Genomic DNA, 115,343 nt, shown 5'->3' with positions numbered 1-115,343 from the left:
GACGAGGTGCATCATGTGGTGCATGTGGACGGCATCCACCTGCACCGCGACGCGGTGGTCCTGATCGCGGTGGCCGGCGGGCACGTGATCGGCTGGCACGTCGCCAAAAGCGAGAAAGCGGCGGCATGGCAGTGCCTGATGGCGCGCATCGCGCCGCCCGACGTGCTCGTGTGCGACGGCGGGGGCGGCGTCCTCAAGGCCGCGAAGGCCATGTGGCCGGATACGAGGATCCAGCGGTGCCTGTTCCACGTGCAGGCCAACATCCTCGAGCTGACCGGCAGGCGGCCCAGACTCGAGGCGGGCGGACGGCTGCGCCGGGTGGCCCTGTCCCTGCCCCGCGTCGGGGACGCGGGCGGCGCGGCCGAATGGCTGGTCTCCTACAACCAGTGGGAGCAGGACTTCGCCTCGTTCCTCGACGAGAAGAGCGAATACGCCGACGGCGGCGTGAACGACATGCACCAAAGGCTCGTCAAGGCACGGCGCAGAGGGTGTCTAATTGTTTGTGTATGGGATCATCTGATTGAAAGGAAACGATCATGGTGACCGAGGCAGTGAAGCCTATGGCCGGCGATGTGGCCGGGAACGACAATGGTGCCGTGACGGATTCGCGGTCCCTGGTGGACTCGCTGGTCGCGTCGGGAGCGCTGGACCCCCTGTTCGAACGGATAGACGGCGGGCAGATCGAGCTCACCGGCGACGGCGGCCTGCTGGGCGAGCTCACGAGGGTCGCCCTGGAACGCGGCCTGCAGGCCGAGATGACGTCGCACCTGGGCTACGCGCCCGGCGACAGGGAGTCGAAGGCGGGCGGCGGGCATGCGAACTCGCGCAACGGCTCGTATCCCAAGACGCTGTCCACGCCGGTGGGAGAGGTGACCGTGCTGGTTCCCCGCGACAGGGACGGCTCGTTCACCCCGAGGTTGGTGCCCAAGCATTCCAGGAGGCTGGGCGGACTGGACGAGATGATCATATCCCTGTACGCGGGCGGCATGACGGTGCGCGACATCCAGCACCACCTTGAGAAGACGATCGGCACGGACCTGAGCCCCGAGACGATATCCAACATCACCGACGCGGTGAGCGACGCCGTGCTCGAATGGCAGGAGCGGCCGCTGGACGAGTTCTATCCGGTCGTGTACCTGGACGCCGTCAGGGTCAAGGTGCGCGACAACGGCAGGGTGATGCCCAAGGCGGCGCACATCGCCATCGGCGTCGACATGGACGGGTTCAAGCATGTGCCTGGCATATGGGTCCAGGACAACGAGGGCGCCTCCTTCTGGGCGCACGTGTGCGCCGAGATGGCCAACCGGGGCATGGCCGACGCGCTGATCGTGTGCTGCGACGGGCTCAAGGGCCTGCCCGAGGCCGTGGAGGCCACGTGGCCCAAGGCGATCGCGCGGACCTGCGTGGTGCACCTGATACGCGCGGCCAACAGGTTCGTCGCCGACCACGACAGGAAGAGGGTGTGCGCGGCGCTCAGGAGCGTGTACTGCGCGCCCAACGGGCAGGCCGCGCAAAAGGCGCTCGGCGAGTTCGCGGAAAGCGAGCTCGGCCGGAGATACCCGTCGGTGGCCGCCACGTGGAAACGCTCGTGGGACCGGTTCGTCCCGTTCCTGCAGTTCCCGCCCATGCTCCGCCGGGTGGTGCACGCCACCAACAGCATCGAATCGCCCGACTACCAGCTGCGCAAGGTCAGCCGCAACCGCAGCCAGTTCCCCAACGACCAGGCCGTGGTCAAGCTGTTCTGGCTGGCAATCTGCGACATCGAGGACAAACGCAGCCTCAAACGCGCCAAAGACGGCAACAAAACCAGGCGCAAAAGCGAGGGAAGGCTCATCGAGGGGCGCATGACGACCAACTGGAAACAGGCCCTCGCCCAACTCGCGGCCGCATACCCCGAACGAATGGAACCTTATTTATAAAACACACCCCAAACACAAACAACTTGACAAGCTCACGGCGCATGATCCGCAGACGCATCCGCGAGGGCCACCTGTTCACGTTCCTCGACGAGGGGCTCGCGTCCGTCGGCCCGGTGCCGTCCACCAACAACCTCGTCGAATCATGGAACGCGCGCCTGCGCGACATGCTGCGCCGCCACCGCGGACTGCGGCTGGTCAGACGGCTGAAGGCGATCTGCTGGTGGTGCCACCAGCACACGGCGCATCCCGAGACCGACGCGTGGCTCGCGGCCAACGCGATGACCGACGAACGACTCGAGCGCCTCTACCGGCAGGCATGGGAAAGGAGCCCGCAAGGCCAGTACGAGACGTTCGGCATCCCCGCAAGATACGGCACCGGCATCGACTGGAACGAGTTCCACACACGGGTCGAATGGCAGTCGAACGACTAGACCACCGGACACACATTTTGGCCTATAACCCGTGGTCCCGGCAGGAGCGGGGAATTCAGGGAAAAACAAAACCCTTCCGCGAACGGAAGGGTTTTACTGGGGTGGCCAACGCGGCTCGAACGCGCGACCTTCTGAACCACAATCAGATGCTCTACCAACTGAGCTATGGCCACCATAGCGTCGTATTCAGCAAGCTGAATTCGCACAACAGGTGAATACTATACACAACTTTTCGGATGTGTGCTCATCGGTGTGTCGCGATGGAATCAAGTGGTTGGTTTCATTCTTGGGGCCAGGCTGCGGGCTGTCTCAGATGGCGGGATGTGGATGAGTGGGTCTTGTGCGGCGATTGATGAAAAGTCAAGGCACACGACGGTGTGATGGTACGACCGGGGATTGTAGAGATGATTACGTGAGTGTTCGCAATGTGAGCATTATGTTTCATATCAACCGCGACCCGCCTAGTTTCATGCGATGTTACCTACACCAAACAAGGGAAGAGAAACACCATGGAAAAGGTTAAAGCCTTTGCAGATTGGCTGACCAAGTGGTTTACGGTCATCGTCATCGTCTGGGCCGTCTTCAACTACTTCGTGCCGGCCGCCAGCTTGTGGGGCAAGGCGTACACCGGCTACATGCTGGGCATCGTGCTGTTCGGCATGGGCCTGACCCTGACGCTGGACGACTTCAAGCGCATCCTGACCCAGCCGCTGATGGTCATCGTCGGCACCGTAGCTCACTTCATCATCATGCCGCTCATCGCCGTGGCCCTGTGCGCGATCTTCCACCTGTCCGGCCCGCTGGCCGTGGGCGTGATTCTCGTCGGCTGCTGCCCGTCTGGCACCTCCTCCAACGTGATGAGCTACCTGTCCCGTGGTGACGTGGCCCTCGATGTCTCCATCGGCATCCTCTCCACCCTGTGCGCCCCGTTCATGATTCCGCTGCTGATGCAGCTGCTCGCTTCTCAGTACGTGTCCGTGCCGACTCAGTCCCTGTTCCTCAACGCCGTCAAGGTGGTGCTCTTCCCGATCGCCCTCGGTGTGATCTGCCACATGATCTTCGGCAAGAAGATCGAGAAGGTTACGGTCGCCCTGCCTATCGTTTCTCAGGTGGCTATTCTGCTTATCATCGGCGTGGTCGTTGCCGCCAACGGTCCGAAGCTGTTCGTGGCCAGCTCCCTGGTGGCCATCCCGGTGGTCATCCTGCACAACCTGTGCGGCTACTCGCTGGGCTTCGGCTTCTCCAAGCTGATGTACAAGATCTACCCGAAGGGCTTCCGCTACGCACAGCAGAAGGCCATCACCTTCGAAGTCGGCATGCAGGACTCCGCTCTGGGCGCAACCCTGGCCCTGACCTCCTTCGCAACCAACCCACTCGCTGCCGTGCCGTCCACCTTCTTCTCCGTGTGGCACAACATCTCCGGCTCTATCCTGTCCAGCTGGTGGCGCAACCACGATGACAAGCACGAGATCCACTGGGATTCCGACAATGGCGAGAAGGGCTCTGCCAAGAGCACCGTTTCAGCGGCCCACCCGTTCGACGCCGATAAGGCCGCCAAGGTCGCTGCCTGAAATCCTGAAATGGTGAGAAAGGTCGGGTAAGGCACGACTCCAGTCAGTCGGTCATCCACCTTTCCTACCTCGCATAACATAGCCGCTCCCGCTTACTCCCGATTGAGGTATCGGGCGTTTCGCGAGGGCGGTTTTGCTATAATTGGTAATGCAGAAAGCGGCAAGGTAATACGGCAAAGAGGCCGGGTCGCTAGAGGTTCCCATCGGATATGGAAGAGCACGAGGATGTGCTGGAAACAGATAACACAGAAGCGGATGTGGTGAAAAGAAACATAATGTAACCTCCTTGGCGGTGCCCCCGTGTGACATAGTCTCCGCGGGGGCACCTGCTGTGTGGCGTTCCCTTTTTGCGACGCATTCCCGGGAATATTGCGTTGGGAGAATAGTTGGGTGTGTGTTTTGCGACGCATTGGAATATTGCGTTGGGAGGAGAGGAAAAGTACGGGGGCGCAGGAGGTCCCCAAACCAGTGAGTTGTGGCTCGGCGCGTCGTTGTCCGGAGGAATCGTAATATAGATATTCGTGTGTGCCAACAGCACGCCTTATGTAACAGGCGAGCATGCTGGGATATCCTTCAAACCGCTGATCGCACGCAGTAATGCGCCGACGGGAGGGGCGAAGGCCATCGGGCCGGTGGACTGGGCTATCTTTTCCGATTCGTCGGGTGCCGTCAACAGGCGGATACCAAGCGAGTGTGCTGAAAAGTGTGGGTGCAGTGCGGCGGTCACACAAAAGCAAGAGAAACCACTGAATCGGAGAATTCAAGTTGCCTACTATTGAACAGCTCGTCCGTAAGGGACGTCAGGCAAAGCCGAAGAAGTCCAAGACTTTGGCCCTGAAGGGCAGCCCGCTGCGTCGCGGCGTGTGCACCCGTGTTTACACCACCACCCCGAAGAAGCCGAACTCGGCTCTGCGTAAGGTTGCTCGTGTGCGCCTGTCCTCGGGCATCGAAGTCACCGCCTACATTCCGGGCGAAGGCCACAATCTGCAGGAGCACTCCATCGTGCTCGTGCGCGGCGGCCGTGTGAAGGATCTCCCGGGTGTGCGTTACCACATCGTGCGTGGCGCGCTCGATACCCAGGGTGTCAAGGACCGTAAGCAGGGTCGTTCCCTGTATGGAGCAAAGAAGGCGAAGTAAGAGATATGTCACGTAAGGGACCTTCCAAGAAGCACGTCGTGCTGCCCGATCCGATCTACGGTTCCACCGTGGTGGCGCAGCTCATCAACAAGATTCTGCTTGACGGCAAGAAGTCGATCGCCGAGGACATCGTCTACTCCGCGCTCGACATGGTCAAGGAGAAGACCGAACAGGAGCCGGTGGCCGTGCTCAAGCGCGCCCTGGACAACATCCGCCCGTCCCTCGAGGTCCGCTCCCGCCGCGTCGGCGGCGCCACCTACCAGGTGCCGGTCGAGGTCAAGCCGAACCGCGCCAACACCCTGTCGCTGCGCTGGCTGACCGACTTCTCCCGCGCCCGTCGTGAGAAGACCATGGCCGAGCGTCTCGCCAACGAGATCCTGGACGCCTCCAACGGCCTCGGCGCTTCTGTCAAGCGCCGCGAGGATACTCATAAGATGGCAGAGGCCAACAAGGCCTTCGCTCATTACCGTTGGTAATCACTCGCCCTGAGCACAAACTAAGGAAAAAGATGGCTGAAGAGATTTCGGACCTCCACGACGTCCGCAATATCGGCATCATGGCTCACATCGATGCCGGCAAGACCACCACTACCGAGCGTATTCTGTTCTACACCGGTAAGAACTACAAGATCGGCGAGACCCACGATGGCGCCTCCACCATGGACTTCATGGCGCAGGAGCAGGAACGTGGTATCACCATCCAGTCCGCCGCCACCACCTGCTTCTGGAGCCGTCAGTCCCACGACACCAAGGACAAGTTCCAGATCAACATCATCGATACCCCTGGCCACGTGGACTTCACGGCCGAGGTGGAGCGCTCCCTGCGTGTGCTCGATGGTGCCGTTGCCGTGTTCGACGGCAAGGAGGGCGTGGAGCCGCAGTCCGAGACCGTGTGGCGTCAGGCCGATAAGTACGGCGTTCCGCGTATCTGCTTCATCAACAAGATGGACAAGCTGGGCGCGAACTTCTACTACTCCGTCGACACCATCAAGGAGAAGCTGGGCGCCGCTCCGATCGTGATGCAGCTGCCGATCGGTTCCGAGAACGACTTCACCGGCGTCGTCGACCTGGTCGAGATGCAGGCCTACGTGTGGAACGGCACCGAGGAGCTCGGCGCCAAGTACGACACCACCGAGATCCCGGACGATCTCAAGGACAAGGCCCAGGAGTACCACGAGAAGCTCGTGGAAGCCGCCGCCGAAGCCGACGACGAACTCATGAACAAGTTCTTCGAGGACGGCGACCTGTCCAAGGAAGACATCCGCGCCGGCGTGCGCAAGCTCACCATCGCCAAGGAAGCCTTCCCGGTCTTCTGCGGCTCCGCCTTCAAGGACAAGGGCGTTCAGCCGATGCTGGACGGTGTCGTCGACTACCTGCCGTCCCCCGAGGACGTGCCGGCCATCAAGGGCTACAAGCCCGGCGACGAGTCCGTCGAGATCGACCGTCACCCGGTCAAGACCGATCCGTTCTCGGCCCTCGTCTTCAAGATCTCCACCCACCCGTTCTACGGCAAGCTCGTGTTCGTGCGCGTCTACTCCGGCTCCGTCGTGCCGGGCGACTCCGTGCTCGACTCCACCCGCGAGAAGAAGGAACGCATCGGCAAGATCTTCCAGATGCACGCCGATAAGGAAAACCCGATGGACCGCGCCGACGCCGGTAACATCTACACCTTCGTGGGCCTGAAGAACGTCACCACCGGCGACACCCTGTGCTCCATCAACGACCCGATCACCCTCGACTCCATGACCTTCCCGGATCCGGTGATCCAGGTGGCCGTCGAGCCGAAGACCAAGGCCGATCAGGAGAAGATGGGCATCGCCCTGTCCAAGCTGGCCGAAGAGGATCCGACCTTCCAGGTCACGACCGACGAAGAGTCCGGCCAGACCCTGATCGCCGGCATGGGCGAGCTCCAGCTCGACATCATCGTCGACCGTATGCGCCGCGAGTTCAAGGTCGAGTGCAACCAGGGCAAGCCGCAGGTCGCCTACCGCGAGACCATCCGCAAGGCCGTCATGGACCAGGGCTACACCCACAAGAAGCAGACCGGTGGTTCCGGCCAGTTCGCAAAGGTCCTGATGAACTTCGAGCCGCTCGACACCACCGAGGGCAAGACCTTCGAGTTCGAGAACCAGGTCACCGGCGGCCACATCTCCGCCGAATTCATCGGCCCCATCGAGGCCGGTGTCAAGGAGGCCATGGAATCCGGTATCCTCGCCGGCTTCCCGGTCGTGGGCGTCAAGGCCACCGTCACCGACGGCCAGATGCACCCGGTCGATTCCTCCGAAATGGCCTTCAAGCTCGCGGGCTCCATGTGCTTCAAGGAAGCCGCCCCGAAGGCCAAGCCGGTCATCCTCGAGCCGATCATGAAGGTCGAGGTCCGCACGCCGGAAGAGTACATGGGCGAAGTCATCGGCGATCTGAACCAGCGCCGCGGCAACATCCAGTCCATGACCGACGGCGTCGGCGTCAAGGTCATCGACGCCAAGGTCCCGCTGTCCGAGATGTTCGGCTACATCGGCGACCTGCGTTCCAAGACCCAGGGCCGCGCCATGTTCACCATGGAGATGGACTCCTACGACGAGGTGCCGAAGAGCGTCTCCGAGGAGATCATCAAGGCCCAGCGCGGCGAGTGACACGCACCACTGCATGAAGTGGCCAGTGTCTCCAGTCAGCGGTAGTATCGTATACCGCTGACTGGGTTCTGGCTCTTCAAAGTGGCACATAACCCAGAAACCCAGTAGAATAAGCGAGTCCCTGTGCGAAAGGGCGCAGGAAACTCACGAGACGTCCAGGAGGACAAAAGTAATGGCAAAGGAAAAGTACGAGCGTACTAAGCCGCACGTTAACATCGGTACCATCGGCCACGTCGACCACGGTAAGACTACCCTGACTGCCGCCATCTCCAAGGTGCTGCACGAGGAGTTCCCGGATGTCAACCCGGAGTACGACTTCAACCAGATCGATTCCGCTCCGGAAGAGGCCGCCCGCGGTATCACCATCAACATCGCCCACATCGAGTACCAGACCGAGAAGCGTCACTACGCTCACGTCGACTGCCCGGGCCACGCCGACTTCGTGAAGAACATGATCACCGGTGCCGCCCAGATGGATGGCGCCATCCTCGTTGTGGCCGCCACCGACGGCCCGATGGCCCAGACCCGCGAGCACGTGCTGCTCGCCCGTCAGGTCGGCGTCCCGAAGATCCTCGTCGCCCTCAACAAGTGCGACATGGTCGACGATGAAGAGCTCATCGAGCTCGTCGAAGAAGAGGTCCGTGACCTCCTCGACGAGAACGGCTTCGATCGCGACTGCCCGGTCATCCACACCTCCGCCTACGGTGCCCTGCACGACGACGCTCCGGACCACGAGAAGTGGGTCCAGTCCGTCAAGGACCTCATGGCCGCCGTCGATGACTACATCCCGACCCCGGTTCACGACCTGGACAAGCCGTTCCTGATGCCGATCGAGGACGTCTTCACCATCTCCGGCCGTGGTACCGTCGTCACCGGTCGTGTCGAGCGTGGCCAGCTGGCCGTCAACACCCCGGTCGAGATCGTCGGCATCCGTCCGACCCAGACCACCACCGTCACCTCCATCGAGACCTTCCACAAGACCATGGACGCCTGCGAGGCTGGCGACAACACCGGTCTGCTGCTGCGTGGCCTCGGCCGTGAGGATGTCGAGCGCGGTCAGGTCGTGGCCAAGCCGGGCTCCGTCACCCCGCACACCAAGTTCGAGGGCGAAGTCTACGTGCTGACCAAGGACGAAGGCGGCCGTCACTCGCCGTTCTTCTCCAACTACCGTCCGCAGTTCTACTTCCGCACCACCGACGTCACCGGCGTCATCGAGCTGCCGGAAGGCGTCGAGATGGTTCAGCCCGGCGACCACGCCACCTTCACCGTTGAGCTGATTCAGCCCATCGCCATGGAGGAAGGCCTGACCTTCGCTGTGCGTGAAGGTGGCCACACCGTCGGCTCCGGTCGTGTGACCAAGATCCTCGCCTGATTTTCATCAGACAAGAATCTTCGCTTGAACTAGCGTTATAGGAAATCCCCTTCGAGGAAACTCGGAGGGGATTTCCTATAACCGCAGCAGGTATGGATATGTACCACGACTTCCGGCCTGGATGCGCTAGTATTGCTTTCCAATAGATAAACGGACTGCTGCACTGCGAGGTATGACACTGATGGCAGGCCGGGCGGATGCTGTATCAGACCGCCATTGGTATTGATGGATTATGGCGTGATACGCGCGAGCAGATTGCCCGCGTGCAGGAGGATCGCGAGCCATTGGCGGTCTCGTTCTCGCATACGACCGCCGCAATATTGCTTCCCAAGTCATTGCCGGTCATGGCCCGGAACATGGATGGGTTCGATTTTGCCGTGCAGGTGATGAACTCGGACGCCATTCTTGGCCAGGCAAGCATGAAAGCCGTGCATTTGGGCGTGGTGGAAAAGCCGATCGTCAATGATTCGGTGGATCGTGTCACCCTGTGCGAGGACCGGCTGGTCTTGGCGGGAGAACCAGACGGCGTATGGATGGTGCGCGAGCACGGTTCCGGTGTGCGGTATTACACGGATTTGTATTTCAAGACCATGCAGGGTTTGCCGCCTCGCACCATGGAGGTGTCCAGCAATGCCGCGATTGCGGCGGCGTTGTCTTCCGGCTTTGGGCAGTCGCTGATTTCGGAAGCCGCAGTGCCTTCTGGAGTGCCGGTGCGAAAGCTCGGAGACGAATTCGTGCGCCGTTTCTATGCCTTGGTGCCGAGATCCGGCCTGACGCACGATCAGCGAGAGCTGGTGGAAGCGATTATCGCTGTGTTGCGCGGATAGTCAGTGCCTTGTCTCCCGTCAGAGGGGAGCCAGAATGTGGTATCGGCAAAATCGATGATATGTATTGGTAGCAATGATTTGACCGATGTAAACGCTTGAGATTCAATAGACACCATGAGAGAGTTCTGTACAAAATGGTGGAAGCGCATTGCCGCCGTTGACATGTTGTTCATTGGCGTTCTGACTCTGCTGGCTTCGCTGTTCGCCTCCTGGCTCAAGCAGTTCCCTGGATTCAGCCTGTTCGGCGCGCTTATCATCGCGCTGATCATCGGTATGATCATCCAGTTCCCGATCCGCAGTGCCTATGTCGGTTCCAATGATGGCCGCAAGGCAGGCGTCAAGGACGCCGCTGGCCTGATTTCCAACAAGTTGCTGCGCCTCGGCATCATCCTGCTCGGTTTCAAGCTCAACCTCGCCGTGCTGTTCACGCAGGGCATCAAGTGTCTGCCGATCGCCGCTGTGGTCGTCACGCTGACCATCATCGTGTGCTATGCCATCGCCCGCAAGCTCGGTGTCGACCCGATGCTCGCCATCCTGACCGCCGGTGGCACCGGCATCTGTGGTGCGGCCGCCGTCATGGGTCTGGCCGGTTCCATCAAGGTGTCTGAGGACAAGCAGGACGAGAAGGACAATGACGTGACCATGGCCGTGGCCATCGTAGCCATTATGGGTACTGTGTTCGCGTTGCTGGAGATCGCGCTCGGCCCGCTGACCGGCATGACCAAGGACCAGCTGGGCATCACCGCCGGTGCCTCCCTGCACGAAATCGCCCATGCGGTCGCCGCCGGCGACGCTTTCGGCGCGGTGGACATCGCCACCATCATGAAGCTCTCCCGCGTGCTCATGCTCGTGTTCGCCGCCATCATTATCGCTATCTGGTGGGAGAAGAAGCACTCTGAGGTGAAGAACACCGGCAAGAAGACCGTGGCCTTCCCGTGGTTCATGCTCGGCTTTATCGGCGCTTCGATCATCGGCACTTTCGTGCCGTTCATCGCCTTCATCACCCCGCAGCTCGTGGACTTCGCGTACATAGTACTCGGTATGGCCATGGCCGCGCTCGGCATCAACGTGAACTTCAAGGCCATCGCTTCCAAGGGCAAGAAGCCCATGCTCGCCAGCTTCCTGACCTCGATTCTGCTCATGTGCTTCGCGGCAGGCGTCGCGGTGCTGTTCTTCTGATCTGATAAGTGCTCTGAAATACGAATAAGCGGCATATGAATGAGTCATATGCCTCCTATTCGTTGTCGTGATATATCGGTGCAATCAGTCGGCGCGATGGTATCCGCGTTGACTGAGGATGTTGTCGTGATGATTGCCATGAGTGTTCTGCCTAGTCGTTGAGGACATCGCACGTTGCATGCCGATGATGGCGAAGGCGATTACCACCATGATTACGAACGCCACAGCGAACCAGCCCCATAGCAGCACGAACAGCGCCACGGAACGGGTGAAGTTGCTGGACGATTTGAATGTCACGTTGCGGTTCATCACGAAGTTGTAGGTCGCCGAGCACACCACGGCGATGCCGTTGGCGATCTGTGAGGGTACGCCGATCAAGTGCAGAATGGCGAACGTCGCATACTCCACAATGGTCTGCGTGGCGGAAACACCCGCATGCTTGCCCAACACGGCGAGTCCATTTTGCTTCGGGGTTGCCGTGCCCCCGGTATTTTCCGCAGTATTCGTTGTGGTCGATGTGGCGCCCACACCTTGATTCGGCTTCACATCCGCTCCATTGTTCGCCATGCCCATATACCTCCCGGATGTACCTGTGACGTTCGACCTCGCAATGATGCCGCTGACCGCGTCGGGAATCGGCGTGGCGGTCAGACGAGAAAACCGCAGGCCGCAGCAACGACCGGCACACTCAGCGACAGCACCAGATAGGCCGCTGCGGTGGGGTAGCGGTGTTTGCGGAAGAGCGTCACCATTTCGTTGATCGCGGTTGAGAACGTGGAGAAGCCGCCGAGGAAACCGGTGGCCAGCACTAGCCGCCATGGTTCATCAAGTGTCCCGCCGAGGGCCAGCGCCGCGACCAAACCGGCCAGGAATCCGGCGATGAGATTGATGGTGAACGTGGAAAGTGGGAATGCGCGCCGCCAGTACGTTTTGATGGTCACGTCAAGCAGATAGCGGCAGGAGGCGCCTACGCCGCCGCACAGGCAGACCAAGATTGGTAGGAATACGGTCATCACGCCTTACCTCCCTTGCTGGTCGTAGCGGCATTCGTATCAGCGGACGCTTCGGCGGATACGTTCGAGGAGCCGGCCAGATGCGTTCCCGCCCACACGCCGGCAGACGCACAAACCAGACCCAGCGCGAACGTCACCAGTAGATAGGCAATGCCAGCTGCCACCTGACCGTCGCGGATTGCGGTAGAACCTTCCAGCGCGAGTGTCGACATCGTAGACAAACCACCGCATACGCCCATGCCGAGTCCGCGACTGGCAAGTTCTTTGGAACGTGCACCGAACCGGGAAGCGCCGGCCAAGTAAGCGGTCAGCCCTGCATAGCAGAAGCAAGCCAGCATGTTGGCCACAAACGTGCCGGTGTGGAAGCTGCCAGCCGCGGGAATCTGCGCGAACGCATAGCGAATCGCGGTGCCGATAGTGCCGCCGCAGAAGACGACCAACACAATATCAAGATGAATATCGGGGAGCTTGCGCGCCGGGGGAGTGGTCGTGTGCGTAATCGACCGGGCACCTGCGGATGGGGATTGCGAACCCATAGTAGCCTTTCCTGAAACCGCTGAATCCTGCTGAAGACACAACGATTTCATGCAATGTCAAATCGTGTGTAGGAACTATCAGCAGTGTGCGGTTCGAAACAAGTTCAGGCGGGTCCCATCGCCGAATCCCAGCCTACTCGTGCAGAAGACATCCATGGGCGTGTCGCTGTTTTACTTCAAGTACTTGAGGTTTTTAGAGTTGTCGATATGAGCACAACGACCGCATGGCATACGATTCGCGAGGCGTCGATGATTTCCGGGCTTCCGGAGTCCACGCTGCGCTACTACGAGCAGATCGGCATTATCGCCCCCATCACTCGCGACCCGAGTTCGGGGCATCGCGCCTAGGCCCTGCGTCTCGCTGCCAAAGCCGAATCCATTCGAATGCAGCAGGCGTACGTATCGTTCAAGACACTGTACTGGCGGGCTAAGGCTGAGGGGCGCGACGAGGAGGCGCAGCAGCTCATCGAAGAAAACCGGAACATCATCGAACAGGTGAAGCGCCTGCAAACCGACGTCAAACAATAAACGACAATAGACAGATATCCCCAACAAAGGAGTGATTGACATGACCGAAATGATGAAAGCCGCGATTTTCGTGGAGCCTGGCAAGATGGCCGTGGAAGAAGTGCCGAAGGCGACGCTTGAACAGGATGATGACATCGTGATCCGTGTGGTGCGCACGTGCGTGTGTGGCTCTGATTTGTGGTTCTTCCGTGGGCTGAGCGGACAGGCCGCGCACAGCCAGGTGGGTCACGAGTCCATCGGTGTGGTCGAAGAGGTTGGCGCGGCGGTCGCATCCGTTAAGCCAGGTGATTTCGTGGTCGTGCCATTCCCGTACAGCTGCGGCAAGTGCCCGGTATGCAAGGCCGGCTTCGAATCCGTGTGCCCGCATGGCGGCTACTTCTCCGCTTGTCAGGCCGAATACCTGCGTGTGCCCGAGGCGGACGGCACCGTGGTCAAGGTGCCCGGTTCACCGGAAGATTATTCCGATGAGCAGCTCGCATCGCTGCTGACCATTTCCGATGTGATGTCCACCGGTTATCACGCGGCGGCTTCTGCCGAGGTCAAGCCCGGTGACACCGCCGTGGTCATGGGCGATGGTGCAGTCGGCCTGTGCGGTGTGATTGCCGCTAAGATGCTCGGTGCGAAACGCATCATCGCCATGAGCCGCCACGAAGACCGAGCGGAGCTTGCCCGCGAATTTGGCGCGACCGACATCGTGCCGGAGCGTGACCAGGCCGCCATCGACAAGGTGCTGGAGATGACCGGCGGTTACGGTGCCGACGCAGTTCTCGAATGCGTGGGCTCCAAGCAGTCCTTCGACACGGCGATTGGCCTGATTCGCCGCGGTGGCGTGATTGGTCGTGTGGGCCTGCCGCATGACGTGGAGATCAGCGCCGAAGGCACGTTCTACGGCAACATCGGCATCAAGGGCGGCCCGGCCCCCGTGCGCCACTACGACCTTGACTGCGGACTGCTCGACGCGGTGCTCAAGGGCGAAATCAACCCCGGCCGCGTGTTCACCGACGAATACGACCTCGACCATATCCAAGACGCCTACGAGGCGATGGACCAGCGCAAGGTCATCAAGGCGCTGATCCGGTTCTAGGGTTAGGTACGCAGCGAACGGTTCTCACCAAGAACCGTGTGAGCCATTCGCACAAAATCGCACAATCAAACAGGGCGCCGGTGTGATGGGGGGGGGTTGGGGGGTGAGCCGGTTCGGCTTGCGTCCTTATACCGTTGTTTTCGTGTAGAATCGGCTACCTCTATACTTCTGTTTTCGTGTAAAATAGCATATATCCATACTGTTGTTTTCGTGTAATGAGGTGATTGCTCATGTTGAAGCGCAAGATGCTGGATAAGCTGATCGCATGGAAACAAAAAGCGGGTGGGCGTGAGTCGCTTCTCATCGAAGGCGCTCGCCGCGTGGGCAAAAGTACCATTGTCGAGGAATTCGGCCGCACTCAGTACAAGTCATATATTCTCATCGATTTCGCGCGTTTGCCGCGTGACGTTCGCGACATCTTCGAAAACCAGCGTGATGACTTTGACACATTTTTCATGCTGTTGTCTGCGTATTACCGCACAAGACTGTATGAGCGTGAATCGTTGATTATTTTCGACGAGGTGCAGCGGTATCCGGCGGCGAGGGAGCTCGTCAAATATCTGGTTGCGGATGGCCGATATGACTATGTGGAAACTGGTTCGCTGATCTCCATCAAGAGGAATGTGGCGAATATCGTCATTCCCTCCGAGGAACGGAAAATGGATATGGGGCCGCTCGATTTTGAGGAGTTCTGCTGGGCTATGGGGGAGGAGCTGCTTGCTGAAACGATTCGCAAATCGTTCGAGCGTCTGGTCCCGTTGCCTGATGCTCTGCATAAACGGGGGATGAGGCTGTGGCGCGAATATCTGCTAGTGGGCGGTATGCCGCAGGCGGTTGCCGATTATGTCGAGCATCGCGATTTTGGCGAGGTGGATTCGATCAAGCGTGGCATCCTGCAGCTGTACAGTGATGATATCGGCAAGTTCGCCAATGGCGATGCCGGCCGTGTGCGGGGCATTTTCGCTCAGATTCCAGGGCAGCTGTCCAAGCATGAGAAACGATTCACTCTGGCATCGGTCGATAAGGGGGCTCGATCTCGTGAATACGATTCGGCGTTCTTCTGGTTGGAAGACGCCCGCTTGGTGAACCTGTGCCGTAATTCGACTGACCCTTTGGTGGGGCTGGGATTGTACGAAGATAACGATTCGTTCAAATGCTATATGGCGGATACCGGTTTGCTGGTGTCTCAGGCGTTTGCCGATCGAGAGACAACGCCGGATGATGTGTACCGGGATATTCTGTTCGATAAACTCTCGCTCAACGAAGGAATGCTGGTGGAGAATGCGGTCGCTCAGCAATTCCGGGCGAATGGACGCAAGCTGTATTTCTTCTCGCGCTCGGATAGGGCGGATGCCTCGAAAACCATGGAGATAGACTTCCTCATCGTTCGGGAATACGATAATGCCGCGATGAAGCCTCGCATCAGCCCTATCGAAGTGAAATCCACGAAACGATACGGTGTGTCTTCGCTCGAAAAATTTCGTAAAACATATGCCCAACGATTGGGCAAGGAATACGTTCTGCATCCCCGCCAGCTTGAAGTGGATGGAGAACGCATCAAGCTGCCGTTGTATATGGCCCACTGTCTGTGATTTGTGCTGATTGATGCATGTTTGGGCTGCAAGGTTCAGGCAGTCGAAGAGTGTCCGTTCTGCATAGGACATCCGTGAATATGGCTGGACTCACACTGGCTCGACTGCAGGGAAAGGAGTTGGCATGGGATATTCCATCGGTCAGGTGTTGCGAAAGACTGGGCTGTCCGAACATACGTTGCGCTACTATGACGGCCAAGGTCTTTTGCCCGGTATCGCTTGAACTGGTTCCGGACGGAGATGCTTCGATGACGGCGATCTTGAATTGCTTGATCTCATTGAATGTCTGAAATCCACGGGCATGAGTCTCGCAGAGATCAAGGATTTTGTTGATATGACTAAGCAAGGTGATGCCACGCTCGAATCACGACTTGCTGTTTTTCGCAATCAGCGAGATGTGGTGAAACGTCAAATCGCCGAATTGCGACGCCGGTACATCAAACTTGACGTGGCCATTACATCCGGTGCCTCTTGCACCTCGTCGATGAAAATCAATATCCCTTATGGGAGTAGCATTTTCTGCCTTGTATGTGCAGAATGCCGCATTTCAAAATGGGGTTTTGGCGCAAAATACCGCATTTCAAAGTAGGGTTTGGTGCAAGATGTCGTGCAAATGGTGAATCGGGCGTGTTTGTAGGGGCGGCTGGATGACTGTGCGGCTGGACTGTTGTGCGGCCGCATAAGCATGCGGGCTGTTCGCAAACTATGCGCGGTCGGCCGGCATTCGCCTGCGCTTGAGGTGTTCGATAAGCAGCTCACACTTTTTGACATCCTCGGCGGTCGAGGCCGGTAGGTCGTCGGAGGAGGTGTCGATGATGCGCTGCAGGTAGCCGTGTAGGGTTTGTATCTCGGTTTCATTGAGGCAGTCCAGCATGGAGGAGGTCTGGTCGGGCGCTTTGCCCAGCAGATCGGCGGCCTTGCGGCCCTGGTTGGTGAGGCTGACCATCATGACGCGGCTGTCCCGCCTGGATGGACGGCGGCTGATGTGACCGCTGGCCTCCAGTTTCTTCAACAGTTCGGCCATGGCTTGGCGGCTCATGCCGAACATCGCGGCCAGGTCCTTCTGGCTGGTCTGGTCGGATTCCCTGAGCGTGGACAAGACGCGGCCTTGGCCACGGCGTGGGTCGAAAGCATGTTCGCCGCGCGGCGATTTGGCGCCGGGGGAGACGAGCCGTCTGTGTATCGCGCGATACGCCATGATGCGGCCAATGCTGATGAAACTGCTGAGAACATCGTTCTTGATATCGCCGTCGGCGGTGTTGTGGCTTGTGCCGTTCTCCGCCGATTGACTCGTGGCCATTACGTCGTCGACCGCGTCGTTTCCGGTTACGGCGGCGTTGTTGCTGGTGCTGCTCATGTTCGGAATCCTTACGTCAGTGCTGCATGTTGTCGCCGGTGGATTCGCCGCGATAGCGCATCATCATCGAGCGCTGCATCTCCTGCGCGTTCGGCGGGGTCCAGGTCAGCGCGTTCGCGCCGGCCACGATGGTTTCGGCCATGGACTCGTCGGTCGAACCGCCGCTGGCGAGCAGCGGGATGGAGGGGTGACGCTGCCTGATCTGCTGGACCACGTCAGGCGTCCTGCGGCCGGCCGCCACGTTGATGATGGAGGCGCCGGCCTCGATTTTCTCGTCCAATTCGTCATCGCAGGTCAGAACCGTGGCGATGACCGGGGTGTTCGTGATGCGCGCCACGTCGTACACCGTGGAGGGCGGCGCCGGCGCGTTGAGCACCACGCCCGCCGCACCCTGCATCTCGGCCATCATGGCGAGTTGGATGACGCGCGGGCCGGTGGTGGTGCCACCGCCCACGCCGACGAACAGCGGGGCCTGGGCCACGGTGAGTAGGGCCTGGGTGATGACTGGTTCGCCGGTGAACGGATATACGGCGAGAATGGCGTCGGCATTGGTGTTGCGGATGATGGCCGCGTCCGTGGTGAACGCGAACGAGTGGAGTTGGCGGCCCTGGACGGTGATGCCGGAAGTGCAGCTGATGATGTCGGGAACACGGGCCGCGGAGGAGCTGATGCGGTTTTCGATGGGGTTCGGTCCGTCTACTTGACGGGATTCCGGGTCGTATTCGGTGAGGTCGTTGCTCATGTCATGTGTGATGTTCATGCCGGTCTCCTTTAATAAGGAAGCGAGCGAAGCGTCGCTGGTCGTGTGTCTTTTTCATCCTCTTCAGTAATTATGTCAAGTACCTGACAGATATGAGTATACGACTCCATCAAAGATTGTCAAGTACCTTACGTATTGCTGTTGTGTCGCATTTTTCGACAATGCCAACATGCGTATGTTGTTTGATGCGGATCTGAGTGTGGAACGGCTGATTCCCGCACTGTCGATCGAGTCCGGAACTAGGATCACTCCTGAGGATACGCTCGTCATCTTCGATGAGGTACAGGAGGTGCCGAGGGCGATGACTTCGCTGAAGATGTTCAATGAAGCTGCCCCGGAGTATGACGTCTTGGCCACTGGATCGGCGCTTGGCATCGCCATGTATCTTGGGTTTTCATTCCCGGTTGGCAAGGTCAGTAGACTCAAGCTGTATCCTATGTCTTTTGTTGAATTCCTGTATGCGTGCAAAAAGTATGCCTTGGCCGAAATGCTTGAGTCCAAGGATTTTCCGCTAATTAACGTAATGCATGACAGGGGCATGACTTGGCTGCGGTATTTCATGTATACAGGAGGCATGCCGGAGATCGTTGAAGCGTTCGCCAGTACTCTGCCGAATCCTGACTTCACGTCGGTTCGTAAATTGCAGAATAGTCTGGTCTCCGATTATCGTGACGATTTCTCCAAACATGTTGATATGCGTGATAGTCCCGCCGTCACCACGCTTCGTCTCAATCAGGTATGGGATTCAATTCCTTCCCAGTTGGCGAAAGAGAACAAGAAGTTCGTATACGGCGTGGTGCGAGCTGGTGGACGTGGCAAGGATTTTGAGAGTGCCATACAGTGGCTTGTCGATGCGTCGTTGGCGTTGCGCGCATCCGCCATCGCGCAAGCGGGAACGATCGCATTCCCGGTCACGAGGATTCCACTGGTTCCGCCTCCGGGGATCGGCCGGCTGGATGAGGTCGAGCCGTCGAACGATCAGGGCCAAAGGTAAAGAAATTCGGTATTCTTGCAAGGCTTTTTGGGTTATCCCGCGGGCATGGGTAGACTGGCATGCGGTAGGAGAGATACTCGCTGAAAGGTGCATGCCAGCTCATGGGAACGGGTGACCAGCCGGAAAAGACCAACAACTAAACCAGCGATTGCTGTCGGCTGGCCGGTAATAGCCGTAACTGCAGCGGACGTTCCCCGCTGCAGGTGACACGCATCGCCGGAGGGCAGCTGCAAGTCCAGGTACCGGTCCGTGGCCACCCCAGTCAGCCGCGCTGACAACCCCCGGCATCATACGCGATGTGCACGTCGTGCACTGCTACGTGCCGTCCGCCGGGCTACCCGTCCAGCGAAAGCGTAACCGGGCAGCCAGCCAGTATCGATACATGTCATAACGTAAGGAAGTAGCCCATGCCATCACACGCACGCACGGTCACCAGGAAAACCCATCGCGTTCGCAACGCGCTGCTCGTCGTGCTGCTGTTGCTGGTCGTGTGCGCCGCGGCGGCCGGCTTCAGCGGATTCAAACTGTACAAGTCGGCGATGAGCGCCAAAGCGCACCTCAACAATGTCGTCAACGCGGCCAAGGTCATCAAGGACGGTTCCACCGACGACATGGTCAAGGCGCTGTCCGACGTGAGCTACATCCAGAAGGAGGCGGCCGCCGCCAAGCAGGATGTCAGCGGCGGTCTGTGGACGCTGGCGGAGAAGATGCCCGTGGTCGGCGGTGACGTGAAGACGGCGCGCACCGCCATCGGTACCATCGATGACTTCGCGCAGACCACGCTGCCCCAGCTGGGCAAGGTCGTCACCACACTGACCGGTGCCAGCCTCTCCAGTGGCGATGGGCAGCTCAACATGGAGCCGATCATCGCCGCGGCGCAGCAGCTTGCCACGGTCGACCAGTCCGTGCAATCACAGGCCGGGACGATCCAGGATCTTCCCGACGCCAAACTCGGCGTGGTGAACAACGCGCTGCAGAACGGCAAGACGCAGATGGCCGCCCTGGCGCAGGTGACCGAAAACCTGAGCGGCATGCTCAACATGCTGCCGAACTTCCTCGGTGCGAACGGCGCCCGCAACTACGTGCTGCTGGCCCAGACGAATTCCGAGATCCGCGGAACCGGCGGCCTGATCGGTTCGGCCGGTTCCTTCAGCGCGGACAACGGCAAGATCGCGGTGGGGGAGTTCCACGCGGATGCCGAGTTCCCCTCCAATGCCGCGTTGGATGACGTCAACCAGGACGGTGACGGCACGCTGTACAGCGGACTGTACTTCGGTCAAGTCATCCATAATCTTTCGTCCACGCCGGACTTCCCGCGCGTCGCGTCCATGGCCCAGAAGTTCTGGCAGGCGGCTCCGTTCGGCGGATCGTCCGACGGCGTGATGTCGCTCGACCCCGTCGCGCTGCAGGCGATGATCGGAGCCACCGGCGACGTGACCCTGTCCGACGGGCGCGTGCTCAACGGGTCGAACACCGCCGAATTCCTGCTCAACGGCGCCTACAAGGAACTGACGCCCTCCGCTCAGGACCAGTACTTCAGCGAGACCGCCGCCCAGGCGGTCGCCCACCTGTTCAGCGACATGAACACGCAGAAGCTCATGACCGTCGCCAAGACGATGCTCCGGATGGCCGAGCAGCGGCACCTGTACTTCTGGTCGTTCCACGAGGAGGATCAGGCGGTGCTGCGCAGCGCCGGCGTCACCGGCGAGATTACCAACGACGCGAAGAACCCGGTGACCGGCGTCTACTCCAACGAGATGCAGGCCTCGAAGATGGACTGGTACATCCAGCGCAAGTCGACGGTGAAGAGGACCGGCGACAACACCTACCACGTTACGTATTCGTTCACCAACACCCTGCAGCCGGGCGAGGCCGGATCCCTGCCGGAATACATCACGGCGAACGCCAAGGGAGGCGTGGCGGTGAACCGCGTGGTCATCTACACGCCGGCCGGAGGCGAGGTCAGCAATGTGTCGGCGTCGAACGGCAGTTCCTTCGCACAGGTGCAGGCCAAGGACCATATGACCTACATGGACGACATCTCCCTGGCGCCTCAGGACACGGTGACCATCGAATACGACGTGACCACCGCGGCCGGCTCGGCCAACCTCAAACTGGATCAGACGCCGACCATCGGCGACCCCGCGATCACGTACGAGTATTGATCGGTATTGATCTGTGGGTGTGATCTTGGGATTGTGTGCCCTTATGAAAGCGCGCCGCCGACTCCTCTCGGAACCGGTGACGTGCTTCCGGACGACGATGTCCATTACGATCACGGCAGATCGATAGCCGACAATGTCGTCACGCTGGTTCAGCTAGTTTGAATTGCAGGTGGCGGACGGTGCCCAAGACGAAAGATTCTCGTCCGTCGTTCGGCCGCCGTCGTTGGCCGTGATGATACTGGAGACCATGAAGCTCAGGCGGCGGCAGCCAAGGGCGAAGTCGAGAAAGAGGTGATGGCGTGACACTTGAACAGAGGTCAGATAGCGCGGCGGCGGAGCAGTGCCGAGCATGACCGACAATCAACGGCCGCAGGCGATTGAGGTGCGCGGGGCGCGCGTGCATAACCTCAAGAACATCGACATTGACATTCCGCTGGGTGAACTGGTGGGCGTGGCCGGCGTCTCCGGTTCGGGCAAAAGCTCTCTGGCGCTCGGCGTGCTGTATGCGGAAGGTTCGCGGCGCTACTTGGAAGCGCTGTCCACGTACACGCGCCGTCGACTGACCCAGGCCAGCCGCGCCCAGGTGGACGAAGTGCTGCACGTGCCGGCCGCGCTGGCCCTGCACCAGCGGCCCACGGTGCCCGGCATCCGCTCGACGTTCGGCACGATGACCGAATTGCTCAACAGCCTGCGACTCCTATTCTCCCGCGTCGCTTCGCACGTGTGCTCGCATTGCGGGGCGCGCAACGAGCCCACGCTGAACGTGGCGGCCGGACTGCCCATTACTTGCGTCAGCTGTGGCAAGGAATTCCATGCGCCCGGTGCTGAATCGCTCGCCTTCAACTCGGCCGGCGCCTGCCCGACCTGCTCCGGCACCGGCATCGTGCGCGAAGTAAACCGCGCGGCCCTGGTCCCGGACGAGTCGAAAAGCATCGACGACGGCGCTGTGCTGCCATGGGGCTCGCTCATGTGGGACCTCATGAAACAGGTGTGCGGTGCGATGGGCGTGCGCACCAACGTGCCGTTCAGCGAGCTCACGCCCGAAGAACGCGACATCGTATTCAACGGGCCAGCCGTCAAAAAGCATATTCTTTACAAGCCGAAGAAAGGCGACGATTTCGCCGAACTCGACTTCACCTACTTCAACGCCGTGTACACGGTGGAGAATGCGCTCGCCAAAGCCAAGGACGAGAAGGGCCTGAAGCGTGTGGCCCGGTTCCTCAAGGAGGGGCCGTGCGCCGACTGCAGTGGCACCCGACTGAGCGCCGTCGCCCGGGCTCCGCACGTGCGCGGGCTGAACTTGGCCGAAGCCGGCGCGATGACCTTGGACGCGGCGGCGGATTGGGTGCGCGGAGTGCCGGAATCCCTGCGCCCCGACATGCGGCCGATGGCCACCAACATCTGCGAATCGTTCCTAGACGTGGCCCGACGACTGCTGGATCTGGGGCTCGGCTATCTGGCGCTTGATCGCGCCGGCGCCACACTGTCGACCGGAGAACGCCAACGTGTGCAGCTCGCCCGGGCCGTGCGCAACCGCACCACCGGCGTGCTGTATGTGCTCGACGAGCCATCCATCGGTCTGCATCCCTCGAACGTGGACGGGCTGCTCGGCGTGATGTATGACTTGGTGGCGGACGGCAATTCCGTGGTGGTCGTGGACCATGACGTGCGTGTGCTCAAGGCGTGTGACCATCTCATTGAAATGGGGCTGGTCGCCGGTGCCGAAGGTGGGCATGTGATCGCGCAAGGCCCGGTCGGCGAGGTGGCGGCGAATCCCAGTAGTCGCATTGCGCCGTTCCTATCTGATCAGGTGAGCGCGCGTATACGTGAGCGTGTGGCTGAATCACAGGTGTTCAGCCTTGGCCACATCCGCATGACAACCAGCCAGCTGCATACAGTCAAGCCGCTGGACGTTGATATCCCGCGCGGCCGGCTCGTGGCGGTGACCGGCGTCTCCGGCTCAGGCAAGACCACGGTGGTGCTTGAATCGCTGATTCCCGCGCTCAAAGCGCAGGCAGCGGGGGAGCGGTTGCCGGAACACGTGCTCGAGCTTAAAGCCGAGGGCATCAATCGCGCGAATCTCATTGACGCCACGCCGATTGGCGCAAATGTGCGTTCCACCGTGGCCACCTATGCCGATATTCACGACGAATTGCGCCGCGCCTTCGCCCGCGTGGACGACGCCAAAGCGGGCGGCTGGAAGGCTGGCGATTTCTCGTACAACACCGGCCGACTGCGTTGCCCCACGTGCGACGGCACCGGTTCGATCTCACTCGACGTGCAGTTCCTGCCGGACGTTACCATCGAATGCCCGGATTGCGGCGGATCCCGGTATGCGCCCGAAGCCGGCGCGATTCGGCGTGCGGTTAAGGGAGAATCGCACCTTTCGTTGAGTCTGCCGCAGCTGATGGCGATGAGCGTGGACCAGGCGCTGGCCGTGACCAGCGACCTCAAGAAGGTTCACGCACGTCTGACCACCCTGCACGACTTGGGCCTCGGCTACTTGACGCTCGGCGAACCGACGCCGGCGCTTTCGGGCGGCGAAGCCCAGCGGCTGAAACTCGCCAGCGAAATGGGCAAGGCCCAATCGGACGCGGTATTCGTGTTCGATGAGCCGACCATCGGTCTGCACCCGTTCGACGTGCGCGTGCTGCTGGGCGTGTTCGACCGGCTCGTGGCGAGCGGCGCAACAGTCGTGGTCATCGAACATGACCTTGACGTGATCGCCAATGCGGACTGGATCATCGACATGGGTCCGGGCGGTGGCGAAAGCGGTGGACGCATCGTCGCCACCGGAACGCCGGAACAAATCGCGGCCAATCCGAACAGCATCACCGGGCGGTACGTGTCTGGCTACCGCAAATCGGAGAAATTGCCGGTCATGTAGCGGTTTGCCCCAGTGAAGATAGGCGATTATTTGAAGTCGATTTCTTGTTCTCCCTCGTTGTAGATATCAACTCGGTTTTCGATGGTGATGGCGTCCACTCGCCATCCCCAAGCCATGCACTCTCGCTTGAAGTCCTCAATGCGGTTGCGGCCTTCCATCTCGCGGAGGGTAACGACCACGCTGAAAGGCAAGGAGCGCGGTCCATCCTCGGCCTTGCGTTCCCAGCGCTCTTTGGCTAGTAATGATATGCCCCAAAATCCTTGCGGAGTATAGGTTTTTCGTGCTGCGAACCGGTTTTTCTCAATATCGGAGATGTGTTTGACGTTATCCCATTTCCGATATCGTGGACGAGCTGCACCTTCGGGTAGGTTGATTTGTTGCGATCCTGCCTGCGTATTGCCATTGACGGATTCAATGGTCGATTTGGCATCAGGATTCTTTTTCAACTTCTTCGCTGATGGTGGTTTCACTCTGCCGAAATGAAGGTCCAGTTCGGTTTTTGTATAGTCGACCCCTTGATGACGATCGCATTGGGGACAATAACAGAGCGTGGCGCGGGCCATGAACGGATGCCTGCCTTTGTTGTCGATTGGGACCGGCAACTGAATTTGGTATGTCTCATACAATTCGGAAATGCCGGAAACGATGAATCGGATTTCATTGTTCGGCGTCTCAAGGATGTCTTCAATACGAATCGGAGGCACGCCGAATCCGAGGGTCCGCCAACTATCTTCGTCATGCATGCTCCAAGTGGCGGCGGCATCGATAAGCAGCGCTTTGGCGGTTTGACGAGAAAATCCCATTACATATATGAGGTAGGCGATTTTACGTGTAATCCAAGGTGCCGCCAAAGACGTGCCAGTATCCTTGACGATTCCTTGTGTGGACCACGCTCGCATGGGTATGTCCTTATCGCCGCCATAGTAGGCGATATCCGGCTTATGGAAGAACTCAAGCACCGGCCCCCTTCGCGAGTAATCCGTAGCTGATCCCGTGCTGTCGCAGGCGGTGACCACCAACGAATTGATGGAGTCGGCAGGCGAACCGATGCGCATGTGGGTGCGAGGGGGAGTGCCTTTCGGTAGGTTTGTGCCGGCTACGATGAATATCACATCATACTTGAACTGGAGTGTATCCAATAGGGCGGCGATAGGGGAAACGAAGTTTTCGGGAATCTGAGTATCTGTGCCGAGAGACAGGTTCCAGACCTTGATATTCAGATTGTCTCTGACGATTTCATCGATTTGTTCCATGATGGTCAGCGCACTGTTTGCAGTGTCGCGTGCAATGGCGAAGTGCTTGACTCGGAACCGTCCACACCCGTCATCCAGCCAAGGATTCAGAGCCGGCCCATCCACAATGATGGAGGTAATCTCGGTACCGTGCTGCATATCCTTCTCGGTCATGTCGAGTTCCTTGAGGCGGTCGTCATATGTCACCCATTCGGCGAAGTACGATGTTTCGTCGAAGCCGGTGTCGATGACTCCGATGGTGGGCTCGTTGGAAGGCGCGGGGATCAAAGGCGCTTGTCTGCTGGATGGGTGCGGCTGGAATCGTGGCTCTTGCGCGAAATCCCCAACCGTTGTGGACATTGCTATGAGATATGGGGCGGTCCGGCGAATTCGATTGATAACCGTTTCGGTGTTGGCGATGAATGTTAGTCTGTCAATGAGTTGATAATCGGTGGGAGATAGTTCCAACTTCGTCAGCAACTGTTCTGCGGTCAGTATTCCGGTATCAAATAAGGTTATGAACGAACCTGTAGAATCGTCGACCGGTGTTTGCGGAAGAGAGAAGGCGTGAACGTAGTAAGAGTCTTTCACGATTTGTGCGAATTCGGTCTTATACAGGCCGTCAGGCATGTTCTGCTTGCTCTTGTTGAACAGGTCAAGGGCCGCCGAGTCGATGGTTCCGGCGAATCGTGCATCCTCGAGAAGATATTTGGCATAACGATGCAAAAGGTCGATGGTGTCTTCGATGGTTCCCGAAGGAACGCAATATGTGATGACATGATGAGGCAAACCATCGTCGCCTTTTTCGAAGCGTGCGCCGACGACGGAACTATTGACCGGAGTGTCCGGGGCTTGACGGAGCAGACGCATAACGCGGTTACTCTTGGCCACGACATCGCGATAATGGGCCTCGATAAGAATGTAGTCGCCAATAATCGAATCTTTGGGCCATGCGTCGAGTGTTTGATGCAGCTCATCTGCTAAGGATAAGAGCTTGGCAACGGTCACTTGCTTTCCCGTTGGAATTCGTGCAGGGCCGCCGGATCCGGATCCGGGGCGAGCGTCAAAAGGTCTTTGAAGTTCCAAAAGAGCGTTCACGGTGTGTTACGCCTCCACGATTTTCCGCGCAGCGGTACTTTTTGATACACCGCTCAGCGCTTCGATTTCCTTGAGCGTGAAGCCTTCCTCTCGCAACTCGGTAGGGTTGTTCGGCTCGTGTCCAAGCGCCGAGGCATAGAATCTGCGTAAATAATCAGTGCTGATGTCCGGCGAACTAAACGCAAGACTTGTACGAATAAGATTCTTCATATCGCCTGGATAGGGTATATGGGGCATAAGGGCGATAATCTTGGAAAACAGCCGTTTGTTCGGTGTGGCATGGGGAAGCTTGTTCACGTAATGCTGCATTAGCGTCTCCGCAACCGCGGCAAGGTCCTCTTCTGTATATCGGTTGAAATCAACGGTGGCATCGAACCGGCGGCGAAGCGCCGGATCGAAGGCATCATACAGATTGGTGGTGGCGATAAGCGTCACGTCACGGTTGAGCGAATCCAAACCTTTGAGGATCGAGGACGTCGCGCGTCCCATCTCACGCACGTCGTGTGAGTTCATCCGGTCCAACGCTACGGTGTCGATCTCATCGAACAGGATGATGACCTTATCTGGGTGGGCGAGCTCGTTAATTTGCTGGAACAGGGTATTGATATTTTTAGCTGTCTGGCCAAGCCTACTGTCAACGAGCAAGCTGGTTTCCACCATGTACAGGTCTCGGGAGAGGATGCGTGCCATCTGCTTGGCGGATTCCGTTTTCCCTGTTCCGGGTGCGCCTTGGAACAGGAAACGATTCACCCCGAAAGCATTGCCCACAGCATTGATAATGCCTCGCAGGTCATCGCGTATTGCGTTAGGCAGAGGAAGCGGATCGTCATCCAGGGTGACTACACGCGCGGCATCGGGAATGGCATTGGCGAAACCGTGGGATTGCGGACTGAGCGCATTGGTGTTGGCAATCAGCGCGTTCACGTATTGACTGAGTATCACGTCACCGGAAGTTTGAAAATCACTGGCGATTTTGCGCGCTTGCTGGATGAATCCGGCCTCATTGTGGTCCATGTGGTATTTGATGAGATTCACCACATCGTTTTTCTTCACAGGGATATACCGTCCTTTGCTTTGCAGTACGCCGATTTCACGGCATAATCGCCGTAAGCATCGACTGCTTCATCCAAATTGTCCATAAGATAGTAGCGTTTGTCCTCTTCCGGATTGCGAATGATGGCGTTGCGTAGCGAAAGAATGAGCTCGGGGTTTTGCGTTTGCTCGACAAGTTCGTCGAATACTTCGCTGAGCCAAGACAGCTCATCGGCGGAGCACTGGGTATCGATGAACTTGATGGTATCCGGTACATCGCTGACGCAGACGACAACCATATCTTTCCAAGACCGTTCAACCATGATGTCATCCTCATCGACCGTGTTCGCACGCTGTTCGATGGATTGGCGAATATCCATGTTTATCGCCGTCCTTTCGTCTTGGGTTGGTTCTCTGCCGGAAATATGGTTTGAATCTGTCCGTTGCGTTTGATGATTCCTACGCGAACGCCTTTATAGGTGCCCCACAGGATGATTCCTTCCGGTTTATGGCGGTTGAACTTCAATCCGCTGACGTGTTCGCCGGCCCTGACGATGTCTTCCATGGTCCATTGGCTCGGAAACCACATCTGTCCGGCGCGGTCGCGCTTTTTCTTCGCGGCATGACCGGTTACCCGTCCCCGTCGCACCCCATTGGGATAAACCTTGTCGATGTGATAGGTGAATCCGTATTTAGTGAGTAGATCGATGTTCGCCTGCCCGTGTCCGCCGCTTCGCATCTTCCGCGGTCGGCCGGTTCTGGGATCATGCGTGAACACCCCATCAATGCTGTGTATCAACGCCTGATGATGTACTCGATTGCTCCCACCTGAGGTGTAGTAGATTCCTGACTCACCGGTTCCCATAGCGATGCTCCTTCGTACGGTGGGTCCATGAGGCGTAAGTACGGAACTCCGCATCCTCCCAATACTGGCCGAATACCTCCGCCGGCATGATTCCATTGACGATCACGCGAGAGGGTTTCAGTGCGGTCATCATGGCGTCAAGGCCTGAAGAAAACAGTTGCTTCTCCTTGCGCGAGGAAATGCAGCCCACGGTGCTGATGGCGACCATACTGTGTTGCGCTATGCCGCGAAAACAGAAATCGAAGGTTCGTTCGTCTCCCCAACGGACGTTCGGAACGACCGGCAGTCCGACACGCTGAAAATAGTGCCCGATGATGCGGCTGCGGTATACGTTGGCCTGCAGTACAGGCAACGGCGCGTTCCAATATAACGAGAAGTCAGGGGCGATAACACCGTCGAACTCGCGTAGCTTGGGAATGTAGCGGTCGGGATTGGCCGCTAACGCACGAAATCTCGTGTCGTCCTCGTAGAAGTGGATGAAGGCGTGTCTGTTCGTGGTTTTGTTTCGCTTGTCAAATGGGACGAGATCCCTGGGCATGGGCACGGTGCTGGGTAAAGGCTTGATGCGGGGGTACCCGTGGTCAAGAAGGGCTCCTTCCAGCAGCCATGGTGCGAATCCGTCATCTGCGATATTACGTCGCGTGCTCATCGGACACCAACCTTTCATGGTCGTTCGGTGGATTTCCGGACGAATCCGGAACTTTCCTCGCTGAAAGTGCCATGATGGTGTGTTGCGGTCGAGCATCATCATGGCTCCTCCGGCGGGTGCGTGGGAATGTGCAAGATTCCCACGCACCATCTTCAGTTTTCCAAGTCGGTGATTCCATCGTCTTGGTTTATCTATGAGTATACACCTTGGTACGGTGAATACGATTCTTGGAACTAGAAATGCGAACGAGTAGGGAAACAAATGTTCCAATATCAACGAAAAGCACGAAAATCATCGGCGTGTTGCATCCATGGGTCTCCTGATGAGGGTCGCAGCGCGCGCATTACTTATCGATGGTCGCTTGACCGTTCATCAGTAGGGGCAGCAGCCAGTCGCGTAGATTGGCGAGATGGATGTTTTCCTTATAAAGCTTTGCGATTTGATTGTGCATAGGTGAATAAAGCTTCGAAAAAACGCAAAGTAGTTCCTTCGGTGGCATCGCTACGGGATACCGCATCATATGCTCTTTGTCTCCTCGAGGCATTTTTGAGCCTTTGGCTCCGATAGACACATAAGAGAAGAATCGATTGGCCGCCATGGTCTGGTACAGCCACTCTGTATGTTCTCGATGCTTCGCGCGGAATACAAGAACATCAGCGCAACACCCTCCGATGCGGTCAGACAACCATATTTTTTTGAAATAAGGGCGAATGTTCGACAGCAGTATGTCGTTCTGTTGGAATCTAGTGACGCGACCTTCCACAGGCAGATAAGCGGAGGGACATATGCCGCCACGTTTTTTGAGCATGTTGTCGGTGCTAATGTAGTTATCGACAGATAAACCTATATGTGAACATTTGTCATCCACTAAATCCACTATCTCACGGAGATGGATAGTTCCCCAGTCTTTGGGGATATCGCGGTGAAGAGCTTCGTTGTGAACCATGGCTCCACCGGAGGAACGGTAGGGGTTGCCGTACTCGTCGGGGAAATCGAACTGGGTGAACCAGTAGTCGTATATGGTGCGTGCCAATGATTCTAATTCGGTGATGATTCTCGTGTTCGTCTCAATTTTCTTATCGATGGACGAAAGTAGGGAGACGATGTAATTTTGTTGTTGGATATCTGGTAATGACAATTCAATATTAGATAATATGTCTGTATTGAGATTAGGCATATTTGAACCAACTGCGTGAGCGCGCAAATATTGTTTGCTTTCAGGATTATTCAAATAATATGATCATGACGAGAGTGCCGTTGAGAGTCGAGGTGTTCATCGCAGGTGGTTCTTCCTTTCGTCGGAATACTCATTGTAAAGCCTGTCGACGGTTGTACCGACCTGTTGCCCGGTGAGCATTATGTCATCATTCCTGAACGCCTGAATAACCTTCGGTCCGAGTGCCTGTTTGAACACCGCCGGCTGATCGAGCGCGGCCGCGTTGCTGCTCACCATCGCGTCGATCGCACGCTTGGCGGCGGAAAGAATCTCGAACAATTGCCGCTCGCTACTGGTCACCGGCTTGGCGTCGCGCATCATTTCCTTATGGATACGCATGTACTTTTCGTCGCCGCCGTACCTGCCGGTGAGCAGAGCGTTCTTCCGGTTGAGCTCGTCCGCTTGACGCTTCAATTCTTCGATTTCACCGATCAAATCGGTCATTTCGCCGGTGGTGATCTCCTGCATGTTGGCATGAACAAGCTTCTCGCGGAGATTCTCCATGAGATTCACATATTCAGGATCTTTGGGGTCGGCATTGTTCGTGAACGAGCTGCCTGTGGTGCGAATGGTGCGTTTGAGCTTATCCGCCACTGTTAACTCCTGAGTACCTTCGTTTTTGAAACTGAACTCCATGTTGTCCAGCAGGATATTGAGACTGCCGGTGGAGAGCCTGCCCAGCGCAAGGGCCTTTTGCTGGTTGATGCGATCAATACGAAGATTCACCTCGTTCAACAGTTTGCCGAACAAACCGATGTCGAAGTGCTCCGTCAATTCGTCATGGCCGTACAAAGTGGCCAGATTGCGCAGCTCCTTGTACCGGTTAAGCGCCCTGCGGATGGTATAGAGTTCGTTCTCGTCCTGAATGGCGCTGATCTCCTTCGCGAAGGCGTATTCATTGTTAGTGCTGTACTTCCACAGCACCTCCTTGATATGATTCAGGTCTTCCTTGATGGCTTTCGGATCGTCGAACATGCTGGCATACCGTGAGGTATCGTCACCGAACTCCTTGTTAAGTTCGGTCAGATAATCTTGGTTGGTCTTGTCGAACTGTTTGGAGATATCCACGAAATCGACCACGAAACCATGGTCCATGTTCTTGTACGGGCGGTTCACACGGGTGAGCGCCTGCAGCAGGTTATGTGCCTTCAGCTGCCGGCATAGATACATCTTCTTGAGCCTCGGCGCATCGAAGCCGGTCAGCAGCATGTTGAACACCACGAGGATGTCGATCTCGCCTCGTTTGAAACTCAGCTGTATATCTCGTTGCTCTTCCTTGGTGCCTTCATCGTAGAGCACAAGTGCGGAAGAGATATCCGTGTCGTACTGCTGCAGCGCGGCATGGATGTTGCGAGCTTGTCGGGAGGTTCGCGCAACAATCATCGCGCCGATGTTGTCGCAATCGTGTCCCATAGCGATGCGCGAATACAGAAGGTCATCCACGATGTATTCCGTCAGCGGATTGATGAAATTAGGGTGTTCACAGACTTCGTCGAGATCGGTGAGCTGATCGACCTCCTGCAAGGTCTCCATGATTTCCCGCATCTTTACACGGAACTGAGGCTTGACATCCTCTCGAAGTAAGCGAAGCGTGTGCCCGTCGGCGATGGACCGATCATAAAAATACGTGTGAATATAGTCGCCGAACACCTGTTTGGTATCTGCCCCGCCTTTCTGCTTGATCAGCGGAGTGCCAGTCAATGCGATGCGCACTGCGTCGCGATCCGCATTGAATAACGCGGCAAGGAAACTCTTGCCAGGCTTATATTCACGGTGCGCCTCGTCGATGAAGAACAGTCGTTGTTCATGCAAACCGTATTCGGCCGTGATGACTTGGGCATCCTCGCTGAACTTCTGAATGTTGACCACCGCGATTTTGGCGTTGGGGATGGTCTCGCTGTCCGCCGTAACGTTCCACGCTGATGGCTGTTGTAGCAGCTTTACGAAGTCCTCTCGGGAATCTGCCCTGAGCACCTGCGCACCACGGGCCTGAAACTCGTCGGCGGCCTGATTCGCCAGATCGATGCGGTCCACGATGAAGAACGTGTGGAGTACGTGATTGCGGTTCTGATAGTGGTCTCGCAGATATCGCGTCAGCAGGAATGCCAGCTCGGTCTTTCCGCTGCCCTGCGTATGCCAGATCACGCCCTGCTTCGTTCCCGCATCGAGGGTTCTCTTCACCGCCTGTGAGGCGAAGAACTGTGGATAGCGCATGATGTGTTTCTCAATCACATGGACGCCGGCGTCGTTGACATAATTCTTGTAGCAGATGCTATAGTGCAGCAGGAACAGGAGCCTCTTATGGGAGAACAGCGAGGTAATGATGCTGTTCGCGGGATTTCGTGGATTGACGGCGTCATCCCATTGAGGGGTATCCAACAGGGAGATCAGATTGTTGTCTTGCAGGATGCGTTGTTCGTTTTCATGGTCTCGTGGGGCAGTCGATTCGAGTAATGTCTGTGCGTCATCTGTTTCCTCCCGGAAGCGATTCAGCCTCACGTTCCCGTAGGCACTGGTCGCGTAGAACGACCCTTGGATTGGTTCCCGATCGTTGTCGTCATACGGTTGATCATTGCTGAATGCCATGATCTGGGTAATATTGGCAAACTTGCGAAAGAACGGCTGCTTGAAACGCGTGTACATGCGATCGCGCTCCGCGATGATGCCATTGCGGTTGTTCAGACGCTTGACCTCCATGAAGCATAAAGGCATACCATTGACCAAGAAAGTGATATCCGGGCGGAAATTGTCGTCATCGTACGCATAAGTCAATTCCGTGACAACGGTGAAATCATTACGATTCGGATTTTCAAAATCGATGAGTTTATACCCGTCGAGTCCGTGCTGAAGTAAATCGAAGAACGAGCGACCTACGTCCTCGCTGCTCAAGGCGGCATTGATTTTGGCGATGAGGAATCTGCTTCGCTCATCATCGATATCGGTGCTTGGATTCAGCCGGCGAAGAGCTTCCGTAAACAGATTGAAGAAAATATTGGTAGCTGCATCATAATCGGTGCCGGGCTTGTCGTGTCTGATGGATCGATAGTGCCAGCCCAATCGCGTGGCATGAACCAAAGCCGGAACCTTCACGCACTTGTCCTCTGGGCCGTGCATCGTCTTCCCCATCGTCGTCGAATATGACCGCTTCCAATACTAGCGGAAATATGGTGAAAACCCGGGGTAAGACGAGGACTGGGTAATGAAGATTTGCGTGGATGGAGCACTGAAGCTTGACAGGGCCGATACGAGACCGCATGCTATTCCACACCATGTGAACGGTAAACGAATCGGCGTATAGTGTCGGCTCATGGTGCAGATTCATGGCATTAGACGCGCAAGCGCGGACGCGAAATATCGGCAGATGACCGGGCAGCCGGTCAAGCCGCTGATTCTCAAACTGTGCTTGCCGGCCGTCATCTCCAACTTGGTGACCACCGCCTACAATCTCACGGACACGTTCTTTATTGGTCAGCTCGGCACCGCGCAGTCCGGTGCTATCGGCATCGCGTTCTCCATCATGACCGTGATGCAGGCGCTCGGCTTCTTCTTCGGCAACGGCGCGGGCAACTCGATGAGTCGCGAACTCGGCAAGCAGAACAATGATCGCGCCTCCCGACTACTGGCCGTGGGCTTTGCGGGCGCGGTGATCTCCGGTTTGGTGATTGCCGCAATCGGGCTGCTGACCCTGCGGCCACTTGTCGTCATGCTGGGCTCGACCTCGACGATTGCCCCATACGCCGTGCAATATCTGACGCCGTTGCTGGTCGCCGCACCCTGCGTGTGCGGTTCGTTCGCACTCAACGGACTGCTGCGATACCAAGGGCAATCGACGTTCGGCATGATCGGGCTGGTTTCCGGCGCATTGCTGAATTTCCTGCTTGCGCCATTGTTCATTTTCGTGGCCGGTCTGGGGATTTTCGGTGCCGGCCTCGCCACCGCCATCTGCCAGACGGTGAGCTTTACGATTCTGACCACGATGAGCCGCAAATTCGGCGTGATGAAACTGTCCCTGCGCAATTGCAAGCCGGATGTGCTGCTCATGCGCGAAGTGGCTGGCGGCGGCCTGCCTTCGCTGATCCGCCAAGGCGCCGGCTCGATTTCCGTGACTTGCGTGAACATCGCCGCCAACCCGTTCGGCGACGCGGCCATCGCCGGCATAGCCATCGTGATGCGCATCATGTTGGGCGCCAATTCGGTGATCGTGGGTCTCGGCCAAGGCTTTCAGCCGGTGTGCGGCTACAACTACGGTGCCGGCCTGTTCGCGCGAGTCAAAGAGGGATATTGGTTCTGCGTGCGGCTCGCCACCTGCGTGCTCGTGGCGTTGGCAGCGCTGCTGTGGATTTTCGCGCCGCAACTGGTCGAGATCTTCCGTTCCGACCCGGCCGTGGTGGCGGTGGGCGTGGCAGCGCTGCATATTCAATGCTGCACGGTGATTCTCAACGGCTTCAACATGATGGGCAATATGATGACCCAGACCATGGGCCGCACCGGCATCGCCTCGTTCCTGGCCTTGTGCAGGCAAGGCCTGTTCCTGGCGCCAATCGTGCTGATTCTGCCGATGATGTTCGGCGTGCTCGGCGTGGAAATGGCCCAATCGGTGTCCGACGTGCTGACATTCGTGGTCACCATCCCGTTCATGCGGCGAATCCTGCACGAATTGCGGTAGATGTCATCAAGATTTTCGACTTCCAGACCAGGTGGACCGAGCATATCTCGCTGAATCTCTGTAGTTTTTCCTTACCGTTGCGTTCATTAGGTCGATTATGCGTTCATTAGGTCGGTGCCCTGCTTAGCATGAGATAATGAGCATTGGAATGAAGCCATTCTTGAAGGCAGTGTTCATCACAAGTGACCTAATGAACGCATAATCGACCTAATAAATGAATGGCGGATGGCTAATATGGAGCCTGAATGCAGAATATGAAACGTATGAAAGCCAACCAGGCACACAAGTGGCCTGTGCCGGAGCGCATCGAATCGCTGTACCACACCATGGCTGACGCACTCGGCCCGACCGGATGGTGGCCGGCGGAGACCACGTTCGAGATTATGGTGGGCGCGGTGCTGACGCAGAATACGGCGTGGAGCAATGTGGATCGTTCGCTTGCGGCGTTGAAAGCGGAGGATGCGCTCGAACCCCATGCGTTGGCGGCCATGGAGCCGGAGCGTTTGCAGGAACTGATTCGACCGTCAGGCTTTTATGTCAACAAATCCAAGACCGTACAGTCGCTGAGTCGGTGGTATGTGGAGCGTTACGGGGCCGCGCCCGAGGGTGCCGCGGCTATTTCCGATGCCGAATTACGGGCCGAGTTGCTTGGATTATTTGGTATTGGCGGCGAGACGGCCGACGATCTGATGCTGTACGTGTTCTCGCGCCGCACATTCGTGGCCGATACCTACGCGCGGCGGCTGTTCGCCTTCCTCGGATTCGACGTGCCGGCCGGCTATCCGGCATTCCACAAGGCCTATTCGCCCGTGGTGCTGAGCACGAGCCTCAGCGTTGGGGATTTGCAGGAGTTCCATGGGCTTATCGACGAGTTCGGCAAGGCATACCGCGATGACGCGGCAAAAAGTGAGTCGTTCTTGGGTGTAAGCCTCACACAAAATGGTGCTCAATAAGAAAAGTGTGAGGCTCGCACAGCGCCAATCGCACATCCAGATCCTGGGAACGGCGGTCTGATGCCATTCCGTCGAATGTGCGATTGATTGGTATTGTGCGTTTGCCTCACACTTTTCTTATTGAGAATGATTCGCTGCGATATGCAGCATATCTCGTTTCGAGGTATTTCTTGCTGTTGAGATACACTATACATCGAAACGACACATATCTAAACGTGGTGTGTCGAAACGAGGTAGACTGGTGATCATGAGCTTGATTGAGATGATGATTCTGGGGTTCTTAAGCGAACGATCCATGTGCGGCTACGAACTGCGCAAGAAGATGGAACAGCTGCAGGGTTACGCGCGCAAATTCAGCGACGGCACGGTATATCCGGCGACCAACCGACTCGTCGAAGCCGGCCTGATTTCCGAACAGTCTGAGATCCGCGATGGCCGTCAGCGCCGCGTATTCACCCTGCTTGAGGCGGGCCGCAACAAACTCATCGAGGAACTGCGCAACACCGGCGGATTCAACCTCACCGATATCACCCGCTGGACCGTCGTGCTCACCTTCCTCGGTGTTGTTCCGGATAAATTAGACCGTGACGCGGTGCTGCGCCGCCGCTACGACCTGCTGAACGGCCATGACATGCACTTCTTCTACTGCGACGCCGGCAACCCGCTCTCCATCGAGCAGATCGACGACCCCTACCGCCGCGGCATCATCGCCGTGCATGACGCCGAAATCGCCGCCGAGCTCGACTGGTTGCGCTCAATGCTGGGTATCGAAGACGAGTCTGTGGCACAATAGTTCGACTGGCACAGTCGCCGCAGCAACTAACAGGAGACGATGATGACCGAAGACAAGCCGATCGCCAAGCCGATGATCGATGACGCCACGCGTGAGAAAATGGCGCTCATGTTCTCCGGCGAAGTCTATCTGCCAGACGATGTGGATGGCTTCTTCGACCTGCAGGCCGCCCAGCGCGACCTCCAGCTCGAACTCAACGCCACGCCGCTGACCCACCCGAAGCGCCGTACCGAACTCATGCAGGCGTTCTTCGGCGCTGCGGGGGAGGGCCTGTACCTCGAAGGCCCGGTGTACGCGAACTGGGGCAGCAATACGTACTGGGGCGAGCGCTGCTACGCCAACTTCAACCTGGCGCTGGTCGACGATGGCGATATCTTCATCGGCTCCCACACCATGCTCGGCCCCAACGTCACGCTTGTAGCCACCGGCCATCCTGTGCGTCCGGACCTGCGCTACCGGGGCGCCCAGTATTCGTGTCCGATCCACATCGGCGAAAACGTCTGGATCGACACGTTCGCGCCGACCCACACGTTGCGCCCGAGGGCCACCGGAATGCAATACACGTAGCGGTGCTCGCGCAGCACCGGCAACACGGGGTGGCAGGCGACTCATTAGCACGGGGAACGGTTGAACGAGAAGTGGATTGGCATGTGGTGGTATCGAACATACTGATGCGTGTGCCGCCGAGCCTGTCCAGATGGCTGCCTATATGAACCAGTGACAGGAAATCGCGGGAGAGCAAACGAGAGGAGTGTGCATGGGGCAGTTCGGTGTCATGATTGGCCAGTTGGTCGGATTCCTGATCATGCTGATGGTCGGATACGGATGTGTAAGGCTCCGGTTCTATGGTCAGACGGCGCTGGACGGCATGTGTTCGCTGCTGCTCAACGTGCTCATCCCTGTGCTCGTGTTCTCGAACGCCGTCGACGGCGCGGACCGCGCGCAGCTCGCCGCCAACTGGGGCGTGATGCTGCTGACCGCCGTGATGTATGCGCTGCTCATCCTGGTGTTCTGGCTGGTCGCCAAACTGTTGCGGCTCAAAGGTTCGCGTAGCCATGTATTTCAGGCGTCGCTTATTTTCGGCAACGCCGGATTCATCGGCATTCCGTTGATTATGGCACTTTGGCCGCAGAACGGCGCGATTTACGTGGCGCTGATGTCGATCATCGACCAGACGCTGCTCTGGACGTACGGCGTATGGCTGTGCGAGCCGGTCGTCGAAGCGACTGACGGCAACGCGATTGGCGCGCGAGGTGCGGTCGCGAACGGTTCGGTGAACGGCGCCGGTTCGGTGGGGGAGGCTGGTTCGGCGAGCAATGCTGGTTCGGCGAGCAATGCCGCAAACAGTGGTTCTCCGGCCGTCGTCCGCCCCTCGCTCGGTACCCGCGTCCTCGGCCTGCTTAAACGATTCGTCAATCCCGCCTTCATCGGCGTGATGCTTGCCCTGATTCTGATTCTGCTCGGCGTCAAGGTGCCTGACATCATCCTGAAGCCGCTGCACACCATCGGCAATATGGCCACGCCGATGTCGCTAATCTACTTGGGCGGCCTGTTCGCACTGACCAAGTGGTGGGGCGTCCTCAGACGCTACGAACTCTATGCTGGCCTAGTCGCCAAGATGATCGCATTCCCGCTCGCCTTCTACGCGCTACTGACCGCGCTGACCGGCGCATCGCCGCAACTGCCGATCACCCATGACATGGTGCTGATGATCACGGTCATCGCCGGACTGCCGACCATGACCACCATCGCCATGTTCACCGGTCGCAAGAACAACATGCCCGAGTATGCGGTCGGCTTCGTGCTCGTAAGCACGCTGTTCTCGCTGGCCTCCCTGACGATTGTGTCGGCGGTCGTGTTCTGAATTGTCCCCTTCGATGAAAAGAATGCCGGGGGCCTCCGGCGCTTGGAATCTCATTCATAAATAAATGCTGGCTATTCTTTTTACCATGAATCAGGAACCATTTTCTGTTGTTCTGGCCGAAAGATAATCTCAAGGGTTTCGGTCGCCACGAAGACAGCATTATCAACGGTCGCGGCGGGAATCCGGCCGTCATCAAGCGCGACTACGAACTCATGAAATGGGTCAACGCGAACTCCTTCCGTACCTCGCACTACCCGTATAGCGAAGAGAACCTCAGGATGGCTGACCGCGAGGGCTTCCTGGTCATCGATGAATGTGCGGCCGTGGGCTTTATGTCCAGCCTAAAGAACCTCGTGAAACGAATTTCACGAGGTTCTTTCTAGTTACGCTGAATGACTCCCATTAGACTCCCACAAGAGAAGAGCAATGGCGAAATCCCAACGTTGCTAAGCTCTCAAACTCAGATGTGGAAGTAGAGCTCGTACTCGAGCGGGGTCGGGGCCAGGCGAGCCTGGTCGATCTCGTCGCGCTTGAGGCCAATCCAGGTCTCGATCAGGTCGTCGGTGAACACGTCGCCGGCGGTGAGGAAGTCGTGGTCCTCTTCCAGGGCGTCCATAGCCTCGGCCAGGGAGCTTGGCACCTGCTTGATGCCAGCGTGCTCTTCCGGCGGCAGCTCGTAGAGATCCTTGTCGACCGGCTCCGGAGGCTCGATGTGGTTCAGGATGCCGTCCAGGCCAGCCATCAGCTGGGCGGAGAAGGCCAGGAACGGGTTGCAGGACGGATCCGGAGCGCGGAACTCGATGCGCTTGGCAGCCGGGGAGGTGCCGGCCAGCGGAATACGGATGGCGGCAGAACGGTTACGAGCGGAGTACACCAGGTTGACCGGAGCCTCGAAGCCCGGGACCAGACGGTGGTAGGAGTTCAGGGACGGGTTGGTGAAGGCCAGCACGGAGGAGGAGTGCTTGATCAGACCGCCGATGTACCAGCGAGCCAGATCGGACAAACCAGCGTAGCCCTTCTCGTCGTAGAACAGCGGCTTGCCGTCCTTCCACAGGGACTGGTGGCAGTGCATACCAGTGCCGTTGTCGTCGGCGATCGGCTTCGGCATGAAGGTCGCAGCCTTGCCGGCCAGAGCGGCGGTCTCGTGGACGACGTACTTGTACTTCATCAGGTCATCGCCTGCGTGCTGCAGGGTGTTGAAGCGGTAGTTGATCTCCTGCTGGCCGGCGCCGGCGACCTCGTGGTGGGAACGCTCGAGGATCAGACCGACCTTCTGCAGGTTGGCGACCATATCGTCGCGCAGATCCTGGGTGTGGTCAATCGGCGGAACCGGGAAGTAGCCCTTCTTGACGCGATTCTTGAAACCGATGTTCGGGGTGCCGTCTTCCTCAACGTCAACGCCGGAGTTCCACGGAGCTTCGATGGAGTCGACCTCGTAGAAGGAGCGCTGCATGGAGTTCTCGAAACGCACCTTGTCGAAGATGAAGAACTCGGCCTCAGGAGCGAAGGATGCGGTGTCGGCGATGCCGGTGGACTTCAGGTAGGCCTCGGCCTTGCCGGCGACCTGACGCGGGTCGCGGGAGTACGGCTCGTCGGTCAGCGGGTCGACGATGGAGAAGGCCACGTCAAGGGTCTTGTGCTTGCGGAACGGGTCAACGAAAGAGGTCTCAACGTCCGGGACCAGCTTCATGTCGGACTCGTTGATGGCCTGGAAGCCCTGAACGGAGGAACCATCGAACGGCATGCCGTCGGTGAAAGCGTCCTTCAGGAATTCGCTAGCCGGCACGGTGAAGTGCTGCTGAACGCCGATAAGATCGGTGAAACGGACGGAGACATACTCGATGCCTTCCTTGTTGATAAGGGCCTCGACGTCTTCCTTGGACTTGAGTTCGGTCACGGGACCGCTCCTTTCGTATGAGATATAACGGTATATATCGTAAAATAGCGCGTTTCGCCGGCTCGAAACTTGGGTTACGAGAATGTTTCGTGACTGTGGCCGACAATCGCGCAGGCGCGTTATTTCAACGAAACACCATTACAGAATGGAAACGGAGACTATCGGGGGAGTTGGTAGAGATGTCCGCAACGTGGACAGTGGATATTGACAGGTGACGTAGGTGGATGTAAGTGGACGCGATTATGAGACATATGACGAAGCCCCGGAACCGATTGAACGGATTCCGGGGCTTCTGTGCGATTTGGTTGTGTGCTGCCGATCAGCGACCGCGCATCGCGCGGCGGGAGATCTTCTGCGGGCGGTTCGGATCCATGCCCTTGGGGATGGCATAGCCCTTCTTGGCCTGCAGCGTGCGAAGACGATCGTTCAGCGTTTCCATCTCGGCCTTGGTCAGCAGGAAGCGACGGCGCGGATGAATCTTGGCGATCAGTGCGTTCTTGTGGTGCGTGGGCTCATAGCTCTTGGACTTGATCACGGTGTTGCGCAGCTTGGTCAGCGGCACCTGCTTGGGGCCGTGGCCGACGGCGATGCGGTACACCGGGATGGAGGAGCCGGCGGTCACGCCCTTGATATCGTGTTCCTGACGATCCATCGCCTTCATGACGCGACCGTATTCGCCTTCGCCGATCAGGTAGATGCCGTTCATCGAAGTGCCGCGCCAGATGGCATCCTTGGTCTTCGGGTCGATCCACACCGGTTCCTGCGGGAAGTCAAAGCCGGCTTTCTGCATGTTGCTCAGCACGCCGATGGCGGCACCAGGCTTGCCATCAATCTGCTTGTAGCCGACTGCATCCGCGCGGCGGGTGAGCATCATGGTGGCCAGCAGAATGCCGAGCATGATGGCGGTGATCATGGTGAAGATCCAGATCAGCCAGGTCCACTTGACAATCAGACCGATGATGATCGTCACGACTACAGGCAGCAGGAAAGCACCGGCCTCAAGCCACGGCAGGGCCTTGTCTTCCTTAGCCGTGTACTTGTAGATCTGGATGATCTGCTTGATTGTGCTCTGCTTCTTCGGCTTCGCGTCCTTCTCCGCCATCACTTCTTCCTTTGTTGGGACGAAACACACTGGGCAATATCTTATCAGGTGCGCTGGTCCGAACTTGCTTGTGCTGGTTGGTCTCAGCGTGTGTGCAATGGTCGTCCGTTGGCCTTGAGTAGCGCCTCGCCGAGCGTTTCACTGAATGTGGGATGCGGGTGAACGAGGCGGGCTGCGTCGGCGAGCGGCACATGGTTGCCGACCAGCTGTTCGGCTTCGGCGATGATGTCGGAGGCCATCGGGGAGACCATGTGCACGCCGAGCACGCGCGGGGTGTCCGGGTTAGCCGCGTCGCAGCCGGAGACGATGGTCAATGAGCCGGCCGTGCCGCTCATCAGCATGCGCGCGTTCGCCAGCATCGGATAGTTGGTCTCCTTGATTTCAATGAGATCCTCCCTCGCCTGCGCCTGTTCGACGGTGAGCCCGACCGACGCCGCTTCGGGGAAGGAGAACACGATCTGCGGCACGGTGGCTTCGTCCACCGGCTTGGGATTGAGTCCGGCGATGGTCTCCGCGATGACGATGCCTTGCTCAAAAGCACGATGCGCCAGCGCGTGACCGGCCGTCACGTCGCCTACCGCCCATACGCCCGGTTTGTCGGTGCGACCGTACGCATCCGTGGCGACATGTCCGTGGTCGTCGATCGTCACGCCCCATGCTGGGTCGGTGATCGGGTCACGCCCGATGGCGACAAGGGCGATTTCGCCCCAGACGCTCTGTTCGCCATCCTGGCCTTCGCGCGTGTAGTGCACGGTGGCGCCAAGGTTCGCGCCGGTGTCCACGTGGGTGACGCTGACGCGGGTGATGATGTTCACGCCATGACGTTTGAGCTCACGGGTCAGCGTGGTGCCGGCTCTCCGGTCCCAGGCTGAGAGCATGCGGTCCTTGCGAATCAGCAGGGTAACCTTCGAACCGGTGGAGTTCCATATCGAGGCGAATTCAAGGGCGATGGCCCCGGCGCCGATAATCACCGCCGAAGAGGGAAATTCGTTGACTTCCAGCGCCTGTGTGGAGTCGATGAGGGCGCCGGCGAACGGGTTGCCGGGCAATGGGCGTGGCTTGGCACCGGTGGCGATGACGATGTTCGTGGCCGTGAGGTCCATCGTTGGGCCGCTGGGTTCGGGGACATCGGCCTTGTGATAGGTGTGGATGTCGCTTTGGCCGGGGGAGGGGACGAGGCGGACGATGTGGTTGGAAGTTGCTGGAGCGATCTCATCCGCATGGAACGCGGCATTGGCCCGGAACACGGTGATGCCGCGATGGGCGAGCAGTCCGGCCAGTCCTCCCACCATCGTCTTGACCACGCGCAGGCGATAGTCGCGCAGCATGCCGAAGTCGATGCCATTCACCGAGGCGTTGACGCCGAGTTCGGCTGCACGGTGCACGGTGTCGATGGTGTGGGTGGCGGTGATGAGCGCCTTGGAGGGGATGCAGCCACGGTTGAGACATGTGCCGCCCACGGTGGCGTCACGCTCGACGAGTGCCACTTTCATGCCGAGTTCGGCCGCGCGCAGAGCTGTGGAATAGCCGCCGGGGCCGGCCCCGATGATGACCAGATCAAACTGTTCGCTCATGATTGCCTCCTTGATACATATAAGTATGGCTCCCATGCTAGGGAGCCATATGCGGCTATCGCCGCCACTTCGCCTAAAAACAGTCCACTGGACTGTTTTCTTTACGGCTCAGCCCCTCAACGAGGGGAGCCAGAGTATATATGAACAATCAGTCCGCCGGCCAGTGACCGCGCTTCGGGTAACGCGGCTTGGGAAGTCTCCAACGACGCATCTGGATGGAACGGCTCCAGGCGTAGGAGAAGGAGCGGGAGCCCTTGGCCACGGACGATTCGCCGTACTTGGCGATCAGCTTGGGCTTGAGACTGCGCCACATCAGCCACACGTCGATGATCACGGCGATCAGATAGCCGTACATCAGCGCCATCATGGTGACCGACGCCCACTGGTTGCGCATCAACGAGGCGGCGAACATGGAGACGATCAGGATTCCGAAGCTCACCGGAATGAACCATTCGCCGAGGTTGAACCGGGCGTCCACGTAGTCGCGGATGTAGATGCGCCACGGCAGGCGTTCCGACTTGGGCATGTGGTTGATGTCGCCCTTCTGCATCGCCTCGTACTCGGCGTTCTCCCTCTCGCGCAGACGGGCTTTGGCGGCCTTGGCGCTGGCCTTGCGGTCCACCGGAACCAGCGGACGGATACCGGCGGCCTGAGCCTGCTTCATCTTCGGGGTAGGACGGCCTTTTTTCTCAGAAGGATCGGCGGCCTTCTTCGGGGCCTGCTCAACAGGAACTTGGGCCTCTTCTTTTTTCTTAAACGGATTCCATGTCATGCTTTGAGGTTACGGTGACGTTCAGACACTTGTACACTGGCGCAGTCATTGCAATGACGCCGCTCACGCACATATATAAAGGAGGATCATCATGGCAACGTTCACCGCTGACGAGATTCGTTCGCGCGTCGAAACCGATTGGAACCGCATCGTCAAGGTGCTGGCCGAAAAGGTCGCGCTGCAGTCGATCTCCGCCAAGGGCATCACCGCCGAACATATGAAGCGCTCCGCTGAATTCGTGGCAGACGAACTGCGCCTCGTGGGTGTGGATGCCAAGGTGGTCCAGGCTTCCAATGCCGACGGCACTCCGGGCGCATGGGAGGTCATCGGCTCGCATATCGTTTCTCCGGACGCCCCCACCGTGCTGCTCTACGCCCATCACGATGTGCAGCCTGTTCCGGACCCGGCCGAGTGGAACACCGACCCGTTCGTGGCCACCGAAATCGACGGCCGCCTTTACGGCCGTGGCTCCGCCGATGACGGCGGCGGCATCGCTATCCACTCCGGTGCGCTGAAGGCCTTGGGCGACGACCTCAACGTCAATATCAAAGTGTTCATCGAAGGCGAAGAGGAGATGGGTTCGCCAAGCTTCATTCCCTTCATCGAGGCTCACCGTGACGAATTCGCCGCTGACGTGATTATCGTGGCTGATTCCGGCAACTGGTCGGCGGACATTCCTTCTTTGACCACCTCGCTGCGCGGTAACACCTGTGTGGACGTGACCGTGCAGGGCCTTGAGCATCCGGTGCACTCCGGCCAGTACGGCGGCCCGATTCTCGACTCCAATACGTTGGCCGCCATGCTCATCGCTTCCATGTATGACGAGAACGGCGATCTGGCCGTACCCGGCGTGGCCGCGGAAGAGCCGATCGGCGGTTTGCAGCACGACCTTGACGAAACCACTGTGCGCGAGGATTCCGGCGTGGTGGCCGGTTACGAGTTCGCCGGCACCGGTTCGCTGGCCTCACGCCTGTGGACCAAGCCGTCCGTGACCGTGATCGGCTTCGATGCCCACCCGGTCGAGGGATCCTTCAACGTGATCGCCCCGGAGACCCGCTTCCGTTTGTCGCTGCGCACCGCGCCCACCCAGCGCCCTGAAGAAGCGCAGGAAGCACTGGCTGCATTCTTCGAATCCCACGCGCCGTTCGGTGCCAAGGTCACTGTCGAACGCGGCGAAAACGGCATGGGCTGGGCCATGGACCCGACTGCCGTGGCCACCAAGGACGCGCTGGAAGCCATGACCGAGGCTTTCGGCGTTGAGCCCATCAACAAGGGCGAAGGCGGCTCCATTCCGTTCATCCCCGAACTGCAGCGCATTTTCCCCAACGCTCAGGTGCTGGTCACCGGTCCCGAAGACCCGAAGGCCAACGCCCACAGTCCCAATGAGTCCATCTCCCTGCCCGGCCTCAAGAACAACGTGATCACCGAGGCTTTGCTGCTGGACAAGCTCGGCAAGTAGCCGAACCGTATCGGTAATGGTAGCGAGCCGCCGTCCGGTAGGTCACAGATGTGGCTATTGCCTTTGACGGCGGCTTGCTTTATAGTCGGGGAGTTGACACGGGAGCTGCCGTTAGGCGGCTGAGAGGAGACTCATAGTCTCGACCGATGGAACGTGACCGGATAATGCCGGCGCACGGAAATGTCGCTCTTACCCACCCGTGCCTGAACCAACCTGCGCGTGGCCACGAACATGTGCATCATGTGCGTACATATATCCATGTATGTTCGGCCTGCGTACGAGCAGAAGAAAGGCACATTCATGACTGAAGCTGTGGCCAAAGCCAATTACAAGTGGCGCGTCGTCGATATCGTCGTCGCCGCAATCATCGCCGTCGCATCCGGCGTCATTTTCTGGGGCTGGGACATTGTCTGCTCCGCCCCGCTGGCCCTGTTCGAAGGCGTGACCCCCGGTTTCGAGGGTCTGCTCAACGGATTCTGGCTGTTCGCCGGCCCGCTCGCCGCAATCATCGTGCGCAAGCCCGGTGCCGCACTGTTCGCCGAAACCCTCGCCGCCTTCCTTGAACTTACGCTGGGCAACCAGTGGGGCGTCGGCGGCTCGCTGATCGTCGGCATCATCCAGGGTCTGGGTGCCGAAATTGCCTTCGCCATCTTCGCCTGGAAGAAGTGGAACATCGGCACCACCATCCTGTCCGGTGCGCTCGCCGGCGTGGGCTGCTGGGCCTACTACTGGGCCACCAACCCGGGCTGGAACGGACTGCGCGTCACTTGGTATCTGGTGGGCTCCATCATCTCCGGCGTCGTGATCGCCGGCGTGGTGGTCTGGTACTTGTCTCGTGCAATCGCCGCCACCGGTGCTCTGGAGCGCTTTGAATCCGGCCGTAGCAAGGCGCGCGTCTGATGCAGATTAATCCGGCTGCGGTAGAGGCCAGCGGCTGGGGGTGGCGGCACGCCACGCGCAAGGATTTCGCGTTGCGTGCCGTCGATCTCACCATCCGGCCGGGGGAGCGCGTGCTGATGCTCGGCGCTTCGGGCGCGGGCAAAAGCACGATGATGGCCGGTCTCGCAGGCGTACTTGGCGGCGATGAGGAAGGCGAGCAGGAGGGCTCGCTCACCATCGATGGCGTCGATGCGCGCGAGGCGCGAGGCCGCGTGGGACTGGTGCTTCAGGACCCGGACTCGCAGATCATTCTTGAACGACTAGGCGATGACGCGGCCTTCGGCTGCGAAAACCTCAACGTGCCGCGCGAGGAGATTCGGCAGCGAGTGCGCGAATCATTGGATATGGTGGGACTCGGCGGACTCGAACTGGATCGGTCCACCCGCCATCTGTCCGGCGGTCAGCGCCAACGTCTCGCGTTGGCCGGCGTGCTGGCTATGAAGCCCGGTCTGCTGTTGTTGGACGAACCGACCGCCAACCTCGACCCCGAAGGCGTGGTCGAAGTGCATGACGCGGTCAAAAAGGTCATCGAGGCCACCGGACAGACCATGGTTGTGGTCGAACATCATATCGATGTATGGCTCGATCTGGTCGATCGCGTGATTGTGCTCGGCCGACCCGATGCAAGTTCGCCCACGGGTGCGGTCATTGCCGACGGCAAACCGGACGAGGTGTTCGCCGAGATGGGCGACGTATTGGCCGCCGGTGGCGCGTGGGTGCCGGGCCGTGCGATTCCCGATTACTCACCGAAGCAGGAGCCTGCGCACGATGCGCCGGTGCTCAGCACTGAGAACTTAAGCTTTGGCCGTGGAACCGCTCTTGGCGTTGGTATCAATCTGGATTTTTATCCCGGCGAAGTAACGGCTCTGATGGGTCCGAACGGCGCGGGCAAATCGACCTTGGCCTTGACCTTGGCCGGGCTACTCGAGCCTATCGCCGGCAAGGTGCTCATCGCCGACAACCTCAAGCCCGCGCATGCCGGGCGTGAGCCGATCGACTGGAAAAGCAAGGAACTGCTGGGCCGTATCGGCATGGTGTTCCAGGAGCCCGAGCACCAGTTCGCTGCCAATTTCGTGCGTGACGAAGTCGCCATCGGCCCCAAGTCGATGGGGCAGAGCCAAGACGAGGCTTATCAGACCGCCGACCGCATGCTTGAGCAGATGAATCTCACGCGCTTCGCCAAAGCCAACCCGTATACCTTGTCTGGCGGGGAGAAGCGGCGACTGTCCGTGGCTTCCATGCTGGCCGCCGCACCCAAAGTGTTGGTGATGGATGAGCCGACATTCGGACAGGATTTCAGTACGTGGAATGAGATGGTCAAGCTGATTGCCGCCATCCGCGATCAAGGCTCGTGCGTGATCATGGTGACGCACGATGAGGCGCTGGTGGATGCGCTGGGCGCGCGACGTGTGATGTTCGAGGAGGCGAAGGCATGAGTGACGTGGTAATCGTCAGTCCGCAGGAAACGCGCGTGGAGCCGGTCAAAGCCTCATCGCCCTCATGGTTCATCGCGCGCATCAACGCGGTCAGCCGCATCATCGGTGCGCTGTTGCTGTGTATTCCGATGTTCATCAGTCTGGATGTGGTATCCGCGTCCACGGCGCTCGGCATCGAATTCGTGCTGCTGTGGATTGGTGGCGTGGCTCCGTGGACCGTATGCCGTAAGACCTGGCCGGTATGGATCGCCGTCGCCGGCAGTTTTATCTCCGTGTTTCTCTACGGCCGCACCTCGGGCGAGATCCTGTGGCAGGGCGGCTGGATTGTGATCAGCGAGGGATCCGTTAATCTGGCCATCGCCACGGCTATCAGGGTGGCGGCCATTGCCGTACCCGGCGTGATTCTGGCCCTGGGCCTCGATCCCACTGATTTGGCGGACGGTTTGGTTGAGATTCTGCACTTCTCACCGCGATTCGTATACGGCGGGTTGGCTGGATTGCGCATGTTTACGCTGCTGCAGGAAGATTGGCGCGCACTCGGCTTGTCCCAGCGTTCGCGCGGCCTTGGCGACGGTAACGCCATCGCCCGTGCCCTCTCCCAGGCGTTCGGACTGCTGGTGCTCTCCATCCGGCGCGCCACCAAACTTGCCACCGCCATGGAAGCGCGCGGCTTCGGCTCCAGCGCCCCACGCTCCCAAGCCCGCATCTCACGTCTGAAGCCTGTCGACTGGATCTTCTACGTCATCTGTCTGGCCGTCCCGCTGGCCTCCATAGGCGTAGCCGTCGGCACCGGGAATTGGCACTTCGCCTTTCAGGGTGCCTGAAGGCGGCAGACTGGCACAGTGCCCTTCAGGGTGCCTGAAAGGCTTACGATGCCTCCGCCAGCGGGGAGCGAGCCACGACTGACGTAATGCCCCGGCAGTAGGGTAGTGGCTATGCCCATCAACGCCCAGATTCTTGATAATCCGAAATCCGACCGCGTGCGCCGCATCGCCGATCTGACCCGCACCAAAGGCCGCGAACGTTCGGGCCGTTTTCTTATCGAAGGCCCGCAATCCGTGCGCGAGGCCGTCACTTGGCGGCCGGACGTGGTACGGGACCTGTATGTAGAGGTTTCGCAGGCGCTGGAACATCCGCGTATCATCTCCTCCACGTTGGAGAAGATCGTCGAAACCTCGCAGGATGCCACGATTTATGTGCACTACTGCATCGGCGACGTGATGCACCGCATCAGTCCGGACGCCCAAGGCATCGCGGCCGTCGGCAATGCCGAGTCCATGTACGCCGGTGCCGATGACGTCGAACTTGGCAAGAACGGTCGGGCCCCGCAGATTGCCGTCTTCTGGCAGGTGCGCGACCCGGGCAACGCCGGCACCGTGATTCGTGCGGCCGATGCGGCCGGCTGTGACGCCGTAATCTTCGTGGACGACTGCGTGGACGTGCTGAACCCCAAGGTCATCCGCTCCACCGCAGGCTCCCTGTTCCATCTGCCGGTACTCGCCATGAGCACCGACGAATTCTTCACCTGGACAGGCGACCATAATTTGGACGTCTGGGCCGCCGACGTATACGGCACCGAAGAACGCAAGCCGGAAAGCCTGCCCGCAGTACTGGCGGACAAGGCGGCGGTCGAGGCTCCGAAAGCCGTGTTGTTCGGCAACGAGGCGCGTGGCTTGGAACCGGACATCCTCACGCGCTGCGGCCGCATCGTCTCCATCCCGCTTTATGGCAAGGCCGAATCACTGAACCTCGGCACCTCGGCCGCGGTGATGCTGATGTCGCTGTCTATGTCGGGTCATGTTGAAAGAATGTGAAACCGGTAAAAACGCTGTGAAACGCTGAGAAAACATCAGACGAAAGGGTTCTCGTGGCAGAACAAATGGTGTTCGACGCCGACCAGGTGACTGCTGAGGTTGCCGAGGGCATCGAGAAAATCCAGAACGCCTCCAACCTGGAGGAGCTCAAGGCCATCAAGACAACGTACGCAGGTGCCGATTCGGCGATGACCAAAGCCAGCAAGGCCATTGGCTCCCTGCCCGCCGACCAGAAGAAGGAAGCCGGCAAGCTCATGGGCAAGCTGCGCGCCGACTTCGGCCGTGCCTATGGTCCCAAGGAGGTCGAGCTCAAGGAAGCCGCCGAGAAGGCCGCACTTGCCGCCGAAACCGTGGATATGACGCTGCCGGTGAACCGTAAGCCTCTGGGCGCCCGTCACCCGCTGCCTAAGCTGATGGAGGACGTCGAGGACTTCTTCATCTCCATGGGTTGGCAGATCTCCTCCGGCCCGGAAATAGAAGCCGAATGGTACAACTTCGACTCCCTGAATTTCGGCCCGGACCATCCGGCCCGCCAGATGCAGGACACCTTCTACGTCAAGGGCAATCAGGCCAAGGACGCCGCCGGTTTCGTCGGCTCCAACATGGTGGTGCGTACGCAGACCTCCTCCGATCAGGTCCGTGCCCTCCTGACCCGTGGCGTGCCGCTGTACATCGCGTCCCCCGGCCGTGTGTTCCGCACCGATGAGCTTGATGCCACCCACACCCCGGTGTTCCACCAGTGCGAAGCCCTCGCCGTCGACAAGCATCTGACCATGGCCGACCTCAAAGGCGTGCTGGACAAGCTGGCCGTCGCCATGTTCGGCCCCGAAGCCAAGACGCGCCTGCGCCCGAGCTACTTCCCGTTCACCGAACCGAGCGCCGAGCTCGACCTGTGGTTCCCTGACAAGAAGGGCGGCCCCGGCTGGCTCGAGTGGGGCGGCTGCGGCATGGTGAACCCGAACGTGCTGAAGTCCGCCGGCATCGACCCGGACGTCTACACCGGTTTCGCCTTCGGCGTCGGCATGGAGCGCACGCTCCTGCTGCGCAGCGACATCAACGACATGCACGACCTGGTCGAAGGTGACGTGCGTTTCGCCGAACAGTTTGTGATGGGGGAGTGATTCAGCCATGCCTATGATTGATATCGATTGGCTCAAGGACCATGTCGAGGTTCCTGAAGGCCTGACCTACGAACAGCTCGCCAAGGACCTTGTCAAGGTGGGGCTTGAGGAAGAGGAGATTCACTCCTCTCAGGTGACCGGCCCGATTGTGGTCGGCTACGTGGTCGACGCCACCCCCGAACCGCAGAAGAACGGCAAGACCATCAACTGGTGCCACGTGGACTGCGGCGACGAATGGAACGAGACCGACGAAGACGGCAACAAGGTGCCGCGCGGCATCATCTGCGGCGCGCCCAACATGAAGGCCGGCGAAAAGGTCGTCGTCACCCTGCCCGGTGCCGTGCTGCCCGGCGACTTCAAGATCGAACCGCGCAAGACCTACGGCCACATCTCCAACGGCATGTGCGCCTCCGAACGTGAGCTGGGTCTGGGCGACAATCACAATGGCATCATTCTGCTGCGTCAGTACGGCTTCTCCGAGGCTGAATACGAGGCTCTGAAGCCTGGTCAGGACGCCATGCACCTGCTGCACCTCGACCAGCCTCTGCTTGAGATCAACATCACCCCGGACCGTGGCTACACGCTGTCCTACCGTGGCGTGGCCCGCGAATACCACCACTCCACCGGTGCCGCCTACACCGATCCGGCCGTGGCACTCAACGAGAAGGCCCCGGAACCTGCTGACTACCAGCCCGGCACCCCGGTGGACATCGATGTTGAAATCGACGATAACAATCCGATTCACGGCGTGCCCGGTTGCGACCGCTACTACGCGCGCATCGTCAAGGACTTCAATCCCAACGCCCACACGCCCAACTGGATGCGCCGCCGCCTGATCCGCGCCGGCATGCGCTCCATCTCCTTGGCCGTGGACGTGACCAACTACGTGATGCTTGACCTCGGCCAGCCGATGCATGCCTACGACCTCGACAAGCTCGAAGGCCCGATTGTCGTGCGCCGCGCCAACGAGGGTGAGAAACTCACCACCCTGGACGGCAAGGAACATGACCTGAGCGTCGAAGATCTGCTTATCACCGATTCGCCGAACGGCGAACGCGGCTCGCGCATCCTCGGTCTTGCCGGTGTGATGGGCGGCCTGTATGGCGAAGTGACCGCCGACACCAAGAACATTCTTCTGGAGGCAGCGCACTTCGATCAGGTGACCATCGCCCGTTCGGCCCGTCGCCACAAGATTCCATCCGAGGCCTCCCGCCGCTTCGAACGTGGCGTCGACACCGCGCTGCAGCCCGCCGCCACCCAGATGGCCGCCGAGCTCATGGCCAAGTACGGCAACGGCGAGCCCAGCGAACACCCGAACGACGTGAACAACACGCCGCGCGCCAAGGTCATCCACTTCAAGGCCTCCGAAGTGGCCCGCGTGGCCGGCCTCGACGTGGACATCAACCGCATCTCCGACATCCTGACCGACATTGGCTGCACGGTGGCCGGCGGCGGCAACGGCGAGTTCGCCGTAACCGCGCCGAGCTGGCGCCCGGACTTGAACGAGCCGTGCGACCTGGTCGAGGAAATCGCCCGACTGGTCGGCTACGACCAGATTCCGGTCACCGTGCCGCCGGCACCGGTCGAGGGTCTGGTGGGCCTGACCCCGGACCAGCAGCGTCGCCGTCGCGTGGCGGACGAGCTCGCCGAGTTCGGCATGGTCGAATCGCTGAGCTACCCGTTCGTGGGCGACGACGATTACAAGGCCTTCGGCTTCGACCCGGAAGCCACCAAGAAGGTCAGCGTCGAGATCGCCAACCCGCTCTACGGCGACCGTCCGTACCTGCGTCGCGAGATTCTGCCGACCCTGGCCACCACCGTGCAGCGCAACATCCGCCGCGGCATCGAAAACGTGTCCCTGTATGAGCTCGGCCACGTCTACCTGTGGGATCCGAACGCGCCCGCCATCCCGGCACTGCCCGGTGGCGTGCGCCCCACCGACGAACAGCTCGCCGCGCTTGACGCCGGTCTGCCCGAACAGCCCGACCATGTGGCCGGCATCCTGACCGGTCTGGCCGAGGACGACGGCTGGATGGGCGGCAAGCGCCCGGTCGACTGGTCCGACGCCGTCGAGGCCGTGCGCCGCATCGCCGGCCGTATCGGTGCCGCAATCGAACTCGACCAGCCCGCCGCCGACGATGTGCCCGTCCAATGGCACCCCGGCCGCGCCGCCCGCGTCATGGTGGGCGACGTCTTCACCGGCTGGGTCGGTGAACTGCACCCGCGCGTCAACGAGGCCCTCGGCTTCCCGGCCCATTCCGCGGCCTTCGAGCTGAACCTCACCGCGCTGTTCGCCACGCTGACCGGCAAGCCCGTCCAGGCCAAGCCGATCTCCACGTTCCCGCCGGTCAAGCAGGATTTGGCCTTCACCGTGGACGAGACCGTGACCGCAGGCCAACTTGAGAACGTGATTCGCAAGGCCGCCGGCGCGAACCTCGAATCCATCGAACTGTTCGACGTGTTCACCGGCGAACAGGTGGGCGAGGGCAAGAAGTCCCTGGCCTATGCGGTGGTGTTCCGTTCGCCGAGTAAAACGCTGTCCGCCGAAGACAGCGACGCCATCCGCAAGGCCATCGTGGCTGAGGCCGCCGAAATCGGCGCCCAGCTGCGCGCCTGACCCAACCAATCATCCGAATCGAGGAGCGCCATGAGCCAACCGGAGCAGGACAAGCCGAAATACGGGCAGTACCAGCAGCCTGAATATGGTGCTATGTCTGGCCAATACGGGCCGAATTACAACCCGTATATTTATGGCGCTCCCGAGCCTGATACCAAGAAGGATTCCGCCGCAGCCGCTGGCATCAACGGTGGCGCGGCACAATCTCAGCAGGCCGGCCAGCCGTACGGCCAGCAGACGCCGTGGCCTGGCAATCAGCAGGCGGGCGGCTGGCCGTATGCGCAAGGCGGCCAACAGTCCGGTCCGGGCGCATATCCGGGCGGGTACCCGGGCATGCAGGGCCAGCCGTATGGTCAACAGCCGAACGGTCAGCCTCACCAGCCGCATTATTACCACGGCATCGACCTGAACGATCCAAACCAGAACCCGCTCTACGGGCACTGGGATTCGTATGCGATCATCTCCTTTATCCTCGCCCTGTTCTTCCCTGTGCCGGTGCTCTCGGCACTGATGGGCGCGGTGGCAATGTGGCGCACGCGCACCTTCCATATGAAGGGCTTCGGTTTGGCCGTGGCCGCCGTGGTGATCAACGTGCTATACACCATCGCCGTCATCTGGATGGCCTTCAATGGCTATGACGCCATGAGCCTCTACCAGGAAGCCCTCCAGCAACTCACCGGCGGCACCGGCTCCTCCTCCGACTCCATCTCCGCATAAGTGGCGTTCACATACCAACACACCCACTGCATAAATATGCAATAGTCTGCATAATCGCGTATACTCATCCGAAGACACATCAGTGAAAAGAGATGAGTATGGCGAAATATACAGTGGCCGTGGCCGGTGCCACGGGCTATGCCGGCGGTGAAGCGCTGCGCATTCTGGCCGCGCACCCCGACTTCGACATCACCTGCGTGGCAGGCCATTCCTCAGTGGGGGAGTCGATGGCCAAGCACATGCCGCATATTCCCCAACTGGCCAATCTGGTCGTTGAAGATACCACGCCCGAAGTGCTGAACGGGCATGACGTTATCATCCTCGCACTGCCGCACGGTGCTTCGGGCAAGCTCGCCTCGCAGCTCGATCCGAATGCCGTGGTTGTGGATTTGGGCGCCGACCATCGTCTCGAAGAGCAGACCGCTTGGGATGAGTTCTACGGCGGCGATTTCTATGAGCATTGGACCTACGGCATGCCCGAGCTCATCACCGGCAAAGCCGCGGACGGCTCCTACACCCGCCAGCGTGCGGCGCTTCCTGGCGCCAAGCGCATCGCAGGTCCTGGCTGCAACGTCACCGCCACCACGCTGGCCCTCCAGCCCGGCATCGCCGAAGGACTGGTTGAATCGCAGGATATCGTGGCCGATCTGGTCGTCGGATACTCGGGTGCCGGCAAGAATCTCAAGCGCACCAACCTGCTTGCCGCCGAGGCCCTGCAATCCGCCCTGCCGTATTCGGTGGGCGGCAAGCACCGCCACATTCCCGAAATTCTGCAGAACTTCGCCCACGCGGCCGGCAAGAGCGCGGCCGAAGCCAGCGAATTCACGCTCGGCTTCACGCCGATTCTCGCCCCCATGTCCCGAGGCATCCTCGCCACCGTGTCCGCCCGCATGACGGACAAGGCCAAGGCACTGAGCGATGAGGAGATTCGCGCCGTATGGTCCAAGGCCTATGAAGGTCAGGACTTCATGGTGCTGCTGCCCGAGGGCACACTGCCCGCCACCGGCAACATCATCGGATCCAACGCAGCCCACCTGCAGGTCGTCACCGACCGCAAGGCCGGCCGCATCTACGCTTTTGCCGCCATCGACAACCTCAACCGTGGTACCGCCGGACAAGCGGTCCAATCACTGAACATCGCACTCGGCCTGCCGGAAGACGCGGGCCTGACCAAGATCGGAGTAGCACCGTGAGCGTTACATTTGCACAAGGTTTCTCCGCCGCCGGCGTGGCGGCTGGTATTTCATCCGTCGAAGGCAAGAAGGACTTGGCCCTCGTGGTCAACAACGGCCCGCTCGACGCGGCTGCAGGCGTGTTCACCTCGAACCGTTTCTGTGCCGCCCCGGTGCAGTGGAGCCGTAAGGTCGTCGCCGACGGTCACGTCAAGGCCGTGATTCTGAACTCCGGCGGTGCCAACGCCTGCACCGGCGAGGCCGGTTACGCCCAGTCCGTCACCACCGCAGAAACGGTCGCCGGTCTCATCGGCGCCGAACCGAATGATGTGGCTGTCTGCTCCACCGGTCTCATCGGTGAACTGCTGCCGTTGGACAACGTGCTGGCTGGTGCCAAGAGTGCCCATGAGGCTCTTGCCGTCACCGCCGAAGCCGGCGCCGACGCCTCCCACGCCATCATGACCACCGACACCAAGCCGAAGACGGTCGAACTGACCGGCTCCAACGGCTGGAAGATCGGCGGCATGGTCAAGGGCTCGGGCATGATTGCCCCGCAGCTGGCCACCATGCTGTGCGTCATCACCACCGATGCGGTCGTCTCCGCCGGCCAGATGCAGGCCGCACTCGCCGTGGCCGCCGAACATTCGTTCAACCGCATCGATGTGGACGGCTGCATGTCCACCAACGACACGGTCCTGCTGCTCGCCTCCGGTGCCTCCGGCGTCGAACCGGACAAGGACGAATTCAACAAGCTGGTGCGTGAGGCCTGCGCATCCCTGTCCCGCCAGATCATCGGCGACGGCGAAGGGGCCTCCCACGACATCCGTATCACCGTCACCGGTGCCACCAGCGAAGACGCGGCACTTGCCTGTGGTCGTGCCGTCGCCGCCTCGAACCTGCTCAAGTGCGCCATCTCCGGCAACGATCCGAACTGGGGCCGCATCGTCAGCTCCCTGGGCACTGTGCCGCCTGAAGTCGCGCCTTACGATTCGAACAAGGTGACCGTGGACGTCAACGGCGTGCGCATCTGCGAGAACGGCGGTGCCGGCCGCGACCGTAGCGAGGTCGACATGACTCCGCGCGAAGTCCACATCGACATCGACCTGAACACCGGCTCGAGTGCGCAGGCCACCGTCTGGACCGACGACCTCACCCACGAATACGTCCACATCAACGCCGACTACGAAAGCTGACAAACAGCCCAGTGGGCTGTTTGTAGCAGCTGGCAGCGATAGCGTCGCCGGCGTCGCATATAACGCAAACAGCCCAGTGGGCTGTTTGTAGCAGCCGGCGGCGATAGCGTCGCCGGCGTCGCAGAAAAGAGAAAAATTGTCTACAGAATTGAAGGGACCTGGGTTCCATTTCGACGTGCACACCGATTTGCGCGCCGATCAGAAGGCAGAAGTGCTTATTGAAGCGCTGCCATGGCTGGAGGAGTTCGCCGGCCAGCGTATCGTCGTCAAATACGGCGGCAATGCCATGGTCGATGACCATCTGAAGCAGTGCTTCGCCGAAGACATGGTCTTTCTGCGTCAGGTGGGTCTGCACCCGATCGTCGTGCACGGCGGCGGTCCGCAGATTTCCCACATGCTCAAGGCCCTCGGCATCAAATCCGAATTCAAAGGCGGCCTGAGGGTCACCACCCCCGAGGCCATGGATGTGGTGCGCATGGTTCTGACCGGCAAGGTGTCACGCGAACTGGTAGGCCTGATCAACGCGCACGGCCCGCTGGCCGTAGGCATGTCCGGTGAAGACGGCGGCCTGTTCTCGGCCATGCAGCGCAGGCCCGTCATCGATGGCAAGCCCACCGATATCGGCCTGGTCGGCGACGTGGTTTCCGTCGATGCCTCGGCAGTCGAGGATCTGGTGGCCGCCGGTCGTATCCCGGTCGTCTCTTCCGTGGCTCCGAACGAAGAAGATGCCACTGAAGTGCTCAACGTGAACGCTGATTCCGCCGCCGCCGCTTTGGCTGCCGCTGTGGGCGCGCACAAGCTCGTTATCTTGACTGATGTGGATGGTCTGTACGCCGATTGGCCGGATAAGAATTCTCTGATTGGCCGGATCGGTGTGGAAAACCTGCGCGATATGCTGCCGGACCTGGAATCCGGTATGCGACCCAAGATGGAGGCCTGTGTCAGGGCCATCGACGGTGGCGTGCCCCAAGCCCATGTCATCGACGGGCGCAAGCCGCATTCGATTTTGAACGAGATATTCACCTCCGCAGGCATCGGTACCATGGTTATGCCCGATGAAGGACTGGAAATGAGGAGCTCTTATGGCTACTGAGCATGAGGAAAAACTAGGTACGGAAGACAGCAAGTGGCTGGGAGAGTACTCTCAGGTCCACATGAATGTGTTCGGTACGCCGTTGCGCGTCATGGATCACGGCCAAGGTGCCCACATCTGGGATGTTGACGGTAACGAATACCTCGATTTCCTGGCAGGCATCGCCGTCAATTCCCTCGGATACGCCCACCCCAAGTGGGTCAAGGCGGTTGCCGATCAGGCTGCCAAGGTGGCTCATATCAGCAACTATTTCGCGTCCGAGCCGCAAATTGAATTGGCGTCCAAACTGGTCAAGCTGGCTGGTGCACCTGAAGGCTCCAAAGTCTACTTCGGCAACTCCGGTGCTGAAGGCAATGAAGCTGCCCTCAAGCTCGCCAAGCTGTATGGCCGCACCTTGCCTGATGCCCTGCCTTCCATCGGCGGCAAGCCCGCACGCATTCTCGCAATGACTCACGGCTTCCATGGCCGTACGATGGGTGCGCTGTCCGCCACATGGAAACCCGGTATCCGCAAGCCGTATGATCCGCTGGTGCCGAACATCGAATTCGTGCGCGCCGGCGACAAGGTCGCCCTGCACGACGCTTTTGCACAGACCGGTCTCGGTCGCTATGGCAAGGGTCCGGTGGCTGCTGTGATTCTGGAACTTATCCAAGGCGAAGCCGGCGTGCAGCCGTTGGGCGCCGATTACGTCAAGTTCGTGCGTGAACTGTGCGATATCAACCACGCGCTGCTCATCATCGATGAAGTACAGACCGGTATCGGACGTACCGGCAAGTGGTTCGCATTCCAGCGTGACGATCTGTCCGGCGGCGTGACGCCGGATATGGTGACTTTCGCCAAGGGTGTGGCAGGCGGATTCCCGATGGGCGGCATGATCGCTTTTGGCGAGAAACTCGCGGCTCTGTTCACTCCTGGTTCCCACGGCTCCACCTTTGCCGGCAATCCGCTGGGTGCGGCTGCGGGACTCGCCACTCTTGACGTGATTGAAGACGAGAATCTGGTGGCCAACGCCGAAGCTCGCGGCGAACAGCTGCGCGATGGCATTATGGCCACCGGTAATCCGCTGTTCGTTTCCGTACGCGGCCGTGGTTTGCTGGACGCCGTCGAGCTCAAGCATCCCTGCTCCCACGCGGTGATGAACTACTGCCTCGAACACGGGCTCATCGTCAACGCGGTGGCTCCCAATGCGCTGCGTTTCGCACCGCCGCTGATTGTAACCGCTCAAGACGTGGATCAGGCACTTGCCATCCTCAAGGATGTGCCTACGGACCTGCCCGACGACTGATTTCTCGCCGTCACTGCCGACCCACCGATCCAAGGAGATCATCATGACCCCAGAACTTCGCCACATGCTGCGTGACGACGACCTCAACCATGAGGAGCAGAAGCAGGTGCTCGAACTTGCCATCAAGTTCCACCATGACCGCTTCTACAAGCAGCCGTTCGCCGGTCCGCAGGCCGTCGCCGTACTATTCGACAAGCCATCCACCCGCACCCGTTCCAGCTTCTCCATCGGCGTTGCCGAGCTTGGCGGCTACCCGCTGGTCATCGACAAGTCCGGCTCCCAGCTGGGCCGTGGCGAGCCCGTGGCCGATACCGCTCGTGTGCTCGACCGCATGGCTTACGGCGTGGTGTGGCGCACCTTCGGCCAGGACCGCGTCGAAGAAATGGCCAAGTACTCCACCCATCCGGTGGTCAACGCCCTGACCGATGACTTCCATCCCTGCCAGATTCTCGCCGACTTCCAGACCATCGCCGAGCACCGAGGCGGCGTCGACAACCTGAAGAACCAGACCATCGCCTACCTCGGTGACGCGGCCAACAACATGGCCAACTCCTACCTGCTCGGCGGTGCCGTGGCCGGCATGGACGTGCGCGTGGCCGGCCCCCACGGCTACCTGCCCCGCCCGGACATTGTGGCCGACGCCAAGCGCGTCGCGGCCGAGACCGGCGGCTCCATCCTGGTCACCACCGATGCCAAGGAAGCGGTGAAGGACGCCGACTGCGTGTTCACCGACACCTGGGTCTCCATGGGCGAGGAGGCCGAATACGCCATCCGTTCCAAGCCGTTCTGGGATTACCAGGTCAACACCGAACTTATGGCATTGGCCAAGCCGGATGCGCTCTTCCAGCACTGCCTGCCCGCCTACCGCGGCAAGGAAGTCACCGCTGAAGTGATCGATGGCCCGCAGTCCGTGGTGTGGGACGAGGCCGAGAACCGTCTGCACGCACAGAAAGCGTTGCTGACTTGGTTGACCGGCAAGGCCCGTGGAGACGAAAGCCTGCTCGCATGAGTGAAACCGGTCCGTCCCTGCAGCGCCCTGCCACCAGGGCGGCGCGGCTGAGTGCCATAGAACAGGCGCTCGCCACGCATATCATCACCTCGCAATCACAGCTGTCCAAAATCCTTATCGACGAGGGCATTGCGGTGACTCAGGCGACCCTGAGCCGCGATCTTGACGAGATGCATGCGGTGAAGACCCGGCTGAAGGACGGCACGGTGGCCTACACGGTGGGTCGCAGCGTCGTTGCTTCAGAAGGTGAGGATGTAGGGGAGCGCGGTGAGGCACAGATGTCCCGCGTGCTGAACGGACTGGTCACCTCGGTGGCCGCCGCCGGAAATCTGGTTGTGGTGCACACGCCTTCTGGTGCCGCACAATACGTGGCCTCGGTGATTGACAGGCAGCCGATCGAAGGCGTGCTGGGCACCATCGCCGGAGACGACACCGTCATGGTGATTTGCACCAATGACGACACCGCCGTCTCCCGCTCCGACTGGCTACTAAGCCTCGCCTCCAAATAACCAACACGCCGTGCATAAATATACAGTCCTCTGTATATACTTGCATCAGTTTGTTTTTCAGACCTTGAACGAAAGGGAACCAATGGCAGATAACAAGCGCATTGTTCTGGCCTACTCCGGCGGTCTTGACACCTCCGTCGCCATCTCGTACCTGAAGGAGCGCACCGGCAAGGACGTCGTGGCCGTGTCCCTCGACGTCGGCCAGGGCGGCGAAAGCCTCGAGACCATCAAGCAGCGCGCCCTTGCCTGCGGAGCCGTCGAATCCTACGTGGTCGACGCCCGTGACGAGTTCGCCAACGAATATTGCATGAAGGCCCTCAAGGCCAACGCCATGTACGAAGGCGTCTACCCGCTGGTCTCCGCCATCTCCCGTCCGCTGATCTCCAAGCACCTCGTGCGCGCCGCCCACCAGTTCGGCGCCGACACCATCTCCCACGGTTGCACCGGCAAGGGCAACGACCAGGTTCGTTTCGAGGTCTCCATCGCCTCCATCGACCCGACGCTGAAGGCCATCAGCCCGATTCGCGACCTGTCCCTGACCCGCGACGTCGAGATCGCGTTCGCCAAGGAACACAAGCTGCCGATCACCCAGACCGAGAAGTCCCCGTACTCCATCGACCAGAATGTGTGGGGCCGCGCCATTGAGACCGGCTTCCTCGAGGATCCGTGGAACGGCCCGACCAAGGACTGCTACTCCTACACCGACGACCCGGCCTTCCCGCCGGTCGAAGATGAAGTCGTCATCGAGTTCAAGGAAGGTGTGCCGGTCAAGATCGACGGACGTGACGTCACCCCGCTGCAGGCCATCGAAGAGATGAACCGCCGCGCCGGAGCCCAGGGCATCGGCCGCATCGACCTCATCGAGGACCGCCTGGTCGGCATCAAGTCCCGCGAGCTGTACGAGGCTCCGGGTGCCGTGGCTCTGATCACCGCTCACCAGGAACTCGAAAACTGCTGCCTCGAACGCGAACAGCACCGCATCAAGCGCGACATCGACAAGCGCTGGGGCGAGCTGGTTTACGATGCGCAGTGGTTCTCCCCGGCAACCCAGTCGCTCAACGCCTTCATCGAAGACACCCAGAAGTACGTGTCCGGTGAGATTCGCATGGTCCTGCACGGTGGCCGCGCCGTCGTGACCGGCCGTCGTTCCGACTCCTCGCTGTACGACTACAAGCTCGCCACCTACGATTCCGGCGATACCTTCGACCAGAAGTCCTCCAACGGCTTCATCGACATCTACGGTCTGCCGTCCCGCGTGGCCGCAGCGCGCGACGTCAAGTTCGGCAACGGCATCGAGGTCCCGAAGAACACCGTCGAGTGATTCTTACTCAGTCGCCCCCGCTGCGAGGCTGTCGGCATAGCTGACTGGGAGTGGTCTTTGAAAGGACTGTCCTCAGTCACACTCCATGTGACAGCCCTCGCCAGCGGGGGCAACTGTATGTTTGAACACATTGCTACGCTTAAACACAGCTATTTTCACTTTTCAAGGAGCCTTCATGACTGAGAACAACGAACATCTGGCCCTGTGGGGTGGTCGCTTTACGTCTGGTCCGTCGCCGGAATTGGCCCGACTGTCCAAGTCCACGCAGTTCGACTGGCGCTTGGCCGACGACGACATCGCCGGTTCGCGCGCCCACGCCCGTGCTCTCGGCCGTGCGGGACTTCTGACCGCCGACGAGCTGCAGCGCATGGAGGATGCGCTCGACACGCTCCAGCGCCACGTTGACGATGGCTCCTTCGTCCCCATCGAAGACGATGAGGACGAGGCCACCGCCCTCGAACGCGGTCTGATCGACATTGCCGGCGACGAACTCGGCGGCAAGCTCAGGGCCGGCCGTTCCCGCAACGACCAGATCGCCTGCCTGATTCGTATGTGGCTGCGCCGCCACTCCCGCGTAATCGCCGGACTCCTGCTTGACCTCGTCAACGCCCTGATCGAGCAAAGCGAAAAGGCCGGCCGCACCGTGATGCCGGGCCGCACCCACATGCAGCACGCCCAGCCCGTGCTGCTCGCGCACCAGCTCATGGCCCACGCTTGGCCGCTGATCCGCGACGTGCAGCGACTGATAGACTGGGACAAGCGCATCAACGCCTCCCCGTACGGCTCCGGCGCGCTGGCCGGCAACACGCTCGGCCTCGACCCGGAGGCCGTGGCGCGTGAGCTCGGCTTCTCCCGCGTGACCGACAACTCCATCGATGGCACCGCCGCACGTGATCTCGTGGCCGAATTCGCGTTCGTGGCCGCCATGACCGGCGTGGACATCTCCCGCCTGTCCGAGGAGATCATCATCTGGAACACCCAGGAGTTCGCCTTCGTCAAGCTCGACGACGGCTATTCCACCGGCTCCTCCATCATGCCGCAGAAGAAGAACCCGGATATCGCCGAGCTCGCCCGCGGCAAGTCCGGCCGACTCATCGGCGATCTGACCGGTCTACTGGCCACCCTGAAGGGCCTGCCCACCGCCTACGCTCGCGATCTGCAGGAAGACAAGGAGGCCGTGTTCGACCAGGTCGACACGCTCGAAGTGCTGCTGCCCGCCTTCACCGGCATGGTCAAGACCATGCACTTCGACGGCGACCGCCTGGAAGAGGAAGCTCCGACCGGCTTCGCGCTGGCCACCGACATCGCCGAATGGCTCGTCAAGAACGGTGTGCCGTTCCGCCACGCGCACGAGCTCTCTGGTGCCTGCGTCAAGCTCGCCGAAGGCCGCGGCCAGGAACTGTGGGATCTGACCGACAATGACTTCATCGAGACCTTCGCCGCGTTCCTGCCGGCCGACAAGGCTCCGGGAGTACGCGAAGTGCTCTCCAGCCACGGTTCGGTCGACTCCCGCAACGGCAAGGGCGGCACCGCTTACGGTCGCGTACGCGAGCAGATCGCCGACGCCAAGGCCGAGGTCGAAGAACTCAAGCTCTTCCCCGCATCCACGTCGGATGGCTCCGCCTACAAAGCCCCCGGCACGTTCTAGTCCCAATGAAGCTCCCTCTGATGAGGGAGCTTCATTTTGCTGTTGTCACTGCAACGGCATACACTGAGAAATCGTAACGAACGGGAGCCGTGAGGCTGAGAGGAAGTTGCCAGACTTCGACCGGGGAACTTGACGCGGGTCATGCCGCCGTAAGGAATCGTTGTTGCAGATTTGCCGGGTTCTCCAATACAGCTTTCATTCCGTTTGCATAATTCAGCCGTGAGACGGTCGTGATGGAGCCAATACATCACAACGGTCGAACGGTCGCATGATTGGGTTCATGAATGGGCGCACCACTTAAGGTACGGTTCGTTTCGTGCACCCTTTTTTACTATCTGAAAGGATATTATGCAGGTCAACGGAGAGCAGGTCACGCTCGAGACGCCGGTCAGCGTCGCCGATTATCTCGAAGCGCGCGGATTCCGCGCCGAGCGTGTGGCCATCGAACTCAATGGTGAGATTATCCCGCGCGATAAGCGTGCCGACGCCATGCTCGACGACCAGTGCGTCATGGAAATTGTGCAGTTTGTACAGGGTGGATGAAAGGAAAAGCTATGAGCAATATTAATCCGGTTACTGAAGCATCTGTTGAGGCGACTCCGCTGCCGCCGCAGCCCGCCGTCACCAATCCGGTCGGCACCGCCGCGCCGATTCTCCCGGTGAAAGACAAGCCGCTGAACTTGGGCGGTCACGAGTTCCAGTCGCGATTCATCCTGGGCTCCGGCCGCTACGACCTGAACCTCATCAAGGCCACGGTCGAACATGCCGGCACGCAGATCGTCACCATGGCACTGCGCCGCGCGCAGACCACCGAGAACAGCGTGCTCGACTACATTCCCGAAGGCATTACGCTGCTGCCCAACACCTCCGGCGCGCGCAACGCTGAGGAAGCCGTGCGTATCGCCCGACTGGCACGCGAAGTGTGCCACACCGACTTCGTCAAGGTCGAAATCGAACACGAGACCAAGTACCTCTTGCCGGACAACGCCGAAACCATCCGAGCCACCGAGATGCTGGCCAAGGAAGGCTTCGTGGTCATGCCCTACATGTTCCCGGACCCGATTGCGGCCCGTCAGCTGGAGGAGGCCGGTGCCGCTGCCGTTATGCCGCTCGGTTCGTTGATCGGCTCCAATATGGGCCTGCGCATGCGTGACTTCATCGAAATCATCATCGCCAACGCGCATGTGCCGGTCATCATCGACGCTGGTATCGGCCGTCCGAGCCAGGCCTGCGATGCGATGGAGATGGGTGCGGATGCGGTGATGGCGTACACGGCCGTTGCCTCTGCCGGCAATATCCCCCTGATGGCTGAGGCGTTCAAGCACGCCATCGATGCCGGTCGTGCGGCGTATTTGTCTGGCCTTGGCAAGGTGACCGAGGGACAGGCTGTGCCGTCCAGCCCGACTACGGGGTATTTGCACTGACACTTTTATTAGCTCCCCTCTCTGAGGGGAGCTGGCCGCGTAGCGGACTGAGGGGAGCTGGAAACATGGAGAAAACATGGCATTGACTGATGAACAGGTGGAGCGGTACGCGCGCCATCTGATTTTGAAGGGCGTGGGCGTCAAAGGGCAAAAGCGGTTGCTGGCCTCCAGCGTGCTCATCATCGGAGCGGGCGGGCTTGGTTCTCCGGCCGCCCTGTATCTGGCGGCGGCTGGCGTCGGCCATATCGGACTGGTGGACGGCGATGTGGTGGATATGAGCAATCTGCAACGCCAAATCATCCATACCACCGCACGTGTCGGAGCGCCCAAAGTGGAATCCGCGGCCACAGCCATCCGCGCGCTCAACCCGGATGTGACGGTTGATGCCTACTACGAGCTCGTCGACGCGAGCAACATCGCCGGCCTCATCAAACCGTACGATCTGGTGATCGATGCCACCGACAACTTCGCCGCAAAATTCCTCATCAATGACGCCTGCGTGCTGGCCGGCAAGCCGTACATCCATGCCGGAGTGGTCGGATTCGCCGGTCAGGTGATGACCGTCATTCCCGGCGAAGGCCCCTGCTACCGCTGCATCTTCCGCGACATGCCCGCCGCCGGTGAGATTCCGACCTGCAAGGAAGCCGGCGTGCTGGGCGCGGTGGTCGGTGTGATCGGCAGTCTGGAAGCCACCGAAGCCGTGAAGTTGATTGCCGGCGTGGGGGAGCCGTTGGTGGGGCGCATGCTCACCGTGGATGCGCTGACCATGAATATTCGACGGGTCCCACTGCCAAAGCATGTGCCGGATTGCCCGGTGTGCGGTGAGCAGCCGACCATTACTGCTATTGATCCGGCCAACTATATTCAGCCGGCCTGCGCGATTTAGAGCTATGTGGCTCCCCTCCTTGAGGGGAGCCAAGATCAGAACGAGAGGGGAAGAACATGCCTATTGCCTTGCATAATGCGGTCGTTGACGATGAGAGCAGTGAATCATCGTACTGCCGCATCACGCCGGCGGAATTTGCCAAGCTCGACCCGAATACGGTCACGCTGCTCGACTTGAGGGAACCAGCCGACTTCGCCGCCCACCCGGTCGAAGGTGCCATCAATGCACCACTCGACCCTCTGGCCCATGTGCTCAAAACCGTGCCCACAGATCGAACTGTCGTAGTCTATTGTGCTCAAGGATGGTGGAGCGAGGAAGTAGCTGAAATCCTTGCCGATCGCGGTTACGATGTAGCAAGCCTAGATGGCGGTTTTCAGGGTTATCTCGACTATCTTGAAACCCACCATGATTAACGGTTCCCGTTGTCGTTCTTTTGGATGAGTGTGCACGGACATACGTGTGCCCTACAATCGGTCACGGTATTACTCGATGGATTCTTGAATATCGTCGGGCAATCGTGATTCACAACAAGGGATTGCACTGAACCAACCCGAACGGAGGGTCGAAACCGTGGGACATCTGCTCACTCGGACGCAGATTCAACGCCTGGTCGCCAAGTACGGCCGTGAGGTCATCGAACACCAGCACATGCAGATCGAACGCTGCTGCTACCAGCATGGCAGCGTCACCACGTTCGAGCATTCCGTGCGTGTCGCCTGCCTGGCTGTGTGGATGGCCGACCGCGCACACCTGTGGTACCGCGTCGACCTCAAATCCCTGATTCGCGCGGCCCTCCTGCACGATTACTTCCTGTACGACTGGCACGACTGGGATAACGGCGAACACCAGTGGCATGGCTTCACCCATGGCCACGCCGCCCTGGTCAATGCCCTGAAGGACTTCAAGCTCAACGATATCGAACGCAACAGCATCGAGAACCACATGTTCCCGATGACCCCGGTGCCGCCGCGCTATATCGAAGGCTATCTGGTCACTTTGGCGGACAAATGCTCCGCCACCGCCGAGACCTTCTCGTTCGACCGGTTCAACAAGCGCGCGTTGCCCGCCGCGAAGCCTTACGCCGAGATCGAAGCCCGTCGATGATCACCACACTCGAACATTATTTCCTCTGGTTTCTGTTCTACAGTTTCGTCGGCTGGATGTACGAGTCCATTCTCGTCTCCTGCCAACAGCACCGCTTGGTCAACCGAGGGTTCCTCAACGGCCCGCTGTGCCCGATCTACGGCACCGGCGCGATACTCGCCGTCGCCATTCTCGGCAACGTACATAACCCGATCATCATCTTCCTGATTTCGATGGTGGGCGCCACGATACTCGAATACACAACCTCATGGGTCATGGAGCAGCTGTTCCACGCCCGCTGGTGGGATTACTCGAACTTCCGCTTCAACCTCCAAGGCCGCGTCTGCCTGCTGGGCGCGTTGATTTTCGGCCTCGGCGGCGTGGGCGTGGTACTTGGTTCGCAGCCATATGTCGAGCGGGTCACGGATATGATTCCGCTGCCGATGCTGCATACGCTGGTCACGGTACTGGCTCTGATCACCATCATCGACTTGGCGGTCACGGTTACGGGCATGCTCGAATTCGAGCAGGTGCTCGATTCCGTCGCTCAGGTGGTGCAGGATGTGGCGGCCCGCGCCGGTGGCACGTGGCAGCGTGGCTCCAGTGCGGTATCCGACAGGATGCGTGAGTTTTCGCAGGATACGGTTGAGCGTCTGCGCTGGGCCGTCAATGGCGTCATCAACGCACAGCAGAAGCGTATGCTCAAGTCCTTCCCGAAGTTCCAGGTGCCGGATCGTCAGGACATCATCGACTCTTTGCGCGAACTTATGGGCCCGCGCCGCTAGAATAAGGCGTTTTACTGAATCGCGCGGCTCGGCTGGTGTTCGGCACTGTCGCCATGTTCTGCGAAACTTGACTGTGCCCAATTGGGCAGTCTCATTCACAATTCGATAGGGAGAAGCGACAAGCTATGGCTCACGTCACCGACTTCAAGGAAGCGGGTTTCAACACCCTGCTTGAGGAACTGGAATGGCGCGGGTTGATTTCCCAGTCCACGGACCGGGATCGACTCGCAGAAGCACTGAACGGCGAGCCCATCACCTATTATTGCGGCTTCGACCCCACCGCTGCATCGTTGCATATCGGCAACCTCGTGCAGCTCATCAACATGCGTCACCTGCAGCTTGCGGGCCATCATCCAATCGCCCTGGTCGGCGGCGCCACCGGACTCATCGGCGACCCGCGCCAGTCCGGCGAACGCACGCTCAACCCGAAGGACGTGGTGGCCGGCTGGGCCGATCGTCTGAAGAACCAGATCGGCGGCATTCTGGACACCGAAGGCGCGAACGCCGTACGTTTCGTGTCCAATTACGATTGGACCGCCTCGATGACCGTCATCGACTTCCTGCGTGACGTCGGCAAGAACTTCCGTCTGGGCACCATGCTCGCCAAGGACACGGTCGCCCGCCGCCTGAACTCTGAGGAAGGCATCTCCTTCACCGAGTTCAGCTACCAGGTGCTGCAGGGCAACGACTTCCTCCACCTGTTTGACGAATACCACTGCACGCTGGAACTCGGCGGCTCCGACCAGTGGGGCAACCTCACCTCCGGCCTGGACCTGATCCACAAGGTGCGCGGTGTGGACGTCAACGTGTTCACCAGCCCGATCATCACTGATGCTTCCGGCAAGAAGTTCGGCAAGTCCGAGGGCAACGCCGTCTGGCTCGACGCCACGATGCTCAGCCCGTACAAGTTCTACCAGTTCTGGATCAACCGCCCGGACGTGGAGATGGAAAGCCTGCTGAAGGCGTTCACCTTCCTGCCCAAGGCCGAAATCGAACGATTGGTCGATGAATCCAAGACCAACCCCGGCAAGCGCGAGGCCCAGAAGACCCTCGCTTGGGAGGTCACCAGCTTCGTGCATGGCGAGGCTGCTACACAGGCTGCCATCGATGCTTCCGGTGCGCTGTTCGGCCGCGGTGGCAACCTCGAAGACATCGACGAGGAAACGCTGGAATCCGTGCTCGACGGCTTCAAGGTGGTCGACGAGAACGGCGAGCACGCCTTCCCCGTCTCCAAGCCGGGCGATCGCGTAATCGACGCCGCCCAGGCTGCCGGACTGTTCAAGTCCGCTTCCGAGGCACGCCGCGCCATCAAGTCCGGTGGCGTGTATCTCAACAACAACCGTATCGAGGATGAGGAGCAGGTGCTGGCCGAAGCCGACTTCCTGGCAGGCCGCTTCGCGCTCATCCGTCGTGGCAAGAAGGCGCTCGGCGCCGTGGAAAACCGTTAATCAACAACGAATTAAGGAAAACAAGTAATGGCAGAAGGTAACGAGCGTTCCGGCAAGTCCTACGGCGGCGGCCATAAGGGGTATGGCGATCGCCGACCGGGCAACCGCGGCGGCAAGGGTTTCAAGCCGCGCGGCAAGGGCGGTTTCAAGCCGCGTCATGACGGTGAGGGCTTCAAGCCGCGTCGCCGTGAGGATGGCGAGGGCTACGCGCCGCGCCGCGACGGCGATGGCGAAGGCGGCTACCGCAAGTCGTACGGCAAGTCCGGCGGCTTCCACAAGGGCGGTTACCGCGGCAATGGTCCGCGCCGCGACGGCGAAGGCTTCAAGCCGCGCCGCGAAGGCGGCTACCGTTCCCACGAAGGCGAGAACGGCGAGAATCCGCGCTACCAGCACCGTGATAACGATCGTCGTGATTTCCGCCGCGATGACCGCCGTGATTTCCACCGCGATGGTGAGCGTCGCAACTTCCGCCGCGACGACGACCGCCGAGATTTCCGTAGGGACGACCGTCGCGATGGGGACCGTCGTGATTTCCGTCGTGACAATGACCGCCGTGACTTCCGTCGCGATGACCGCAGGGATAACGATCGCCGTGATTTCCACCGCGATGGTGAGCGTCGCAACTTCCGTCGCGACGACGATCGCCGTGATGGCGACCGCCGCAACTTCCGCAGGGACGACCGCCGCGATGATCGTCGTGACTTCCGCCGTGACGATCGCCGCGACAACAACCGTCGTGACGGCGAATTCCGCGAGTTTTCGCAGGAAGAGAAGCGCCAGTACCGTGAGGAGAAGCGCTCTGAATACATGAGGCGTCCGCGCCGTAACTCCGACGGCACGATGAGCTTCCCCTCGCAGAACCCGTACACCGACCGTCGTCCCGACGAGCCCAAGATGCCCAAGGGCATGGAATGGTCGATGCTGTCCAAGGATGAGCGCGAACGTCTGCGCGGCCTGTCCAAGGAGCACGCGGAGAACATTGGTCTGCACATCCTCGCCGCTTTCGCGCTGGAGGAGAGCGACCCCGAACTTGCCTTGGAGCACGCCAAGTGGGTGGCCCGTCAGGCCTCCCGCATCGACTTTGCCCGCGAGACGCTCGCGTTCGTGGCCTACCGTCAGGGCGACTACAAGCTGGCCCTGCGTGAGTTCCGCACCGCCTACCGTATGAACGGCTTCCTCGACTACCTGCCGTTCATCGCTGACTGCGAGCGTGGCGTCGGAGAGCCGAAGAAGGCCGTGGAACTGGCGCTGTCCGATGAGGGCAAGCAGCTGCATGGCGCTCCCAAGGTCGAGATGTTCCTGGTGTACGCCGGTGCCCTTGGCGATTTGGAGATGTGGGACAAGGCCATTGAAGTGGTCCACACCGTCGGCCGCTCTCAGGGTCTGCCGGGTGAGTACCGCATGCGTGCCGTGCAGGCCGAGCAGTACTTCCTTGAAGAGGCCGGCCGCAGCAAGGAAGCCGAGCAGCTCAACGACCTGCTGGACCGTCTTGAGGATCAGTATGCCGACGAGGAGATTGACGAAAACAGCGACGACGTGGTGATTGACCACGATCTCGAAGACATCACCGACGACTCCGACGTGCTCGAAAAGCTTGGCATCGATCCGGACGAGGCGCAGTACGCCCCGGATCCGGAGCAGGAATACGGCGATGAGAACGACGAGGCTGAAGACGGCGATGCCGAGTCTGATGAGGCCGACGAGACCGAGACCGATTCCGCCGATGACGCCGAGGCTGACGATTCCGCCGAAGCCGCCGACTCCGACTCCACCGAACCCGGAACCGAAACCGAGGAGTGAGCGGCGTAATGACCCGTTTCCTCAAAGGCACCGATCGCCCGCTCGCCGAGGCCTATCAGCTTGCGCTGCTGGACCTCGACGGCGTGGTGTATCGCGGCAAGAATCCGGTCGAATACGCGGCCGATTCCATTCGTGCGGCCGAAGCCGCCGGCATGACCATCGAATACACCACGAACAACTCCTCGCGCTTCCAGCACGTGGTGGCCGACCAGCTCAAGGGCTTCGGCTTGGACGTGGAGCCGTGGCAGGTCATCACCTCTTCGGTGGTGGCCGCCCGTGTGGTGGCCAAGGCGTTGCCCGCCGGCGCGCGCGTACAGGTATTGGGCGCCGAGCATTTGCGCGATGAGGTCACCCGCAACGGCCTGACCATCGTGGACGGCCCGCAGGACCGCCCACAGGCCGTCATTCAGGGCTGGTATCCGGATATGACCTGGCAGATGATGGCCGACGCCGCGTTCGCGGTCGAGGCCGGAGCCACGTATTTCGTGACCAACCGTGACCTGACGATTCCTCGTGAACTGGGCATCGCCCCCGGTTGCGGATCGATGATTCGCGCCGTGATCACGGCCACCGGCGTCGAACCGGTCGCCTCCGCTGGCAAGCCGGAAGCGTACATGTACGATGAGGCCCGCGAACTGAACGCCGCCGAAGGCCACGATCTGGTGCCCAAGGAGGCGTCCATCGCCATTGGCGACCGCCTCGACACCGATATCGAGGCCGGTAACCGCGGTGACTACGATTCGCTGGCGGTGCTGACCGGTGTCACCAACCCGACCGAACTGATGCTGGCTCCGGCACACCTGAGGCCCACATTCATCGCCCTTGATTTGCGTGAACTCGGCGAAGCCCAACCGGAGCCGGTCCGCGACGAGAGCGGTACTTGGGAATGCCGCAAGGCTAGCGCTTGGTTTGAAAACGGCCAGGTACACGTCAGCGACCCCACCAGTATGGACGGCCTGCGCGCCGCCGTATGCGCCGCATGGGAAGCCGCCGACCAAGGCGCACAGCTCAGCGAGGCCACGGTACCTGTGTTCGCCGTCGAGGCATAGTCCTATGCCTACGGATAGCGAACACGCGCCGGTCACCGAGCGATACCCCGAACTTGCGGATATCGATGAACAAGACAACGACCGCAAGCTTGAGACCTATCGCAACGTGCTGGAATCGTTACAACACGAGCTTGATAACAGCCGCAGCTAGCAGAGGTGATTCATTCTCCCGCCAGCGGAAGATGACGTGAAGTGCTGGATGGTGGCTCCATGCCGAGCCACCCCGTTGGTAGATGGTGGGTCGGAAGGAAGGTATATGACCAAGCAACATATCGATTCCGCGACCCCACTTGACCGACTCGACATGATGCTCGTGGCTTCGGGACTGGTCGAATCGCGAGCCAAAGCGCAGCGACTCATCAAAGCCGGGCATGTGCGCGTGGACGGCGAGACCATCACCAAGCCATCGTTCATGGTCAAAGCCGGGCACAGCGAACTCGCCGTGGATAAGGGCGACGACTACGTCTCCCGAGGCGCTTACAAACTCTTGGGCGCGTTCGAAACCTTTGCCGGCAATGGCCTTACCGGGCCGGAAGGCTTGGAATGTCTGGACATCGGTGCCTCCACCGGTGGCTTCACCGACGTACTGTTGCGTGGGGGAGCGGCCAAAGTCGTGGCGCTCGACGTCGGCCACGGCCAGCTCGACCCGCGCATCGCCAATGACGAGCACGTCATCGAAATGAGCGGCGTCAACATTCGCGAAGTTGAGGCCGACGACCTGCCTTACCGGCCGGCGATGATCGTCTCCGATGTCTCCTTTATTTCCCTGACCTATGTGATTCCGATAATCGCGCGCATCGCGGCTCCCGGTGCGCAGATTGTGTTACTGGTCAAACCGCAGTTCGAGGTCGGCCGGGCAGGACTCGGCAAAAACGGCATCGTTGAAGATCCGGCATTGCGGGAGCGGGCATTACACGACGTGGTCGCCTGTGCTGAACAGCACGGACTTGACGTGGTGGCCACTGCCGATAGTCCCATCATCGGCACCCACGGTAATGAGGAATACCTGCTTTACGCTGTCTTGAGATGAATGCGTTGGCAGTCTCCGTTCACCAGCAGCACGCTGGAGGTACGGTCGATGCCTATTGCGGTGGCGCACGTGGCGCTTTCCACCGCACTGCCGTTGCGTAGCATGGCGGAGTCCGCCGTCAAAGTCTGGCATTGCAGATGGTTGGCTTCAACCGTGACGGCTGTGATATGGCGAACCGTGCTGCCATCCTCATACCCATCCATATCAAAACGAGAAAACATCGTACTGCGCAGTGGATGAACTTCCAGCGCCCTGCTGTTGATGTCATGACCTTTCAGCACACCGTTCAAGTGAACTGTCTGACCGCTAATATGACGGGGGTCTTGCAGGGAGCCATTGACGGACAGATTTCCGGAACAGACGATATCGCCGTTGCATCGTAGTTTGCCGGTAAAGGTTACTTCATCGCAGATAATGTCGCCGCCGACTTCGATGTCGCCGCTGCCACTGATGCCGGATACGCGAATATCACCATCACACCGCACAATGCCACTCTTGATGACCAGGTTGTCCCCTTCTATAACTGAGGCCTCGAGGGTGCTGGTCACAATCATGGTGTGAAAATGCGCGCCATCGGCAAGACGGGAACGTTGGTCTACTCCTATGGTGCCGTAGACTCCTTTGCCTATCAACGTGCAATTCTGCGTATGCTTGCCCATGATGATAAAACTCCCTCAATATGGACGTACAGCTTTATGGCTTATTGCCACAATAATGAGCGCATCCATGTTGAGGGGGTTATATCGGTCACGATGTGAGCAGATGGGGGGGTGATTGCACGGCTGTATGCCATTGTATGCCGAAGCCTTACGATAATCGGCTCTGTGGAACGTTGCCGGCGACGCGCCACGAAGCAGCACTTTTCGAACACCTGTACGACTGATGACGGTGTCTGCGGCTAGAATAATGAGCAGTGCGACCGAATCGACAGGAGGATGCCATGGCCAAGCGCAACGCGGTGGTGGTGACGCATACCAGGCTCAGGCAGACCGGAACCGTAGTGGCCGAGGCGGTGAGCCAGCTGCGTGTGGCCGGTTTTGAGGTCACGATCATCGACAACACCGAGGCCCCTGATTTCGGCGTGCGGCCGCCGTGTGTGTCGGACGACACCGAAATCGTCGTGGTTCTGGGCGGCGACGGCACGATTCTGCGCGCCGCCGAACTCGTCCACTGCACCCAGGTGCCGATTCTCGGCGTGAACATGGGGCATGTCGGCTTCCTGGCCGAATTCGAAAGCTTCCAGATCGACGAGGCGATTCGCCGGGTCGCCACCCACGACTATTCGATCGACGAACGCATGATCGCCCATGTGGATGTCTGGCTGCCCGGTGCCACCAAGCCCATCGAGGATTGGGCGCTGAACGACATCACGCTGGAACGCGCCGACCGGGGCAAGATGGTCGAACTGTCCATCCGCGTGGACGATGTGGAGATGAACTCGTTCGGCGCGGACGGCGTCATCGTCTCCACGCCCACCGGTTCCACCGCCTACGCCTTCTCCGCGGGAGGTCCGGTCATGTGGCCGAACGTCAAGGCCCTGCAGTTGATTCCGCTGGCCGCGCACGCCCTGTTCGCCAGGCCGCTGATCATCGGCTCCGGTTCGACCTTCACCATCGATATTCTGGACGATTCCATGTCCGAAGGCTGGATTTGCTGCGATGGCCGCCGCCAGCGCGCCCTGCCGCAGGGTACGCGCGTCATGGTGCGTGAATCGCGCGATACTTTGCGTCTCGCTCGACTCTCCGGCGTGCCGTTCACCAACCGTCTGGTCTCCAAGTTCGATCTGCCCGTGGTCGGTTGGCGCGAGCACGCGCGCAACGAGGCCTCGAGCCAGCCGCTGCATCACGGGCACACGTTCCCGGCGGCCGCGTATGCGGCTGGCGTTGCCGGTGACGCTGGTGTCGCTGGCGTCGCTGGTACCGATCCCGACAAGCCGGGCGAACGCGACGGCAAGGCAGGAGCCTGATGCTCGAAGAACTCGATATCCGCAATCTGGGGCCGATTCGAGAAGCCGCCATTGCGCCGGCCGCAGGCATGACCGCCATCACCGGTGAGACCGGCGCCGGCAAATCCATGCTGCTCTCCGCGATCCGACTGGTCTCCGGTGGGGCCGCCGAATCCTCGCGCGTCTCGGCCGGGGCGGACGAGGCTTGGGCCCAGGCGATTTTCGCGCTCTCGGATGATGCCGTGACCTCTGAACATTCTGGTGACACTGACGATACCGGTGACGCTGACGATTCTGACAGTGGGCTCACCGGTGCTGCCGCGGCCGTGGCCAAGGCCCACGACGCAGGCGTCGATCCCGAAGACGGCGAACTGTTCCTGTCCCGCACCGTACGCGCCTCCGGCCGTTCGCGGGCCGTGCTCGGCGGCAAGTCCGTACCGCGTTCGGTGCTGGGGGCCATCGCCGGCGAACTGGTCACCATTCATGGCCAGACCGATCAGCTGAAAATCGCGGCTTCCGCACGGCAGCGCGAATTTCTGGACCGGGTGGCTGGGGACGAAGCCGAACTGGCCGCCTACCGCAAAGCGTGGGATGCGTTGACTGCTATGGATGAGCGGTTGGAACGCCTGCGCTCGCAGGAATCCTCCGCCCGCCAACAGGCCGACTATCTGCGCGAATCCATCGACCACATCAACCGCACCGACCCGCAGCCGGGGGAGGACGAGGAGCTGAAGGCGCGCCGCGAACGCATCGAAAACGCGGCCGACATCGCCCAAGGCGTGGGTTCGGCGCTGGGCGCGCTGGATGCCTCGCAGGTGGATGTGGATGCCGCCGACGGCGCTTCGGCCGTGGAACTCATCAATCATGCGGTGACCTCGTTGCGCGCGATTCGCGTCGGCGGCACGTTCGCCGAGCAGGCCGATCGGCTTGAATCCATCAATGCCGATTTGGGCGACGTGGTGTTCGCCCTGAGCCAGGAGCTGGGCGACGAAGGCAGCGTGGAGGATCTGGACCAGATCAACGGCCGTATCCACGAGCTTGGCGACCTCACCCGTCGGTGGGGCCCCACCTTGGCCGACGTGCTCGCTTGGCGGGACAAGGCGGCGTTCGATCTGGAGGATCTGGACGCCTCGCCGGAAAAGGTCGCCGAACTCGAATCCGAACGGCAGACGCTGTACGCTGCGGCCCTCGCCGCCGCCGACGTGCTGAGCGCCGCGCGCGTGGCTGCCGCTGCCGACTTGGGCGCGCGCGTCACTGAAGAACTTGGCTCGCTCGCCATGCTGGGCGCCTCCTTGGAAGTGCGTGTCACGCCGCGAGACAAGGCCGATAATCCGCTCGGTCCGTATGGTCGCGACGATATCGCGTTCCTGTTTACGCCGTTCGAGGGGTCGCCGCAGTTGCCGATGGGCAAAAGCGCTTCGGGCGGTGAACTGAGTCGACTGATGTTGGCCTTGGAGCTGGTGGCCGCCGACACGCGCGGCGGTGCCGACCAGACCTTCATCTTCGACGAGGTTGACGCCGGCGTGGGTGGCAAGGCCGCGGTCGAACTGGGCAAACGTCTGGCGCGGCTGGCCCGCAGCGCGCAGGTCATCGTCGTCACCCACTTGGCGCAGGTCGCCTCGTGGGCGGACGCGCAGTTCGTGGTCACCAAGGAGCCGCCGGATGCCGATGACGACGATTTGGGCGTGGTCACCACCATCGCCGAAGTCAACGGCGAAACCCGCGTCCACGAAATCGCCCGCATGCTCTCCGGCAGCGAATCCGAAGCCTCACTGGACCACGCCCGAGAACTGTTGAAGGAAAGTGTCCTATGACCAAAGCCGCCATATTCGACCTCGACGGCACCCTCCTAGACTCCATGGGAGTCTGGGACCAAGTCGACATCGACTTCCTCAACAAGCGTGGCATCGCGGTTCCGCCCGACTACACGACCACGGTCTCCGCCATGCAGTTTCGCCAGATCGCCGAATACACCATCGCGCGATTCGGCCTGAAAGATACCCCCGAGGAGCTTATGCAGGAGTGGGATGACATGGCCAGTGTCGCCTACTCCACCACGGTGGAGGCCAAGCCGGGCGCGCTCGGCTATCTGCACGACCTGAAGGCCGCCGGCGTCAAGCTTGGCGTCGCCACCTCGCTGCCCCCGCACCTGCGTGAACCGGCGCTGCGGCATGTGGGCATGTTCGGGCTATTCGATGACATCGTCTCTGTTGACGATGTGAACGACGTCGGCAAGGACCAGCCCGACGTCTATCTGCTTGCCGCTAAACGTCTGGGCGTCAAACCTACCGATTGCACGGTGTTCGAGGACCTGCTGGTCGCCATGAAATCGGCCAAATCGGTCGGTATGACGGTCTGGGCCATGCACGACGATTCCTCCGCGGCCGACTGGCCCGAAATCTGCCGGCTCGCCGACGGCGTCCTCTTCGATTTCCACAACGCCCCACGGGTGTTGTAAAAAACTGGCTCCCCTCCCTGAGGGGAGCCATATATGAAGCCCCTACCGCCGCGCGATCCTATCCGACCGCCGTTGCGCCTCAAACCGCTGCCGCTCCAGTTCCTCGCCCTTGTTCCGGATAATCGGTCGGTTCGGTGTGGTGTAGCGTAACGGCGTTGTTCGGCATAAGTCCCCCTTTCCGAGGCCATTGTAGGCGCTGGCTGTGTTTCGGTGCTGTATTGTTGCACGGAAACGACATACAACAATTGAAAAAATGAGGAGAGACTCTGAAAGCCAAGCACCAAGATCTTTCATCAGACCCAGGAATCGTCGCGCATTTGTCATTGTGACGTTTACATGACTACTTCTCAAACGTCGATTAACAGAATAACTTCTATACAGAAGTTCAACAGATTCGCTGAATTTCACAAAGTCAAAGGATTAAACAATGATTCAGAATCATAATCGTGTCGCGTTGCTTCTATCATGAGGCCCGGACTCTACTACTCTCTTGTATGACCTATTAAATCAGGGGAAAGAAATATATGCCGTTACTTTCAATTTTGGTGAAACTGAGGGATGTAATGAGAGTCAACATGCGCAAAGAATCGTTACAAATCTCCACTCTGAACGACTCCATCATTATCAATATGATTTTTCCGAGCAATTTAAGCGTTTCTATGAATTGCCTCAGCCTCAGTTCCTCCGCAAAGCATTTGGGCCATTTGTCGTTGCCCCTAATAAGGAAGAGCATGTTCAGCCTTTTGGATCGGCAATTGCGCTTATGCTAATGGCTTCATGGGCGCTTAAGCATGATATCGTTGATGTTTATTACGCAGTTCATAGTAACGATGCTGTGTTCCACGATAATCATGCATCATATTTTGAAGCTCTTCATACGGTTACCGTAGAATGTGAAGGAGATGAATACGGGGTAACGTTCCATACTCCTTATCTTAGTATCAATAAGTGTGCCGTCATTCAAAAAGGTATGGGTCTTGGCGTGCCGTTCGGCGATACGTGGAGCTGTGCCTTGGGCGGGACAGTTCATTGTGGAGTATGTGACCCGTGTCGTGATCGACGAACTTCTTTTGAGATTCTTGGAATTAAAGATCCCGTCTTATATGAGCACGATATTTTCGCCGAATCTCGCGAAGAAGTGAATATTTTAGAATCCCCAAAGCATATTTCGGTAGTGGCCTGAATAAAAGGCAATATAGTTACGTTTTAAATACATGATAAAACAAAAGGAGGCTGTTCGAGCATGGTGAAGAATGTCGGGAGTGTCGTACGCTGGCAGGTAGCCAAACTGGCATTGGTCCAGGGCATGCAAGCAATGTCCTCGGCGTTCTTCACATGCGGTGTTGTATTCACTGGAGCAGCTTCATCTGACAGCTTGGGCCTAGCCTTGGTACTCATGTTCAAGACGCTGCCCACCTTGGTCATGGCTTTTCTGGGTGGTGTTTTAGCGGATCGATTGCCGCGGAAAACTCTTGCCTCAGGAATGCTGGGTGGTCTAGCTATTTCCTATGGAGTCGGAACATGGGTCGTGCAGTTGAGTGGTCTTGGATGGCCCGTGCAAGCAATCAGTTTGGCCGCAGGTATCATTGGTGCGGTCGGCTCGCCAGCCTTGTTCGCCTTATTGCCTTCGATTGCTCCCCCTGAAGATATTGTACGTGCCAACGGCTTGATACGTACGTTTCGCAATGCCGGCTCGGTGGTCGGTCCACTTCTTGGTGCATGGCTTGCTCAACTGATATCACCTTCTTTTCTATTTCTGGATGGTGCTGTGTGTCTGGCTGTCTCCATGCCGCTTGTTCTATCGTTGAAACTCATGCCCAGCTGCGATGACGAGGCTAATAACAACGATGATGATGCTTCCATGATTTCTGCATTACGTTCTATTCCCAGTTTGTTCCATACTTATATTTGGTTAGCAGTGGGAGTGCCGTTCTGGGCGTTGTTCCTTGCCGTACAATCCGGGGCAACAGACGTCACAATGCCCTTGTGGGTCGTGCAAGAGAGCGGCCGGGGCGCATGGTCCCTGATGGCATCTATCACCTCATCTGGATACATTTGCGGCAGTCTCATCGCGTTAAAGTTGGAAAGGCCTAGGCACATGTTTTCTAAATCAGTGTTATTTGGCGCTTTAGCTATTATGCCGATTTTTGTTGTAGGTACTTTGGACATCCAAGTACTGTGGTATGTGGCGTCATTTGTTGCTGGGCTTGGACTGGAATTGTCTGGCGTGTTCTGGGGATCTACTATGCAGACATGCGTCGATAAGCGGCACATGGGACGAGTTTCCTCAATTGATTATGCAATTAGCTTCGGTCTAATTCCTCTCGCCTACGGTTTATACGGCTTCACTGGCACTATTCATGCTGCCGTCGTACTTACTGTATCCTCCTCAATAATGATTGTCCTGGTCATCATTGTTTTCCCATTTTGTTACCTTATAGATCACCGTTCGAATTCCTCAGGGATTATTAATAGTAGCGATGTTTAATCGCCATTAGCTCGATGTTCACAACGATATAGCCGATTGCGGCCCACACGGTGCAAGGTCGAACATCCTGAAAAGGTCCGTTTACGCGAAACGCCAAGGACGGTGAAGCAGTATACTACGTCGTTTGGGGAAACAAAGATATCGTGAACTAGCTGATAACTGACCTTACCAGATGCGCTTTGCGCGTTACGTCTCAACAGTTGCCATGTTCGGGCATTAATGTCATCGCTCACATAGGTGTGCCGTCGTCTTTTGACCAATAAACGTTCTTGGAGGCGGCTAGAACATGCCGTTTCGTATTGCTTCGCATAGGGGTTTCCCGTGACAAACATCGTTTTTCGATGAATGGAGATGGAGTTTATGGGGTATTTAGTACTCCCTGACAGTGAACGATTCAAGGTGTTATCCGGCTGGATGTGTTGATATGTTTGTTGTGGTTGGGTATCCATTCGGTGCTGTGAATCTGCTTGTTTAGTCGAACATTCGGAAAACAGGAAGCCCTTTTTTTCTGGTGATGGTAGAATATGATAAATATTAGTGTCTTGGATACCCTCTGCTGCTATGCTAAAAATCGGTTATGAAGCGCGGAGTTGGGCTAGGGTTCTCTCCATTAATGTCTTCGCAAAATACATGACTTTTATATGATTGTAGAACGTGCGCATATAGAGGTAAGTCGCTAAATACCTTCAATACATATGACATCCTCTCAGGTAATTATGATGTAATTCTGACGATTACACGATTCCATACGACTCGGTCATTGTACCTATATAATAGGTTTCAATTAAACCAGTTGTTATTGTTCTAGGAGTATTAATGAGCTTCGTTATATCTGTAATCACTACTTTTGCGCTTTGTGCTCCTTCCGTGCCATCTGTTCCCTTTGGCATTCAACAGAGCGCGTCTTTCCCCTTTTCCTCGGTGAATATTTCTCGTGTTCGTTGTCCTCCATGGATTCCGTGGCTGCTTTGTCCGGTGAAACCATAGTTAAAGGTATACGCGCATAAACAATCCATGTGTCGCCATCCACTTCGTGATCAATTTCACCACCGATTAGGTTAAGCTTGCGCCTGCGTGACTCTAGCCCGCGGCCCGACCTTTCTTCGTCCGGTATTGTGGACATGCTATTGGACATGACTATTTCTGTTTGTGATTTCTGCAGGGCTATGCTGGACTGGAATTCGCTATACTTTGGCGCGTGTTTAATAATGTTGGAGCATAGTTCTCTCAGTACTTCATGCAGAATATCGATATTCTTTACGGTCACCTGTTGCTGTACCGTAAACCCACCATTAATGATTTCAGTAGTGCCAGTAAACCCATGTTGGTGGAGTATATAGTCGCATTCGTCGGTTAACCGTTTTACCGCTAACCACCATTCGGACGACTCTATGGGTATTCCATTTTCATTATTATCTTGAATCATTGTATCGATAATATCTCTGGTTGCTTCTAATCCTTTTCGTGCAATTTTATCTATCTTCTCCCAGGCATCATTCTGGGGATCATTTGATTGCCGTTGCGCAATCAATCGTATACTCGTCAAACACTGGGCAACGGAGTCATGAAGCATGATAGCGTTGTCGCTATTTTGCAGAGAAAAAGAATGTTGCAGTTCGTACTCTTTGCTTTGATAATTTTGAAGGTGTTGTTCATTTGTCGTCTTCCACCAATGAAAACCATATCCGACAATCACGGTGGCTGCTGCATACATCAGAAACACTGTTATGCTGATTATGTCTATCTCGCCATTATTCCATCGCGCTATCTGATAGCATTGAATTCCTAAGAATACAAATATACCTAAAACTGTCGTGATAGAGATACCCGTTTCATATGCAGTGAGTCCGATAGTGCAATAGATGCCCCAGAAACGGCTTGGCCCATTTAGGACAGGTAAGCTACACGCAACTGATTCCATAAAAATTAATCCTACGAAACTAATGCGTGGGAACCATAGGGCGATTAACAGCAATCCGATGTGGATGAAGCCAAATAATATTTCATACGCAGATGTGGTGGGTCTCTCTGTCCAATCAATTATCGAAAAAAATAAGGAGAGTAACACTATAATTAATCTGAATGGATGTTTTTTGATGTTACTGTTCATAATCACCTGTCCAGATAGCTACTGCTTGGCGCACTGTTTCCGCTTTGAGCTTACGACGAGCTCTATTAAGATATGTTGCTGCACTAGCCTGTCCAATTTGCATGCGATTCGCGGCTTCTGATATGGATAGTCCTTTGCTGAGAAGAATCATGATTTCTTCTTCTCTGTCGGATAACAGCATGCGGATGTCATTTGTCTCGTGTTTCAGTCGCATATGCGCATTACGGGCCGTTTCGAACCCATTTCCGCAGCCCCCCTTATTTAATACCCAACGCGTAACTTCAGCGATTTGTCTTTCTTCGTCTTTTGCAACTAGTCCTTGTGCCCCAGCCTGAATCAGCCGAGAAATGTACCGTTCTAGGGGGAAAGCCGTGATGCCAAGTAGCAGCACGGATGCGCTTCTTTTGCGAATCTGACGGCATACGTCTATACCAGACATTCCGTCAAGAGACATATCGAACAGCAGCAAATGCGGTGTATCTACGGCACTTGAGCATCTTTGTACAGCCTCTCTCCCGCTCCGAGTGGTCCACGTAATGCTTCCTAAGTGATTGTATTCGATAATCTGTTGTAATCCTTTTAACACAATTGCGTCATTATCCAGCAGTGCAATATGGGTGGCGGCTGATGCAACCGCCGTGCTATGGTAGCATTCCACGGAAGAGTCCTCTTCTCTCGGCTCATTATTCATCTTGTCGATAATATATAGTTATGGTATGTCTCTTTTTATGAATAGGTTGCAACGACCTATTCGTTGGATAGGCACAGATAGCCGCTGGTCATATTTTGATTTGTTCTTTACGCTTGACGTTTTTCTCCTGCGGTTGCTCTTCGATGCTTTGCTCCTCTCGATTTTTCACCTGATGGAAAGTCGCTGAGAACCCCGAGAGAAAAAACCAAGTGGACATTCGGCTGTCCGTGATCAACGCTCCACGAAATGGAGCGGGGGACGAACCAGCCGAATTCCATCGTCTGTTCTAACGGTTCATGTTGAAGGAATGTGAGGCCGCCCGTCTGATCTCATCGGAATTGGACAACGCACAAATAGCGTTCGTGGCGTGTCTGTTCAATGGAAAGCGGCCGTTGTCAAAGGATTTGCCTGCTCATTGCTTGTTGCTCACTGTTCAACTGTTATGCAACACACCTTGACAGTTAAGCAGAACAGTTATACTGTGTTGTATAACAGCTAAACAGCTGGAGTGCTAGTCAACCACAATCGAAAGGGGCATAGGTGAAACTGATCATCTCATCCGTGTCCGGTGAACCCATCTACGAGCAAATCAAAACCCAAATCCATTCGGCGGTGCTCAGCGGCGAGTTGAAGGCGGGCGAGGCCCTGCCTTCCTTGAGGAAACTCGCCAAGGAGCTGCGCATCTCCGTACTCACCGTCACCAGGGCGTACAACGAACTGGCCGATGAGGGCGTGGTGCAGAACATCCAAGGCAAAGGCACTTTCGTGATGGACAAGGGCAACGAACTGATGCAACGTCAGCTCGAAACCCAGATTCGTGAAAGCCTGGCCGAGGCAAGCCGGGGCGCCAAAGCCGCCGGCATTCCGCTGGACGCATTGGACCGCATGCTCGAAGAGGAATACCGCAAGGAATAACCTCAAGAAAGGACCATGGACATGACCGCCATATCCGAATCCGACGCGATGGCGTTGCAGGTCACCGACGTCACCAAACACTATGATTCCGGCTTCACGCTGGACGACGTGACCTTCGACCTGCCCAAGGGCTACATCATGGGACTGATCGGCCCGAACGGCGCCGGCAAATCCACCCTCATCAAACTCATCCTCAACATGATCCACCGCGACGCCGGTTCGATTCACGTGCTCGGCCTCGACAACATCGCCAACGAGGAGCCCGTCAAAGAACAACTCGGCGTGGTGTTCGACTTCAGCTACATGCATGAACAGTGGCAAGTCAAGAACATTGAACGTATTGTCGCGCCACTGTATCCATCATGGGACGGTGGATGCTATCACAAGTATCTGGATACTTTTGGCCTTGGTGACGCACAGAACGGCAAGAAACATATCAAGGATCTTTCCCGCGGCATGCAGATGAAGCTGATGCTGGCCATCGCATTGAGTCATGATGCCAAGCTGCTGATTCTCGACGAGCCGACCAGCGGACTCGATGTGCTCGCGCGTGACGAACTCATGGATATCCTGCATGCCTACATCGAGGATGGCGAACATTCGGTACTGTTCAGCACCCATATCACTGCCGACCTCGAACGTGCCGCTGACCTCATTACCTACATCACCGATGGCCGTCTCTACTACACCGGTCCGAAAGACGAGTTTGAGGAATCGTTCCGCCTGATTAAGGGCGGTCCAGACGAGCTGGCACAACTGCCTGCGGACGTAGTGCTGGGCTCACATACGTATGCCACCGGATTCGATGCGCTGGTCCGGTCAGACAGGCTTGATGCCGTTGCGTCGGTGGTTTCGGGGCTTGTCGTTGAATCGGCTTCCATTGATGACATCATTCGACTGACCAATGCCCATGATTCCAATCGTGACTTGAGTGGGAGGTGAGCGGCCATGGGGGCAATACTGAGGGTGTCGCGGTCTCGGCAACATGCATTGACCACTGCATTGCGCGTCGATATGGCCTACCTGTGCGTCGGCGAACGGACTGTGTTCTCGTTGTTGTTGGCACCGTTGTTCTCCGTCATCTTTCAAGGTGAAGCTTATGGTGATGGCTTCGGCTATCGCATGGGTGTCATCATGACGGTATTCACCTGCGCCATGTGGGTGCTAACCATGGCGGTTGCTGACTTACAGAACGGATATCGACTTCGTGGCATTATTCCGGCTTCGAGGAAGAGTCAGGTGGCCGCGCGATATGTGGTTGGATTGGTGATTTCCGTATTGTCGATAGCGATGATTGTTCTGATTGACGGGTTGCAAGTGCTGGTCAATCCGGATTGGTCATTCGCGGGCAATCTGTGGGCGGCGCCGTTGGGAGGTTTCTGCACCGCGCTGATGGTCGCGCTTATCGTGCCCACGGGTTATCTGTGGACCAAACTAGGCGGTCTTCAAGTCACGATGATGGTGATTTATGTCGTTGTATTGGCTGGATCCATACTGCTATCTATTTTGCCTGTTTCGGTGACCAAAGGATTGGCCCATGCCGCGAATGCCATCATCGCGCAACGATTGTGGCTGGTTATTGCGGTATTGACAGCGACGGTTGTGGCATATGGAATCTCGTATGTAATTGCCTCTCGCATATTTGCTTCAAGGGAATGGTGACGATGAGCTGGAAATCCGTAGTAAAGCAATGTCGATTCGATTGTGTCGGGACGGGTCTGTTTAGCGTGGCGAATATGGTATTTCTGCTAGTTTTCCCGGTGCTGTCTATCGTGGTATCGCTGGTGATGATATCGACCCACGTCGATGAACACGTTGCCAGTGGTCTGATGGGCGGACTCGGAGGTTTGGCATCGACGATGGCATGTATGAGTGCATTGGGGCCTGCGTCATCCGAGGAATCTGCAGGGCACAGTGCCATGCGAGGGCTGATTCCTGTTTCACGCACTGCACAAGTTGTAGGTCGGTACCTTTTTCTGTTGGTGGTTGGCCTGCTCTGGGCTTTGGACGTGGTGATATGCGGCGGCGTCTTCATTGTCTTTGGCGATATAGCAGATATGGGGTGGATCGGTACTTTGGCAGCAGGTGCTTTCATCTTCGCTTTGGCTATCATTCTTGGGTCGGTGCTGCTGGCCTGTGCATACCGGTTCACCTTCCGCAAGATGATGGTGGCCTCTGGCGTGGTCCTGGTTGGCTTGTATGCCGTCATTGCGCTGCTGGCCCGATTGCCTGTTGACTGGCAATGGCTTTTGCTGAATATTACCGATTTCCTGACGATCTGGTGGCATACGGCGCTTGTTCTCGCCGTGTTGTGTCTGCTCGCATATTTTGGCTCCATGCTTATAGCCATCCGCATCTACCGAGCCAAAGAACTCTAGCCGCGCATTTGTCCGACCGCGATGATCTTCAGCCACATGTCGATCGGCAGCGGCACGGTGCGGAACATCGCGCCGCCGAATTGCACCACCAGCACCTGAAGTGCGAACATCAGCGCGAACACGCCGATCATCACCTTATTGCGTAGCAGATTGGCGAACAGGCTGGCGTTGCCCAGCTCGCGGATGTTGAAGGCGTTGAACGGCTGGAACACCACGAACAGCGTGAACAGAATGGTCGACTGCTGTTCGGCGGTGCCGCCCATGAAGTTCGTCCAGCTTCGCGAGCTTCTCCTGCAGCGGTGTCATACCTGTGTTGGCGGCGCGCAGTTCGCGGACGATTTTGCCGAACTCGCCATCGCGCACCACGGTGATGGTCGTGTCGTCATTGATATTGTTCAGCGCTTCGAATGCCGTGGCGCTGCGGCCTTCCATCGCCACGGTGATGGTCACGAACAGGGCGATGGCGAAGAAAATGCCCACGCATTCGAGAATGTCGGCGTGGCCGCCGGCCATGGAGCGGGTGATGTTGACGCCCAGGGTGATGGCCGCAGCGATCATAAGCACGATAAGCATCGGGTCAGCGGGCGTCTGCCCGTTGGCCGTGGTCATATGTTCCTCTCGCGTTTGGTTGACACAACGCACTGAAACCCGCGTAATATCACTCGCGTACCGCGCAGCATGGCGATTCCCGCCTTCCTGGAAAAACAAGCAACACGCCGTTGGACATATGCCGAGGCACAGGCCAACGCGGCGCCTTTTTTCGCTTTGCACGCCTCAGGCGGACTTTATCCGGTAGGACTGTTTGGGGGAGCGGGCTGGTTGCGTGCGTTCGATCGTGCCTGATTCCAGGAGTTTGCGCAGCTGATAGGTGACGGTGGAGCGCGGGGCTCCGGTGGCCTCCACCAATTTGGGCGTGGACATGGTGCCGTGCTTGTTGATCAGTTGCAACAGTTGCTCTTCCAGCATGGAGTAGCGGGCGCTGCCTTCCAATGCGGATGCCGACGCGCTGCGAGCTGATGGCCTTTCGATGGATGAGACATCACGAACCAGCGGCATGTCCGCGGACTGCGGAACGTCCAGTCCGGCTATCCGCGCAATGGTCGGCCCCAATCCGGGAATATCTTTGAGATATCGCTCGTAAATCTCTTCGTCGCTGAGCTCTTCCGTTTTGATGCTGTTTTTGGGGAATGGCACGATTTTCGGATGTGCCGGTTTCGGGGGCTGTCCGTTGATCAGCCCTTGCGCGGCGCTGTAATCGATATCGGGCCTATCGCCCCAACCCGCGTAACGGGGATCCCTGCGGCTGTCCGGCAGCTTGGAGGTATCCGCTGAGCGGAAGGTGACTGAGAACAAATTCAGCGTGCTGTATATTTCAGGCTCGCTATTGCCGTTATCCAGCAGCAGTCTGTTGATGAGGCTGTATCCGGTCCCTCGATTCTCCGCGACTGTGGCATTGCGGAACGGGGTGCATTCAAGCAATTTGGCAAGTGTCTGATTGCGGGTCGAAGTGGAGCCGGGCTCGCTGATGGAATCCAGCGTTACGTCGCCGTATAATCCGCCCGGACTCAGCACTTCAAGGCGGTCCTTGTACATGTTGACCTGAATTTGGCCGCCCCGGGCCATCGGCGAATAGTCGCGATGCATGATGGCATTGACCACGGCCTCACGTATGGCGTCCTCTGGGTATTCAAAGGTGTCTTTGCGGAATGGGCCGTCCAATACGCCTCCGATGCGCATGTTCTTCTGTGCGGCGTTCAGGGTTTCTCCGAGTATCTCGGGGATGGGGCCGTCGAGTGAATAATTGTCGATGAATTTCACCCCGCCGGCAAACACCTTGTCATATCCGGGGTAGCACGTGAACGTGATATTCACCCGTGGCAGAAACTGCTGGGGATAATTGCCGGCGACAAGCAGTCCTGCAAGCGTCGGATGAGACTTCCCGTCATCTCCTGTTCCGACTATCCCAAGCGCGCTCATCGCCTCTTCATCGGTCAGTTTTCCGAAGACACGTGGACGGCGTTCGCGGCATAACGCGAGAATGCCGTCCACGATATCCGGTAGCAGATCGTCGACGGCGGCTTCGTAGATCAGCCCTCGGTCATACGTGGGTTGCGCACGGTTTTCCAGAAGCCGGTCGATTTCGTAATGACTGAGTTTGCGGTCGCCATCCCATACGCGGATGAACGAGCCGCTGTACCGGCCTCTATTGCGAACGTAACATGGCTTATCCAGTGGATCGGCCTCATCGATGACGGCGATGACCACGGTGGAATCATGATACGAAGCGGCGTCAATGACTGGCCTTATAGGCGGGGTGATTTTGTCTCGGCACATCTGCGCCAATGCCTCGGCGACGGGTTGCGCCTTGAACCCTTGGGCGGGCTCGAAGCCATCCTTTTCGGCAATGCCCAGCACGATGGTGCCGCCGCGTCCATTGGCGAAAGCGGAAATGGTCTCAGGCAGCGAAACCGGCAATCCGCCCACGGCCTCCTTGACCTCAATATCCTGACTGTCCGATTGCGCGGAACGCAGCGGGTTCAGCAAAGCATCGATTTCCTCTTCCGGCCACATGATTGCCTCCTCGCCAGTGTGCCGTAGCTTAGACGCCATCATAGCAGACATAGTAAACACGTTGTTATGTTTGGTATGTCCTATGTCGGTGAATTGACGGATGCGTCATTGTGGGAGCGCTGGTCGCTGCGATGCTGATGAAACAAAATGGCTCCCCGCTCTGAGGGGAGCCAATGTGCTGGTATGTTTTACAGCGCCTGGGCGACCTTTTCTACGTAGTCCTCCATGCCGTCGATGGCCACGACGTCCTTGAACCGCACGTCGGCGGTCTCGAGGCCACGCAGGGCGGCCGGGGCGGTGGTGCCGGTCTCGCGGGCCAGCACATCCATGCACTCGAAGTCGGTGCCGGTGGCGTCGAAGCCCAATGCCTCGTTCACCACGCGCGGGAACTTGTAGGGGCTGGCGGTGGAGAGCAGCACGCGCGGGGTCAGCGGGTCTCGCGGCATCTGCTCAAGCAGGTAGTAGCCGCAGGCGGTGTGCGGGTCGATCACGTAGTGGTTCTCGTCCCAGCAGTGCTTGATGGACTCGCGTACCTGATCCTCATCGGCCCAACCGGTGCCGAAGATCTGACGAATCTTGGCCAGCAGTTCTTCCGGGATCTCGTACGTGCCCCACTTGTTGAGGTCGTTCATCAGCATGGAGATCAGACGGGTGTCGCCCTCGGACAAGTAGTACAGCATGCGCTCCAGGTTGGAGGAGATGAGGATGTCCATCGAGGGGGAGATGGTCTGGAAGAACGGGCGCTGGCGGTTGTAGGTACCGGTGGTCAGGAAGTCGAACAGCACGTTGTTCTTGTCGGAAGCCACCACGAGGTGCTTGACCGGCAGACCGAGCAGCTTGGCATAGTAGCCGGCGAGGATATCGCCGAAATTGCCGGTCGGGACCACGAACTCGACCTCATCGCCGACATTGATCACCTGGTCAGCGAGCAGCTGGGCGTAAGCGGAGAAGTAGTAGACGACCTGCGGCACCAGACGGCCCACGTTGATGGAGTTGGCGGAGGAAAGTACCACGTGCGAATTGCCGGCGAGACGCTCGGCCAGGGCGCGGTCGCCGAAGATGCGCTTGACCGCGGACTGGGCGTCGTCGAAGTTGCCTTCCACGGCGGCCACCTGCACGTTGGCGCCGGCCTGCGTGGTCATCTGCAGCTCCTGGACCTCGGAGACCTTGCCTTCCGGGTAGAAGACGGTGATCGCGGTGCCCGGGGCGTCGGCGAAACCGGCCAGCGCGGCCTTGCCGGTGTCGCCGGAGGTGGCGGTGAGGATCATGATTTTCTCGTCCGCGTCGCCATCGGCCGGCGTGGTGTGCGCCATGAAGCGCGGCAGGATCTGCAGCGCCACGTCCTTGAACGCGGAAGTCGGACCGTTGAACAGTTCGAGCACGTAATCGTCACCCAGGGGCTTGAGTGGGGTGATGCGCTCATCGGACCACTGTTCGCCGTAGGCGTCGGCGATGCACTGGCCCAGCTCCTCGGCCGTGAAGTCCGGCAGCAGCGCGCCCAGCACCTCGGCGGCGATTTGCTGGTACGACTTGCCCGGCAGGGAGGCCACGTTCACCTTGGTCTTGCCCAACGCGTCCGAAACGAACAGGCCGCCGTCATCGGCGATGCCCTTACGAATCGCCTGCTTGGCGGTCAGCGAATCGGTGGTGCTGCGGGTGGAATGGAAGGTGGTTGTCACGATGAATCCTTCTGCCTGAAAGGGATGATGAATCCACACCAGTCTAGCGTGGGCCGTGGGCAGAAGGGCCGTCCGTCTCGCGTAGCCGACCGGTCGCACCGGCGAAAATCACCATTGCCATCGAACGGGGACCGGCCATATCATGAAACAGGCCGGTTACAAACGGGCCATACAGTAAGGCGACAGCGGCGAATCAATTGTCGCCCATACCAAAAAGGAGCACCCATGACCGCTTCACCCCTTGCGCAGAAAGCGACCGATGCTTTCAACGCGCCGATCTGCGAAACCGATCCTGAGATCGCCGAACTGCTGGACTCCGAACTGGGCCGCCAGCGCAATGGCCTTGAGATGATCGCCTCTGAGAACTTCGTGCCGCGAGCGGTACTGCAATGCCAGGGCTCCGTGCTGACCAACAAATACGCCGAAGGCTACCCCGGCCACCGCTACTATGGCGGCTGCGAATACGTGGACCAGATCGAAACCATCGCCCGCGAACGCGCCAAGGCCCTGTTCGGCGCCGAATACGCCAACGTCCAGCCGCACTCCGGCGCCCAGGCCAACGCCGCCGTCTACCAGGCGCTCGTCAAGCCCGGCGACACCGTGCTCGGTCTGGCCCTCGACCACGGCGGCCACCTGACCCACGGCATGAAAATCAACTTCTCTGGCCGTTTCTACCACGCCGAGGCGTACGGCGTGAACCCCGTGACCTTCCGCATCGATCCGGAAATCATCCGCCAGCGCGCGCTCGAAACCCACCCGGCCATGATCATCGGCGGCTGGTCCGCCTACCCGCGCATCGAGGACTTCAAGGCCATGAAGGAGATCGCCGACGAGGTCGGCTCCAAATTCTGGGTCGACATGGCCCACTTCGCCGGACTCGTGGCCGCAGGTCTGCACCCGAGCCCCGTGCCATACGCCGACGTGGTCTCTTCCACCTCGCACAAGACCTTCGGCGGTCCGCGTTCCGGTTTCATTCTCGCCAAGCAGGAATACGCCAAGAAACTCAACTCCTCCGTGTTCCCCGGCCAGCAGGGCGGTCCGCTCATGCACGTGATCGCGGGCAAGGCCGTGAGCTTCAAGGTGGCCGGCACCCCCGAATTCAAAGACCGTATGCAGCGCACGCTCGACGGCGCCAAGATTCTCGCTGAACGTCTCCTGGCCGACGATGTCAAGGCCAACGGCATCAGCGTGCTGACCGGCGGCACTGACGTGCACCTGGTGATGGTCGACCTGCGCAACAGCGAGATGGACGGGCAGCAGGGCGAGGATTTGCTTGCCGCCTGCGGTATCACCATCAACCGCAACACCGTGCCCTTCGACCCGCGCCCGGCCTCGGTGGCCTCGGGCCTGAGAATCGGCACGTCCGCCCTGGCCACGCGCGGTTTCGGACCGAAGGAATATGAGGAGGTGGCCGACATCATCGGCACCGCGCTCGCCGCCGGCCCGTCCGCCGACGTGACCGCGCTGAAGGCCCGCGTCGACAAGCTCGCCGAAGACTTCCCGCTCTACCCCGACCTGGACCAGATTCACTGATTTTCTGATTCGCTAATCCACCGTGGTGTACCGGTTAGTGATGATTCGCTGACCGGAGCGCATCACATCACCGGCTTCCCGCCTGAGATGGAGGGGAGCCGGTTCTGTTTGCGATTCAAAACGTCAGACATCCCATAACAAGCGGGTCGGAGTAAGCAATCAGCCGCGTTGTGAGTTACGCTTGACTGTTATGAGCGATGAATTGAGTCCTGAGGTGTTCGACGCGGTGTGCCGCCAGGCCGATCAGGCCGCACGCGCACAGGAGCGTCTTGCACAGGCAAATACCGAAGCCAAGAACGAACTGCTGCTCGCCATTGCGGACGCGCTGGACGAGCACGCCGCGGACATCGAAGCCGCCAACGCGCTGGACATGCTCGAATCCAAGGAAAACGGCATGGACGCGGGCAAGCTCGACCGCCTGCTGTTCGACGTGCCGCGCGTGGCCGCCGCCGCCCAAGGCGTGCGCCATGTGGCCACCCTGCCCGATCCGGTCGGTGAAATCGTGCGCGGATACAACCTGCCCAACGGTCTGCGCCTTACCCAAACGCGCGTACCGATGGGCGTCATCGGCATGATCTATGAGGCCCGGCCGAACGTCACTGTGGACGTGTCCAGCCTGTGCCTCAAGTCCGGCAATGCCGCGCTGCTGCGAGGCGGCCACGCCGCCGAACGCACCAATGCTGCCACGCTGGGCGTCATCGCCCCGGTGCTTGAAGCCCACGGTTTCGAATCCGCACTGGTGCAGTCCGTCGACCAGTACGGACGCGCCGGTGCTACCGCCATGATGGAGGCGCGAGGCCATATCGACGTGCTCGTGCCGCGAGGAGGAGCGGGTCTAATCCAAGCCGTCGTGCGCAACTCCAAAGTGCCGGTCATCGAAACCGGCGCCGGCAACGTGCATATCTACATCGACAAGTCCGGTGATCTCGCCAAGGCCATCCCGATCATCATCAACGCCAAAACCCAGCGCGTGGGCGTGTGCAACGCCGCCGAAAAGCTATTGGTTCATAAGGATGTCGCCGCCGAATTCCTGCCGCAGATCGCCGCCGCGTTGGCCGAGGCGAACGTTGTACTGCAGGCCGACACCACGTCGTACGACATCATCTCCGGCGCGGCAATCGAGGGCCTTGACCTCAACCACGCCACTGAAGAGGATTGGGACACTGAATACCTGGCCCTCAAGATGGGCATCAAGGTGGTGCCGGATCTGGGCGCGGCCATCGACCACATCAACACGCATTCCACGGGCCACACCGAATCCATCATCGCCGAGGATTATGCGGCCATCGAGGAATTCGCCAAGCGCATCGACTCGGCCGTGGTCATGGTCAACGCCTCCACTCGCTTCACCGATGGCGGCGTGTTTGGCTTTGGTGCTGAGCTTGGCATTTCTACGCAGAAGATGCACGCACGCGGTCCCATGGGATTGCGGGAGATGACCACCACCAAGTGGATCGGTTACGGAACAGGCCAGGTGCGCGCATGAACGAGGACGGCAACATGAACACTACGGCTGACACGGCAAACAAGGCAAGCGAACTGCGGCCCGACATCGACCTCAACGATCCCAAGCTCGGCCTGAAGATCGCGGCCGAACGTCTGAGCATTGTCCGCTACGTGTTCCTTGTGCAGATCGAGGATGGCATCGCCTCCGCCGTCCAGCGTGCGTCGCTCGAATACGCGGACGCCGTGCTCATCGGTTGGCCCGAGACCGATTCGCCCGAAGTCGTGGACCTCAACGATGCCCAGCTCAAGATCGTGCGCGAACACATGGAACTCATGGAAGGCTACATCGGCAGATACAGCCAGATGGAGCACGACGGTGACCTTGACGGCATGACCGACACGCTCATCCGCATCACCGAGCGTGTGGCCGAGGTCCGCCGCCTCTACCAGCCGGACTTCCCGCTGCCCACCTTCGCCGAGATTCGCCGCGTGGTTCAGGACGAATGGGATGAAGACATGGGCAAGATCGATCCCAAGGAAGACAATCCCACCGCCGGCGAAATCGAAGAGGAAACCGAATCCGCTGATGATGCCGCCAGCGAGGGCGGCCAAGCATGAGTGATATTGCCGGCAGCCACAAAACGGCTGCGTCAGTTCAGTCCGGAAAATCAGTGGAATCCACCGAACCCGCCGAAATCATTGCCGTCACCCAAGGCGAAACCGAACGGCGTATGTCCGACCTGTCCGTACCGGCCGGGGCCAGCAGCCATGGCAAAGGCCGGCTTTCCGCACGCGGCAATTGGCATACGCGCCTGCGCGTCGGCATCATGGGCGGCACGTTCGACCCGATCCACAACGGCCACTTGGTCGCCGCCTCTGAAGTCGCCTGGGTGTATGACCTCGATGAGGTGATTTTCGTGCCCACTGGCCGACCTGTGTTCAAGCTGGACAAGCACGTCACCAACGCCGAGGATCGGTATCTGATGACTGTGATCGCCACCGCATCCAACCCCAAATTCACCGTCTCGCGTGTCGACATCGACCGTCCGGGCGTCACCTATACCATCGACACTCTGCGCGATATCCGAGCCCAGCATCCCGACGCCGAGCTGTTCTTCATCACCGGCGCCGACGCCGTGGCCGAAATCATGCAGTGGAAGGACGCCGACCTCATGTGGGACCTCGCCCACTTCGTGGCCGTCACGCGCCCCGGCTACTTCAGCCCGGACGGCGTGACCTTGCCCGAAGGCAAGGTCGATACGCTTGAGATCCCGGCCTTGGCCATCTCTTCGACCGATGTACGCCGCCGCGCTGAACACGACGAGCCGGTCTGGTATCTGGTGCCTGACGGCGTGGTGCAATACATCGGCAAGCATGGTCTGTATTCATACGAGGACTGACGATTCGTACGAGGACTAGTGTGCATTTGTACGAGGGCTGGTGAGGATTAGCGCGAATCAGCGCGCATGAATCCTCGCCAGTGCAAGGATGAACGGTCAGGCCAGTCCCATCTTGATTTTCAATGTCATTACGCGAGTCGCCGCCGCCGTCACTTTCGAAGCGAAAGCCGGATCGGACTTCGCCCGTTCGTTGAGGCCGTCCACAACTGGCTTTACGTAATCCGTCTGACCGATGCAGGACATGTCGCCGCCCGCCTCGACGAGCTTTACTCCCAATTGGCTTACATCGTAGCTGCTTAACGCTTCGGCAGATATCGAATCCGAAATCACCACGCCCGTATATTTCAGGGCGTTGCGAATATGGCCGTCGATAATCGTAGAAGAAAACACCGCCGGATTATTCGGATCGATGGATTGATACGTGGCCAACGACATCATCACCATTGCAGGATCGGCCTTGGTGATCGCCTGGTCAAAGGCACCTGCCTCGGCCCCGTCCAACGTGGTGGTCGTATCCAGAATGCCTTCGGTGGTGAAGTCGGTATTGCCGCTTACCGCGCCCAACCCAGGATAATGTTTGACCGCCGCACCGACCTGAGCGCCTCGCAAACCCTCAATAACGGCGATGCCATGCTCGGCGTTACCGGCCGCATCCAATCCGAAATCACGATCCAGCGCGCCAATCGGAGCATTCGAGGCACGATCGCCCACCACCGTGCCGAGCACCGGTGCCAAATCGGCATTTATGCCAGCAGCAGCTAATTGCGAACCCCACGTGCCTGCCGATTGACGCAATGCGTCAGCGGACATTGTGCCCTGCTCAACGGCACTGGGCATTGTGTCGAAACCGGTACCAGTCAGATGCTGTACCTGACCACCCTCCTGATCGGTGGCGATGATGAGACGATTGCCGGCCGGCGCATATCCTTGGAGTTGCGCGGTCGCGGTCTTGATCGTATCGACGCCGGTATTCCAATTGCCAATGAGAATGGCCGAGCCAATGTGCTCGTCGGCGATTGTTGAAGCCAACGAGGAGGGATCGGAACCGGCGAACAACGGCACCATCACTAACTGTCCCACACGTTCCTCAAGTGTCATGGCGGATACCGCACGTTGGGCTTGTGCGGCCGGGGCGTCGTTCTTCTTCGGGGAAGGAACGTCGGTGCGTGGTAACGCACTTGTCCGGGAGGTCTGGGGAGTGGCGGTGTTGCCGTCTGATGTGGATTTGGCGAACCATCCGACATGCCATCCGTAGGCTGCCACGCCGGCCAACATCACTGCCAAAGCACATATTGTCGCCACGATTGGAGTGCTCCTGTGCCGAAGTTGGCGTGTGGCGTGTACTGAGGGACGCATATGGTGTGGCCGTTGTCTGTTCATACCGGCAAGCGTAGAACAGAACGTAGAGCAGAACGCTGCCTCATTCTGTGCTCAGGGCATAACCTACCTCCCGCCCTTCCGATAGGCTTGAGTTATGTCTTTTAACGATCCTTTCTCAGTACTGTTCGGCAATGGCGGCGATTCACGACGCAATAGTGCGAACAATGACGATCCGATCATCCTCGATGTCGAGGCCGATGGGGACGGTCCGGCCCGCAACACCAATGCCGGCCACTCCGGGTCATCCCGCCCTCCACGTGGCCCGGCCAATCCGCGTATCACCCGTAAGCCAGCGTCCGGTGGCTCAGGAGCCAGCCGTGGCAGCAAGATTCTAATCGGCGTGGTGCTGGCTTTGGCCATCATCGTCGGTCTGTTCTTCGGCCTGTCCCGATTCATCACCGACCTGATGTGGTACGGCCAGCTCGGCTTCCAGTCCGTGGTCTGGACCCAGCTCGGGGTGAAGATCGGCCTGTGGGTGGCCTACGCGCTGCTCATGGCCCTGACCGGCTTCGTCTCTGCATGGCTGGCTATCCGGGCACGCCCTGATTCGGCAGACGGATCCACCATTCGTATTAACGGCGATGTGGTCGAGGTGGGCAAATCCGTCAGCTCGAAAACCGCTCGCCGCGTGGCCGTGGTGATTTCGCTGATCGTCGGCGTCATCTTCGGTTCCCAGTTCAACGCGAACTGGAGCGAGATTCTGCTCATGTTCAACGCGCAGTCGTTCGGCACCACCGATCCGCAGTTCGGTCTGGACAACGGCTTCTACGTGTTTGTGCTACCGGGCCTGAAGCTCGTGCTCGCCGCCGTGGCCGTGCTGCTGGGCGTGGGCCTCGTGTTCTCGGTGGTCACGCATGTACTGATGGGCGGTATCCGCATCACTATGCCGGTCAACGGCCGAGGCCTGTTCTCCATCACCAAGCGTTGCCGCCGCCAGCTTGGCATCTGGCTGATGCTCAACATGTTCGCTTGGGCAGTGCGCCAGGTGATCGGCGTATTCGACCAGCTCACCGGGCAGGGTTCGCATATCACCGGTGCCTCCTACACCACCGTGCACGCCCACATCCCCGTCACCTTCATCATGGCCGCGCTGACCGCCATTCTCGGCGTGGTGCTGGGCATCTGGCTCATGCGCTCCCACACGCTCGAAGGCCAGGCGTCCATCGGCGTGCGCGCCTCCGCCGCGCTCAAGGCCTGGCGTGTGCCGGTGACCTCCATTGCCGTCGTGGTCGTGGTGGGTCTCGTGCTCACCGTGGCATGGCCGGTGCTGTTGCAGCGCTTCCGCGTCAACCCGAACGCACAGGAGATGGAATCCACCTACATTCAGCGCAATATCGACGCCACCCGCGCCGCCTACGGTCTTGACAAGCTCAAGACCGAGCAATACAAGGTAACCGACAAGGGCGAGCAGGGCGCTCTGGCCAAGGAGGCCGACACCACCGCGCAGATTCGTCTGCTCGACCCGCAGGTCGTCAGCCCCACATTCAAGCAGCTGCAGCAGTCCAAGCAGTACTACACCTTCGCCGACACTTTGGCAGTCGACAAGTACGAGATCGACGGCGTTTCCCAAGACACCGTGATTGCCGCCCGCGAGCTTGACCTGGCCGGCAACGACAACCGCAATTGGGTTAACGATCACACCGTGTACACCCACGGTTACGGTGTGGTGGCCGCTTACGGTAACAAGGTGACCGCCGACGGCCAGCCTGAATTCTTCGAATCCGGCATCCCTGCTCAGGGCAAGCTCACTGAATCCGAAAAGTATGAGCCTCGCATCTACTTCTCGCCGAACGCCACCGAATACTCGATCGTCGGCGCACCGGAGGACACGCAGGCTTGGGAGTTCGACTACCCGACCGGTTCGGAAGGCGCCCTGACCACGTTCAAGGGCGACGGCGGCCCCTCGGTTGGCAATCTGTTCTCCCGTATTCTCTACGCAATCCGCTTCGGCTCCGATCAGATTCTCTTCTCCGACCGTGTTACCAGCGAATCGCAGATTCTTTACGATCGTTCCCCCAAGGAGCGCGTGGCCAAGGTGGCGCCGTACCTGACGCTTGACGGCCGTGTGTATCCGGCCGTGGTCGATGGCCGCGTCAAGTGGATCGTCGACGGTTACACCACCTCTGATGCCTACCCATACTCGCAGATGACCGACCTCGGCTCCGCCACCAAGGATTCCACCACCGTCTCTTCCGCAACGGTCTCATCCTTGGGCTCGCAGAAGGCCAACTACATCCGCAACTCGGTCAAGGCCACCGTGGACGCCTACGACGGTTCCGTGGATCTGTACGTATGGGATCAATCCGACCCGGTAATCAAGGCATGGGAGAAGATCTTCCCCGGCCAGTACCACCAGCTCTCCGATATCTCCGGCGACCTGATGAGCCACATGCGCTACCCGGAAAGCCTGTTCAAGGTGCAGCGCGAGCTGCTCTCCAAGTACCACGTGACCTCCGCCAGCCAGTACTACTCCGGCGAGGACTTCTGGCAGACGCCGGTCGACCCGACCGAATCCCAGTCCCAGCAGGACCAGGACATCCTGCAGCCGCCGTACTACCTGACCTTGCAGACCGGTGGCACCAAGGAACCGGTGTTCTCGCTGACCTCCACCTACATTCCGGCTGGCCAGTCCACCCGTGAGATCCTCACCGGCTTCCTGTCGGTCGACTCGGATGCCGGCAATGAGAAGGGCAAGATAGGTTCAAACTACGGCACCATCCGATTGCAGGAGCTGCCCAAGGATTCGAACGTACCGGGCCCCGGCCAGGCGCAGAACAACTTCAACGCCAACGCCGACGTGTCCAAGGAACTGAACCTGCTGCAATCCGGCGACACGCAAGTGATGCGCGGCAACCTGCTTACTTTGCCGCTCGGTGGCGGACTGGTGTACGTGCAGCCTGTGTACGTCAAGTCTTCGGGTGCGACTTCATTCCCGCTGCTCAAGAAGACGCTGGTCGCATTCGGTGATCAGGTTGGATTCGCGGATACGTTGGATGAGGCCTTGGATCAGGTGTTCGGTGGTGATTCCGGTGCGGCCGCAGGCGATGCTGAGAACGTGTCCGGTGACGGATCGTCTGGTGACCAGGCTTCCGGCGGCACATCCGGTGACCAATCTGGTTCCGATACCAATGGTGGCCAGTCCGACACCACGGACGGCAAGTCGGATTCCGGCTCGTCTTCCGACCGCAGCCCCGAACTCCAGCAGGCGCTGAACGATGCCGCCCAAGCCATGAAGGACAGCCAGTCCGCCATGAAGAACGGCGACTGGACCGCCTACGGCAAGGCGCAGAAGGAGCTTGAAGACGCCCTCAACAAGGCCATCGAGCTCGACAAGTAGTTCCGGCTCCCCTCAGGGTGTGGGGAGCTATCGCAGAAGGCGACTGAAGGGAGTCGGTTACCTCAACTGACATAGCCCGTCCTTATCATAAGGACGGGCTATTTGCGTATTCAAAGGAACCTCATGCCATACACCTTCCGTCCGGCCGTCGAATCCGACATCCAAGCCATCACCGACATCTACAACGCCTCAGTGATGGCCGGCGGTGCGACCGCCGACCTCACCCCGCGCACCCTCGACCAACGCCGCGCCTGGGTCGAATCCCATACGCCGCCCTACGGCGTTTTTGTTGTGGAATCGGAAGACGGTTCAATCATCGGCTTCGGTGCGCTCTCCGTGTTCTATGACCGCGCGGGATATGACGGTGTCACCGATTTGGCCTATTACATCGATCCGGCATGGCAAGGCAGGGGAGTAGGCACGTTCATGCCTGACAGGCTGCTCGCCGAGGCGCGGGCCCGCCACATGCGCAAGGCCTGCGGCATCATTTTCGCCGATAACGCCGGCTCCATTGCCCTCATGCACCGCTTCGGCTTCACCCAATTCGGACTCATGCCCGCCGCTGCCACCGACTCCACCGGCACCATGCGAGACATGTCCTACTGGTATTTGGACCTGTAGCTCCGAGGCGGTTTCCCCTTGCTCTCCATGGATTCCGGTGTCCTATAACACTAAAAAGTTGTATCGGATCAGCTCTTTTCCTCGAACGCCATATATCGGACGCGCTTATCCCAGATAACGGCAAACTGCGGGACAGCACGCGATTTTCGTCCGTTTTGACGTGGCATCCCGCAATCACGTGGGATGCCACACACGTCAAACGATGCACATAGCTAGCGTCCCGCAACTCTGCCTGCGAAATCATTGGAATTCTGCCATTCTTATGATTCGGTGCAGATAACGTGCGATAACGCTTGCGGGATGCCACGCCAGAAACGCCCAAAATCCGCTGCCTTCCCGCAATATGTCATCCGATTGCAGGGAAGCGTGGGGCGTTGCACAATCAAGGCTCGTCGCCGATGCCCGATATACGGCATTGGCGGACATATCAGTCCAACTGTTTGCCGCAGTTTGGGCAGAATCGTGCGGAGACTCGGCAAGGCGTGCCGCAATTGGTGCAATAGCGCTTTGCAATATGTTCAGGTGACGGCGCAGGCAGGGGAGATACGGCTGATGTCGCGTTGAATCCATCGCTAGTTGGTTGCGCAGGTGAAGACACCATCGGGAATCCTCTATAACCTGTCCGCAGCCACGCTCGGCAATATCCTCGGCGGCCCTGTTCGTGGCGCTGGCCTACTGGTACCTCAACGGCAAACAGCGCGAAAAGGTCGCTGGCGGCATCTCCTAATAGACGTGATTCACCCGTCCCCATCTCTTGTAATACTGGTATTACAAGAAGGCGCGATATGACTATGGCCATGGTGAGGCGCGCGTCAATGCCGAACGGAAGCGCGACGCGGAGAAAGTGCTTAAGCGTAATGGGCGCACCTATTCGGACCTGATTCGTGATCTGACCGACTACCTTGCGGATACGGGGGAACTGCCGGAATTCGAGCGTCTGACGCTCTCCCTGATTCAGGAGCGGGAGCGTGGGAAAAAGCAGGAGCTGATTCAATGTTTCGCCGACCGGAATTTACCGGAGGCGGAAGGCGATCTTTCGGATGAGGAGATTCTCGCGCAGGCACGTATGGAACGATTTGGGGAACGGGATGAAACCGCTGTTTGACACGAATATTCTGCTCGATCTGTGCAATGACAAACGAGCGCCTTTCCATAAACAATGCATTGATTTGCTCTTGGAAGCCGTTGCTCAGCCAAACATTGAGATCATGGCGCCGGTATCGTCATTGAATGACGTGTATTACGTGTTGCGCAAGCATTATGGCGAGGAGCGGGCGGCGCGAGACGATATCGGTGGACTGATGGAATTGTTCGACATCCGTCCACTTATGGAACGCCATGCGCGTATGTCGTACCGGTCCGATGAGCCCGACTTCGAAGACGGGCTCATCCGTGCCGTTGCCGAGGACAATGATGCCGACGTCATCGTGACTCGTGACGTCGAAGCGTTTCACCATTCATCGGTCCAATCGATGGATGTCGAGCAATGCCGCGCCCTGCTGCTTGCCGATTCCAAGGCTTGACGGCGGCGTTGAGTACAATCTTGACGGTTGAATCCGGCCGGGCACGGGCCAGTGCGCGAGGCGAACGCGCGCATGACGTACGGAACGTACGGAACGTGCATACGGGAATATAGGAAGACGGACGAGGAGCGGATTATGGCGTCGGATTTCTGGCTGATTGCGGGACTGGGCAACCCCGGCAAAAAATATGAGGACACGCGGCACAACATGGGCTTCATGACCGCCGACGTGCTCGCCGAACGTTGGACGGTGAACTTCGCCGATCACAAGGGCTTGGCCATGCTCGGTAAAAGCGTGATGAACCTGGACGGCCGCACCGTCAAGTTCTTTCTGGCCAAGCCGCTGACTTATATGAATGATTCCGGCAATGCGGTGGCTTCCATTAGCGCCTATTACCAGATCGAGCCCGACCATATTGTGGTGATTCACGATGACATGGACTTGGAATTCGGTCGTATCAAGGTCAAGGCAGGCGGCTCCGCAGGCGGCCACAACGGCATCAAGTCGATTGACCGTTCCCTTGGCACGCCGAAATACGCGCGCGTGCGCATGGGCGTCGGCCACTCCAAGCGCGGTGCGAACGCGCATGACAACACGGTGAACTGGGTACTGGGCGGCTTCGGCCCGGACCAGCGCAAGCAGTTGCCCGAATTCCTGGCTGACGGCGCTGACGCCGCCGAGGACATCATCTTCCACGGTCTTGCCAAGACCCAGGAGAAGTTCAATGGCCGGTGAGGCGACGCACCCGGACCTGATCAACGGCTCACTGGTAGTCATCCTGTCCGGGCTGGAACAGGACAAGACCTTCCTTAGGCTCGCCACTGGCGACATCGAGGTTTCGGACGACATCGACAACTCCGTCCTGGCCGGCATCCCCGAAGGTTTGCGCCCGGCTTTGGCCGCCGCCATAGGCCAGGGTGTGGCCGGCAAACCCGGCAAGCCGGTCGTGCTGGTCGTGGCCTCCGGCCGCGAAGCCGAAGAGACCGTGGGCTCGCTGCGCTCCTGGTATGATGGCGACCCGAACGACATCGCCCAGCTCGAAGCCTGGGAAACCCTGCCGCACGAGCGTCTGAGCCCGCGCGCGGACACCGTGGCCAGCCGCATGGCCGTGTTCCGCAGACTCAAGCATCCGAGCGATACCGATCCGATGTTCGGCCCGATTCGCATTCTCGTCATGCCGATCCGCTCGCTCATCCAGCCGGTCGTCCAAGGACTGTGCGACGTCGAGCCGCTCGTGTTCACCGTGGGGGAGGACTTGTCCCTCGACGAAGCCGCCAAACGTCTGATCGAAAACGCCTACACGCGCGTGGACCTGGTCATGGACCGTGGCGAGTTCGCGGTGCGCGGAGGCATTCTTGACGTATTCCCGCCCACCGCACCGCACCCGGTGCGTATCGAATTCTTCGGCGACGAAATTGACACCATCAAGGAATTCCACGCCTCCGACCAGCGTACCTACGGCGACGGCCTCAAGACCATCTGGGCCACCGCATGCCGTGAACTGCAGCTGACCGACGCCGTGCGCGCCCGCGCCAAAGCCTTGGTCGGTTCGATTCCCAATGCTGAGGACATGCTCGAATCCATCGCCAACGCCATTCCGGTCGAAGGCATGGAATCCCTGATGCCCGCACTCGTGGACCATCTGGAACCGGTGGGCTCCATGCTGCCCAAGCATGCCGTGATCCTCCTGAGCGACCCGGAGAAACTGCGCCGTTCCGCCGAAGACTTGGCAAAAACCGCGAGCGAGTTCCTGGCCGCCAGCTGGCATGTGGCCGCCTCCGGCCACGGCTCCGGCGCGCCCATCAGCTTCGACGAAGCCAGCTTCCTCGACTATGCGGAAACCATCAGCTCCCTCGAATACTCCGAACATCCGGTGATTCGCCTCACTAGTTTCGGCGTGGACACCACGTTGACCGGCCATGTGCAGCTCGACGCCCAGAACCCGGCCGAATTCCGAGGGGATGAGGCCAAGGCCTCCCAAGGCATCGAAGGCCTGCTCGATGCCGGCTTCCACGTCACCATCACCGCCGCTGCGGCCGGCACCTTGGCCAGACTCAAGCGCGCGATCAACACTACCGGCATCGCCAATTTCGACGTCATCCGCTCTCAGGCCATCGACGGCTTCGTGGACAAAGCCGCCAAAATCGCCCTGCTCACCGAACGCGACCTGACCGGCCGCACTTCAGCCGTGGCCGTGGCCAAAACGCCGAAACGCCGGCGCAAGGCCATCGACTTGGTGGAACTCAAAAAAGGCGATTACGTGGTGCACGAGCAGCACGGCATTGGCCGGTTCATCGAAATGCGCCAGCGCACCATCGGCACCGGCGCCAACAAAACCACTCGCGAATACCTGGTCATCGAATATGCGCCTTCCAAGCGCGGCGCCCCGGCGGACAAGCTGTTCATCCCCACCGACCAGCTCGACCAGGTCAGCAAATACATCGGTGCCGAAGCCCCCAAGCTCAACAAGCTCGGCGGCTCCGACTGGGCGGCCACCAAGGCCAAGGCCCGCAAGCACGTCCACGAGATCGCCGACGACCTGATCAAGCTGTACTCCGCCCGCCAGCGCGCCAAGGGCTTCGCGTTCAGTCCGGACACCCCATGGCAGAAAGAGCTGGAAGACGCCTTCCCCTATCAGGAAACCGCCGACCAGCTCACCACCATCGACGAGGTTAAATCCGACATGGAAAAGCCCGTACCGATGGACCGCCTCATCTGCGGCGATGTGGGGTTCGGCAAAACCGAGATCGCGCTGCGCGCGGCCTTCAAGGCCGTGCAGGACGGCAAGCAGGTGGCCGTGCTCGTGCCCACCACGCTGTTGGTCCAGCAGCATTACGAGACCTTCAGCGAACGGTTCGAAGGGTTCCCGGTCAATGTGGCGGCCATGAGCCGGTTCCAGACCACCAAGGAGATCAACGGGACCGTCGAGGGCCTGCGGTCCGGCACGGTGGACGTGGTCATCGGCACGCACAAACTGCTGAACCCCAAGATCACGTTCAAGGATCTGGGGCTCGTCATCATCGACGAGGAGCAGCGTTTCGGCGTGGAACACAAGGAAACGCTGAAGGCACTGCGCACCAATGTGGACGTGCTGTCCCTGTCCGCGACGCCTATCCCGCGCACGCTGGAGATGGCCGTGACCGGCATCCGCGAAATGTCCACGCTGGCCACCCCGCCCGAAGACCGGTTGCCGGTGCTGACCTATGTGGGAGCCTACGAGGACGCGCAGGTCACCGCGGCGGTGCGCCGCGAACTGTTGCGCGGCGGCCAGGTGTTCTACGTGCACAATCGCGTGCAGGACATCGCGTCCATCGCCGACAAGATCCATACGCTGGTGCCCGAAGCGCACGTCGGCATCGCCCACGGCAAGATGGGTGAGAAGCAGCTTGACCAGATCATCCGCGACTTCTGGCATCGTGACATCGACGTGCTCGTGTGCACCACGATCATCGAGACGGGTCTTGACATATCCAACGCGAACACGCTGATCGTCGACCATGCCGACCGTTTCGGCCTGAGCCAGCTTCATCAGCTGCGCGGCCGCGTCGGCCGTGGACGTGAACGCGCGTACGCCTACTTCCTGTACGACCCGTCCAAGCCGATGACCGAGCAATCCCATGACAGGCTCGCCACGATCGCGCAGAACACGGCGCTCGGCTCCGGTTTCGACGTGGCCATGAAAGACTTGGAATTGCGCGGCACCGGTAACCTTCTGGGCGACGAGCAGTCCGGCCATATCGAGGGCGTGGGCTTCGACCTGTACGTACGCATGGTGTCCGAAGCCGTGGAGAAGTACAAGGAGCCCGAGGAGAACGTCGAGCCGGTGGCCGTATCCATCGATCTGCCCATAGAGGCGTCGATTCCGATCGGGTACATCGATTCGGACAAGCTTCGTCTGGAGGCCTACCGCAAGCTCGCCTCCGCCCGCAACGAGGCCGATTTGAAGGATTTGGAAGAGGAGCTCACCGACCGCTACGGCAAGCCGCCGGTCGAGTTCGAGACCTTGTTCGATGTGGCCCGTCTGAAGTTCAAGGCCCGCAAGCTCGGCGTTTCGGAGATTCTCGCGCAATCCAACCGCGTGCGCATCGGCCGTATCGACCCGCCCGAATCCATCCAGATGCGTATGGGTCGTATTTACAAGGGCACCCAATACCGTCCGGTCACACACCAGCTCATCGTCCCCACCCCGTTCACCGGCTCCCTGGGCCAAGGCCCCATGAGCTCCGACCAGGTAGTCCTCTGGACCAACCAGTTGCTTGATGATTTGGCATGGACCCCGTCGTCAAGCAAACGGCAGAGCCGTTTGTAGGCGGGGTGCGAGGCGACAGTCGAGCCAGCTATGGCTCACCGGGCAACCTCCGGTGAGCCATATTCATATTTTCGGGCCGTCGTTTGTGACGATGATTCGCTACAGACGGAATCGTTCCGGCTGTCCAGCGAGCGGGATTAAGTGACTGCTATGAGCGAAACGACTACGAACCGCACGAACCAGAGCGCGACCACGGCAACACTTGCCGGCTATGAGATTCCTCGCCTCGGCATGGGCACGATGGCGCTCGCCATCGAGGGGCGCCCCTCTAACCGTGATCAGGCAATCGAGACCATCCATGCCGCGCTCGATGCCGGAGTCCGTTATTTGGACACGGCTTGGTCCTATTATCTGCCCAGCGCGCCCGGCACCGGCGAACCGGAGGATATGGGCTATGGCGAATATCTGGTCCGCGATGCTCTGCACTCGTGGCATGGCCCCAAAGATCAGGTGCTCGTGGCCACCAAAACCGGCTGGCTGCGTACGCTTGACGGCAACGGCAACTACGGCTGGCAGGCCGACGCCCGACCTGAAACCATGATCGCCAATGCCAAGGAATCAGCCCGCCGCCTCGGTGTCGGTACGCTCGATCTGCTCTACTCGCACTGCAACGATCCGCAGGTGCCGTACGAAGACCAGATGGGCGCACTCAAGCAGCTCGTGGACGAAGGTGTGGCCAAAGCGGTCGGTATCTCCAGAATCGACAACACAGACATCGAAACCGCCCACAACATTTTGGGCGATCGTCTCGTGGCCGTCCAGAACCAGTTCTCCCCGGTCCACCGCGACCCCGAACACACGTTGGAAACCTGCGAAAAACTCGGTTTGGCTTTCGTCTGCTGGTCGCCGCTCGGTGGATTCCTTGACCCGTTCAACGGGCATCTGTTCGACCGGTTCCGCGAAGTCGCGAAGTCCCACGACTGCTCCTACCAGCGCGTCACGCTCGCGTGGGAACTTGCGCAATACCAATATCTGTTCACGATTCCCTCGGCCAGAAACCCGCAGGAGATTCAGGACTCGTTCAAAGCCGGCGAACTGAAATTGTCCGACAGTGAAATCGACTACCTCAATGGCAAGGACATCGACTGAGCGATTTCGTCCGTACTGCCTTGCAATCAGGCGGCACACCGGCATTGTGAGCGCTAACACTAAATTTTGGGCGTGTTGTTCACAACGTCCACAAATCGCACTACTCTTAAGAATGTCATTCAAGATACACAACCGTTTTAAGGAGTAGTTGTGGCAGTAATTGAAAGCGTGTACGCGCGTCAGATTCTGGATTCCCGTGGCAACCCGACCGTTGAGGTCTACCTGGAGACCGAAGACGGCGCTCAGGGCAAGGGTCTGGTTCCGTCCGGCGCCTCCACCGGTGAAGCTGAGGCTTGGGAGCGTCGCGATGGCGACAAGTCCGTCTACGGCGGCAAGGGTGTTCTTAACGCGGTCAAGGCCGTGAACGAGGTCATCGCTCCGAAGGTCATCGGCATGGACGCTGCTGACCAGCGCGCTCTGGACGACCTGATGATCGAGCTCGACGGCACCCCGAACAAGGGCAAGCTGGGCGCCAACGCCATCCTGGGCGTCTCCCTGGCTGCTCTGTACGCTTCCGCCGAGTCCGCCGGCCTGCCGCTGTACCGCTACATCGGCGGCACCAACGGACACATCCTGCCGGTCCCGAACATGAACATCATGAACGGTGGCGCTCACGCTGACTTCGCCACCGACATCCAGGAGTACATGATTTCCCCGTACGGCTTCGACACCTACTCCGAGGCTCTGCGCGCTGGCGTTGAGGTCTACCACACCCTGAAGAACGTCCTGAAGAAGGAAGGCCTGAACACCGGCCTCGGCGACGAGGGCGGCTTCGCTCCGAAGATGAAGTCCAACGAGGACTCCCTCAAGTACATCATGGACGCCATCTCCGCCGCCGGCTACGAGCCCGGCAAGCAGATCGGCATCTGCCTGGATGTCGCCTCCTCCGAGTTCTACAACAAGGAGACCGGCAAGTACCGCTTCGACGGTGAGGAGCGCGACTCCGCCTACATGCTCGACTACTACGAGAACCTCATCAACGAGTACCCGATCGTCTCCATCGAGGACCCGTTCAACGAGGAAGGCTGGGAAGACTGGGCTGCCATCACCGCTCGCCTCGGCGATCGTCTGCAGTTCGTCGGCGACGACCTGCTGGTCACCAACCCGGCTCGTCTGCAGAAGGCCATCGACCTCGGCGCCGCCAACTCCCTGCTGGTCAAGCTGAACCAGATCGGTTCCGTCACCGAGACCCTCGACGCCATCGAGCTGGCCACCGCCAACGGCTACACTTCCATGGTTTCCCACCGCTCCGGCGAGACCCCGGACACCACCATCTCCGACCTGGCCGTGGCCAAGAACACCCGTCAGATCAAGACCGGCGCCCCGGCCCGTGGCGAGCGCGTTGCCAAGTACAACCGCCTGCTCGAGATCGAGGAGGAGCTCGGCTCCACCGCTCAGTACGCCGGCTACAGCGCTTTCAAGGCCTGCAAGAAGTACCTGGCCAAGTGAGCTGAAACGCCCGTAAAGGCGTGAGTTTCCACTGAAGCTCGATACCCGTCGTGTTCGTCAAGTCGAATGCGGCGGGTATTTTCATGTGACATGAGCAAGTCGTCCCGTACCGGCAAACCTGGCAAAACCGGCAAAGCACAAGTCAGGAGAAAAAGGTCAGCGGGGCCCATAGCGTTCTTCGTCTCCCTGTTTATCATCGCACTCGGCACCATCCAGCTGGTCTCCACCTTCCACACCTATGCCCTGAATCTGGCCGAACTCAACGGTCTCAAACGCGAGGAGGCCTCGCTGATCGCCCAAAAGCAGGAGTTGGAGAACGACATCAAGCGTTGGGATGACAAGGCCTACATCACCGCCCAAGCCCGTGAACGCCTCGGCTTCGTGTTCCCCGGCGAACAGGCCGTGCGTGTGCTGCATCCCGAAGCCGTGACCGGCTCCGATAGCGAATCCCAGAAAACGGAAGATTCCAGTAGCAGCAACAAAAAAGTCCTGCCATGGTACAGCGAACTGTCTTACTCGCTCAAAAAGGCCGATGAGCCTGTGAACGATAGCGAGTCCGGCAAATCCGATACTTCCGGTTCCTCTGACTCGTCATCCAACGACTCATCCAAGCAGTCCGATAAGTCAGACCAGAACACCCCATCCGATCAGAACACCCAACAGAACACAGGGGAGGGAACCCAACAGTGACCATCGATATCGCCGCCAAGGCCAAGGCCCTTGTCGACACCATGCTTGCCGAGCCCGCCAACGACCATGACATCGACCTGGTGCAGCGTCAGCTCGGGCGATACCCGCGCGGCATGGTCGCCGTGGGGGCACGATGCGTCTGCGGTAGGCCACTTGCCGTAATCACCCGCCCGGTATTGCCCGGCGGAATCCCTTTCCCCACCACGTGCTATCTGACCGGTCCGGAAGCCGTCAAGGCTGCCTCCCATGTCGAGGCCGCCGGCGTGATGCAGCAATACAACGATATGCTGGCCGCTGATGAGGAGCTCAAGGCCGCATATGAGCAGGCCCATAATCTGTATCTGGCATTCCGCCACGAACTGGCAGGACGTCTTGGCGACAGTGAGGAGCATATTGAAGGCACTTCGGCCGGCGGCATGCCAGTGCGCGTCAAGTGCCTGCACGCTCTGCTGGCCCAATCCCTGGTTATGGGACCGGGTGCCAACCCCATTGGCGATTTGGTGCTGGAACGTGTCAAAGACGAGTTCGATCCGACCGTCTGCCGTTGCACACTGGACGATTGATCAACAGATGAGCCACCGCGAACAGCCCATTCATACGCACTAAGGGATACGAGGATACGAGGAGAAGGCAATGAGCAAGGAATCCGTAACCGTCGCCGGCATTGATTGCGGCACGAACTCCATTCGACTGAAGATCGCACGTGTCGATGCCGATGGCATGCATGAGGTGGTGCCGCGCATCCTGCGTGTGATCCGCCTTGGTCAGGATGTGGACAAGACCCATCGTTTTGCCGACGAAGCGTTGGAACGCGCCTATGTGGCCGCTCGGGAATTCGCCGGTGTGATTGCCGAGCATCCCATCGACGGCCTGCGTTTCGTTGCCACCTCCGCCACTCGTGACGCGGAAAACCGTGAGGAGTTCGAGGATGAGATCGAACGTATCCTCGGCGTGCGCCCCGAAGTCATTCCCGGCACTGAAGAAGCCGACCTGAGCTTCCTCGGCGCCACTTCCGTGGTCAATCGCGACGATCTGCCCGCCCCCTATCTGGTGGTTGACCTCGGCGGCGGGTCCACCGAGCTGGTCATCGGTGGCGACGGCGTCAGTGCGCCCACTACCCAGGTTCAGGGCGCGTTTTCCATGAACATCGGTTCCGTGCGCATGACCGAACGTCATCTGACCAACGATCCGCCGACCCAGACACAGATCGATGCGGCTGCTGCGGACGTCGATGAACATATCGATGAGGCCTTCCGCACCGTGGACGCAGGCAAGGCCCGTACCATCATCGGCGTGTCCGGCACGGTGACCACGATGACTGCCTTGGCCATGGGATTGAAGGAATACGATCACACCGTGGTCGACGGGCATCGGTTGAGCCTTGAAGACGCCTATGCCGTGGACGACAAGTTCCTTAGGATGACGCGCGCCGAGCGCCGCGAATACAAGACCATCCACCCCGGCCGTATCGATGTGGTCGGCGGCGGCGCTGTGGTGTGGAGCCGTGTGCTGGCGCGTGTCAGCGAAGCCGCCAAGGCCGATCATGGTGAAGCCATCGATTCGTTCGTTGCCAGCGAACACGGGCTGCTGGACGGCATTGTGCTCGATTATGGTCGCCGGTTGCTGGCTCAATAGCGTAAGTGGTCAGTGCCTCCAGTGGGCTGAGTCGTTAAGCAAACAGCCCGCTGGGCTGTTTGCTTTATATGCGACGCCGGCGACGCTATCGCTACCGGCTGCTACAAACAGCCCGCTGGGCTGTTTGTAGGCGAAGGGAGCGGCTATGCCGCGACGGCTGCACGAAGTGCAGCAACCCGCAAGCAACGCTCAGGGCAGGAGATAGCTTATAATAGAAAAGTTGGCCTCCGTGGCGAAATGGTATACGCAGTCGACTTAAAATCGATCGCTTCGGCTTGTGGGTTCGAGTCCCACCGGAGGCACCTTGAAATCGGCCTGTGGCCGATGCGTTTTTTGTGGCTGTGCCGCGGTCTCTCCCCCCAGTCGGCTTCGCCGACGTCCCCTCGTCAGAGGAGGCTCGCAGCTTACTATGTGGGGAGCTTATAAGGCCGAAACAAAAGGCCGTTAGGCTATGTGGCATTGTGACGTTGTACCTGATGAAACGAGGAACCCACATGGCTTCACGCTGGACCGATGTCGAACGAGTCGAACAAGGCGCCCTGCCCACCATGCTTGCCCAAGCCGTCATTGCGGGCACGGTGCTCACCGTTGGTGCCATCGCCTGCTCGGGATTCTATCTGTCCATGATCGGCAATGTGGCCGCACTCCTGCCATGGGCGACTATCGTGATACTGATTGCCGTGGCGTTCACCTACATCGTCGGCTTCGCCCTGTTGTGGTGTGCCGAAGCCTTGACCCTGCGTGCCAACGACAAACTCAAGCCATGGCTGTACGGCGTCGTCGGATTAATCGGCTACGGCGTGTGGGGCATGTTCGTGATGAGCACGATGATGAACACGTTGAACCAGCCGCTGAACGGCGTGGTGTTGTCGAACAACGATGTGATGGCCCTGACCGTCAACTACGCGGTGTTCGGCTTCATCGCCTTCCTGTTGGCACAGGCGTACGCGCCCAAAATCGCCACCAAGAAGGGACTGACCATCGGGCTGATGGTGGTGCAGATCGTATTGGCCATCATCGGCATCATCGTACTGGTTATGATGTTCTCCGCACTGTCTCACTGACTGACTTATCGATCCGGCACGACGCGCGCGGCCATCACCGCATAAGGCGAAAGCGATTCCGGGCGCTAGGCTGGAATACGATATCGTGATGGCGTGACGCCTGGCAACGCCGGCATGCCGAACCAGCAGGGGAGAAGGAGCCAAATGTTCAGTGTGCTTGACATGTTCACCATCGGCGTCGGACCTTCATCCTCGCACACTGTAGGCCCGATGGTCGCGGCACATGCCTTCGCCTCCTCGTTGCAGGACGACCATTTGGTCGATCGCACCGCACGTGTCAAAATCACGCTTTACGGTTCTCTGGCGCTGACCGGTCTCGGCCACGGCACCGATCGCGCCGCAATGGCCGGGCTCGAAGGCAATCTGCCGGCCACCGTGGATACCGACCACATGATGCACATCCGCGAGACCTGCGCGTTGGACGATACTCTGAACCTTGCCGGCCTCAGACGCATCCATTTCAACTACGACCGCGACGTGGTGTTCGAACAATGGAAGCGCATGGCCGCGCACCCCAATGGCATGCGATTCCAGGCTTTCGACGCCGCCGCAAGCTTGGTCGACGAACAGGTCTGGTATTCCATCGGCGGCGGATTCGTGCGCAAAGGCGCTCCCGAAGACCCGATAATCGGCATTCATGAACGCCCTCCGGAAGGCACCTCCTTTGCCGACGCGGACGAATCATCATCCACTGATTTCGGCGTCGAGGCACCCTACCCGTTCTCGTCATGCACCGAACTGGTGTCGTTGTGCCGGGAACATCATCTCAGCATCGCCGAACTTGTATGGGCCAACGAAACCGCTTCACGCTCGGGCGCCCAGGTCCGATCCGATATTGATGCCATCTGGCGTGTTATGCGCGCCTGTGTGGACCACGGATGCACCTCGGCGGAACCCACATTGCCCGGTGGCCTTGACGTACCCCGCCGCGCGCCGAAAATGTATCGGCGTCTCGCCTTGAATTCCGATGTGCTGCGCCGCGACAGCCGGCGCAAAGACGCCGTGCTCGAATCCTCGGACGCCGCATGGGTGGACCTGTTCGCCTTGGCCGTATCCGAGGAGAACGCCGGAGGCGGACGCATCGTAACCGCTCCGACCAACGGTTCCGCCGGCATCATTCCCGCCGTGCTTCACTATTACTGGCATTTCGTGGACAACGCCAATGAACAGGGCGTGGTCACGTTTCTGCTGACCGCCGGTGCCATCGGATACCTGTTCAAACGTAACGCCTCAATTTCCGGTGCGGAAGTCGGTTGCCAGGGCGAAGTCGGCTCGGCCTGTTCGATGGCGGCGGCCGGACTTGCCGCAGTCATGGGCGGCACGCCTGAACAGGTGGAGAATGCTGCTGAGATCGGCATCGAACACAACTTGGGCCTGACCTGCGATCCGGTGGGCGGACTGGTGCAGATTCCATGCATCGAGCGCAATGCCATGGCCGCCAACACCGCCATCAACGCCGTGCGTATGGCCATGCTCGGCGACGGCTCACATATCGTGACCCTTGATCAGGCCATCGAAACCATGAAGCAGACCGGTGAAGACATGATGGCCAAATACAAGGAGACCTCCAAGGGCGGGCTTGCCGTCAATGTCGTCGAATGCTGATTGACATGTTTGGTATTCACCAGCATGATGACCGGAATTGACGTATACGGCCGGCGTGTCGTATCGCACAGGGATGAAGGACTACCGCCGATTCGCCGATGGTGCTAAGGTAGGGCGCATTGTGTCTGTGAAGGAGGACTAATGGCAGATCAGATGCCTCAGGTGAACGCCGAATACGGCACCACGCCCGTTATCGAGTTCCCGACGCCCGAAGCCCCGAAGGGCCTCAAGGTTGTGGAGCTGACCGAGGGCGACGGCCCTATCGTGCGTCGCGGCGACACCGTCACCGTGAACTATCACGGCGTGGTGTGGGGTAAGGACACCCCATTCGACTCCAGCTTCGACCGTCATCAGCCCGCCAGCTTCGGCATCGGCGTGGGACAGGTCATCACGGGCTGGGACCAGACCGTGCCGGGCCATAACGTGGGTTCGCGTCTGGTGGTTTCCATTCCGCCGGAATACGGCTACGGTTCCCGCGGCATCCCGCAGGCCGGCATCGGCGGCGAGGACACGCTGGTGTTCGTCATCGACATCATTTCCACCCGCTGACCACAGGTCAGCACATGACGAACGCCGGGGTCATAGCCGGAGTTTTGTCATAAATAACGAAGATTGTTTCAGCATCGACAACGGTTCAGGAGGACGATATGGCTGAGGACAAGGTCTACCTGCTGACGCAGGAAGCATACAACAAGATGAAGGAGGAGCTCGCCCATCGTGAAGGTGAGCTGCGTGAGGAAATCGCGCACAAGATCGCCGTGGCGCGTGCCGAGGGCGACTTGTCCGAGAACGGCGGCTATCAGGCGGCCCGCGAGGCGCAGAGCAAGAACGAGGGCCGCATCACCGAGCTCACCGTCAAGCTGCGTGATTCCAAGATCATCGAGAATGCTCCGGAAGGCACCGTGGGCGAGGGCTCTGTGGTGACCATCGAGCTCAACGGCAACGAGATGACCTACGTGCTCGGCAGCCGTGACATCGTGGCCGGCACCGACTACGACATCATGACCCCGGATTCCCCGATTGGCAAGGCCATCGAGGGTGCCAAGGTGGGCGACGTCGTTTCCTACACCGCACCGAACGGCCGCGAGCTGTCCGTGACGGTCAAGGCCGCCAAGCCGCTGGCCTGACGTCGTCTCAACGCGAGGGAGGGGTTCCGGACGATTCCGGAACCCCTCCCCGTTCGTTGGCTCGGCACCGTCGCCGGGCCTGGAGACGTCAATGCCACAGCGAGACGATCACCATGTAGATGGCCACCATATGGCAGGCATATCCGGCCACCGTTCCGCAGTGGAAAATCTCATGGAAGCCGAAGACGCGAGGCCAAGGGTCGGGCTTGCGCAAGGCGTAGACGATGGCGCCGAGGATGTAGCAGGCACCGCCGGCGCACAGCAGCGCCACCACGGCTGGCCCCGCATACGGCGAATTCCAGAACATCACCATATAAGCCAGGCCGTATATGCCGAAGATGATGTACACCACCGTATACAGCCAGCGTGGTGCATTGATCCAGATCACATGAATCACGATGGCGATGGCCGTGCACGCCCACATCGATATGATGATCACATTGCGCCAGAACGGTTCCAGCGCAAACGAGACCGGGGTATACGTGCCGGCAATGAGCAGGAAGATGTTGACATGATCGATACGCCGCAGCACATCGGTGACGCGCGGGCTCCAATCGCCCAGATGGTAGCAGGCCGAATTGGTGAACAGAATCAGAGACGCTGTCATGAACACGGCACACGCCCACTTCAGACTCGCGCCATGTGCCAGGCATATAAGCACGATGCCTGCCGCCAATGACAGGGGAGCGGCAATCGCGTGAATCCAGCCGCGCATCAACGGCTTTGGCCGTCCGTGCACGTCGAGACGAATCCTGCGTTCCACTTCCGCAGGGGCAATGCCCTCGATTTTCAGCGCACGGTTCTCCGCTTTGGCGAGCTTGTGCCGGGCCTTCTCCTCGGCTTTGGCTCGAATGGCCTCGGCCTTGAACTGGGCCTTGGCCCGTACGGCATCAGCCTTGGCCTGCAACGCCTGTTCGCGCGCCTCGATAGCCGCCTGACGCTTGGATGCGATGGTGGCATCCTCTGCAATCGTCGCGCTGCTATGAGCGTCGTGATGCATCGTCTTTTCTGCGTCGTCGGTTGTTGATGCCATGGTGATGCCCCCGTTTCACGAGTTGGCGATACGTTGCTTACGCTGCCGTAACCTACGTCAGCGTAACATCTATGCTGGTCAACGATGCGGACGCCGATGTGGACACCGCGCTTCTTCCTCGCCGTCGGGCCCCGGGTTCTAAATAGAAGTGCAACACCTTGTCTAGGGTTGGAAGTGTTCGAAGTTTCTAACTTAAGAAGGTGTTGCACTCATGGGTCAACAGTATTCGCACCTGTCGTCCGAGGAGAGGATCCTGATCGAGAAGCTGCATTGCGAACAGCATCTGAGCATTCGGCGGACCGCGGAGAGGATCGGCCGGGACAAGTCCACGG

General features: G+C 59.4%; 96 protein-coding genes, 2 tRNA genes, 9 pseudogenes and 2 riboswitches (1 of these 109 running past the window's edge). Of the genes and pseudogenes, 80 read left to right on the top strand and 27 right to left on the bottom strand.

The features are described 5' to 3' along the window. From FYJ31_RS03790 to FYJ31_RS03780, 3 genes and pseudogenes are all read left to right on the top strand, one after another. Positions 1-483: pseudogene (locus FYJ31_RS03790) on the top strand (IS256-like element ISBlo17 family transposase); its annotated part reaches 263 nt to the left of the window's first position; the annotation flags it as partial. Positions 484-560: 77 nt separating this feature from the next. Continuing rightward, entirely contained in the window at positions 561-1,919 is a 1,359-nt protein-coding gene (locus FYJ31_RS03785) for an IS256 family transposase (RefSeq protein WP_154536065.1), read from the top strand. Between the two features lie 23 nt (positions 1,920-1,942). Beyond that, a pseudogene (locus tag FYJ31_RS03780) lies at positions 1,943-2,350 on the top strand (IS256 family transposase); the annotation flags it as partial. Positions 2,351-2,447: 97 nt separating this feature from the next. Here the strand turns inward: FYJ31_RS03780 and FYJ31_RS03775 are convergent. Then, positions 2,448-2,523, bottom strand: a tRNA-His gene (locus FYJ31_RS03775). Between the two features lie 336 nt (positions 2,524-2,859). On the opposite strand from FYJ31_RS03775, the gene FYJ31_RS03770 reads away from it, so the two are divergent. The 7 genes and pseudogenes from FYJ31_RS03770 to FYJ31_RS03735 all read left to right on the top strand — a co-directional run bounded on the left by FYJ31_RS03770 (position 2,860) and on the right by FYJ31_RS03735 (position 11,068). Next, positions 2,860-3,921 carry a bile acid:sodium symporter family protein gene (locus FYJ31_RS03770; RefSeq protein ID WP_007056371.1) on the top strand — a complete coding sequence of 354 codons (1,062 nt, stop codon included), beginning with the start codon at positions 2,860-2,862 and terminating at the stop codon, positions 3,919-3,921. Positions 3,922-4,686: 765 nt separating this feature from the next. Further along, positions 4,687-5,058: a 30S ribosomal protein S12 gene (gene rpsL / locus FYJ31_RS03760; RefSeq protein WP_003813881.1), complete on the top strand. Its 372-nt coding sequence runs from the start codon at positions 4,687-4,689 to the stop codon at positions 5,056-5,058. A 5-nt stretch (positions 5,059-5,063) separates the two neighbouring features. Next, positions 5,064-5,534 (top strand): 30S ribosomal protein S7, encoded by a 471-nt coding sequence (rpsG, locus tag FYJ31_RS03755; RefSeq protein ID WP_012578203.1) that lies wholly within the window; start codon positions 5,064-5,066, stop codon positions 5,532-5,534. 32 nt (positions 5,535-5,566) lie between these two features. Beyond that, positions 5,567-7,690 carry an elongation factor G gene (gene fusA, locus FYJ31_RS03750; RefSeq protein ID WP_154536019.1) on the top strand — a complete coding sequence of 708 codons (2,124 nt, stop codon included), beginning with the start codon at positions 5,567-5,569 and terminating at the stop codon, positions 7,688-7,690. 172 nt (positions 7,691-7,862) lie between these two features. Next, a complete protein-coding gene (gene tuf / locus FYJ31_RS03745) occupies positions 7,863-9,062 on the top strand; it encodes an elongation factor Tu (protein ID WP_012578201.1) in 1,200 nt (399 codons plus the stop codon). A gap of 185 nt (positions 9,063-9,247) precedes the next feature. Continuing rightward, positions 9,248-9,889, top strand: a pseudogene (locus FYJ31_RS03740) (LysR substrate-binding domain-containing protein); the annotation flags it as partial. 114 nt (positions 9,890-10,003) lie between these two features. Continuing rightward, entirely contained in the window at positions 10,004-11,068 is a 1,065-nt protein-coding gene (locus FYJ31_RS03735) for a YeiH family protein (RefSeq protein ID WP_154536018.1), read from the top strand. Positions 11,069-11,152: 84 nt separating this feature from the next. Here FYJ31_RS03735 and FYJ31_RS03730 read toward each other — a convergent pair whose 3' ends face one another. The 3 genes from FYJ31_RS03730 to FYJ31_RS03720 form a co-directional block, all read right to left on the bottom strand. Then, complete coding sequence (locus FYJ31_RS03730; RefSeq protein ID WP_154536017.1) at positions 11,153-11,635, bottom strand: GtrA family protein; 483 nt, start codon at positions 11,633-11,635, stop codon at positions 11,153-11,155. Positions 11,636-11,715: 80 nt separating this feature from the next. Continuing rightward, positions 11,716-12,081, bottom strand: coding sequence for a fluoride efflux transporter FluC (locus FYJ31_RS03725; RefSeq protein WP_003832658.1), 366 nt, complete (start codon positions 12,079-12,081; stop codon positions 11,716-11,718). Beyond that, a complete protein-coding gene (locus FYJ31_RS03720; RefSeq protein WP_154536016.1) occupies positions 12,081-12,617 on the bottom strand; it encodes a fluoride efflux transporter FluC in 537 nt (178 codons plus the stop codon). The genes FYJ31_RS03725 and FYJ31_RS03720 overlap by 1 nt, the downstream gene beginning before the upstream one ends. Positions 12,618-12,679: 62 nt before the next feature. Next, positions 12,680-12,749, bottom strand: a riboswitch (Fluoride riboswitch). A gap of 75 nt (positions 12,750-12,824) precedes the next feature. On the opposite strand from FYJ31_RS03720, the pseudogene FYJ31_RS12705 reads away from it, so the two are divergent. From FYJ31_RS12705 to FYJ31_RS13020, 4 genes and pseudogenes are all read left to right on the top strand, one after another. Beyond that, positions 12,825-13,145, top strand: a pseudogene (locus tag FYJ31_RS12705) (MerR family DNA-binding transcriptional regulator). Positions 13,146-13,185: 40 nt separating this feature from the next. Continuing rightward, entirely contained in the window at positions 13,186-14,229 is a 1,044-nt protein-coding gene (locus FYJ31_RS03705) for a zinc-dependent alcohol dehydrogenase family protein (RefSeq protein WP_154536015.1), read from the top strand. Positions 14,230-14,459: 230 nt separating this feature from the next. Continuing rightward, a complete protein-coding gene (locus FYJ31_RS03700) occupies positions 14,460-15,821 on the top strand; it encodes an ATP-binding protein (protein ID WP_195839433.1) in 1,362 nt (453 codons plus the stop codon). A gap of 124 nt (positions 15,822-15,945) precedes the next feature. Next, positions 15,946-16,410 (top strand): annotated as a pseudogene (locus tag FYJ31_RS13020) (MerR family transcriptional regulator). 114 nt (positions 16,411-16,524) lie between these two features. Here the strand turns inward: FYJ31_RS13020 and FYJ31_RS03685 are convergent. Both FYJ31_RS03685 and FYJ31_RS03680 read right to left on the bottom strand, forming a co-directional pair. Continuing rightward, positions 16,525-17,178, bottom strand: coding sequence for a MarR family winged helix-turn-helix transcriptional regulator (locus tag FYJ31_RS03685; RefSeq protein WP_154536011.1), 654 nt, complete (start codon positions 17,176-17,178; stop codon positions 16,525-16,527). A 16-nt stretch (positions 17,179-17,194) separates the two neighbouring features. Continuing rightward, positions 17,195-17,938, bottom strand: coding sequence for a dioxygenase (locus tag FYJ31_RS03680; RefSeq protein WP_032744424.1), 744 nt, complete (start codon positions 17,936-17,938; stop codon positions 17,195-17,197). A 169-nt stretch (positions 17,939-18,107) separates the two neighbouring features. On the opposite strand from FYJ31_RS03680, the gene FYJ31_RS03675 reads away from it, so the two are divergent. From FYJ31_RS03675 to FYJ31_RS03665, 3 genes are all read left to right on the top strand, one after another. Then, the gene (locus FYJ31_RS03675; protein WP_195839432.1) at positions 18,108-18,932 is read left to right on the top strand and encodes an ATP-binding protein; all 825 of its coding nucleotides are present in this window, start codon (positions 18,108-18,110) and stop codon (positions 18,930-18,932) included. A gap of 407 nt (positions 18,933-19,339) precedes the next feature. Continuing rightward, positions 19,340-21,097 carry a DUF4012 domain-containing protein gene (locus tag FYJ31_RS03670; RefSeq protein ID WP_154536010.1) on the top strand — a complete coding sequence of 586 codons (1,758 nt, stop codon included), beginning with the start codon at positions 19,340-19,342 and terminating at the stop codon, positions 21,095-21,097. A gap of 349 nt (positions 21,098-21,446) precedes the next feature. Next, positions 21,447-23,984, top strand: coding sequence for an excinuclease ABC subunit UvrA (locus tag FYJ31_RS03665; RefSeq protein ID WP_154536009.1), 2,538 nt, complete (start codon positions 21,447-21,449; stop codon positions 23,982-23,984). 26 nt (positions 23,985-24,010) lie between these two features. Here FYJ31_RS03665 and FYJ31_RS03660 read toward each other — a convergent pair whose 3' ends face one another. The 7 genes from FYJ31_RS03660 to FYJ31_RS03630 all read right to left on the bottom strand — a co-directional run bounded on the left by FYJ31_RS03660 (position 24,011) and on the right by FYJ31_RS03630 (position 33,190). Then, the gene (locus FYJ31_RS03660; protein ID WP_154536008.1) at positions 24,011-26,224 is read right to left on the bottom strand and encodes a S8 family peptidase; all 2,214 of its coding nucleotides are present in this window, start codon (positions 26,222-26,224) and stop codon (positions 24,011-24,013) included. A gap of 96 nt (positions 26,225-26,320) precedes the next feature. Then, positions 26,321-27,367 carry an ATP-binding protein gene (locus FYJ31_RS03655; RefSeq protein ID WP_136500278.1) on the bottom strand — a complete coding sequence of 349 codons (1,047 nt, stop codon included), beginning with the start codon at positions 27,365-27,367 and terminating at the stop codon, positions 26,321-26,323. Then, positions 27,364-27,726 (bottom strand): hypothetical protein, encoded by a 363-nt coding sequence (locus FYJ31_RS03650; protein WP_136500279.1) that lies wholly within the window; start codon positions 27,724-27,726, stop codon positions 27,364-27,366. Before FYJ31_RS03650 ends, FYJ31_RS03655 begins: the two co-directional genes overlap by 4 nt. Positions 27,727-27,728: 2 nt before the next feature. After that, a complete protein-coding gene (locus tag FYJ31_RS03645; protein ID WP_054321922.1) occupies positions 27,729-28,211 on the bottom strand; it encodes an EndoU domain-containing protein in 483 nt (160 codons plus the stop codon). Then, positions 28,198-28,962, bottom strand: a complete 765-nt coding sequence (locus FYJ31_RS03640; protein WP_168796072.1) for a DUF4417 domain-containing protein — start codon at positions 28,960-28,962, stop codon at positions 28,198-28,200. Before FYJ31_RS03640 ends, FYJ31_RS03645 begins: the two co-directional genes overlap by 14 nt. Positions 28,963-29,203: 241 nt before the next feature. Beyond that, complete coding sequence (locus tag FYJ31_RS03635) at positions 29,204-30,064, bottom strand: restriction endonuclease subunit S (RefSeq protein WP_268234333.1); 861 nt, start codon at positions 30,062-30,064, stop codon at positions 29,204-29,206. Between the two features lie 69 nt (positions 30,065-30,133). After that, positions 30,134-33,190 carry a DEAD/DEAH box helicase family protein gene (locus FYJ31_RS03630; RefSeq protein WP_168796073.1) on the bottom strand — a complete coding sequence of 1,019 codons (3,057 nt, stop codon included), beginning with the start codon at positions 33,188-33,190 and terminating at the stop codon, positions 30,134-30,136. 193 nt (positions 33,191-33,383) lie between these two features. On the opposite strand from FYJ31_RS03630, the gene FYJ31_RS03625 reads away from it, so the two are divergent. The 6 genes and pseudogenes from FYJ31_RS03625 to FYJ31_RS03600 all read left to right on the top strand — a co-directional run bounded on the left by FYJ31_RS03625 (position 33,384) and on the right by FYJ31_RS03600 (position 38,735). Then, the gene (locus tag FYJ31_RS03625; protein ID WP_154536006.1) at positions 33,384-34,742 is read left to right on the top strand and encodes an MATE family efflux transporter; all 1,359 of its coding nucleotides are present in this window, start codon (positions 33,384-33,386) and stop codon (positions 34,740-34,742) included. 245 nt (positions 34,743-34,987) lie between these two features. After that, positions 34,988-35,695, top strand: a complete 708-nt coding sequence (locus FYJ31_RS03620) for an endonuclease III domain-containing protein (protein WP_154536005.1) — start codon at positions 34,988-34,990, stop codon at positions 35,693-35,695. A gap of 247 nt (positions 35,696-35,942) precedes the next feature. Then, the gene (locus FYJ31_RS03615; RefSeq protein ID WP_154536004.1) at positions 35,943-36,488 is read left to right on the top strand and encodes a PadR family transcriptional regulator; all 546 of its coding nucleotides are present in this window, start codon (positions 35,943-35,945) and stop codon (positions 36,486-36,488) included. Positions 36,489-36,527: 39 nt separating this feature from the next. Continuing rightward, positions 36,528-36,995: pseudogene (locus tag FYJ31_RS03610) on the top strand (maltose acetyltransferase domain-containing protein); the annotation flags it as partial. A 250-nt stretch (positions 36,996-37,245) separates the two neighbouring features. Then, the gene (locus FYJ31_RS03605) at positions 37,246-38,352 is read left to right on the top strand and encodes an AEC family transporter (protein WP_154536002.1); all 1,107 of its coding nucleotides are present in this window, start codon (positions 37,246-37,248) and stop codon (positions 38,350-38,352) included. Positions 38,353-38,459: 107 nt separating this feature from the next. Beyond that, on the top strand, positions 38,460-38,735 hold the full coding sequence (locus FYJ31_RS03600) for a glycoside hydrolase family 2 TIM barrel-domain containing protein (RefSeq protein ID WP_154536001.1): 276 nt from the start codon (positions 38,460-38,462) through the stop codon (positions 38,733-38,735). Between the two features lie 77 nt (positions 38,736-38,812). On the opposite strand, the gene glnA is transcribed toward FYJ31_RS03600, so the two are convergent. From glnA to FYJ31_RS03580, 4 genes are all read right to left on the bottom strand, one after another. Next, positions 38,813-40,249 (bottom strand): type I glutamate--ammonia ligase, encoded by a 1,437-nt coding sequence (glnA, locus tag FYJ31_RS03595; protein ID WP_007051181.1) that lies wholly within the window; start codon positions 40,247-40,249, stop codon positions 38,813-38,815. A 319-nt stretch (positions 40,250-40,568) separates the two neighbouring features. Continuing rightward, entirely contained in the window at positions 40,569-41,351 is a 783-nt protein-coding gene (locus FYJ31_RS03590) for a DUF4191 domain-containing protein (RefSeq protein WP_154536000.1), read from the bottom strand. 83 nt (positions 41,352-41,434) lie between these two features. Beyond that, entirely contained in the window at positions 41,435-42,925 is a 1,491-nt protein-coding gene (locus tag FYJ31_RS03585; RefSeq protein ID WP_154535999.1) for a dihydrolipoyl dehydrogenase family protein, read from the bottom strand. Between the two features lie 148 nt (positions 42,926-43,073). Continuing rightward, positions 43,074-43,697, bottom strand: a complete 624-nt coding sequence (locus tag FYJ31_RS03580; RefSeq protein ID WP_154535998.1) for a DUF3043 domain-containing protein — start codon at positions 43,695-43,697, stop codon at positions 43,074-43,076. Positions 43,698-43,788: 91 nt separating this feature from the next. Between FYJ31_RS03580 and FYJ31_RS03575 the strand changes: the two genes are divergently transcribed. The 27 genes from FYJ31_RS03575 to FYJ31_RS03450 all read left to right on the top strand — a co-directional run bounded on the left by FYJ31_RS03575 (position 43,789) and on the right by FYJ31_RS03450 (position 72,535). Next, a complete protein-coding gene (locus FYJ31_RS03575; protein ID WP_154535997.1) occupies positions 43,789-45,156 on the top strand; it encodes a dipeptidase in 1,368 nt (455 codons plus the stop codon). 300 nt (positions 45,157-45,456) lie between these two features. Beyond that, complete coding sequence (locus tag FYJ31_RS03570; protein ID WP_154535996.1) at positions 45,457-46,056, top strand: ECF transporter S component; 600 nt, start codon at positions 45,457-45,459, stop codon at positions 46,054-46,056. Next, entirely contained in the window at positions 46,056-47,531 is a 1,476-nt protein-coding gene (locus tag FYJ31_RS03565; protein ID WP_195839431.1) for an ABC transporter ATP-binding protein, read from the top strand. Before FYJ31_RS03570 ends, FYJ31_RS03565 begins: the two co-directional genes overlap by 1 nt. Further along, complete coding sequence (locus tag FYJ31_RS03560) at positions 47,528-48,355, top strand: energy-coupling factor transporter transmembrane component T family protein (protein ID WP_032744413.1); 828 nt, start codon at positions 47,528-47,530, stop codon at positions 48,353-48,355. Before FYJ31_RS03565 ends, FYJ31_RS03560 begins: the two co-directional genes overlap by 4 nt. 111 nt (positions 48,356-48,466) lie before the next feature. Next, positions 48,467-49,345, top strand: a complete 879-nt coding sequence (locus tag FYJ31_RS03555; protein ID WP_154535995.1) for a TrmH family RNA methyltransferase — start codon at positions 48,467-48,469, stop codon at positions 49,343-49,345. 53 nt (positions 49,346-49,398) lie between these two features. Then, positions 49,399-50,466, top strand: coding sequence for a phenylalanine--tRNA ligase subunit alpha (gene pheS / locus FYJ31_RS03550; protein WP_032744411.1), 1,068 nt, complete (start codon positions 49,399-49,401; stop codon positions 50,464-50,466). A gap of 7 nt (positions 50,467-50,473) precedes the next feature. Next, positions 50,474-53,083, top strand: a complete 2,610-nt coding sequence (gene pheT / locus FYJ31_RS03545) for a phenylalanine--tRNA ligase subunit beta (protein ID WP_154535994.1) — start codon at positions 50,474-50,476, stop codon at positions 53,081-53,083. Positions 53,084-53,113: 30 nt separating this feature from the next. Next, entirely contained in the window at positions 53,114-53,800 is a 687-nt protein-coding gene (locus FYJ31_RS03540; protein WP_012578168.1) for a hypothetical protein, read from the top strand. 98 nt (positions 53,801-53,898) lie between these two features. Then, on the top strand, positions 53,899-54,993 hold the full coding sequence (argC, locus tag FYJ31_RS03535) for an N-acetyl-gamma-glutamyl-phosphate reductase (protein ID WP_154535993.1): 1,095 nt from the start codon (positions 53,899-53,901) through the stop codon (positions 54,991-54,993). Further along, a complete protein-coding gene (argJ, locus tag FYJ31_RS03530) occupies positions 54,990-56,165 on the top strand; it encodes a bifunctional glutamate N-acetyltransferase/amino-acid acetyltransferase ArgJ (RefSeq protein WP_077424125.1) in 1,176 nt (391 codons plus the stop codon). Before argC ends, argJ begins: the two co-directional genes overlap by 4 nt. A 136-nt stretch (positions 56,166-56,301) precedes the next feature. Continuing rightward, positions 56,302-57,258: an acetylglutamate kinase gene (argB, locus tag FYJ31_RS03525; protein ID WP_011068277.1), complete on the top strand. Its 957-nt coding sequence runs from the start codon at positions 56,302-56,304 to the stop codon at positions 57,256-57,258. Further along, positions 57,248-58,543, top strand: a complete 1,296-nt coding sequence (locus tag FYJ31_RS03520; protein ID WP_154535992.1) for an acetylornithine transaminase — start codon at positions 57,248-57,250, stop codon at positions 58,541-58,543. The genes argB and FYJ31_RS03520 overlap by 11 nt, the downstream gene beginning before the upstream one ends. Before the next feature lie 43 nt (positions 58,544-58,586). Beyond that, positions 58,587-59,552 (top strand): ornithine carbamoyltransferase, encoded by a 966-nt coding sequence (gene argF / locus FYJ31_RS03515; protein WP_012578164.1) that lies wholly within the window; start codon positions 58,587-58,589, stop codon positions 59,550-59,552. After that, positions 59,549-60,061 carry an arginine repressor gene (locus FYJ31_RS03510; protein WP_007053610.1) on the top strand — a complete coding sequence of 171 codons (513 nt, stop codon included), beginning with the start codon at positions 59,549-59,551 and terminating at the stop codon, positions 60,059-60,061. Before argF ends, FYJ31_RS03510 begins: the two co-directional genes overlap by 4 nt. 82 nt (positions 60,062-60,143) lie before the next feature. Beyond that, positions 60,144-61,382, top strand: a complete 1,239-nt coding sequence (locus FYJ31_RS03505) for an argininosuccinate synthase (RefSeq protein WP_012578162.1) — start codon at positions 60,144-60,146, stop codon at positions 61,380-61,382. Positions 61,383-61,557: 175 nt separating this feature from the next. Continuing rightward, positions 61,558-63,030: an argininosuccinate lyase gene (argH, locus tag FYJ31_RS03500; RefSeq protein WP_154535991.1), complete on the top strand. Its 1,473-nt coding sequence runs from the start codon at positions 61,558-61,560 to the stop codon at positions 63,028-63,030. Between the two features lie 70 nt (positions 63,031-63,100). Then, positions 63,101-63,204: riboswitch (TPP riboswitch) on the top strand. Between the two features lie 174 nt (positions 63,205-63,378). Continuing rightward, a complete protein-coding gene (gene thiS, locus FYJ31_RS03495; protein ID WP_032744404.1) occupies positions 63,379-63,573 on the top strand; it encodes a sulfur carrier protein ThiS in 195 nt (64 codons plus the stop codon). A gap of 11 nt (positions 63,574-63,584) precedes the next feature. Next, positions 63,585-64,454, top strand: coding sequence for a thiazole synthase (locus tag FYJ31_RS03490; protein ID WP_077424121.1), 870 nt, complete (start codon positions 63,585-63,587; stop codon positions 64,452-64,454). A 76-nt stretch (positions 64,455-64,530) separates the two neighbouring features. After that, on the top strand, positions 64,531-65,340 hold the full coding sequence (thiF, locus tag FYJ31_RS03485; RefSeq protein ID WP_154535990.1) for a thiazole biosynthesis adenylyltransferase ThiF: 810 nt from the start codon (positions 64,531-64,533) through the stop codon (positions 65,338-65,340). A 56-nt stretch (positions 65,341-65,396) separates the two neighbouring features. Then, a complete protein-coding gene (locus tag FYJ31_RS03480) occupies positions 65,397-65,753 on the top strand; it encodes a rhodanese-like domain-containing protein (protein ID WP_154535989.1) in 357 nt (118 codons plus the stop codon). A gap of 157 nt (positions 65,754-65,910) precedes the next feature. After that, a complete protein-coding gene (locus FYJ31_RS03475; RefSeq protein WP_081292559.1) occupies positions 65,911-66,444 on the top strand; it encodes an HD domain-containing protein in 534 nt (177 codons plus the stop codon). Further along, positions 66,441-67,208, top strand: a complete 768-nt coding sequence (locus FYJ31_RS03470) for a putative ABC transporter permease (RefSeq protein WP_154535987.1) — start codon at positions 66,441-66,443, stop codon at positions 67,206-67,208. The genes FYJ31_RS03475 and FYJ31_RS03470 overlap by 4 nt, the downstream gene beginning before the upstream one ends. Positions 67,209-67,333: 125 nt before the next feature. After that, entirely contained in the window at positions 67,334-68,656 is a 1,323-nt protein-coding gene (gene tyrS, locus FYJ31_RS03465; protein WP_154535986.1) for a tyrosine--tRNA ligase, read from the top strand. Between the two features lie 27 nt (positions 68,657-68,683). Beyond that, a complete protein-coding gene (locus tag FYJ31_RS03460) occupies positions 68,684-70,456 on the top strand; it encodes a tetratricopeptide repeat protein (RefSeq protein WP_154535985.1) in 1,773 nt (590 codons plus the stop codon). A gap of 8 nt (positions 70,457-70,464) precedes the next feature. Then, positions 70,465-71,505, top strand: a complete 1,041-nt coding sequence (locus tag FYJ31_RS03455) for an HAD-IIA family hydrolase (protein WP_012578154.1) — start codon at positions 70,465-70,467, stop codon at positions 71,503-71,505. 4 nt (positions 71,506-71,509) lie between these two features. Then, positions 71,510-71,656 carry a hypothetical protein gene (locus tag FYJ31_RS12420; protein ID WP_007051152.1) on the top strand — a complete coding sequence of 49 codons (147 nt, stop codon included), beginning with the start codon at positions 71,510-71,512 and terminating at the stop codon, positions 71,654-71,656. 105 nt (positions 71,657-71,761) lie between these two features. Further along, positions 71,762-72,535, top strand: a complete 774-nt coding sequence (locus FYJ31_RS03450; protein ID WP_195839430.1) for a TlyA family RNA methyltransferase — start codon at positions 71,762-71,764, stop codon at positions 72,533-72,535. On the opposite strand, the gene FYJ31_RS03445 is transcribed toward FYJ31_RS03450, so the two are convergent. Next, positions 72,517-73,194, bottom strand: a complete 678-nt coding sequence (locus tag FYJ31_RS03445; protein ID WP_012578152.1) for a hypothetical protein — start codon at positions 73,192-73,194, stop codon at positions 72,517-72,519. The genes FYJ31_RS03450 and FYJ31_RS03445 overlap by 19 nt on opposite strands. A gap of 281 nt (positions 73,195-73,475) precedes the next feature. Here FYJ31_RS03445 and FYJ31_RS03440 point away from each other — a divergent pair, with 281 nt between their 5' ends. The 5 genes and pseudogenes from FYJ31_RS03440 to FYJ31_RS03420 all read left to right on the top strand — a co-directional run bounded on the left by FYJ31_RS03440 (position 73,476) and on the right by FYJ31_RS03420 (position 79,426). Next, positions 73,476-74,501 (top strand): NAD kinase, encoded by a 1,026-nt coding sequence (locus tag FYJ31_RS03440; protein ID WP_154535984.1) that lies wholly within the window; start codon positions 73,476-73,478, stop codon positions 74,499-74,501. Then, a complete protein-coding gene (recN, locus tag FYJ31_RS03435; protein WP_154535983.1) occupies positions 74,501-76,294 on the top strand; it encodes a DNA repair protein RecN in 1,794 nt (597 codons plus the stop codon). The genes FYJ31_RS03440 and recN overlap by 1 nt, the downstream gene beginning before the upstream one ends. After that, positions 76,291-76,938, top strand: a complete 648-nt coding sequence (locus tag FYJ31_RS03430; RefSeq protein WP_032744394.1) for an HAD family hydrolase — start codon at positions 76,291-76,293, stop codon at positions 76,936-76,938. Before recN ends, FYJ31_RS03430 begins: the two co-directional genes overlap by 4 nt. A gap of 481 nt (positions 76,939-77,419) precedes the next feature. Beyond that, a pseudogene (locus tag FYJ31_RS03425) lies at positions 77,420-78,121 on the top strand (7-cyano-7-deazaguanine synthase); the annotation flags it as partial. 60 nt (positions 78,122-78,181) lie between these two features. Beyond that, entirely contained in the window at positions 78,182-79,426 is a 1,245-nt protein-coding gene (locus FYJ31_RS03420; RefSeq protein WP_012578147.1) for an MFS transporter, read from the top strand. 841 nt (positions 79,427-80,267) lie between these two features. On the opposite strand, the gene FYJ31_RS03415 is transcribed toward FYJ31_RS03420, so the two are convergent. Together FYJ31_RS03415 and FYJ31_RS03410 are read right to left on the bottom strand one after the other, a co-directional pair. After that, entirely contained in the window at positions 80,268-81,536 is a 1,269-nt protein-coding gene (locus tag FYJ31_RS03415) for a histidine kinase (RefSeq protein WP_014485054.1), read from the bottom strand. Then, positions 81,526-82,194 (bottom strand): response regulator transcription factor, encoded by a 669-nt coding sequence (locus tag FYJ31_RS03410; protein ID WP_158309821.1) that lies wholly within the window; start codon positions 82,192-82,194, stop codon positions 81,526-81,528. Before FYJ31_RS03410 ends, FYJ31_RS03415 begins: the two co-directional genes overlap by 11 nt. 573 nt (positions 82,195-82,767) lie before the next feature. On the opposite strand from FYJ31_RS03410, the gene FYJ31_RS03405 reads away from it, so the two are divergent. From FYJ31_RS03405 to FYJ31_RS03390, 4 genes are read left to right on the top strand one after another with little or no spacing between them, the layout of a single operon-like run. After that, on the top strand, positions 82,768-83,142 hold the full coding sequence (locus FYJ31_RS03405; protein WP_065453131.1) for a GntR family transcriptional regulator: 375 nt from the start codon (positions 82,768-82,770) through the stop codon (positions 83,140-83,142). A gap of 21 nt (positions 83,143-83,163) precedes the next feature. Beyond that, positions 83,164-84,084: an ABC transporter ATP-binding protein gene (locus tag FYJ31_RS03400; RefSeq protein ID WP_154535982.1), complete on the top strand. Its 921-nt coding sequence runs from the start codon at positions 83,164-83,166 to the stop codon at positions 84,082-84,084. A gap of 6 nt (positions 84,085-84,090) precedes the next feature. Beyond that, the gene (locus FYJ31_RS03395) at positions 84,091-84,804 is read left to right on the top strand and encodes an ABC-2 transporter permease (RefSeq protein ID WP_154535981.1); all 714 of its coding nucleotides are present in this window, start codon (positions 84,091-84,093) and stop codon (positions 84,802-84,804) included. Positions 84,805-84,806: 2 nt separating this feature from the next. Next, positions 84,807-85,520 carry an ABC-2 transporter permease gene (locus FYJ31_RS03390; protein ID WP_154535980.1) on the top strand — a complete coding sequence of 238 codons (714 nt, stop codon included), beginning with the start codon at positions 84,807-84,809 and terminating at the stop codon, positions 85,518-85,520. Positions 85,521-85,531: 11 nt separating this feature from the next. On the opposite strand, the pseudogene FYJ31_RS12700 reads toward FYJ31_RS03390, so the two are convergent. The 4 genes and pseudogenes from FYJ31_RS12700 to thrC all read right to left on the bottom strand — a co-directional run. Further along, positions 85,532-85,804: pseudogene (locus FYJ31_RS12700) on the bottom strand (cation transporting ATPase C-terminal domain-containing protein); the annotation flags it as partial. A 64-nt stretch (positions 85,805-85,868) separates the two neighbouring features. Continuing rightward, a pseudogene (locus FYJ31_RS13285) lies at positions 85,869-86,108 on the bottom strand (hypothetical protein); the annotation flags it as partial. A 186-nt stretch (positions 86,109-86,294) separates the two neighbouring features. Continuing rightward, positions 86,295-88,091: an ATP-binding protein gene (locus tag FYJ31_RS03380; protein WP_195839429.1), complete on the bottom strand. Its 1,797-nt coding sequence runs from the start codon at positions 88,089-88,091 to the stop codon at positions 86,295-86,297. Between the two features lie 188 nt (positions 88,092-88,279). Continuing rightward, the gene (gene thrC, locus FYJ31_RS03375; protein WP_326831169.1) at positions 88,280-89,770 is read right to left on the bottom strand and encodes a threonine synthase; all 1,491 of its coding nucleotides are present in this window, start codon (positions 89,768-89,770) and stop codon (positions 88,280-88,282) included. A gap of 225 nt (positions 89,771-89,995) precedes the next feature. Here thrC and glyA point away from each other — a divergent pair, with 225 nt between their 5' ends. The 4 genes from glyA to nadD all read left to right on the top strand — a co-directional run bounded on the left by glyA (position 89,996) and on the right by nadD (position 94,149). Beyond that, on the top strand, positions 89,996-91,303 hold the full coding sequence (gene glyA, locus FYJ31_RS03370; protein ID WP_154535978.1) for a serine hydroxymethyltransferase: 1,308 nt from the start codon (positions 89,996-89,998) through the stop codon (positions 91,301-91,303). Positions 91,304-91,493: 190 nt separating this feature from the next. After that, positions 91,494-92,789 (top strand): glutamate-5-semialdehyde dehydrogenase, encoded by a 1,296-nt coding sequence (locus FYJ31_RS03365; protein ID WP_154535977.1) that lies wholly within the window; start codon positions 91,494-91,496, stop codon positions 92,787-92,789. Then, positions 92,786-93,367: a phosphoribosylglycinamide synthetase gene (locus tag FYJ31_RS03360; protein WP_195839428.1), complete on the top strand. Its 582-nt coding sequence runs from the start codon at positions 92,786-92,788 to the stop codon at positions 93,365-93,367. The genes FYJ31_RS03365 and FYJ31_RS03360 overlap by 4 nt, the downstream gene beginning before the upstream one ends. After that, on the top strand, positions 93,364-94,149 hold the full coding sequence (nadD, locus tag FYJ31_RS03355) for a nicotinate-nucleotide adenylyltransferase (protein WP_154535975.1): 786 nt from the start codon (positions 93,364-93,366) through the stop codon (positions 94,147-94,149). The genes FYJ31_RS03360 and nadD overlap by 4 nt, the downstream gene beginning before the upstream one ends. 96 nt (positions 94,150-94,245) lie before the next feature. Here the strand turns inward: nadD and FYJ31_RS03350 are convergent, their stop codons facing one another. Further along, positions 94,246-95,451: a glycoside hydrolase family 3 N-terminal domain-containing protein gene (locus FYJ31_RS03350; RefSeq protein ID WP_326831168.1), complete on the bottom strand. Its 1,206-nt coding sequence runs from the start codon at positions 95,449-95,451 to the stop codon at positions 94,246-94,248. A 172-nt stretch (positions 95,452-95,623) separates the two neighbouring features. Between FYJ31_RS03350 and FYJ31_RS03345 the strand changes: the two genes are divergently transcribed. Beyond that, on the top strand, positions 95,624-98,866 hold the full coding sequence (locus FYJ31_RS03345) for a UPF0182 family membrane protein (protein WP_154535973.1): 3,243 nt from the start codon (positions 95,624-95,626) through the stop codon (positions 98,864-98,866). Positions 98,867-98,989: 123 nt separating this feature from the next. Further along, on the top strand, positions 98,990-99,487 hold the full coding sequence (locus FYJ31_RS03340) for a GNAT family N-acetyltransferase (protein WP_154535972.1): 498 nt from the start codon (positions 98,990-98,992) through the stop codon (positions 99,485-99,487). A gap of 427 nt (positions 99,488-99,914) precedes the next feature. Here the strand turns inward: FYJ31_RS03340 and FYJ31_RS13280 are convergent, their stop codons facing one another. Continuing rightward, on the bottom strand, positions 99,915-100,088 hold the full coding sequence (locus FYJ31_RS13280; protein WP_174772733.1) for a zinc-ribbon domain-containing protein: 174 nt from the start codon (positions 100,086-100,088) through the stop codon (positions 99,915-99,917). Positions 100,089-100,331: 243 nt separating this feature from the next. Here FYJ31_RS13280 and FYJ31_RS03330 point away from each other — a divergent pair, with 243 nt between their 5' ends. The 14 genes from FYJ31_RS03330 to FYJ31_RS03265 all read left to right on the top strand — a co-directional run bounded on the left by FYJ31_RS03330 (position 100,332) and on the right by FYJ31_RS03265 (position 113,978). Then, positions 100,332-100,592 carry a hypothetical protein gene (locus tag FYJ31_RS03330; protein ID WP_154535971.1) on the top strand — a complete coding sequence of 87 codons (261 nt, stop codon included), beginning with the start codon at positions 100,332-100,334 and terminating at the stop codon, positions 100,590-100,592. After that, a complete protein-coding gene (locus tag FYJ31_RS03325; protein ID WP_318788271.1) occupies positions 100,528-101,010 on the top strand; it encodes a type II toxin-antitoxin system VapC family toxin in 483 nt (160 codons plus the stop codon). Before FYJ31_RS03330 ends, FYJ31_RS03325 begins: the two co-directional genes overlap by 65 nt. A gap of 135 nt (positions 101,011-101,145) precedes the next feature. Continuing rightward, complete coding sequence (gene pth / locus FYJ31_RS03320; RefSeq protein WP_007053586.1) at positions 101,146-101,745, top strand: aminoacyl-tRNA hydrolase; 600 nt, start codon at positions 101,146-101,148, stop codon at positions 101,743-101,745. Then, positions 101,735-105,319 carry a transcription-repair coupling factor gene (gene mfd, locus FYJ31_RS03315; protein ID WP_154535969.1) on the top strand — a complete coding sequence of 1,195 codons (3,585 nt, stop codon included), beginning with the start codon at positions 101,735-101,737 and terminating at the stop codon, positions 105,317-105,319. Before pth ends, mfd begins: the two co-directional genes overlap by 11 nt. 150 nt (positions 105,320-105,469) lie before the next feature. Further along, positions 105,470-106,408 carry an aldo/keto reductase gene (locus FYJ31_RS03310; RefSeq protein WP_071478647.1) on the top strand — a complete coding sequence of 313 codons (939 nt, stop codon included), beginning with the start codon at positions 105,470-105,472 and terminating at the stop codon, positions 106,406-106,408. A gap of 150 nt (positions 106,409-106,558) precedes the next feature. Beyond that, on the top strand, positions 106,559-107,857 hold the full coding sequence (gene eno, locus FYJ31_RS03305; protein WP_013140489.1) for a phosphopyruvate hydratase: 1,299 nt from the start codon (positions 106,559-106,561) through the stop codon (positions 107,855-107,857). A 90-nt stretch (positions 107,858-107,947) separates the two neighbouring features. Next, positions 107,948-108,547 carry an FtsB family cell division protein gene (locus tag FYJ31_RS03300; protein WP_014485046.1) on the top strand — a complete coding sequence of 200 codons (600 nt, stop codon included), beginning with the start codon at positions 107,948-107,950 and terminating at the stop codon, positions 108,545-108,547. Then, the gene (locus FYJ31_RS03295) at positions 108,544-109,110 is read left to right on the top strand and encodes a DUF501 domain-containing protein (protein ID WP_032683758.1); all 567 of its coding nucleotides are present in this window, start codon (positions 108,544-108,546) and stop codon (positions 109,108-109,110) included. The genes FYJ31_RS03300 and FYJ31_RS03295 overlap by 4 nt, the downstream gene beginning before the upstream one ends. Positions 109,111-109,180: 70 nt before the next feature. Next, positions 109,181-110,182 (top strand): Ppx/GppA phosphatase family protein, encoded by a 1,002-nt coding sequence (locus tag FYJ31_RS03290; RefSeq protein ID WP_154535968.1) that lies wholly within the window; start codon positions 109,181-109,183, stop codon positions 110,180-110,182. Between the two features lie 223 nt (positions 110,183-110,405). After that, positions 110,406-110,484, top strand: a tRNA-Leu gene (locus tag FYJ31_RS03285). Positions 110,485-110,676: 192 nt separating this feature from the next. Continuing rightward, entirely contained in the window at positions 110,677-111,246 is a 570-nt protein-coding gene (locus FYJ31_RS03280) for a cadmium transporter (protein WP_154535967.1), read from the top strand. 144 nt (positions 111,247-111,390) lie between these two features. After that, a complete protein-coding gene (locus tag FYJ31_RS03275; RefSeq protein WP_071478447.1) occupies positions 111,391-112,851 on the top strand; it encodes an L-serine ammonia-lyase in 1,461 nt (486 codons plus the stop codon). A gap of 141 nt (positions 112,852-112,992) precedes the next feature. Continuing rightward, positions 112,993-113,400, top strand: coding sequence for an FKBP-type peptidyl-prolyl cis-trans isomerase (locus FYJ31_RS03270; protein WP_154535966.1), 408 nt, complete (start codon positions 112,993-112,995; stop codon positions 113,398-113,400). Between the two features lie 98 nt (positions 113,401-113,498). Then, complete coding sequence (locus tag FYJ31_RS03265) at positions 113,499-113,978, top strand: GreA/GreB family elongation factor (RefSeq protein ID WP_007055115.1); 480 nt, start codon at positions 113,499-113,501, stop codon at positions 113,976-113,978. 88 nt (positions 113,979-114,066) lie between these two features. On the opposite strand, the gene trhA is transcribed toward FYJ31_RS03265, so the two are convergent. Beyond that, positions 114,067-115,011 carry a PAQR family membrane homeostasis protein TrhA gene (trhA, locus tag FYJ31_RS03260; protein WP_195839427.1) on the bottom strand — a complete coding sequence of 315 codons (945 nt, stop codon included), beginning with the start codon at positions 115,009-115,011 and terminating at the stop codon, positions 114,067-114,069. Between the two features lie 211 nt (positions 115,012-115,222). Between trhA and FYJ31_RS03255 the strand changes: the two genes are divergently transcribed. After that, the coding region (locus tag FYJ31_RS03255; protein ID WP_154535965.1) for a helix-turn-helix domain-containing protein at positions 115,223-115,343 on the top strand (121 nt) is incomplete at its 3' end.

This window comes from Bifidobacterium sp. WCA-178-WT-4B, assembly GCF_009696495.1.
Taxonomy (GTDB): domain Bacteria; phylum Actinomycetota; class Actinomycetes; order Actinomycetales; family Bifidobacteriaceae; genus Bifidobacterium; species Bifidobacterium infantis.
This window is presented reverse-complemented; position numbering and strand designations above follow the sequence as displayed.

Bases quoted from the DNA above. Each gene is read 5' to 3' on its own strand.
- FYJ31_RS03785 (WP_154536065.1), top strand. From the start codon at position 561: ATGGCCGGCGATGTGGCCGGGAACGACAATGGTGCCGTGACGGATTCG.
- FYJ31_RS03770 (WP_007056371.1), top strand. From the start codon at position 2,860: ATGGAAAAGGTTAAAGCCTTTGCAGATTGGCTGACCAAGTGGTTTACG.
- rpsG (WP_012578203.1), top strand. From the start codon at position 5,064: ATGTCACGTAAGGGACCTTCCAAGAAGCACGTCGTGCTGCCCGATCCG.
- fusA (WP_154536019.1), top strand. From the start codon at position 5,567: ATGGCTGAAGAGATTTCGGACCTCCACGACGTCCGCAATATCGGCATC.
- tuf (WP_012578201.1), top strand. From the start codon at position 7,863: ATGGCAAAGGAAAAGTACGAGCGTACTAAGCCGCACGTTAACATCGGT.
- FYJ31_RS03735 (WP_154536018.1), top strand. From the start codon at position 10,004: ATGAGAGAGTTCTGTACAAAATGGTGGAAGCGCATTGCCGCCGTTGAC.
- FYJ31_RS03730 (WP_154536017.1), bottom strand. From the start codon at position 11,635: ATGGCGAACAATGGAGCGGATGTGAAGCCGAATCAAGGTGTGGGCGCC.
- FYJ31_RS03725 (WP_003832658.1), bottom strand. From the start codon at position 12,081: ATGACCGTATTCCTACCAATCTTGGTCTGCCTGTGCGGCGGCGTAGGC.
- FYJ31_RS03720 (WP_154536016.1), bottom strand. From the start codon at position 12,617: ATGGGTTCGCAATCCCCATCCGCAGGTGCCCGGTCGATTACGCACACG.
- FYJ31_RS03705 (WP_154536015.1), top strand. From the start codon at position 13,186: ATGACCGAAATGATGAAAGCCGCGATTTTCGTGGAGCCTGGCAAGATG.
- FYJ31_RS03700 (WP_195839433.1), top strand. From the start codon at position 14,460: ATGTTGAAGCGCAAGATGCTGGATAAGCTGATCGCATGGAAACAAAAA.
- FYJ31_RS03685 (WP_154536011.1), bottom strand. From the start codon at position 17,178: ATGAGCAGCACCAGCAACAACGCCGCCGTAACCGGAAACGACGCGGTC.
- FYJ31_RS03680 (WP_032744424.1), bottom strand. From the start codon at position 17,938: ATGAACATCACACATGACATGAGCAACGACCTCACCGAATACGACCCG.
- FYJ31_RS03675 (WP_195839432.1), top strand. From the start codon at position 18,108: ATGCGTATGTTGTTTGATGCGGATCTGAGTGTGGAACGGCTGATTCCC.
- FYJ31_RS03670 (WP_154536010.1), top strand. From the start codon at position 19,340: ATGCCATCACACGCACGCACGGTCACCAGGAAAACCCATCGCGTTCGC.
- FYJ31_RS03665 (WP_154536009.1), top strand. From the start codon at position 21,447: ATGACCGACAATCAACGGCCGCAGGCGATTGAGGTGCGCGGGGCGCGC.
- FYJ31_RS03650 (WP_136500279.1), bottom strand. From the start codon at position 27,726: ATGGATATTCGCCAATCCATCGAACAGCGTGCGAACACGGTCGATGAG.
- FYJ31_RS03645 (WP_054321922.1), bottom strand. From the start codon at position 28,211: ATGGGAACCGGTGAGTCAGGAATCTACTACACCTCAGGTGGGAGCAAT.
- FYJ31_RS03640 (WP_168796072.1), bottom strand. From the start codon at position 28,962: ATGATGATGCTCGACCGCAACACACCATCATGGCACTTTCAGCGAGGA.
- FYJ31_RS03630 (WP_168796073.1), bottom strand. From the start codon at position 33,190: ATGCACGGCCCAGAGGACAAGTGCGTGAAGGTTCCGGCTTTGGTTCAT.
- FYJ31_RS03625 (WP_154536006.1), top strand. From the start codon at position 33,384: ATGGTGCAGATTCATGGCATTAGACGCGCAAGCGCGGACGCGAAATAT.
- FYJ31_RS03620 (WP_154536005.1), top strand. From the start codon at position 34,988: ATGCAGAATATGAAACGTATGAAAGCCAACCAGGCACACAAGTGGCCT.
- FYJ31_RS03615 (WP_154536004.1), top strand. From the start codon at position 35,943: ATGAGCTTGATTGAGATGATGATTCTGGGGTTCTTAAGCGAACGATCC.
- FYJ31_RS03605 (WP_154536002.1), top strand. From the start codon at position 37,246: ATGGGGCAGTTCGGTGTCATGATTGGCCAGTTGGTCGGATTCCTGATC.
- FYJ31_RS03590 (WP_154536000.1), bottom strand. From the start codon at position 41,351: ATGGCGGAGAAGGACGCGAAGCCGAAGAAGCAGAGCACAATCAAGCAG.
- FYJ31_RS03585 (WP_154535999.1), bottom strand. From the start codon at position 42,925: ATGAGCGAACAGTTTGATCTGGTCATCATCGGGGCCGGCCCCGGCGGC.
- FYJ31_RS03580 (WP_154535998.1), bottom strand. From the start codon at position 43,697: ATGACATGGAATCCGTTTAAGAAAAAAGAAGAGGCCCAAGTTCCTGTT.
- FYJ31_RS03575 (WP_154535997.1), top strand. From the start codon at position 43,789: ATGGCAACGTTCACCGCTGACGAGATTCGTTCGCGCGTCGAAACCGAT.
- FYJ31_RS03570 (WP_154535996.1), top strand. From the start codon at position 45,457: ATGACTGAAGCTGTGGCCAAAGCCAATTACAAGTGGCGCGTCGTCGAT.
- FYJ31_RS03565 (WP_195839431.1), top strand. From the start codon at position 46,056: ATGCAGATTAATCCGGCTGCGGTAGAGGCCAGCGGCTGGGGGTGGCGG.
- FYJ31_RS03560 (WP_032744413.1), top strand. From the start codon at position 47,528: ATGAGTGACGTGGTAATCGTCAGTCCGCAGGAAACGCGCGTGGAGCCG.
- FYJ31_RS03555 (WP_154535995.1), top strand. From the start codon at position 48,467: ATGCCCATCAACGCCCAGATTCTTGATAATCCGAAATCCGACCGCGTG.
- pheT (WP_154535994.1), top strand. From the start codon at position 50,474: ATGCCTATGATTGATATCGATTGGCTCAAGGACCATGTCGAGGTTCCT.
- FYJ31_RS03540 (WP_012578168.1), top strand. From the start codon at position 53,114: ATGAGCCAACCGGAGCAGGACAAGCCGAAATACGGGCAGTACCAGCAG.
- argC (WP_154535993.1), top strand. From the start codon at position 53,899: ATGGCGAAATATACAGTGGCCGTGGCCGGTGCCACGGGCTATGCCGGC.
- FYJ31_RS03520 (WP_154535992.1), top strand. From the start codon at position 57,248: ATGGCTACTGAGCATGAGGAAAAACTAGGTACGGAAGACAGCAAGTGG.
- argF (WP_012578164.1), top strand. From the start codon at position 58,587: ATGACCCCAGAACTTCGCCACATGCTGCGTGACGACGACCTCAACCAT.
- FYJ31_RS03510 (WP_007053610.1), top strand. From the start codon at position 59,549: ATGAGTGAAACCGGTCCGTCCCTGCAGCGCCCTGCCACCAGGGCGGCG.
- FYJ31_RS03505 (WP_012578162.1), top strand. From the start codon at position 60,144: ATGGCAGATAACAAGCGCATTGTTCTGGCCTACTCCGGCGGTCTTGAC.
- argH (WP_154535991.1), top strand. From the start codon at position 61,558: ATGACTGAGAACAACGAACATCTGGCCCTGTGGGGTGGTCGCTTTACG.
- thiS (WP_032744404.1), top strand. From the start codon at position 63,379: ATGCAGGTCAACGGAGAGCAGGTCACGCTCGAGACGCCGGTCAGCGTC.
- FYJ31_RS03490 (WP_077424121.1), top strand. From the start codon at position 63,585: ATGAGCAATATTAATCCGGTTACTGAAGCATCTGTTGAGGCGACTCCG.
- thiF (WP_154535990.1), top strand. From the start codon at position 64,531: ATGGCATTGACTGATGAACAGGTGGAGCGGTACGCGCGCCATCTGATT.
- FYJ31_RS03480 (WP_154535989.1), top strand. From the start codon at position 65,397: ATGCCTATTGCCTTGCATAATGCGGTCGTTGACGATGAGAGCAGTGAA.
- FYJ31_RS03470 (WP_154535987.1), top strand. From the start codon at position 66,441: ATGATCACCACACTCGAACATTATTTCCTCTGGTTTCTGTTCTACAGT.
- tyrS (WP_154535986.1), top strand. From the start codon at position 67,334: ATGGCTCACGTCACCGACTTCAAGGAAGCGGGTTTCAACACCCTGCTT.
- FYJ31_RS03460 (WP_154535985.1), top strand. From the start codon at position 68,684: ATGGCAGAAGGTAACGAGCGTTCCGGCAAGTCCTACGGCGGCGGCCAT.
- FYJ31_RS03455 (WP_012578154.1), top strand. From the start codon at position 70,465: ATGACCCGTTTCCTCAAAGGCACCGATCGCCCGCTCGCCGAGGCCTAT.
- FYJ31_RS12420 (WP_007051152.1), top strand. From the start codon at position 71,510: ATGCCTACGGATAGCGAACACGCGCCGGTCACCGAGCGATACCCCGAA.
- FYJ31_RS03450 (WP_195839430.1), top strand. From the start codon at position 71,762: ATGACCAAGCAACATATCGATTCCGCGACCCCACTTGACCGACTCGAC.
- FYJ31_RS03445 (WP_012578152.1), bottom strand. From the start codon at position 73,194: ATGGGCAAGCATACGCAGAATTGCACGTTGATAGGCAAAGGAGTCTAC.
- FYJ31_RS03440 (WP_154535984.1), top strand. From the start codon at position 73,476: ATGGCCAAGCGCAACGCGGTGGTGGTGACGCATACCAGGCTCAGGCAG.
- recN (WP_154535983.1), top strand. From the start codon at position 74,501: ATGCTCGAAGAACTCGATATCCGCAATCTGGGGCCGATTCGAGAAGCC.
- FYJ31_RS03430 (WP_032744394.1), top strand. From the start codon at position 76,291: ATGACCAAAGCCGCCATATTCGACCTCGACGGCACCCTCCTAGACTCC.
- FYJ31_RS03420 (WP_012578147.1), top strand. From the start codon at position 78,182: ATGGTGAAGAATGTCGGGAGTGTCGTACGCTGGCAGGTAGCCAAACTG.
- FYJ31_RS03415 (WP_014485054.1), bottom strand. From the start codon at position 81,536: ATGAACAGTAACATCAAAAAACATCCATTCAGATTAATTATAGTGTTA.
- FYJ31_RS03400 (WP_154535982.1), top strand. From the start codon at position 83,164: ATGACCGCCATATCCGAATCCGACGCGATGGCGTTGCAGGTCACCGAC.
- FYJ31_RS03395 (WP_154535981.1), top strand. From the start codon at position 84,091: ATGGGGGCAATACTGAGGGTGTCGCGGTCTCGGCAACATGCATTGACC.
- FYJ31_RS03390 (WP_154535980.1), top strand. From the start codon at position 84,807: ATGAGCTGGAAATCCGTAGTAAAGCAATGTCGATTCGATTGTGTCGGG.
- FYJ31_RS03380 (WP_195839429.1), bottom strand. From the start codon at position 88,091: ATGTGGCCGGAAGAGGAAATCGATGCTTTGCTGAACCCGCTGCGTTCC.
- glyA (WP_154535978.1), top strand. From the start codon at position 89,996: ATGACCGCTTCACCCCTTGCGCAGAAAGCGACCGATGCTTTCAACGCG.
- FYJ31_RS03365 (WP_154535977.1), top strand. From the start codon at position 91,494: ATGAGCGATGAATTGAGTCCTGAGGTGTTCGACGCGGTGTGCCGCCAG.
- FYJ31_RS03360 (WP_195839428.1), top strand. From the start codon at position 92,786: ATGAACGAGGACGGCAACATGAACACTACGGCTGACACGGCAAACAAG.
- nadD (WP_154535975.1), top strand. From the start codon at position 93,364: ATGAGTGATATTGCCGGCAGCCACAAAACGGCTGCGTCAGTTCAGTCC.
- FYJ31_RS03345 (WP_154535973.1), top strand. From the start codon at position 95,624: ATGTCTTTTAACGATCCTTTCTCAGTACTGTTCGGCAATGGCGGCGAT.
- FYJ31_RS03340 (WP_154535972.1), top strand. From the start codon at position 98,990: ATGCCATACACCTTCCGTCCGGCCGTCGAATCCGACATCCAAGCCATC.
- FYJ31_RS13280 (WP_174772733.1), bottom strand. From the start codon at position 100,088: ATGGTGTCTTCACCTGCGCAACCAACTAGCGATGGATTCAACGCGACA.
- FYJ31_RS03325 (WP_318788271.1), top strand. From the start codon at position 100,528: ATGAGGAGATTCTCGCGCAGGCACGTATGGAACGATTTGGGGAACGGG.
- pth (WP_007053586.1), top strand. From the start codon at position 101,146: ATGGCGTCGGATTTCTGGCTGATTGCGGGACTGGGCAACCCCGGCAAA.
- mfd (WP_154535969.1), top strand. From the start codon at position 101,735: ATGGCCGGTGAGGCGACGCACCCGGACCTGATCAACGGCTCACTGGTA.
- FYJ31_RS03310 (WP_071478647.1), top strand. From the start codon at position 105,470: ATGAGCGAAACGACTACGAACCGCACGAACCAGAGCGCGACCACGGCA.
- FYJ31_RS03300 (WP_014485046.1), top strand. From the start codon at position 107,948: ATGAGCAAGTCGTCCCGTACCGGCAAACCTGGCAAAACCGGCAAAGCA.
- FYJ31_RS03290 (WP_154535968.1), top strand. From the start codon at position 109,181: ATGAGCAAGGAATCCGTAACCGTCGCCGGCATTGATTGCGGCACGAAC.
- FYJ31_RS03280 (WP_154535967.1), top strand. From the start codon at position 110,677: ATGGCTTCACGCTGGACCGATGTCGAACGAGTCGAACAAGGCGCCCTG.
- FYJ31_RS03275 (WP_071478447.1), top strand. From the start codon at position 111,391: ATGTTCAGTGTGCTTGACATGTTCACCATCGGCGTCGGACCTTCATCC.
- FYJ31_RS03270 (WP_154535966.1), top strand. From the start codon at position 112,993: ATGGCAGATCAGATGCCTCAGGTGAACGCCGAATACGGCACCACGCCC.
- FYJ31_RS03265 (WP_007055115.1), top strand. From the start codon at position 113,499: ATGGCTGAGGACAAGGTCTACCTGCTGACGCAGGAAGCATACAACAAG.
- trhA (WP_195839427.1), bottom strand. From the start codon at position 115,011: ATGGCATCAACAACCGACGACGCAGAAAAGACGATGCATCACGACGCT.